Origin of the sequence: Paenibacillus chitinolyticus (genome assembly GCF_045038035.1) — a bacterium.
In the GTDB taxonomy this organism is placed as follows: domain Bacteria; phylum Bacillota; class Bacilli; order Paenibacillales; family NBRC-103111; genus Paenibacillus_F; species Paenibacillus_F chitinolyticus_A.
On sequence record NZ_CP173427.1, the window covers coordinates 2011556 to 2126898 of the forward strand.

Sequence of the window (115343 nt, forward strand, 5' to 3'; positions counted from 1 at the left end):
CCATCGAAATGGCTCTGGAGCGGGAAGGGCTGCAGGAGGAACTGCGCTCGTATTTAACGAACCTCGTCCGTCACGAGTTTCATATCGGATAAGGAGGAGAATCTTGAATGGAGCGCATTGCCGTTATTGGGACGGGGTATGTCGGGCTCGTGACCGGATGCTGCTACGCCGAAATCGGGCATGATGTCATCTGCGTAGACATCGATCCCGACAAAGTCCGCCGTCTCAGCCTTGGCGAAATTCCGATTTACGAACCTGGGCTGGGAGAGCTTGCGGCCTCGAACCAGGCCGCCGGCCGGTTGTCTTTCACGACCGACCTGGCAAGAGCCGTGCAGGACTCGTCCATCCTCTTTATTGCGGTAGGAACGCCTACGCTCGAAAACGGGGAAGTCGACATGCAGCAGGTCCGCGGCGCGGTGGAGACACTGGCGCGGCAGATGGACGATTATAAAATCATCGTGATGAAAAGCACGGTGCCCGTAGGAACGTCCAGGCGCATCCGGCAGTGGATGGAAGAAGGGCAGCTGCGGCCCGTTCCCTTCTCCGTCGTGTCCAATCCGGAGTTTCTAAGAGAAGGGACGGCCATTCACGACACGTTTCATCCCGACCGGGTCGTGATCGGGTCCGACGATGCGGATGCCGCTCTCCGCGTAGAGAAGCTGCAGGCCGCGTTCGGCGGCGAGGTTGTGCGGACCGACCCCGAGAGTGCCGAACTGATTAAATATGCGTCCAATGCCTTCTTGGCCGCTAAAATTTCATTCATCAACGAAATGGCCAACGTATGCGAGAAAGTAGGTGCGGATGTCAGCCTAGTCGCCCGGGGAATGGGGCTCGATAACCGGATCGGGCCCAAGTTTCTGCAGGCGGGAATCGGTTACGGCGGTTCCTGCTTCCCCAAAGATACGAGGGCCCAGCTGAAAATCGCCCAAAATGCCGATTATGATTTCCGCATTCTGCGGGCGGTCATCGAGGTCAATACGCTTCAGCGCGAACGGTTTGTCGAGAAGGTGACGGCCGCTTTGGGCGGAAACGTGTCAGGCCGGAGCATTGCGGTATGGGGGCTTGCGTTTAAGCCCAATACGGATGACCTCCGCGATGCCCCTGCGCTGGATATTATCCGCTCCCTGCAGGAGCGTGGGGCGGTTGTGACGGCGTACGATCCGGCTGCGGCTTCCAAGGCGTCTGTTCTGCTTCCCGGTGTACGCTGCCTGACCGATCCTTATGAGGCCGCGGAAAATGCGGAAGCCGTAGTGATCGCAACCGATTGGGAAGACCTGCGGCGGATTAATTTCGATAGGCTCCGCAGCCTGGTCAGGGAGCCGCTGATTATCGACGGGCGAAACATGTTTGCCCCCGCCGAGATGGCGGAGAAAGGCTTTACTTATGTGTCCGTCGGACGCCCCGCATTCCCCGGAGCGGTTTAAACCGTTCATTGTATAAGCTTTGTAAATGGTCTATAATTGGGGCATCTTCAAGGTTTGCCGGGGGTACAAAAGATATGAGCCGACTTTATACAATCAAGGAAGCTTCGATGCGTTCCGGGCTCTCCACCCAGTTGATCCGCAAATGGGAGGAGCGTTACGGCGCCGTTCAACCGGACCGTTTTCCGAACGGATATAGGGGCTACACGAATCATGATATAGAAACATTGATATGGCTGAAAAGCAAGGCGGATTCGGGTGTTCCCATCGGTCTCGCCGTTCAGGAACAACAGCTGCAGCTCGAAAGCTCGGCCTCGACCGAGACGTTCTCTCCGGCCGAGGCCGAGCTTCCGTTTATCCGCAGCGAACCGAACGAGTACCAGGAGAATCTGCTGGGTTACTTTCTACATCTGGATCAGGCGGGCGCCCAGCGGTTTTTCGACCAGCTTGCGGCGCTGCACCAAATGGACTTTATTCTGCTTCAAGTTCTGCAGCCGACGCTGATCCGAGTCGGAGAGATGTGGGAACGGGGAGAAATCTCCGAATATCAGGAGCATTTCGGGAGTCATTTTATCCGGGAACGTCTGCTGGCGCTAAAGAACTTATTTTCCGTTCCGCCGGGCGGCCCCAGATTGATTACCGCCTGTTCCCCATACGAGCGTCATGAACTGGGGATTCTGTTTCTGGGTTATTTCGCGCTGCAAAACGGCTTTCAGACGCTGTATCTCGGAGCTTCGCCTTCGGAGAAAGGCATCTTCGATTGTCTGGAACAGAGCCGTCCCGCGGCGTTCGCCTTCGGTTCTTCGATGAAGTCGATGCTGGACGAAGCTTATCCGTTTTATGCAAAGCTGGACCGGAGAATCGGGGAACTCGGCAGCCGGACCAAAGTGTTTATCGGCGGAAAGGCGATCGAACGCGACGAGGTGCTTCGCGGCACGAAGCATATTTACCTGCTTTCCGGCGATGCGCGTGAATGCGCGCTTAAACTGAAAAAGCTGACAGCCTATTGAGCTGTCAGCTTTTTTTGTTCGGCGTCCCGGCGGAGGTTCCACAGCCTAGCCCCGGACGCGCGTTCCGGAACTGCGTACTCGCCGGAAGCGTTGCACTTGTTTTTAAGCCTTCACGGTCTGCGGCATCTGTTTGATCAATTGATCGTCCGGCGTCACAAACAGCGTTTTCTGCTGTTCGTAAATAACGAATCCCGGCTTGGCGCCGCTCGGCTTATGCACGTGGCGGATGAGAGTATAATCCACGGGAACCGAGCTCGATTCCTTCGCCTGGCTGAAATAAGCGGCAAGCTGGGCCGCCTCGTGCAGGGTGGCTTCGCCGAAGGACTGGCTGCGAATCACGACGTGCGAGCCCGGGATATCCTTCGTGTGCAGCCAAGTATCCCCGGCGCTCGCAAGCCGGTTCGTCACATAATCATTCTGGGTATTGTTCTTGCCGACGTAGATCGGAACGCCTTCGCTCGACGTGAAGCAGGCCACGGACGGCTTATCGGATTTTTTCTTGCGCTTTCCTTTCGTATGGCGCTCACGCACATAACCCTGCTCCGCAAGCTCATCCCGGATTTCCGCGATATCCCGCATCGATGCGGAACCGAGCTGCTGCAGAAGCGAGGAGAGGTACTGGATCTCCATCTCGGTCTGGTTCATCTGCTCTTCTACGTAGGCCAGACTGTTTTTGCTTTTTGTATACCGTTTAAAATAGCGCTGCGCATTCTCCGAAGGATTAAGCAGGGGATCGAGCGCTATGCTCTGCTGCGGCTGGGCTTCCTCGTAATAATTGACCACAACCGCTTCCTTATCCCCTTTGCGGATTTGATGCAGATGGGCCGTAAGCAGTTCTCCCATAATGCGGAAACGGTCCGCGTCTTTCGCTTCTTCCTTCGTCTCCTGAAGTTTATCCATTTTCTTGATGTTTTTGGCTTTCTCGTTCTGCAAAAGCTTAATGAGATCGGCGGCACGCTGCTTGACCGTGTCGCGCTCCGCCTTGTCCCCGAAGTAACTTTCCAGGCACTCGCTGACGGTAGGAAACACGCGGGACTCGCCTTCGATCTGGGTCAGTTCCATGACCGAGAAGAAAAGCTTGCCCGTCTTCGTTTCTTCAACGATGACGGGGGAGTAGCGCCGCTCGCGCACCGCGTCCGTCACGCTGCGGAAAGACTGCCACAGCGGGGCGAGCGCGTCCTCGCCGTACGGCACGCCGAGCCGGGTTCCGCTGCGGTAGACGATTTCCCGCGCCGCAAGGGGGCTCAGGCCGCTGAAGGAAGCGAGCATCTGCTTCTCCGGTGCGGCGTCTTCCCCGATTCCAGCGCTCATGCTCCGGCGGAACACGGCTTCGCTCGTGTCCAGCGGATTCGCTTTGTCCTGAGCCGGCGGCTCCACGTAGGCGCTGCCGGGCATGACGATGCGATAAGAGCTGATCGCCGGCGTCACGTGATGAATGCCGTCCAGGATGGTGCCCGTGGAAGGGTCCATAAGAATCAGGTTGCTGTGTCTGCCCATGATCTCCACGACGATGGTTTTCGTGCTCACATCCCCGAGCTCGTCGCGCTGGCGCACACGGAAGTGAACGATCCGCTCCAGTCCGACCTGCTCGATGGAGTCGATGATGCCGCCTTCGCAATGCTTGCGGAGCATCATGCAGAACATGGGGGCTTCCTGAGGATTCAAGTACTGCCCTTCCGTCACGTGCATCCGCGGATAGGTAGGATTCGCGGAGAGAAGAAGTTTAAGCGAACGACCGCGGGCGCGGATCTGCATAACCACGTCATTGCCCGTGGGCTGATGTATTTTATTAATCCGGCCTCCTACACATTCCTGCAGCTCGTGCACGATTGCATGGAGGACCAGTCCGTCTAATGCCATGATGAAAGTCTCCTATCCAAGTTCATTACATTCTATCATGCCATAAATGCGAGGAAATTTTAAGTTCTTTCTTTAGAAGCACTGTCCAAGCTGGGATATTTTGCGGCTTGTCTGAATACATTTAGCAAGAGAAGCGGGTCTTGCATTGAAAGTAACCGGGAGGGGAAACGGTGATGAGTCAGAAAGAATGGTACCAGATGACGGCGGATGAAGTCCTGCAGACGCAGCGCGTTCATCCGTCCGAAGGTCTGTCATCGGCAGAGGCGGACAACAGGCAGACCGAAGCCGGCCGCAATGAACTGTCCGAAGGAAAAAGCGTCTCGCCGGTCACATTGTTTTTAAATCAGTTCAAGGACTTCATGGTTCTCGTATTGATGGGCGCCACACTCGTATCGGGACTGCTCGGCGAATTTTTGGACGCTATAACCATCGTCGCCATTATCATCATGAACGGAATTCTCGGGTTTATACAGGAATTCCGCGCCGAGCGTTCGCTCCGTGCTTTGAAAGAACTTTCGGCGCCGGGGGCCAAGGTAATGCGAGGGGGAGAATTGCAGATGATCCCCGCCCGGGACCTGGTTCCCGGGGATATCATTCTCCTGGAGAGCGGAGACCGGGTTCCCGCGGATATCCGGCTCATCGAAGCGAACAGCTTCTACGTGGAGGAATCCGCCTTGACGGGCGAGTCCGTTCCGGTCGGCAAAACCGTCGACCCCTTAAGCTCCGACACCGTGACGATCGGAGACCAGCGGAATCTCGCATTTATGGGCACGATGGTCACGCGGGGTACGGGGAAAGGCGCGGTCGTGCGGATCGGCATGGAGACCGAAATGGGGAAGATCGCCGACCTGATCCAAAATACGGAGACGCTTGAAACCCCGCTTCAGCATCGGCTGGAGCAGCTCGGCAAGATTCTGATCATCGTAGCGCTCTGCTTGACGGTCATGGTGGTTGTCGCCGGTATCGTGCACGGACAGCCTCCTTATGCGATGTTTCTCGCGGGAGTCAGTTTGGCCGTAGCGGCTATTCCGGAAGGACTGCCCGCCATTGTTACGATAGCTTTGGCCCTTGGCGTACAGCGTATGATCAAACGCAAAGCGATCGTCCGCAAGCTGCCCTCCGTCGAAACGCTCGGCTGCGCTTCCGTGATTTGCTCGGACAAGACGGGGACGCTGACCCAGAACAAAATGACGGTGACCCATCTGTGGGTCGGCGGCAGCCTGCTGGAAGTAAGCGGAGACGGTTACACGCCGGAAGGCGAGATCAGCGCCGGCGGCAAAAGAGTCAATCCCGCCAAAAATTCGATGCTGCGCCAGTTTCTTCAGGTATCGGCTTTGTGCAGCAATGCGGTTCTTTATAAAGAGGAAACGGAACCGGGCAAGAAAAAGCGCGGCAAAGACGAACTGCCGGATACGGTGTGGAACGTAAAGGGGGATCCGACGGAAGGCGCTCTTGTCGTATTGGCCGCTAAAGCCGGCGTTACGCACGAAGCCTTGAATCCCCAGTTCGGCCGGCTGGCCGAGTTCCCTTTCGACTCCGAAAGAAAGCGGATGTCGGTTATCGTCTCCAGCGGAGGCCGCAAGCTGGTGATGACCAAAGGAGCGCCGGATGTGCTCATGCAGCACTGCTCCTACATTTTATGGGACGACAAGGTGATTCCGTTCACATCCACGCTCAAAGCCAAAGTGATGGCCGCGAACGAAGGGATGGCGCGTTCGGCGCTCCGCGTGCTCGGAACGGCTTACCGGGAGATGAAGCCGACGGAGTCGTGCGAGGATCACGAGGATGCCGAGCGCGGGCTCGTCTTCGTAGGCTTGGCCGGCATGATCGATCCGCCGCGCCGCGAAGTCCGTGAAGCGATGGCCAAATGCCGCAAGGCCGGCATCAAGACGGTGATGATCACCGGGGATCACCTGACGACCGCGGAAGCCATCGCCAAGCAGCTCGGGATGCTCCCGGCCGGGGGTGTGTGCATCAGCGGCCACCAGCTTGCGGCCATGGACGACGAGGCGCTCGAAAGCAAAGTAGACGATATCTACGTCTACGCCCGCGTTTCGCCGGAGCACAAGCTCCGCATCGTCAAAGCGCTCCAGGCCAAAGGCCATGTCGTCGCGATGACGGGCGACGGAGTCAATGACGCGCCGGCCATCAAGGCGGCGGATATCGGCATCGCCATGGGAATAAGCGGCACGGACGTGACGAAGGAAGCGTCGTCCCTGGTGCTCAGCGACGACAACTTCGCGACGATCGTGGCGGCTATCGAGGAAGGCCGGGGAATCTACGAGAATATCCGGAAGTTCATCCGGTATCTGCTCGCTTCCAATGTCGGCGAAATTCTGACGATGTTCCTCGCCATGATGGCGGGGCTCCCGCTCCCGCTTATCCCGATTCAGATTTTGTGGGTCAATCTGGTGACGGACGGCCTGCCCGCGATGGCGCTTGGCGTCGATCAGGCGGAAAAAGACCTGATGCAGCACAAGCCCCGCTCGGCGAAAGAAAACATTTTCGCACGCCGTCTGGGATGGAAAATTATTTCCAGAGGGTTTCTTATCGGCATCTGCACGCTGGGCGCTTTCTGGCTCGTGCTGCGGGAAAACCCCGGAGATGCCCAGCATCTCGTCAAGGCGCAGAGCGTTGCCTTCGCGACGCTCGTTATGGCGCAGCTCATCCATGTGTTCGACTGCCGCAGCTCGCGCTCCATTTTTCACCGCAATCCGCTTCAGAACAAGTATCTGGTCCTGGCGGTCCTGTCTTCGCTCGTTCTGATGCTGGGCGTGATGTATACCCCGCAGCTGCAGCCTATTTTCAAAACCGTTCCGCTCGGCTTCACAGAATGGATCATCGTGCTGATTGCGGCAGGTATTCCAACCTTCCTGATGGGACTGGGGAGCGTCATGCAGAATCCTTCCAAGAAAAAAACGGCGAAGTACAGCTCCAAGCCGAGCTTCCGGTAATCCCCGCGAGCCGGATCGCCTGTGAAGTTTTCAAACCCGTTAAACGGCCGACGCCGTCACGGGTTTTTCTTTTTTGCGGGAAACTGGCGATAGCCAGACATATTCTTTTGCGCTATGATAAAGGGAATGACATTACATCGAATTAGCGAGAGGGAATCCTTATGGAATTTACGAAAATGAACGGTCTGGGCAACGATTTTATCGTGCTGTCCGGCTATAAAGAACTTCCCGAGAATGTAGCGGAACTCGCTGTCCGCTGGTGCAACCGGTATTTCGGGATCGGCGCCGACGGGCTGGTGTTCATTCTGCCCTCCGAGAAAGCGGACGTGCAGATGCGCATCATCAATTCGGACGGAAGCGAACCGGAGCAGTGCGGCAACGCGATCCGCTGCGTCGCCAAATATGTGTACGACCGGGACCCCGGCAAAAGAGAAGCCATCACCGTCGAAACGCGCGGAGCCGGCGTGCAGCAGGTGCATGTGACGGCGGAGAATGGCCTCGCCAAAGCGATTCGCGTCGACATGGGAGAGCCTGTGCTTCAAGGTCTCGAAATCCCGACGACAATCGACGCCGAGCAGGTGATTGACCGGCCGATCGAAGCGGGGGGGCGGACCTTCACGTTTACGGCGGTTTCGATGGGCAATCCGCACTGCGTCATCGATGTGGAAGACGCACCGAGCTTCGATCTGGCCGCTTGGGGGCCTCTGCTGGAGCGGCATCCGCTGTTTCCGAACAAGGCCAACGTCGAGTTTGTGACGGTCCGCTCCAGAGATTACGCGGATATGCGCGTATGGGAAAGGGGAGCGGGGCCCACACTGGCCTGCGGAACCGGAGCGTGCGCTACGCTCGTCGCTCTCGTTTTGACGGGCAAAACGGATCGCACCGCCACGATTTCGCTTAAAGGCGGCGATCTGCTGATCGAATGGAACGAGGCCGACAACCGGGTGTATATGACCGGGCCGGCCGCTGAGGTTTACAAAGGAAAAGTCGAAGAGTAACGGCCGGCGGCGCGAAGCCGCCGGTTTTACTATAGAACGTAAAAAGCCTTTAAGTTTGCCGGTCGTTTGTGTTAAAGTAAATGTACTATTTTGATGGGGTGGGAAGAACATGAAACCGGAACTCCGCCAGGTGCTTGCGCAGAAGATCCTTATCGGGGACGGAGCGATGGGGACCTACTTATATCAGCAGGGCTTTCCCGTCGGAATTTCCTACGAGGAGCTTAACCTGATTCAATCCGAAGTGGTTGCCGACGTTCATCGTCGCTATTATGAAGCCGGTGCCCGGCTTATCGAAACGAATACTTTCTCCGCAAATAGGGAAAAATTATCCAAATACGGCCTTGAGCAGGAAGTCGAGGCCATCAACAGAGCCGGCGTCGAGCTGGCCCGCAGTTCGGTCGGCGAGGATGCTTACGTGGTCGGAGCGATCGGCCCGATCCGGGCGGGCATGCGCAAGAACGTCCGTACGGCGGATGTCGAGGATGCGCTGCGCGAACAAATCCTCGTGCTGCTCGATACACAGGTGGACGGGCTGCTGCTGGAGACGTTCTACGATCTTGAGGAGATGCTTATCGCGCTGCGCCTGATCCGTCAGCTCAGCTCGATTCCCGTCATCTGCCAGTTCGCTACCGAAGGAATCAACACGACGCATGACGGGATTTCCCTGCAGGACGCGTTCCTCCGCCTGAAAGAGGAAGGGGCCGATGTAATCGGATTCAACTGCCGTACGGGTCCCAACGGCATTCTGCGCTCCCTCCAAGGAGTCGCCCAACTGAGCGACATCCCGTTCTCGGTATTCCCGAACGCGGGTATTCCGGACTACGTGGACGGCCGTTACTCGTATGCCGCGACGCCGGAGTATTTTGCCGAAAGCGCGCTGCGCTTTGCCGATTTAGGCGCCAGGATCATCGGCGGCTGCTGCGGAACGACACCGGAGCATATCGCGGCTATGGTCAAGGCTCTCCAGGGCTACGAGCCGAACCGGAGCGAAGTATATGCGGCGGAATCCGTTTCCGCAGCGGAACGGGCCGTCGTGACCGAACCCGCTCCACAGACGTCCTTCCGGGAGGCGGATGTCGAACCTACTCTGGTCGACCTTGTGAAACAGCGCCATACGGTTATCGTGGAGCTGGACCCTCCGCGCGACCTCGACATCGGCAAGTTCATGGAAGGGACGAAAGCCCTCCAGGACGTGCACGTGGACGCCATTACGATGGCCGACAATTCATTGGCCGTGACGCGGATGAGCAATCTTGCGCTCGGCATGCTCGTTAAAGAGCAGCACGGGGCGCGTCCGCTCATTCACATCGCCTGCCGCGACCGCAACAGCATCGGTACGCAGTCCCACCTGATGGGCCTGCATGCGCTGGGGATCGATCACGTGCTCGCCGTGACGGGAGATCCCGCGAGATTCGGCGATCTGCCGGGCGCAAGCTCCGTCTATGACATGACTTCGTTCGAAATGATCCGCATGATCAAACAGCTCAACGAAGGCATCGCTTTTTCGGGCAAGCCGCTCAAGAAGAAAGCCAATTTCATTGTCGGCGCGGCTTTTAATCCGAACGTGAAATATTTGGACAAGGCGGTCCAAAGACTGGAACGGAAGATCGAGTCCGGCGCCGATTATATCATGACCCAGCCCGTCTATGATCCGAAGCTGATCGAGCGCATGCACGAGGCGACCAAGCATCTGGATGTTCCCGTTTTCGTAGGCATCATGCCGCTGGCCAGCGGCCGGAACGCGGAGTATTTGCACAACGAGGTTCCGGGTATCCAGCTTTCGGACGAAGTGCGGGCCAGAATGACGGGACTCGAAGGGGAAGCGGGGCGCAAAGAAGGCGTGGCTATCGCCAAAGAGCTGCTTGATGCCGCAATGCCTCTGTTTAATGGCATTTATTTCATGACACCGTTCCTGTTTTACGACATGAGCGTGCAGCTTACACAGTACGTCTGGCAAAAAGCCGAGCGCCGTGAATTGCTCTTGTCCCCCCTTTTAAAATGAATTACAATAGGTTAATGGATGTGAGCCCCTATATGATACGAAGTATGACCGGATTCGGGCATGCCTCGCTTTCTTCGCAAGGCTACCGGGTGTCGATTGATATCAAAACCGTGAATCACCGCTATTGCGACATCTCTGTGCGTATGCCGAAAGAATGGATGGCCTACGAAGACACCATCAAGAAAACGGTACTCCGCTTCATTAAACGAGGCCGTGCCGATTGCTTTGTGACGATTGAGCGGGACTCCGCTTCCAATAAATCGGTAACAGTCGACTGGGCGCTCGTGGACGGATACATGCAGGCTGCCGAGCAGCTTCGCCAGAAGCATGGCTTAGCCGGGGAGCTGCATCTGTCGGATCTCCTCAAACTGCCGGATTTGCTTGCCATTTCCGAGCAGCGCGGGGGGGACGACGATGCGCTCGCCGATCTTTTGGTTGCCTGCACGGAAGGAGCGCTGGCTGAGCTGAACGGCATGAGGGAAAAAGAAGGCTCCCACCTGTCGGAAGATTTGACCGTCCGGCTGACGATGATTGAAGATCTTAACGTCGAAATGAAACGTTACGCCCCCGAAGTCGTCCGGGAATATGCCGTGAAGCTGCGGCAGCGGATTCAGGAGCTGCTGACGGATCAAGTTCCGGTAGATGAACAGCGGCTCGCAGCCGAGATAGCCTTGTTTGCGGACCGCTCCAATGTGGACGAAGAGATGACCCGGCTGCACAGCCACATCAGCCAATTTAGGCAGCTGCTCGGTTCCCGGGAACCTGTCGGTCGCAAGCTCGATTTTCTCATTCAAGAAATGAACCGCGAAGCAAATACCATCGGCTCCAAAGCGGGACACATTGAAGTGTCAGGCAGGGTCATTGAGCTGAAAGCCGAATTGGAAAAAATGAGAGAACAAATACAGAATATCGAGTGAACCGCTGACGGTGTCACGAGGAGGAAACTCAATGGCCATCAAATTGATCAACATCGGGTTCGGTAATATTGTTTCGGCAAACCGTATCATTTCGATCGTAAGCCCCGAATCCGCTCCGATTAAAAGGATCATTCAGGAGGCGCGCGACCGCCATATGCTGATTGACGCGACTTACGGGAGAAGAACCCGCGCCGTCATCATTACGGACAGCGACCATGTGATCCTATCTGCGGTTCAACCGGAGACCGTTGCTCACCGACTTTCTAACAAGGACGATGATCATGACGAGTAATACAAATACACTGGAACGGGATAGAGGAATTTTGATCGTGCTTTCGGGCCCTTCGGGCGTCGGCAAAGGAACCGTGTGTTCCGCGCTTCGCAAGATGTCGCCTGAGCTGGTCTATTCTGTTTCCGCCACAACCCGCAAGCCTAGAGAAGGCGAAGTGGAGGGTGTCAATTATTTTTTCAAATCGAAAGACCAGTTCGAACAATTAATCGCTGCCGACGAGATGCTGGAACATGCCGAGTATGTGGGCAATTATTACGGCACTCCTCGCCGCTTTGTGGAAGAAACGCTCGCCTCCGGCAAGGACGTTATCCTGGAAATCGAAGTGCAGGGCGCTTTGAAGGTCAAGGAGAAGTTTCCTGAGGCGACGTTTATCTTCCTGATTCCGCCTTCTCTGGCCGAGCTGGAGAACCGTATCGTGACTCGCGGTACGGAAACGAACGACATTATCCGCAGCCGCATGTCCGTGGCTGTCGACGAGATTCGTTTGATGCGGCATTACGATTATGGTATCGTCAATGACGAGGTACACAAAGCTTGCTACAAAATCCAGTCCATTCTTATGGCTGAACATTGTAAGTGCGACCGGATTTTACCCAGATTGGAACAATGGATCGGAGAGTGAACGACAAGTATGCTGTATCCTTCAATTGATAAACTGCTCGACAAAGTGGATAGCAAATATTCGCTCGTAGTTGCCGCCGCTAAGCGTGCGAGATCTCTTAGAGACGGTACGAACACCCACCTGCAGGATATTAAATCCCACAAGCAGGTTGGAGTGGCCCTGGAAGAATTGTACGGAGATCTTGTAAAGTACGAGAAGATCGAAACCAAAGAAGACGCCGAATAGGATCCAAGCGGTCCGTTCGGCCCAAAGCGGCAGTCCCTGTGACTGCCGTTCTATGTATACAACCGGATGCTGCGATCCTGAATATAACGGGATGCAAGTATACCGGATATCAGGACAACCCATTGCGGTTGTTATTTTTTTCTTGCCGGGAGGGAACTGCCGATGTTATCAGGTAAAACAATCGTAGTCGGCGTATGCGGGGGAATAGCCGCTTATAAGGCGGCTGCGCTTTGCAGCAAGCTGAGTCAGGCAGGGGCGGACGTGCGGGTGATTATGACGAAGTCCGCGGTCCAGTTTATTACGCCGCTGACTTTCCAGTCGCTGACCCGCAAGCCGGTAGCCGTGGATACGTTCGACGAGAAGGAAGCGGCCGTAATTTCCCACATCGATCTGGCCGACCGGGCGGATTTGGTTGTGGTCGCTCCGGCGACGGCGAACATGATCGGGAAAATGGCGCACGGGCTGGCGGACGATATGCTCAGCACGACGCTTCTCGCTACGACGGCGCCGGTGATGGTGGCTCCTGCCATGAACGTGCACATGTACACGCACCCGGCGGTCGCGGGCAACATGAGAGTGCTGCAGGAGAGAGGGGTTCTGTTTGTGGAACCCGGAACCGGCCAATTGGCATGCGGGTATGTCGGGAAAGGACGTTTGGCCGAACCCGAGGAAATTTTCGGGCGGATCGCCGCGTATTTTCAGCAGGACACACCGCTTCAAGGCCGGAACGTGCTGGTGACGGCCGGAGGGACGGTCGAACGCATCGATCCCGTGCGTTACATTACAAACGATTCTTCCGGCAAAATGGGCTACGCTATTGCGGAGGCGGCCAAGCGGCTCGGAGCCAACGTCACGCTCGTCAGCGGACCTTCTTCACTTCCCGTGCCTCCGGGCGTCGAACGAGTATCCGTCACATCCGCTCTGGATATGTACGACAAGGTGATGGCCCGTTTTGAGGAGACGGATCTCGTTTTCAAAGCGGCTGCGGTCGCCGATTACCGTCCTTCGGAACGGCGAGAGCAGAAAATGAAAAAAACCGGGGAAACCCTTACGATCGAGCTTGTTAAAAATCCCGACATCCTTCAAGCTCTCGGAGAAGCCAAAACCCGACAGTTCGTGGTCGGCTTTGCGGCGGAAACCGAACGGGTGGACGAGTATGCGCAGGGTAAGCTTTTGCGTAAAAAATGCGACCTGCTTGTCGCCAACGATGTCTCCATGCAAGGAGCGGGTTTCGGGACGGACACCAATGTGGTGCGCATCTTCGATGCAGGCGGTCTTGTGGAAGCGCCGCCCATGATGACCAAGGCTGCCATAGCCGAACATATCGTCCGGCTGGCGGCGGACCGTCAGCGGATGCGGCAGCAGGGAGCGGAGCCTGCGGAACCGTACGCTGCGGAACCGGGGGCAGACAAAGGGGAAACGCCATGTTCGCCAAAGTGATAGTCGATGTCCCCGCCAAGCAGACGAACCGGGCTTTCGATTATTCGGTGCCCCCGTCTCTGCAGGGCTGGGTTGAAGTAGGAAGCCGTGTCGGCGTTCCTTTCGGTCCCCGTGTGCTGCAGGGGTTTGTGGTGGAACTTCACGAAACGACAACGGTCGATCCCAAAAGACTGAAAGCGATCCGTCATGTGCTGGACGCCGCTCCTCCTTTGACGGAAGAACTGGTACAGCTCGGACATTGGATGAGCAGCACGTATTTGTGCCACGAAGTAACCGCTCTGCAAGCCATGCTTCCCGGAGCGCTGAAAGCCAAGTATGAACGCTTCGTTCAAGCCGCGGAAGCAGGAAGCGCGGGCGGAACGGAGCTTCTGCTTTTGCTGCCGGCCCAGGAGAGCATTTTGAATTATTTGCGCTCAAAAGGAAAGGTGAAGATGGAAGACCTTCTGGATGCCTTTCCGGAAGACGGCGGGCTGATCCGTCAAATGCTGGACGAAGGTCGGCTTGTCGAAACCCAGGGGATGAAGGACAGGCTCGCGACGAAGAAAGCTCTGACGGTATTTCCGTCCGGAGCCCCCGAATCCCCGGAAGCTACGACGGAAACCCAAGCTGCCGGGATGTCCGGCAGCGCTCCGGGATCGGGCGATTCCGCCGATTTGCTGGCCATCGCGGAAGAACTTCCCGCCCGCTCCCATAAGCAGAAAGAGGTTCTGCGCTATTTGCATGAGAACCCCCGGCCGATCCGCCTGACGGAACTGATGGACAAGCTCCAGGTCGGTGCCGGCACGGTAAAAGGACTCGCGGACAAAGGCTGGATTGGCCTGCGTGAAGTAGAAGTGATGCGGGACCCGTATGCGAACCGCCATTTTGAAGAAACGAAGCCGCTGCCGCTGACGCGGGAACAGCAGTCCGTTTATGACGACATTGCCGCCACGCTGGACAGCCGCAGCCACCAGGTTTACTTGCTCCAAGGGGTGACGGGCAGCGGGAAGACGGAAGTGTACCTGCAGGCCATCAGCCGCTGTCTGGAACAGGGGCGGGAAGCGATCGTGCTTGTGCCGGAGATTTCACTGACTCCCCAGATGGTCGAGCGGTTTAAAGGCCGCTTTGGAGACGAGGTCGCCGTGATGCACAGCCGGCTGTCGCTGGGTGAGCGTTACGATGAGTGGCGCAAAATTATGAGACGCCAGGTCCGGGTGGTCATCGGGGCCCGTTCGGCCGTGTTCGTTCCTTTCCGAAAGCTGGGTCTGATTATCATTGATGAAGAACATGAATCATCTTACAAGCAGGAAGAGAGCCCGAAGTATCACGCACGGGATATCGCCGCCTGGAGAGCCCGCTATAACGGAGCGGCCGTGGTACTGGGATCGGCGACTCCTTCCCTTGAAAGCATTCAGAAGACGAAGGCGGCCCCCGGCGGCAAGCCCGAATACAAGCTGCTCCGAATGAAGTCCCGGGTCGCCGGACGCCCTCTGCCGCCCGTGCATATCGTCGATATGCGGGAGGAACTGCGCAGCGGGAACCGGTCCATGTTCAGCCGGCTTCTTCACCGGGGGCTGGAGGAACGGCTCCTCAAAGGAGAGCAGACGGTTCTCCTGCTAAACCGCCGGGGATACGCGACATTCGTCATGTGCAGGACGTGCGGCTATGTAGCCGGCTGTCCGCACTGCGATATCTCGCTGACGTATCACCAGGTGTCGCGGACGCTGCGCTGCCATTACTGCGGCTATGCCGAAAGGCAGATGGAGCTGTGTCCCGATTGCGGGTCGGAGCATATCCGGCATTTCGGAACCGGAACCCAGCGGGTCGAGGAAGAGCTCGTGAAGCTCTTTCCCGGCATCCGCGTCATCCGCATGGATGTGGACACGACGACGGAGAAAGGTTCTCACGAGAAGTGGCTGACGATGTTCCGCAACAAACAGGCGGATGTCCTGCTCGGCACCCAGATGGTCGCCAAGGGCCTGGACTTCCCCGATGTGACCCTTGTCGGCGTTATCGCGGCCGATACGGTGCTGAACCTGCCCGACTTCCGTTCCGCCGAGCGCACCTTCCAGCTGCTTACGCAGGTGGCGGGGCGGGCCGGGCGCCATAAGCTGCCCGGCGAAGTGTTCGTCCAGACGTACACGCCGGAGCACTACAGCGTCATTACGGCGAGCCGCCACGATTACGAAGGTTTCGTGGAGGAGGAGCTTCCGCACCGCCGGAAGCTCGGCTATCCGCCGTACTGCCGGCTTATCCTCATCACCTTGACCCACGAGCAGGTGCCGCTCCTGGTCCGGACCGCGGAAGCGGTGGCCCAGCGTCTCCGGGAGCTCGGGGCCGCCGAGCAGGAGAACGTTTTTGCGTCCGGTACGGGGGAGGACTTTTTTATGAATGTGCTGGGTCCGGTCGCTTCGCCCATTCCGAGGATCAAGGATAGATATCGGTTCCAATGCGTGGTAAAATATCGTGGGGAGGCGTCCGCTTCCCGTATTGTGGCCAAGGTTCTGGATGAATTTGCCGAGAGGACGACGAAAGATAAGCTGACGATCAGCGTGGATGTCGATCCTCAAATGCTCATGTAGTCCGCGTGTTCCGGAACGGAAAGCCCGGTGTAAGACAGAACCGGATGGATGCCCTTGCCGATTAACGCGTATATAAGGGGCGGGAAACTCATACGGATCTCTTAAACCCATTCAAGGGCTAAGGCCCTTGCCCTCATAGAATGACTTTAAAGAAAGCAGGTGGATGGAATGGCCATTCGCATGATTGTTAAAGAAGGAGACTCTGTGCTGCGGGAAACCGCCAAACAGGTAACGAAATTTAATTCCAACCTCCATAAGCTGCTCGACGATATGGCGGATACGATGTACGATGCGCCGGGCGTCGGCCTGGCCGCTCCGCAGGTGGGCATTCTCAAGCGTGTCATCGTTATGGACGTGGGAGACGAGAACGGACTGATCGAGATCGTCAATCCGGTCGTTGTCGAACAAAGCGGCGAGCAGATCGGACCGGAAGGCTGCCTGAGTATCCCGGGACTCGAAGGAGAGGTCAAGCGCCCCCTCAAAGTGAAAGTGAAAGGCCAGGACCGCAACGGCGAAGAGTTCGAGCTTGAAGGCGAAGAGCTGCTGGCCCGCTGCATCATGCACGAAGTGGACCACTTGAACGGTGTTCTGTTCACGGATCTGGCGATCCGTCTGTACCGCCCTGAGCTCGAAGAGAAAGAGGACCGCTGACGTGAAGCTGATTTTTATGGGAACCCCGGACTTCGCGGTTCCTTCCTTGAGGGCGCTAATTGAGGGCGGCTACGAAGTGGCTGCCGTCGTTACACAGCCGGACCGTCCGAAAGGGCGCAAGCGCGTGCTGACACCGCCTCCCGTCAAAGTGGAGGCCGAGAAGCACGGCATCCCGGTGTTTCAGCCGGAGAAGCTGCGCACGTCCGACACGGTCGATGAAATCCGGAGAATTTCTCCGGATCTTATCGTGACGGCGGCATACGGCCAGATCCTGCCCAAGGCGGTGCTCGACATTCCCCGTCTGGGCTGCATCAATATCCACGCTTCCCTTCTGCCGAAATACAGAGGGGGCGCTCCGATACACCATGCGATCATACAGGGCGAGCGGGTGACGGGCGTTACCATCATGTACATGGCGGTAGGGCTGGATACGGGAGATATGATCAGCAAGGTTGAAGTTCCTATCGGGGATGACGATACGACCGGCACGATGTTCGACAAGCTTAGCCTGGCGGGTGCAGATCTGCTTAAGCGCACGCTGCCCGAATTGTTTGCGGGCACGGTCCAGGCTGTACCGCAGGATGATTCGCAAGCGGTATACTCGCCGAATATCAACCGCGAAGACGAGAAAATCGACTGGAACCGGTCTTCCAAGGATATTTGGAATCTGGTTCGCGGATTAAATCCTTTTCCGGGCGCTTATACAACCTGGAACGGGGAAATCCTGAAAGTATGGGTGTGTAAAAAACCCGAAGACCTCGCGCCAAGCGCGGATAGAACGTTGGAAAGCTCGACCGGCGCAGGGCTGAAGCCAGGCACGGTTATCGGAGCGGACGAAGACGGGATCGAAGTGGCTACGGGCGACGGAAGCCTGAAACTGCTGAATGTCCAGCCTGCCGGCAAGAAGGCCATGGAAGCGGCTCAGCTTGTACGGGGAAGCTCCATGGAGAAAGGCGCCGTTTTGGGTGAATAGCAGACGCGTGAAACGCAATGCGCAGGAATTTTCGGTGAATGACCGACGGTTCCTGCGTTTTTCCGTAAACGATACATATGTCCCTGCCAAGCGATGATTCTAAAGCAGGAGCCGCATACGTACGATTTTAATAAGCAAAGGATGTGTGCAAGTCCCGTGAAAAAAAATGAGCCGGATAACCGGAAGGGACAAGTCGGGGGCGCCAGCGGTCCGGCAAGCCGTTCTCGGACCGACCGGAGAAACAGCCAGGCCGCAAAGCCGAAACGAGAGCATGTAAAAAAATCGGCGCGCGACGCTGCGCTCAGCGTATTGACAGGCGTCGAGGAAGCGGGCTCTTACAGCAACCTCAAGCTGAATCAGATACTGCGCGAAGCGGATCTCCCGCGCCCGGATGCCGCTCTGGCTACGGAAATTGTGTACGGAACGATCCAGAGACGGAATACAATCGACTATTACTTGGCGAAACTGGTGACCAAGGGGCTCGGCAAGCTTCAGCCCTGGGTACGCAGTCTGCTCCGGATGAGCTTGTATCAGCTCCTGTATCTGGAGCGCGTGCCCGACCACGCGGTTGTCAGCGAAGCTGTTAACATAGCGAAGCGCCGGGGCCATCAGGGCATCTCCGGCATGGTCAACGGCGTGCTGCGCAGCGCTATCCGCCAGCGTGCGGAGCTGACGCTTCCGCAAGGGATGACGGACATCGAGCGCATTTCGCTCGAACATTCCCATCCCGAGTGGCTGGTCCGGCGCTGGACCCTGCAGTACGGCGCCGAAGCGTGCGAGCGCATCTGCAGGGCGAACAACGAGCCGCCGCACGTCAGCATCCGCGCGAATACACGCCGCCAGCAGCCCGATTCGCTGCTGGAGCAGCTTCGGCTGGGCGGATTTGACGCCGAGCCTTCGGCACTGTCGCCCGCCGGCATTGTCGTATCCTCGGGCGGAAACATGGCGCTGACGCCGGGCTTCGGCCAGGGCGACTACTCCATCCAGGACGAAAGCTCCATGCTCGTTGCCGAAGCGCTTCGGCCGGAGGCAGGCATGACCGTCCTGGACTGCTGCGCCGCCCCGGGCGGCAAAACGGCGCACATCGCGGAGAAGATGGACGACACCGGCACGGTGTGGGCCTGCGACCTGCATCCTCACAAAAAGCGGCTGATCGACGAACAAGCCCAGAGGCTGGGCCTGAAGTCGGTCCGCACCTTGGTGAAGGATGCCAGGGAACTTGCCGGGGAATTCGAGCCGGCCTCGTTTGACCGCATCCTGCTTGACGCTCCCTGTTCGGGCTTCGGCGTTATCCGCCGGAAGCCCGACCTGAAATGGGGCAAGCGGGAGGAGGACATCGCCGAGATCGCGGCCGTCCAGCAGAGCATCCTGGAGGCTGTTCACGGTCTGCTCAAACCCGGCGGTGTGCTTGTCTACAGCACATGTACAATCGAGCGGACGGAGAACGAGGACGCGGTGGCCCGCTTCCTGGAGGCCCATCCCGAGTTTGTCCTTGATCCGATTCCGACAACAGGCTGGCCGGAATCCGCGCCTCTGGAGCAGGCGATTTCGGGCATGATCTCGATTATGCCGGACCAGTACGGGACGGACGGCTTCTTTATTGCCCGGATCCGGCGCTTGGCGTAAGCTGCGGATAAAAAGACCGCCATGCGAGTGAGCAGCCCTACCGGTCGGGATATCGCTTTGGATAAAGGACTTTGTAGGCTGTTCTCCCATTGCTTATCGTTTAACCGGTGTGAATCCGACTAACGGAATATCTTAAACGCCGCGTTTTGCGGGTTCCGGCGTTTGTGTATGAAGGCTGTTTACCTTCAGCAGATGAAGTCGTCCGTTTAACGATTGGCGCCGTACAGCCGGATGAGCCGGGTGGGATGCCCGAGCTGCGGCTCGGCCCGATATGGGGCGTCTTCTTCCGCTGCCTGTACGCGATGCCTGATCCCCACTGGCCCGCTCTAGTGTGTTCAGCCGTCTTTTATGCTAAAATAGGAAGGATTCGGCTGGATAACCCATTTTTTATTTGGAAAATAAGTTAGGTGTGATTACTGTGAAAAATAAAACCTTGCAAGTAGATAAACCCTTTGTGTACGACTACAGTCTGGAAGACTGGAAGCAGTGGACCGAGGAGAACAAAGAACCGGTCTTCCGTGCCGGACAGATTTTCGACTGGCTGTATGTGAAACGTGTCACGGACTTCGAGGAAATGACGAATTTGTCGAAGGCGCTTCGCGAGAAATTGAAGGCCGGCTTTTCCTTCGTCACGCTGACCGAAATCGCCAAGCAGCAGTCGAAAGACGGAACGGTGAAGTTCCTGTTCGAGCTGGCGGACAAAAACGCGATCGAGACCGTGATCATGAAGCACAGTTACGGCAACAGCGTATGCGTAACGACTCAGGTCGGCTGCCGGATCGGCTGCACGTTCTGCGCCTCCACACTCGGCGGATTGAAGCGTGACTTGCGCGCGGGCGAAATCGTCGCCCAGATTGTCAAAGCGCAGCAGCTCCTCGATGCGACGGGAGAGCGCGTAAGCTCCATCGTCATCATGGGAATCGGCGAACCGTTCGAGAACTACGATGCGATGATGAAGTTCCTAAACATTATGATTCATCCGAAGGGCCTGAATATCGGCCAGCGCCACATCACCGTTTCGACCAGCGGTATCGTGCCGAACATTTACCGGTTTGCGGACGAGGATACGCAGATCAATTTGGCGATTTCCATCCATGCGCCCAATGATGCGCTCCGTTCCAAGTTAATGCCGGTTAACCGCCGGTTCCCGTTCGCCGATCTGATCGAGTCGTGCAAATATTACATGGCCAAAACGGGCCGCCGCATCACGTTCGAGTACGCTCTGATGGGCAACGTAAACGACCAGGCCGAGCATGCCGAGGAACTCGCCGAAGTTCTGAAGGAACTGCCGATGTGCCACGTTAACCTGATTCCGGTCAATTACGTGCAGGAGCGGGATTACGTACGGACGACGCGCGACGATATTTTTAACTTCCAGCGCATTTTGGAACGCAACAAAATCAACGCGACCATACGCCGTGAGCAGGGCAGCGACATTGCCGCCGCCTGCGGACAACTGCGGGCCAAGCATATGGAAGCGAAATAACGGAGTGAAATGCGGATGAAAATGGTGAGTGTGACAGATACCGGCCGAGTCCGGTCCGTAAATGAAGACAGAGCCGTTATTCAGCATGACGTCGGAGGGTATTCCCTGGCCATTGTGGCCGACGGAATGGGCGGTCATCAGGCGGGCGACGTCGCCAGCCAGATGACCATCGACATCATCCGGGAAGAACTCAAATCCCTGAGTTCCTCGATGACGGTCGAAGAGTGCAAGCTTGCCGTGAAGGAAGCGATCCGTTCGACCAACCGCAAGGTGTTCGAATATGCCTCCGCCAGGGAAGAGCTTCAGGGAATGGGCACGACCGTCGTCGTTCTCTTGGCATCCGGACAGCTGGCCATCCTGGGGCATATCGGAGACAGCCGCGCTTATAAAATAAGCGGGCCCTCTATTCTCCGTTTGACGGAGGATCACTCTCTGGTGAACGAGCTTTTGAAGAACGGCCAGCTGACGCCGGACGAAGCGGAGCGCCATCCGCGCCGTAACGTACTTACCAGGGCGCTGGGGACGGAACCGGACGCGCAGCCAGACGTTCAGCATCTGAGCCTGGAGAGCGGAGATATTCTCCTTCTTTGCAGCGACGGACTGAGCGGAATGGTCGACGACCAGACGATCCTGTCCATTGTGCGCGGGGAATCCGAATTGGAAGCCATGGCTCAGAGCCTGCTTCAGGCTGCTCTGGATGCGGGCGGAGACGACAACATCACGATCATTCTTGCATCGGGAGACTCAGGACCCGCTTCGGGAGGGGATCCCGCATGATTGGAACGAAGCTGGGTGGCCGCTATGAAATTCTGGAACGCATTGGCGGAGGAGGAATGGCTCTTGTTTACAAAGGGCTCGATATCCTGCTCCACCGCAAGGTGGCCGTCAAAATGCTCCGCCAGCAGTACGTGAACGACGAAGAGTTTATCCGCCGTTTCCGCCGGGAAGCCCAGGCGGCGGCTTCGCTCTCCCATCCTAACGTGGTCAGCATTTACGACGTGGGTCAGGAAGGCGAACTCCATTACATCGTGATGGAATACATCGAGGGGAAGACGCTGAACGAAATTATCAAAGAGCGGGCCCCGCTGCCTGTCGAGGAAGCCGTTCATTATGCGGTCCAAATCTGCGATGCTCTGGAGCATGCGCATCATAACGGAATTATTCATCGGGACATTAAACCTCATAATATTCTGATCGGAAAAAACGGCCGCGTCAAAGTGACGGATTTCGGAATCGCCCGCGCGGCTACTTCTTCTACGATCACGCAGACGGGTTCCGTCGTAGGCTCGGTTCACTATTTCTCGCCTGAGCATGCGAAAGGAACCAATACGGGTGAAAAATCGGATCTGTATTCGCTTGGGATCGTGATGTATCAAATGCTGACGGGGGAGCTTCCGTTTCACGGCGAGAGCCCGATCAGTGTGGCTTTGAAACATCTGCAGGAAGACGCCGAGGATCCGAGGCGGATTAATCCGATGATTCCGCAAAGTCTGGAGAATATCATTCTCAAAGCGGTGCGCAAAAAGCCCGATGAGCGGTACCAGTCCGCCCGCGCCATGATGGAGGATCTGGAAACCTGTCTGCAGCCCGAACGCCGCAACGAACCTAAAATAAGTTTTCATCACGACGATCATGACGATGACGAGAACACGCTCGTTCTCCCCGCCATCCGTCCTAATCAGCAGGTGCAAATATTCGATGACGAGGATGATGCGGAGGAATCGCCGGTCAAGGGCAAAACGGAGCCTGCCGCATCCAAACCGTCCCCGCCGCCGAAGAAAAAGAAAAAGACAGGCCTGTGGGTCACGATCCTCGTCCTGATCGCTCTGCTGCTGGCCGGCGCTATTTATTACGTGCAGGGGAAAGTAGTCGTTGCCGAGGTTCCGGTTCCTAACGTCAAAACGGATACCCTGCAGAAGGCCCAGGAAAAGCTGACCGCCGCCAAGCTCGGTTACGAAGTGGAGGAGGTCGCCGACCCGCAGCCTGCGGGAATCGTTATCGACCAGAATCCGCAGGCGGGGATGAAAGCCAAAGAGCAGACGAAAGTCAAACTCAAGGTCAGCAAAGGGCCTGAATTAAAGAAAATGATTTCGGTGGTCAATCACAACGTGGACGACGCCAAGGCTCAGCTGATCCAGGGGCTCGGTCTCAAGGAGGATCAGATCTCGATTACGTACCGGTACTCCGAAGACCAGGAAGCGAATACGGTTCTGGAGCAGACCCCGCGCGAAGGCGAGGACCTGAATCCGGCCGCGGCCGCAGTCAAGCTGATCGCGAGCAAAGGCAAAGAAACGATCAAGATGCCGGCACTTGTCGGCCTGTCGAAGGAAGAGGCCATCAGCCGGATTAGCGTCAGCAAGTTAAAGGTGGGAGCCGTCACCGAAGAGCCCAGCTATAAAGTCGCTAAAGGCAAAGTCATCAAGCAGTTCCCTTACGAGCCGGATAACGAGGTTCCCGTCGGCCAGGCCATCGGCTTGATCGTAAGCTCCGGCATGCCGCAGGAAGCGGGGCAGATGGTTGTCAACGTGCCGCTGGTTCCTTCGTCGGAAGGAAAGAAATCCACGTTCAAGGTGCTTGTGAGCGACGCCCAGGGCGACAACCGCGAATACCGGACCGAGACCATTTCCTCGCCGTCGGCAGTCGATGTTAAAGTGATCGTGGCGCCGGACAAAAACGCCGTCATCACCGTCAAGGAAGACGACAAGGTCGTCAATGTGACGACGAGGACTTACCAGGATTTCTTGAACCAGCAGGCCGGCAGTCCCTCGCCTACACCGACTCCTCAGCAGACCGGAGGGCAGACTTCGATGCAGCAGTACGGAGGCTCCAAACTTGTTTCCGGCGGCGGAGAAGAGAAGGGCAAAGGCAAGGAGAAGGACAAAGATAAAAACAAAGATAAAGATAAAGATGACTAGAACCGACATCCGAATTCAAAAAGGAGGACGAGATCCGCAATGCCCCAAGGTTTGATCGTAAAAGCGCTCAGCGGGTACTACTATGTCCTACCGGAGGGAAGCCGGCTCGGCTCCGATTCTCTCGTGCAGTGCAGGGCCAGAGGCGTTTTCAAGAAAAGAGGGATTTCACCGCTGGTCGGCGACCGGATAAAATACGAAGCGACGGAGAACGGCGAAGGAACGGTAACGGAGATCGACCCGCGGACATCCGAAATGATTCGCCCGCCCATCGCGAACGTGGACACGGCCATGCTCGTCTTCTCGGTTGTGGAGCCGGATCTGAACCTGCAGCTGCTGGATAAGTTTCTCGTCCACATCGAGAATACGGGACTGCATGCGGCTATTTGCCTGACCAAAGCGGATCTGGTTGATCTTGCGGATGACACTTCTGAAGAGAGTGCCGCTGAAAGTGCGGAAGAGGGCGAAGCTGTCCCGATAACGGATTCGTCCGCTTCCGCCGGCCTTGTCGCCCCGCCCATGCCCGGCTGGCTTACCGACGCGGTCGAGCTGTACCGCAAGATTGGTTACCCCGTCATGCTGACGAGCTCGCGGCAGGGGGAAGGCGTCGACCAGGTTGCGGAATACCTGGACGGCAAAATCAGCGTATTCGCCGGGCAGTCCGGGGTCGGCAAGTCGTCCATGCTGAATGCGATCGTAGCGGGTCTGGATCTTCAGACCAACGAGATCAGCCACCGGCTGGGCCGGGGGAAGCACACGACGCGGCATGTGGAATTGATACCGCTCGCCAAGAGCGGATATGTCGCGGACACGCCGGGCTTTAGTCAGCTTGACTTTGTCGAACTGGAAGCCGAAGACCTCGGGTCCTGCTTCCGCGAATTCCAGTCTTATGCCGAAACGTGCAAGTTCCGGGGCTGCCTGCATCTTCACGAACCGGGCTGCAAAGTCCGCGACGCCGTGGAGCAGGGGGAAATCGCCGCAAGCCGTTACGAGCATTATTTGCAGTTTCTGCAGGAAATGAAAGAGAAAAAGAGGAGGTACTAAGATGCTGCGCATAGCTCCATCCATTCTGTCCGCCGACTTCGCCAAGCTTGGCGAAGAAATTCGCGAGGTTGAGAAAGCGGGCGCCGACTGGATACATGTCGACGTCATGGACGGTCACTTCGTGCCGAACATCACGCTGGGCCCTCCTATCGTATCCGCCATCCGGCCTCATACGTCCCTGCCGCTCGATGTACACCTGATGATCGAGCAGCCCGAAAGATATATCGCAGACTTCGCCAAAGCGGGCGCAGATTTGATCTCCGTGCATGTGGAGACGTGCCCTCACCTTCACCGCACGCTTCATCAGATCAAGGAGCACGGGGTCAAGGCCGGAGTCGTTTTGAATCCCGCCACTCCTTTGTCCGCTATCGAACATGTGCTGGAAGAGTATCTGGATCTGGTCCTCATCATGACCGTTAACCCGGGCTTCGGAGGGCAGTCGTTCATACCGGGCATGCTTAGCAAAATCCGCGGCCTTCGCGGCAAGCTCCGTGAACGTGGACTGGATCACGTGGAGATCGAAGTGGACGGCGGAATCAACGAAAAGACCGCGCTGCTGGTCGCTGAGGCAGGCGCCACCATGGCGGTTGCCGGCAATGCGGTGTTCGGCCGGCCCGACCGCGCGGAAGCGATCCGCCTGATCCGCGAATCCGCGGGCAATTAAAGCCCGCCGCATTTGTCCGGCGGTCGCCGCAGAACGGACGTGTCATAAATCCCCCGGCGGGGGCATACACTTGGTTACGAGAATTTAAGCATTCTTGTAACCTTTTTTTTATGGGATAAAAGGATGCCAGGAGCCCACGCAGCAGGGGATGAAAGCCGCGTATTCGTTTTCGGGGGCAAGCACATTTTCGGGCATGTGCGAATATACTGGAATCGATGAGAGCGGTTTGCCGGCAATCATGAAGGAGGGGTAGAGGATGAAATTCTACACAGTCAAGCTGCCGAAATTTTTGGGCGGTTTTGTCAAGGCCGTACTGAACACGTTCAGCAAAAATTAATAGCTGCAGCCGTTGAGCCTGTTAAAAGGCACGAAAAAAAGCACCCGTTACGGTGCTTTTTGTCTTTTCGCTAAAGCGATCGTTATACGCGTTCCACTTTGCCGGATTTCAGGGCACGGGTGCTGACGTAAACGCGCTTCGGTTTGCCGTCCACCAGGATGCGTACTTTTTGTACGTTAACGCCCCATGTACGCTTGTTTTTGTTGTTCGCGTGGGAAACATGGTTTCCGGACTTCGGGGATTTGCCAGTAATATAGCATTTGCGAGACATGAATGACACCTCCTTATAAGTATACGAAACTGCCAGCATGGCAAGCCTAAACCTAACACACAGCAAGGCAGCTTTTGTTAGCATGTGGCTCGTCGGCCTGTTTAAGTTCAGGGCATCGGTTTGCTTCGTTCTACCGCATTCAATAAACACACTTAAATATAATAGCACAGCGAAAAAGAGATAGTCAACGAATAGGAGCCATTTTTGTCATTTATTTATTCCATAGGTTATAGTACAATGAGGATTAGTCCTATTGACCCTTTTTGAAGGAGTTGGTATTTTCATGCCAATCGAGGTAAGCAACGAATTAGGTAAAATTCATGTAACCGATGAAGTGATCGCCGTACTTGCGGGTTCCGCCGCATTGGATTGTTACGGTCTGGTCGGTATGGCTTCGCGCAAACAATTAAAAGATGGCATTGCAGAATTGCTCGGACGGGATAATCTGGGACGGGGTGTGGAAGTACGCCGCGAACAGGACCGCGTAGAGATTGATCTATACATTATTGTAAGTTACGGAACCAAAATATCCGTGGTGGCGCACAACGTCCAGACCAAAGTGAAGTATGTATTAAATGAAGTAGTGGGTTTGCATGTAGATGAAGTTCACATATTCGTTCAAGGGGTTAGGGTATCCCGGTAATCAGGAAGGAGAATACCATTGAGTAAGCGCTTTAACACAATAAATGGAAATGATTTTATGCAGATGGTGTTTGCTGGAGCTGACAACCTTCGCAGAAATGTGGACAGGGTGAACGGTTTGAACGTTTTCCCGGTCCCTGACGGAGATACCGGAACGAATATGAACCTGACGCTTACGTCGGGCGTAGAGGAACTGAAACGCAAGCCGTCCGCACATATCGGCAAAGCGGCGGAAGCTTTATCCAAGGGATTGCTGATGGGCGCACGGGGCAACTCCGGCGTGATTCTGTCCCAGCTTTTCCGAGGCTTCGCCAAGTATACGCATGATATGGAAGCGATCGACGTGCAGCAGTTTGCCGCGGCTCTGCAGCAGGGCGTGGACACCGCATATAAAGCGGTCGTCAAACCCGTGGAAGGTACCGTACTGACCGTTTCCAAAGAGGCGGCGAAGCATGCCGTCGCCTCGGCAAGACGCTGTGCGGACGTTACGGAGCTCGTGGAAGAGGTGCTGAAGCAGGCCAGCGAAACCCTGTCCAAAACGCCGGACATGCTTCCTGTCCTCAAACAGGTAGGTGTAGTCGACGCGGGCGGACAGGGCCTGGTCTGCATTTACGAAGGATTCGTTAGCGCGCTGAACGGCCAGCAGCAGGAGGATACGTCCTCCTTTATCGTTGCGGATGCGCCCCTCCTGGGACAGACCGCCAAGGACAAGGACATTGAAACGCTCCAGCTCGCCCCCGAAGCCCATCACATGGATCGTACGGGTCCCGCGCAGCTTCATATGTCTACGGATGACATCGAATTCGGCTACTGTACCGAGTTTTTGCTGAAGGTCGTTCCCGGCAAAACGAAAGGCCTCGAATTCAATGAAATTAATTTCCGCAGCCAGCTCGGAAAGCATGGGGATTCGCTGCTTGTCGTGGCGGACGATGAGCTTGTCAAAGTTCATATTCATGCGGAATATCCCGGACAAGTCATGAATCTGGCCATGGAATACGGAGATCTGACCCGGATCAAAATCGAGAACATGCGCGATCAGCATTCGCATATCCTGGAAGAAGCGGCTGAGGTTTACGAGCGTGCCGCCGAAGAGGAAGCGCAGCGTTCGGTGGTGCCCGCCGCCAAAGAACTTAAGCCGTACGGATTCGTGGCCGTGGCTCTGGGCCAGGGCATTACGGAGATTTTCACAAGCGTAGGCGTGGATGTCGTTTTGTCCGGCGGACAGACGATGAACCCGAGCACGGAAGACGTTGTGAAGGCGATAGAGCAGATCGATGCGGAAACCGTGTTTATTCTGCCCAATAACTCCAATATCATCATGGCCGCGAAGCAGGCGCAGGATCTTGTCGAAGATAAGCGGATTATCGTCATCCCGACGAAGTCGATTCCGCAGGGCTTGGCCTCCATTCTGGCATTCCAGGAAAAAGCCAGCGCCGACGTCAACGAACAAACCATGAACGAAGCGATTCGAGGCGTCCGTTCCGGTCAGGTTACCTTTGCGGTTCGCGATACGTCCATCGACGGCATCGAAATCAAACAAGGTCATTTTATCGGCATTGAGGACGGCAAAATCGTCGTATCCGAACCGGAGCTTGTCGAAGCGAGCCGGAAGCTTCTGGATCATATGATCCGCGAAGCCGAGATCGTGACGATTCTGACGGGCGAGGATGCCGGCGAAGAGCAGACGGAGCAGCTTACCGCTTATATCGAAGCCCAGTATCCGAACGTGGAGATCGAGCTTCATCCGGGCGGACAGCCGCTGTACGCCTATATATTTTCCGTAGAGTAAGAGAGGGGGTTTGCATATGAGCCGTGTTCGTATTGTAACGGACAGCACGTCGGATATTCCGAAAGCTACCCGTGAAAAACTCGGTATTGAAATGGTTCCGCTCAAAATCCACCTCGACGGAGAAACTTATCTGGATGCGGTTACCCTGGATGCGGAGCAGTTTTATCACAAACTGGTCGCCGCTCACAGCATGCCGACAACCTCTCAGCCTTCGCCCGCGGAATTTCTTGCGCTCTATGAGAAACTGCTGGCCGAAGATCCCGAGGTCACCATTTTGTCCATCCATCTGTCGTCGGCCATGAGCGGAACGTACCAGTCCGCCCTGCTGGCCAAGTCGATGCTGGACGAGGAAGACCGCGTACAAGTGATTGATTCCAAGACGGCGTGTTACGGAATCGGCGCCCTTGTCGTGGCCGCCGCAGAAGCGGCCCGGGAAGGCAAGAGCATGGAAGAATGCGTGGAGATCGTGCGGAGAATCCGCGAATCGTTCGTTATCTACTTCCTCGTCGACACGCTCGAATATTTGCAAAAAGGGGGCAGAATCGGCAAAGCGTCCGCTTTGATCGGTTCCTTGCTCAACATTAAGCCGATTCTGTCCGTAGATCCCGAGGGAGAAATCGCTTCGGTGGATAAAGTACGCGGGCAGAAGAAGGCGATGGCCCGGATCATCGAAATGATGCGGCGGGACATTCCCGGCGGGGACATTCACATCAGCATGGCACACGCGAACAACAGGGAAGCGGCGGAAGAGCTGTACCGCCTTATCGAGCAGAACTTTACGATCAAGAGCATGCAGTACATCACCATCGGTCCGGTTATCGGAACCCATGCGGGACCGGGAACCGTAGCTGCATTCGTGAGTCCGGCCTGACATGGAACTTAACGAAATTCCGGTTACGGAAGTCCGCGGAATCGGCGGACAGAAGGCCGAAGAACTGCAGGCCCTTGGCATTACCCGTGTTGCTCATCTGCTCGAGTACTACCCGTTCCGCTACGAAGATTACTCCATCCGCGATTTGACCCAGGTCAAAGACGGAGAGAAAATTACCGTGCAGGGCAAGATCATGTCCGAGCCTGTCCTGCAAAGATACGGCCGCAAAAACAGGCTCAGCTGCAAAGTGGTCATTGACCACTTTTTTGTTACCGCCGTCTGGTTTAACCGGCCGTTCCTGAAAGACCAGCTCGCTCCCGGGCGTGAAATTGTCCTGACGGGCAAGTGGGACCAGCGCCGTCATCAGATGACGGTTTCGGATTCCGAATTTCCCGATAGGGGAACTTCCAAGACCGGCACTTTGCAGCCGGTCTATTCCGTTGGCGGCTCCCTTACTCAGCATTTTATGCGCAAGGCGACGGCTCAGGCCCTTACTCAGTACAGCGCCATGGTAAGTGAGATCATCCCGGCGGAACTGCTGCGCAAATACCGCTTGCTGCCCCGCAGAAGAGCCATGGAGATCATTCACCGCCCCGAGGGGACGGAGGATGGGAACGAGGCCCGGCGCCGGATGGTGTATGAGGAGCTGTTCCTGTTTCAGCTCAAAATGCACGCCTTCCGGGCCATTACGCGTAACCGCGCCGACGGGCTCGCGCAGCAGGTGGATCTCCCGAAGGTGCGCGCCTTTGTGCGCGGCCTGCCGTTCACGCTGACGCCTTCGCAGAAGAAGGTCATCGCGGAGATCCTGCAGGACATGCAGGAGCCTTACACGATGAACCGCCTGCTTCAGGGCGATGTCGGAGCGGGCAAGACGGTCGTTGCCGCGGCGGCGCTCTACGCGACGGTAACGGCCGGCTGCCAGGGCGCTCTGATGGTGCCGACGGAGATCCTCGCCGAACAGCATAACCGCTCGCTGACGGCCATGTTCGAGCCCTACGGGCTGCAGGTCGCCCTGCTCACCGGAAGCACGACCGCCCGCCAGCGGCGCGAGCTTCTCGCGTCCCTGCAAATGGGCATGCTCGACATTCTGGTCGGCACGCATGCCCTCATCCAGGAAGACGTCTTCTTCCGCAAGCTGGGCCTTGTCGTCACCGACGAGCAGCACCGGTTCGGGGTAAACCAGCGCAGCATCCTGCGGCGCAAGGGGATGAACCCCGACGTGCTGACGATGACGGCGACGCCGATTCCCCGGACGCTGGCGATTACGGCATTCGGCGATCTTGACGTCTCGACGCTCCGGGAGCTTCCGAAGGGGCGCAAACCGATCAAAACGTATTGGGTGCGTCACGAGATGTTCGACCGGGTGCTCGGCTTTATCCGCCGGGAAGCGGATGCGGGCCGCCAGGCTTACGTGATCTGCCCGCTGATCGAGGAGTCGGAGAAGCTGGACGTGCAGAACGCGATAGACGTACACGTCCAGCTTCAGCAGGCGTTCCCCGATCTCAAGGTCGGGCTGCTTCACGGGCGGATGGCCGCGGCCGAGAAGGACGAGATCATGCACCGGTTCAAGGACGGCGAGATCCACACGCTCGTATCCACAACGGTCATCGAGGTCGGTGTGGACGTTCCCAATGCGACACTGATGGTCGTATACGACGCGGACCGGTTCGGCTTGTCGCAGCTGCATCAGCTGCGGGGCCGGGTCGGGCGCGGGGAGCACCAGTCGTTCTGCGTCCTGATCGCCGATCCGAAAACCGAAGTCGGCAAGGAGCGGATGCAGGCGATGACGGATACGACGGACGGCTTCGAAATCGCCCGGCGGGATCTGGAGCTTCGCGGGCCCGGAGATTTCTTCGGCACGAAGCAGAGCGGCCTGCCCGACTTCCGGATCGCCGACATGATGGTCGACTTCGAAACGATGGAGCTGGCCCGTGACGATGCGGCCGAGCTCGTAGCGCGGCCGGAGTTCTGGACGGCGGCGGAGTATATTCCGCTTCGTGACTTTCTCCAGCGCGAGCTTATTTTCGACGGGGATATCATGGACTGATAAACGGCTTTACGAAAACCGACCGGCGCTGCCGGCCGGTTTTTTTGTGCCGCGTGATGTTCCCGGCGCGTCGAGGCCTGCCCATCGCATGCGGTTGGCCGCCGTTTCTGCCGTAGTTGAATCGCTTCTTTGCCGCGAGAGGCGGCCTGTGTTTGCTAACCGGTGCCGGGAATCCCGGTGAATCGTTTTTCTGATGAGGACTTAAACGAGAGTGCGATCGGCGATGCCGGGACGGACCGTAAGCTTTTCCACCCGTAAAATCTAGGCACATCCGGGCCGCTGCCGACATATGTTAGCAGGGATGGATAACGGGGAGGTGTTCAAGTGAGCTATCAGCAATATGGTATCGATCCGGCTCTGGTCGAACGCGTGAAATGGAAAATGAAAAACCCGGAAATTAAAGAACGCATTAAAAGGCTGCTGGAAGGGGTCACGAAGTACGATCTGCAAAACCGGCAGAAAGTTGCCGCTTTCGTCGCCCAGTTTTCCAAAGTGCTCGGCGAACCGCTTACTCAGGCCCAGTCGTCGTCTATGATTGATTTTGTCATCGCCCAAAAAATCGATCCCAACAACACGTTCCATTTATTAAAGCTGTGGGGAATGTTCCGTTAAAAAAAGCAGGCTGCTCCTGAAGATGAGTAGACACGGAAGATTTCGTTATTTTTCGTGCCCATCTACAAAAAAACCGTCTATTCTTCGATAAAGAAGAGAGACGGTTTTTTTGCTTTTTCATTTTTTGCCGCAGATTTGTCGGAAAAGCCCTGCTTTAATCCTAGCATTCTGAGTGGTTATTCAAAATTTCACTTTGTTCCCGGAAACCGGAATTCTAATCGCTGATTTTGAGAATATCGTCAAAAGCGAGCCGGCGCACATTTCCCGGCACTTCAAGATGGATTTCCTGCTTCAGAGGGTCGATGCGCCGGACGATCCCGGCTATTTCCTCGTCCTCGAAAGGACCGTATACCGTCAGGGTAAGCACCCGCCCCGTTGTCTTCGCCTGGGCCAGAAGACTGCCTATGCGCTGGCGCTCTTCGTCTTCCAGCGACGGGTGAGCCCGGCGGTTCAGTTCCCGCTGGTGGCGCAGGTAGGCTTCCTTGTGTTCGGGCAGCATCATGCGGGACGATTCATACAGGCCGTTTCCCTGAAGTTTTTTGCCTGTCTTGGAACCGGCCGAAGAAGATTTCACTTGTAATGCCCTCCGATCTTATGGGATCTGTCTTTGGCCTGGCCGGCCGGGGTAGCGGAAACCGCACGCATAATGGCGGTGCTTCCGAACCGCTGCCGGATCGTATCGGTTGCCCGCTCCAGAGCGATTTTGCGCTCCTCGTCTCCGAACATCAGCAGCTGATACTGATCATCGGGCACGAGGTCTCCCAGCGTGACTCCGACCTTGCGTACGGGGAGGCCGTCCCAGTGCTTGCGGAACAGTAGCTGGGCCGTTTCGTAGACCGTATCGGTGAGCTGCGTCGGGTTCGGCAGCTTCATCTGGCGGTAAAAACCGCTCGGATGGTCGTAATCCGCGCCCTGACAGCCGACGGAGACCACCTGGCCCTGACAGCCTTTGGCCCGGCAGCGCTGGCATACCAGCTCGGAGAGCTCGAGCAGCACGACTTTGATTTCTTCGGCCGTGGCATAGTCGCGGGGCAGCGTCATCTGATGGCCGACGGCCTTTTGTCCCTCGTGAGTCTGGGGGGTTACCGGGGAAGGATCGATGCCGTTAGCTACCCGCCAGATGACTTCCCCGTTGATTCCCCAGCGAGCGCGCAGACGGGCCAGCGGGGTTCTGGCCAAGTCGCCGACGGTAAGGATGCCCATGCGGTTAAGATGCCGGGTCATCCGGGAGCCGATCAGATACGTTTTGCTGACGGGCAGCTCCCAGAGATTGGCGATTTCGCTTTTGGGCAGTCCGTAGATGCCCTCCCGGTTTTTCTTGGCGAAATTGTCGCAGGCCATTTTAGCGAGCACTTTATTTTCGCTGATGCCGATCCGCGTCCATACACCGGTTTCCTGCAGCACCTTTTGCTGGATATCTCTGGCGATTTCCACGGGCGTGCCGAAGAGATGCAGGCTCCCCGTCACATCCAGGTACTGTTCGTCAATGCTGAACGGCTCCACGAGATCGGTGTACGTTTGAAGAATGGCCGTAATCTGCATGGAGACTTTAATGTACTCTTCCATGCGGGGGCGGATGACTACGGCCTCGGGACATTTCCGGAGGGCCTCGCCCAGCCTTTCGGCCGTTGTGACGCCGTGCGCTTTAGCGAGGGGGCAGGCGGCCAGAATAATGCCGGAACGGCGGGCGGGATCGCCCGCTACGACGACAGGCTTATCGCGGTATTGGGGATGGGCGGCTTTTTCCACGGATGCGTAAAAAGACTGGCAGTCCGCCAGCATAATTACACGTTTGCCTTGCTCGGGGAAGGCGGTCATCGGTAACACCTGCCATTTTGTCGGAATGAGAAAATGAATTTGAATAAAGGGAACTTGTGTTCGTATCTATTATTAACCATACACGAACATTTATTCGGTTAACAACCGGTAATGTTTGCCTGCCCGGTGTTTCCGGTGTCCGGCCCGGCGGTAGGATCCAGGTACACCTCCAGTGCGGTAACGATTTCGGCGCGGATCAGCCGCCACAGCAAAGAAAACCGGTGGTGATACCCGCGGCATATGTAAGCGACGTTCAACCCGTCTGTCGTGCGCCTTTCCTCGTAAATCCGGATGCCCCGCCGGCGGAACTGCTTGCGCAAAAAAGCCATGTCGGCCGTGACGCGATCTTGGATCAGGCGAAGATGGCCGATCAGCGGCTCTGGAAGTTTGCCGGAGCTTTCCAGCAGCGCAATGTTTTTTTCCAGTACGTCTAACAGAACCGGAAGCAGCACATACCGCTTAACGAGCATCGAATCGTCACGGGTTTGCAAAGGCGGCTGCATGATGTCTCACTCCTTGGGTATGGAAACGTATGTTCTTATGTAGTATATTCAGAATACCGAACATATATTCGATTATCAAGAAGAGAATTATTTGGAATTTTTGAGCGAAATTCGCCAGTTTAGCCAGTCCTTTTGAGCGCAGCCGTAAACAAAAAGATCATGATCATGTACAATAAAAAGAGAGTAACATGCCATTTATTGGGAGAGGGGGCGCGTTTTGCGAACATATACATACCGGCGGCTTCTGTTGGCTCTGCTGCGCAATTACTTGATCGGCTCCGCCATTGCGGTGCTGGGAGTAGGCAGCGTTCTGATCTATTCCTCACTGCGGGCGACGAGTCGCGAAATGTCCGTCATGCTGGTTATCCTGGGCGTTTCGCTCCTTGTGATGATAGGGGCCGAACTGACCGTATTTGCCCGTCAGATGAGGCCGGTCCGTGCGGTTTTTCTCAAACACAGTCCCGCTCTCGACGAAATAAAGGAAGCTTATATACGCCTTCACCAGCTCCCGGTGCTGGCGGTCAAACGGATTTTCGGACCGCACTTGTTCGGAATGGTTCTGCCTGCCGTCGTGCTGGCCGTGGGCGCGATCCGTATGGGCATGCTGGAGATCAGTTATTTTGACCTGACGCTCGCCGTGCTCGGCGCTCTGCTTGTGGGGTGCATGCATGCGATGATTGAATTTTTTCTGACCGCCTATTCCATCCGTCCGGCGCTCCGGCATTCGCACGATCTTGCCCTGCGCCTGCACGGCGCGGAGGTGTCTCTGGACGGCAGAGTGTTGTTTTCGATCCGGAAAAAGTTCCAATGGAGCGCGTTTCTGATCGGTACCTTCCCGCTTTTCCTGTATTATTTGACCGTGCAGATCCGTCTGGTCCGCGAGGATACGTCCCTGCTGATGGATTACTGGAAGTGGGATGCCATGATTATCCTGCTGGGCATTCTGTTCGCTTCGCTCGGCGCCTGGCTGCTTTCCCGGGATATCGAGCATCCCATCGGGCAGATCCATAAAGTCATGGGAGAAGTGCGGGCCGGGAATCTGGATATCCATGCGCCGGATCTTTATCCCGATGAGTTTTCGCGCCTGGTGGCGGGCTTTAATCACATGGTGGAAGGACTCCGGGAGCGGGACCGGATCAATCACGAACTGATTTCGGGCTATTTTGCCGCGCTGGCCGCCGCGCTGGATGCCAGAGACGCGTACACGGCCGGACACTCCGAAAGGGTCGCGGGCTATTCCGTCCGGATCGGCAGTCTGGCCGGGTTCTCCGAACACGACCTGGAGGAACTGCGCAAAACGGCGCTGCTGCACGACATCGGCAAAATCGGAATCAGCGACACCGTGCTGTTAAAAGAGGGGAGGCTCACGGACGACGAGTTTGCCCAAATTCAGATGCACCCCGCGCTGGGAGAACGAATCCTGCGGCAGATCGAGCCGCAGAGCTTGATGGCCCCGTTCCTGCCGGGAGTCCGTTCCCATCACGAACGGTTTGACGGCCGGGGCTATCCGGACGGTCTCAAGGGCCTGGATATTCCGCTTTTCGGCCGGGTAATTGCCATTGCCGATGCTTATGACGCGATGACCTCGGACCGCCCCTACCGCAAAGGCATGTCCACGGAGAAGGCGCTGTCCATTTTGAAAGAAGGAAGGGGCACGCAGTGGGACCCCCACTTCGCAACCTTGTTTATCGGCTGGCTGGAAGAAGAAGGCGGGCTGGATAATAAATCCGACGGAGCCGAAAGAACGCGCGAACATGCCGGCTGATTTACCGGAAAACGGAAGACGGAAAACGGAAAGGGAAGAAAAGGGGCTTCCGCCCGGATGCCGAAAGAACGAAAAGACACATGCATTTTCCGCCCGGCGGATGTGAATGTGTCTTTTCGTTATACGAGTGCCCGCCGGACACTGTAGGTTGTCTCCAATGGAAGGAATGCCTGGAATTTGGCCTCTGTGGCCGATTCGCTTTTTATTTGAATTCAACCCGCCGTTGTATTAGGCTGTACATAAACCTGTGTGAATAAGGAGGAAATGTCCATGTGCGGACGGTATACGATCACGGTAACGGTAGAGGAGCTTATGGCCCGCTTCGGCCTTTTCGATGCGCCGGGCATTCCTTATCATAGTCCGAAATATAACGTAGCTCCCGGCCAGATGGTGCTTGCCGTCGTGAATGACGGCCGGAATAACCGGATCGGCGAGCTGAAATGGGGATTGATCCCGGAGTGGGCCAAGGAAGAAAGCGTCGGCGCCAAAATGCTGAACGCCCGCGCGGAAACGGCGGCGGACAAACCCGCTTACCGCATTCCGCTGCGCCGCAAGCGGTGCCTTATTCCGGCTGACGGCTTTTACGAATGGAAGCGGGAGGGGGGACTTAAGCAGCCGATGCGAATCCGGCTGAAAGACGGTGGGTTGTTTGCGATGGCCGGTCTCTACGACACCTGGCTTTCGCCCGACGGCCGGCGCGTCAGCACCTGCACGGTGCTGACGACGGCGCCGAACCCGCTTGTGGCGGATATTCACGACCGGATGCCGGTTATTCTGCGGCGGGAGGACGAGGCTTTGTGGCTGGACCGGCAGGTTCAGGACCCCGCCGATCTGCTGTCTGTGCTCCGAGCCTATCCAGCCGCAGAGATGGAGGCGTACCCGGTTTCGCAGCTGGTCGGGAACGTGCGCAATGACAGTCCGCAGCTGATCGAACCGATCGTACCGCCGGACAGCCCGGTGCAGGAAGGGTGGCTGCTGTAAGAAGCGGCCCGGGCAGGCCGGAAGAATCCTTGCGGTAACAGCGAAGCGGGCGGGATCGCCGGTTCTGTCTGCTGCCCTGTGCAATCTGGCAGGTGCGAATTAGCCTGGCCTGACCTGAAATGAACTCATCTACTGAACTGGCCCGACCGACCGCCGGGTTAAAAAAAGCGCTTGGCGCTGCCCGGCTAAACAGCCGAAAAAAGCCGGAATCCCCATGAAGGATTCCGGCTTTTCGATTGATTTTACTCCGCGGCGGGTTCGGCTTTGTCGGCCGGCCCGTCTTTTTTCCGCTCGGTCAGTTTGATTGTCGGTACGGCAACCGTCAGCACGGCTCCCAGCACGATGAAAATCAGCGCGAACAAGTAGACGGAATGCAGAGAAGAGACGAGCGAATTTTTCAAAATCGGAGCAATGGTTTTCAAAAACTCCGCGGGCATCTGCTTCATGGATTCCGGGCTGAACAGATACGAATACAGCCCTTGCGGATTCGTATGAATCATTTCCGTAAATTTGGCCGTCAGTTCTTTGGCCTGCTCGGGCAGCTTTTGCAGCACGGGAACAAGCGTGTCCGTCAACTGATTGGTCGATTTATGATTCATAATCGCCCCGAGGATGGTCATGCCGAACGTTCCGCCGATGGAGCGGAAGAACTGGCTTGAAGAAGTGACGACCCCCAGCTCCGATTTCGGGAACGATTCCTGGAGAACGAGCGTAAGAATCGGCATCACTAGCCCCATGCCAAGGCCGATTACGAGCATAATCAAGGTAGCGGTAAGTTTCGTCGTATCGATGCTCATCGTCGTCAGCAGAAGGAATCCCGCCGCCATCACGATCATGCCGATGCTGATCTGGACTTTCGGCCCGATTTTGTAGACGATCTGCCCGCCGATGATACTGGCAATGATCATGGTAACCATCATCGGGGTCATAATGGTGCCGGACGCCGAGGCGCTGACACCGACAACCCCCTGCATGAAGAGCGGCACGAAAATAATGGCGCCGAACATGCCGATGCTCATCAGGAAGCCGATGCCGTTGAGCACGGTGAACGTGCGGTTCTTAAACAATCGCACCGGAAGGATCGCTTCCTCCGTCCGGGATTCGATAATAATGAAAGCAGTGATGGAGATAACGGCCAGAACGAACAGGCTGATAATCTGCCAGGACAGCCAAGGGTACTCGCTGCCCCCGAAGCTGAGACCGAGCAGGAGACTGACGACCCCGACAATCATGGTGAACATGCCGGCTACGTCGAACTTGACGGGTCCTTGTGTTTTGTGCTTGCCGAGGCCCATGGCAATAAAGATAACGGCGATAATCCCGACGGGCAGATTGATGTAGAACACCCATCTCCAGTTGAGGCCGTCCACGATCCAGCCGCCGATTTGCGGGCCGATCACGGAAGCGAGCCCGTAGAGAGCGCCGAAAACGCCCTGCCATTTGGCACGCTGCTTGCCCGTAAACAAGTCTCCGATGATAATCATCGCCATCGGCATCATAATGCCGCCGCCGATACCTTGAATGCCGCGGTATACGATAAGCTGGGTCATGCTGTCCGTCGTTCCGCAAAGCGCCGAGCTTGCCATGAATATAATAAGTCCCGTCACATAAACGACGCGGCGGCCCAGCAGGTCGGCCAGCTTACCGGCGATCGGCACAACCGCGGTGGAAGTCAGCATGTAGGCGGTAGTCAGCCATGTCATATAACCGAGACCGCCGAGCTCTCCGACGATCCGCGGCATAGCCGTGCCTACGATCGTTCCTTCGAGGGCTCCGAAAAGCATCGCGATAATCAGACCCGCTATCAGCATGCCCCGGTGTTTAGTCATTTCTTGTTGATCTTGCTCTAATTTAAGTGGTTCTCCCATTGTGTAAACTCCATTTCTCTATGATTTGCAGCATTTTCCGTTTGTGTCCTCTTCATTTCCGGCGATATTTTGCAGTTTTTCGGAAATTTTCATCAGCGATTTCAGCTCGTCCTGGTCGAGCCGCGAATAATACTGTTTGATAACCTCGAAAGTTTTGAGCTTCGCTTCTTTAAGAACGCTCTGCCCGTGTTCCGTAAGGGATACCATTACGACACGGCGGTCGTTCTCATCGTGATGCCGCACGACAAGCTTGTTCTGTTCCATCCGGTCGATCATGACGGTAATGGCGCTGGGCTTCACTTCCATCATTTCGGCCAACTGGGTGATTTTACCGGGCCCAGTCTCCGCGATCCAGTTCAGCACGTGAAATTGCGGACCGGTCAGCCCCATTTCTTTAAAATGAGACATCTGAGGCCCGATCCGTCGGTAAAAGGACATAGTCGCCCGCAAAATCCGGGCTACGTAATCTTCGTTATCAAGCACGGAAGATAGTCTCCTCCTTTCAAATTCGCAAAATTATTTTCACTAGTTATTATTTAAACTATATAAATATTAAGCTGTGTATATAAAAAAGTCAATCATTCTGTTTACAAAAAACGGAGCGCTCTGCCGGAAAAGAAGCAAAACGCTATCCCGATGTGCTACAATGAAAAAAGCAGGTATAGTTGCGGAGGGTATAGATGAGAACGACGATAAACCAACACAGAAAACCGGTATGGATCGGCTCCCTGCTGGGCCTGCTTACTGCCTGCATCCTAATCGGACAAGCGTATGCTTTTCTCTGGACGGAGCAGCAGAAGGCAAACAGCCGGAACCATCTGTTCTGGGATTCGTATTTAAACGCCATGTATGGCGTCGATAAAAATTGGTCTTCCGTAATTAAACAGTTAAAAGAAGATTCAGACCCGCAGCGCTTGGCCGGAGAAGCCGGTCTTCGCTTGTACAATGCCGATCAGAAGCTGCTCTTCGACGCGGCTGCACCGTCTTCTTCCGATAAGGAAGACCCTGCAGCCGGCGGCATTGACCTGCGAACCGTTAAGGACGGCAGCCGGACTCTGGGTTATTATAGCTTGCCCGCCGCGCCATTCCATCATCCGGAGCCGCCGTTTTGGGCCGCCGTTCTGGCGGGCTCCCTGCTCGTCGGAGCCGCAGCCGGCCTCTATCTCAAACGGGGGGACAACCGGCTTCAAGCGGTGCTCGACCGTATCCTTTTCCGTCTTGCCGTTCTTGCGAGGGAAGACGGATCGGAGCCCTCCTTCAGGCGGGGCAAAGAAAACGGCGGCACGGACATAAACGCCAGGACGGCGGAAGCCGATGCCCTGCTTACGGGCATCGAGGACAAGCTGAGGCAGATGGAAACCGTGCGGCCGCGCATGGTTGCCGATCTGACCCAGGAGCTCAGGCGTCCGCTTACGGTGCTCCGCTCCAGCCTGGAGCAGGCGCAGATCGAAGAGAAGAGACTGACGACCGATAAGGCGGCGGCACTCTTCGAAGAAGTCAGCCGCATGTCGGCGCTCGTGAATGACATGCAGCAGCTCGTGCTCGCCGAATCCGGCCACCTGGAGCTGGAAAGGCAGTGGTTCTCGCTGCGGGCGAGCCTCGATCCGCTGATCGCCCGTTTGGAGGTGGAAGCGCGCGCCTCCGGCATCGAGCTGCGCTACTCGCCGTCCAGGGAGGTCAGCCTTTACGGCGACCGCCACAAGCTGGAGCAGGCGTTCGGCCATCTGCTCGGGAACGCCGTACGGCTGGCTCGTTCGTCGGCCTCCGTATCGGTCACCGTCAACGATCTGGAAGTGACCGTCACCGTCCGAGACGACGGAGCCGGCCTTACACACGACGAGATTCCGCATCTGTTCGAGCGCTTTTACCGGACCGCTTATCCGTCGGCCGCCGCGGCTTCCGAACCGGGGCTGGGCTTCGGAATGGCTCTGGTCAAACAGTATGTGGAGGCCCACAACGGAAGTGTCCGGGTCACAAGCGAAGCGGGTCAGGGGACGTCTTTTACCGTCCGTCTGCCTATATTTACCGGAACTTAACCGGATAGAATAAGGGCTGCGGGCATACCTTCAAATGAGGAGGGACGACGATGAGCTACCTTAAACTGCTGCAAATTTATGAAAATGACGGTATGACGCCTAAACGCGCCACCTCATTCCGATACGATCAAATGCTCGGAACCATCCTGCAAGAAATGAAACCCACGGAAGTGGGAAGTTCCATGGTACTCTGCCGGGTGGACGATTTCCGGTCTTTCCAGACAACCCGGGTTCAAGCCATCGACCGGGACGGATCGGAGTTCCGGGTGCTCACCCGGAACACGATCTACCACTTCGAGGTCGTGGAAAGCCGGAACGTTTCCCCGGCTTCGCGCCGCGCGTTATGCGAGACTTCGTGAAGCCTGCACCGCGCACCGGAAGCCTCGCACGCATGCGGGTGCCCGGTCATGCGACGCTGCACCGCGTGAGCGGAAACTCGCACGCGGTATGCAAAAAACGCCTCTCCAGCCGATTTAACGGGCTGAGAGGCGTTTTTTTGTGCCGGGCGCAAATCACTCGGCGGTACTCCGTGGCGCGGCAGGGGCGCTCTTTTCGCTGAAAAAGAGCTTCATCATCGGCGGTGTGACGATGGTGGTCACGAGAACGACGACGACAATGACCGCGAACATTTCTTCCGAAAGCAGTCCGGACTCCTGACCGATGGCGGCAATAATTAAGGCGACCTCGCCGCGGGATACCATGGCAGCGCCGATGGCCAGTGAACTGCGCCACTTGAAACCGGCGAGTCTGGCGCCGATGGCGGAACCGACAAGCTTCGTCGCGATGGCAAGAAGACTGAGGATGACGATAAGCCCGATCGAAGAGGAGATTCCCTCAAATTGCACGGTAACTCCGATGGACGTGAAGAAAACGGGAACGAAGATGGAGTAGCTGATCGTCTCCACTTTTTCGAACACTTCGTGCTTGAAATTCGTCAGGCTGATGGCGACTCCGGCGATATAAGCGCCGATAATGGCCGCGACTCCGGCATATTCCGCCAAATAAGCGTAACTGAAGCAGATGATGAGAGCGGCGGAGATTACCGTCTCCGTAACGCGCAGAGGAGCGAATTTTTTCAAAATCCAAGGGACCGCTTTCCAGGCTAAAAGAAGAGCAGCCGCGAAGAAAACGACTTTTTTCACGACAATCATGCCTAAATTAACGTCTCCGCCCGCCATGCTCATCAGAAAAGCGAGCGCGATAATGACCAGCACATCGTCGATGACGGCCGCTCCAAGGATGGTCGTTCCTTCTCTGGACTTCAGTTTGCCCATCTCCTTGAGCGCCTGGACCGAGATGCTGACGCTGGTCGCGGACAGGAGAAGGCCGAGAAACGAAGCTTCCAGCGGAGATTGATTCAGCAGGATGCCGGCGAGATAACCGAGGCCGAACGGGACGATAATGCCGGCCACTCCGACGTAACCGGAGGCTTTGCCCGTACGTTTAAATTCCTCCGTATCGGTCTCAAGGCCCGCGATGAACATCAGCAGAATGACCCCGATTTGACTGATTTCCTGTAGCACATCCGTATTCGACACAAGTCCGAGAAGATTAGGTCCCAGCACAATCCCGATAAGAAGCTTTCCCAGAACCGAAGGCTGGCCCAGCCGGACACTGATATCCCCGGCCAGTTTCGATGCGAGCAAAATAATAGCCAGTTGAAAAATTAGCACGTACCGCCTCACACTCCTTGTTTTCTTATTGTAGTCCCGGAACCCGTAAAAGCATGCAAAAAGAGCCCGTTACCAAAACCCGCTATGTAGACATAGCAAGGCCTTGGTGACAGGCTCCTCCGGGAACTGCAATTTTAAGTTGCTACAATTATACACCGGGAGGCGGGCGAAAGCAATGGAAACAGGTGGGATAGACAGACGAAGTACCGGTGAGCCATTTTTCGCAAGATGCGCAAGAGCGTGGTATAATTTAGGAAAATAAGTTTCAGAAAGGAAGAAGTCCTGATGAAAATAGTCAAGGAAGCAATGAGCTGGGCCGGGTCTATCGGCGTTTCATTTGTCCTCGTCCTGTTTATCGGTATTTTCGTTTTCCAGCCCTACAAAGTTGACGGGCATTCCATGGATCCTACGCTTCAAGACAAAGAGCGGATTTATATCTCCAAGCTGGTGCATACCTTTGCTCAGGAACCGGAATACGGGGATATTGTCGTCATCGACAGCCGAGTGGACCGTCCGCGTACGTTTAAGGACAGCTTGATGGAACAGCCGGTCATTCAGATGATTGCGGGAAGCGTCAACGAGAGAACCTTTTACGTCAAAAGAGTGATCGGCAAAGCGGGGGACGTTCTGGAATTCAAAGATCATCAGGTGTACCGGAACGGTCAAGCGCTCGAGGAACCGTACATAAAAGAAACGATGGAGTTCGTTTCCGATCATAAGTGGACGGTGCCGGAAGGCCATGTTTTTGTGATGGGAGATAACCGCAACGCGAGCGAGGACAGCCGGAAGATCGGGTTTATCCCGCTCGATCATGTGATGGGCGTCAAAAAACTGCCTTAACTGTTTGCGTAAGCATTGGAAAAGGTCCGCTTGCTAATGGCGGCTGAGACGGAAAAGGGGTTATTATGAGAGCACCTACGGACGATCAGGCATGGTACAGTTATCCGGGGATGGTGGCCGTCGTGACTTCGCGCTATGGAGGCCGGCAAAATGTAATGGCTTCCGGCTGGCACACTTACATAGGCTCCTCTCCCGGCATATACGGGATTTCTTTAAGGAAAGAGACCCATACTTACTCTCTAATTGAAAAAAGCGGCGTGTTCGGGGTTCATTTTCTTCCGGGTTCCCGGTCGGAGCTCATACAGGCGGTGGGAACGTTCAGCGGAAGAGACATGGACAAGTACAAGGAGTTCGGCATTGCTTATGACAACGGACTTGCGGCGGATATTCCAGTTTTGAGGGATGCGTACTATGCCTACGAGTGCAGAGTCATGGATATCCGGACTTACGGGGACCATGAATGGATCGCCGGAGAAATTCTCCAGCGGTACAAGGACGAGGAATTGTTTTTGGATAACGGCCTGCCTGATCTGGGCAAGCTTCAAATTCCCTTGTATATGGGAAGGTCTACCTACCGTATCGTGCAGGAGAATACGAAAGAAGCGCAGCATCCGTTCGGGTAGGCCCGTTCGCGCATAGGAGAAAAACAAACCGCCCCGTATAGCGAGGCGGTTTGTTTTTGTTTGCGGGTGTTGCAGGGGCGTAGGGGCGGACCGGGTCGTTCGGAAAATACTTAACTGACCGTTTTTTGAAAAAAGCTGATGTAAAAATCCGGTGCGACTTCCATGTCGCGTTCATGCTTGTAGCCGTTTTTCAAATACAAATTTTTTGCCGGAACGTTGTCCTTTCCCGTCGCTACTTTGAACAGGGAGACGTGGCCCATGTCGGACTCCAGCGTGTTTAAGAGCTGCTGGGCGATTCCTTTTTTGAAATGATCCGGGTGGACGACCATCCGGCAAATCGTGACGGCTTCCTCTTCCGACGTGCAGGAAACGGCTCCGGCAAGCTGATTGTTAAGGAAATAGCCTCTAAATTGTTCGCCGCATGCCTGAAACTCCTCGAAAGTCTCTTTTAACGGAGGAATCTCATAGAAATTAATAAGTTTAGCTTCAATTAAGTAAGATTCCCGTTGTAATTCGTACAGGCTGCGTACGAGCCCGGTGTCGTTAAAATCAATGATCCGGATAATGCCTTCGTTCAAAGTGGTCACCTCTAATGATCGTTTGGATTAGTCTCTATCATACGGAGCGGGGATTTTAAATTAAAGAGGAGCGTTTCGTTATAACCAATCTTTCCGCCGGAACCCAAAAAACGGCCCGCGATGTGCATCGGGGTCCTTGTTCACTTTAATCGGCCTCATATTGTTTTTTTTGTTGTATTTGCAACAATTTTAGGTTACATTTAATTTATGTCTTTTTTATTGCATTTGCAACAAAAATATGTACGGAGGAGTTAATTATGAAAGAAATTCTTCGTGAAATTGGGATGATAGCAAGAGCATTAGATTCTATAAGTAATATAGAATTTAAAGAATATGACCTTACAAAGGGGCAGTATTTATACCTTGTGAGAATATGTGAGAACCCGGGAATCATTCAAGAAAAGTTAGCCGAGATGATAAAAGCGGATCGTTCAACAGCAGCTCGTGCCATAAAAAAACTTGAGATTAATGGATTTGTTGAAAAGAAGGAGGATGAACATAACAAAAAAATAAAAAAACTTTTTCCGACAGAAAAAGGGACAAATGTGTTTCCTTTTATAAAAAGAGAAAATGATCATTCTAATAATGTCGCATTAGCCGGATTTTCCGAAAGTGAAGCAGAAACCATTTATCATCTTCTTCAAAGAGTTAGAAAAAATATAGAAATTGACTGGGAATTTGTGAAAAAGGGAAACAAGAGAAATTATTGATTTTAAAAGGAGCGACATATCGAAATGATATCATATATAAAAAAGTGTACCCTTGGAGATTTACGCAAACTTCAAGAAATTAGTCATGAAACATTTAATGAAACATTTAAACATCAGAATTCATCCGAAAATATGAATGCGTATTTGGAAAAGGCATTTAACTTAAAACAATTAGAAAAAGAATTATCCTGTATGACTTCGCAATTCTTTTTTGTTTATTTTGATAAAGAAGTCGCTGGATATTTAAAGGTCAATATCAATGAGTCTCAATCTGAAAAAATGGGTGATGAAACACTTGAAATCGAGAGGATTTATATAAAGAACAAATTTCAAAAAAATGGGCTTGGCAAATATCTGTTAAATAAAGCTATAGAAATAGCGAAGGAAAGTAACAAAAAGAAAATCTGGCTAGGCGTATGGGAAAGAAATGAAAATGCTATCGCTTTCTACAAAAAAATGGGGTTTGTTCAAACGGGAGCCCATTCTTTTTATATGGGAGATGAGGAACAAATTGATTTTATACTGACCCAAACACTGAGTTGAATTTAAATTTGAGATTTTGTTCGAAAGAACTCTTTTGGCATGATGAGCATGGGTGGGTAAGGGGTTATAAATAAAAATCGGCCCCCGTATCACTACGAGGGCCTTTCATGGGAGAGGAGAAACCGGACGAAGAGCTTATGGGGAAACGTAAGTCTTCTCCGCGGTTGTCTACGACACTTTTGATGTCGATAATTCAATCATATCCGAAAAAAAGACAGGCTATACACGGACCGGAATTTTTTTTCAAAGCCTTTTTGTGCAACGAACAAAGATTGTGGTACGATAACAGAAAACCGACAAGAACATTACAATGGGGAATTCAGCGTATGAGAGTGATTTCTGGAAGCGCCCGGGGCCGTTCTTTAAAGGCCGTACCCGGGATGAGCACGCGTCCGACGACCGACAAGGTCAAGGAGGCGATCTTTTCGATGATCGGGCCTTACTTTGACGGGGGCGCGGGTCTGGATCTGTTTGCCGGAACCGGCGGCCTCGGGATAGAGGCTTTGAGCCGGGGACTGGACACGTGCATATTTATCGACCTGGAGAAAAAAAGTCTGGATACCGTGCGCCACAATCTGGAGGTTACCGGATTGACGGATCGTGCGGAAATATACCGTAATGATGCGGGACGGGCACTGAAAGCTCTGGAAAAACGGGGTAAGCAGTTCGGGCTTGTGTTCCTGGACCCGCCTTACCGGTTTAAAATTACCGGAGAACTTATGCAAAAGATGAAGGGATTGGGACTGCTCGAGCAGGGGGCGACGATCGTGGTGGAACATGACGCCGCGGATAAGCTTCCTGAGGTTTTCGAGGGTTTTGTCATGCAGCGGCGTGCCGATTACGGGGATACGGCTGTGACCTTGTATACCTTTGAAGACACCGCGCTGAACTGAAACCGAACATGAAGAAGGAGCTGACACAGCTGTGCATCAGGAAAAACCACGATTGAAAATAGCGGTTTATCCGGGAAGCTTCGATCCCGTGACGAACGGCCATTTGGACATTATCCGCCGGGCGGCGAAAGTTTTTGATAAATTAATCGTAGCCGTCCTGAATAACACGTCGAAAAATCCTTTGTTCTCACTGGAAGAACGCATTGAGCTTCTGACGAAAGTAACGAAGGACATTCCGAACGTCGAGGTGGACGGATTCCGGGATCTGCTGATCAACTATATGGAGTCCAAAGATGTACATATTATCGTCCGGGGACTCCGGGCGGTCTCCGATTTCGAATACGAGCTGCAGTTGTCGACGATGAACAATAAATTAAATGAAGAAGTCGAAACGTTCTTTATGACCTCTTCGCCGCAGTATTCTTTCCTCAGCTCCAGCATCGTAAAAGAAATTGCCCGTTTTCACGGTCCGGTTTCCCATTTCGTTCCCCGGGAAGTGGAAGAAGAGCTGAAATTGAAATTTGCCGCAAGCACACGGCAACCGTAGGTCCAGGAAGGCTGCCGGGCGCAGGCTTCCTCCTTCTTTTAAGGGCCTGTCAGGCTTTAGGGCCCGCATGGAGTCTTCGCTGCGCAAATGCATGCAGTGCATAGGACAGAATGCAGCCTGCAGCCAGCACGAGCAGAAGAAAGCCAAGCTGCGCGAAGGCAGGCATCCAAACGCTCGACGAAGAAAACAAAGACCCTTCTCCTGTCCTGGCTATAGGGGATAGAGCTCCCGAGACTTCGAGCGATTGCCGTCCGGATGACACAGATGGAAACAACCCGCTTGTGAAGCGCCATAACAGGAGAACCAGCAGGTACGAAAAGCAGGCATGAAGCAGGCGCGCCATCAGAAAAGGGAGATACCGCAGACCGGCGCCGTAGGCGGCGCTCAGGGCCTGTGCGTGGGAAGATAATCCGCCGAACCCGAGAAAAGCTGCGATTAAGGCGAGTTTGATGCCCTGTGGCAGCGCCTGCTCACCCGCCGCGGCATGAGCGCCCAAGTGAAGCTCGAACAAGCCGGAGGCCAGATGATGCAGCAGGTCCGGCCCTACGGGCAGTCCGAGGAGCCCGCCTGCGGCTTGGAGCATATCCGGCATGGTCAGCATGTGAATGATGACGGAGAAAATCATAATGTAGCCGCCGATGACCATCAGCGACTGCACCGAAGCCGCGACGGCCTCCCCGAGCAGCTGGCCGAACGCGCGGCCGTCCTCGCTGCGGGCGCGGGCCAGGCTGTCTGCGGCCTGCCGCCACAGGGGGGCGCCGGCGGCACCGCTGCCCGCCCCGCGGCGCTTCACGGGCGGCGCTTCGGCGCCGCGGTCGGGCGCAGGCGCGTCCGACCGCACGGCACGCCCCCGCGCGTCGCCGGGGCCCGCTTGCGCGCGGGCAGGCTCCGCAGCAGCCGCATCCGCGGCGGCTCCCCCCGAATCCCCGGCTCCGTCCGCGGATTCGGGCTGTCCCGGCGCAGGCGCGCCCGCCGGCTTCTTCTGCGAAGGCAGCACGAAGCCGAGCAGCAGCGCGCCGCCGTAATGCGCGCCGGCCAGCAGAAGCCCCAGACGCGGGCTGTGCAGGAAGCCGGTGCCGATCACGGTGACGATCAGCACCGGGCTTGCCAGATGCGACAGCGCCAGCAGGCGCTCGCCTTCGCCGCGCGTAAGCAGCTTCCGGCCGCGGAGCTTGGCCGTGAAGAGGGCGCCGCTCGGAAATCCGCCCAAGGCTCCCGCGGCGAGCGCCAGACCGCCCGTGCCCGGCAGGCGGAGCAGAAGCCGCGCGAGCGGCTCCAGCAGGGTGCCGAGGGCGTGGACGACACCGAAACCGAGCAGCAGTTCGGTAAGAATCATAAACGGCAGCAGCGCCGGGAATACGATATTCCACCAGATCGTGATGCCCTCCAGGGATGCCTGGAGCGCCTTGTCCGGAAAAGCGATAATCGACGCGACCAGGGCGGCCGCAAGACTGCCGAGCAGAAGCGTGGTACGATACCCGCCGCCGCGGTGCGTTAGGGATTTCGGCATGTAAACACCTCGATTCGTTTGCTACATGTGTACGCCGGACCGAAGATGTTTAGACCAAGCCCGCCCCGCATACACTAACAAACATCCATTCTCCGATTTTCGGAAACGGAACGGGAGGGAACCCTTGAAATGAACGACAAAGATCATGAAAACCAGCGTTACGACGAGCAGGAACAAGAAGAACGCGAGCGGGAAGCCGGCTTCGAGAACGGGGACAATGTCCGGGAGAGGCCCGTCATCCGCCGGGCGCATCCGCAGAGGCGCTCCAGGCGGTTTTTTACGTCGCTTCTTGTGGGCTTTCTCTGCTTTGTTATCCTGTTTTACGTTCCTCTGCCTTTTTTTATTTATATGCCCGGTACGGCTGAGGCCGTCCACCCGATGGTCAGCGTCCCCAAGAGCGACAATACCGATGAGAAAGGCTCGCTTATGCTCGTTACGGTCCGCGTGGCCAATGCGAACGTAGTGACGTATCTGTGGTCTCTGGCCAACAAATACGACGAACTCCAGCTTAAGAAAGATGTCCTCCGGGGGATGTCGGAGAAAGATTACAGCCAGCAGCAGCAATTCGTCATGCTCACTTCCCAAAGCGACGCCATTCAGACCGCATACAAGAAAGCGGGCGTTCCTTTCCATATAAAAGGGGAGGGCGTCATGGTTACGGGCCTCTCGCCGGGTCTTCCCGCGGAGAAAGTGATGCAGGCCGGAGACAAGGTCACCAAAGCGGACGAGAAGGAAATCCAAACTTCTCAGGACCTTTTCGCCTTTCTGGAAAACAAGAAAGAAGGAGACACCGTTACGCTGACCTTCATCCGCGGAAATAAAGAGATGACGGCGCCGCTCACGCTGGCCAAGCTGCCGCCCGATAAAGACACGGGCAAGAGCCGCGTGGGAATCGGGATTACGATGGCCGAAATGCAAAGTGTCCAGGCGGACGATCCCTCCAAGCAGGTTACCATTAAAGCGGGCGAAATAGGCGGACCGTCGGCAGGTCTGATGTTTTCCCTGGAGATTTACAACCAGCTGCTTCCCGAGGACATCACGAAGGGGCACAAAATCGCGGGAACCGGAACGATCGACACGGAAGGCAAAGTAGGCGTTATCGGCGGTATCAAGCATAAAATCATCGCGGCCGACCGCGAAGGAGCCGAAATCTTTTTTGCTCCCCAGGATCTCAAAACAGACAAAGGTACGATCTACAATTACACGGATGCTTTGGCCCGCGCCAAGGAAATCGGAACGAAGATGAAAATCGTTCCCGTCGCGACGATGGACGACGCCCTAAAGTATTTGGCGGAGCTTCCTCCGAAATGATTGACAAACCAGAAGAATAATAGCTATAATTATCTTTGTTTGTTTGAGGTGATAAAAACATGTGGATTCAACTTAAAGACATCATGGCCAAAGGACAGCCTGTTGCCATCCGCGAATCGCTTAACAGCGAAACGCTGCTGAAGGGCCGCAAGGATATTTTGTCCGCAGGACCGATCGTTACGGATCTGGAGGCGAAAGCGGCGTCCGACGTCGTGGAAGTAACCGGCCGTGTTTCCGTCGAGATTGAGTTTGGCTGTTCCCGTTGTTTGACTCCGTTCAAGCAGACGTTGAACATTCCCTTTCGGGAAATTTTTACTTCGAAACCGGAAGTGGAAGCGCAGGCTTCCGAGGACGAGGACGAGATCGTCCATCTGGTGCGCGAAGATAAAGTTGAATTGAACCCTTACATTGAAGAGAATATACAGCTTGAGCTGCCGATAGCGCCGGTTTGCCGGGAAGACTGCAAAGGGCTTTGTCCCGAATGCGGAACGAACCGCAACGAACGCGACTGCGGCTGCAAGAACGAACGGATCGATCCGAGACTGGCCGGTCTGGCTGATTTTTTCAACTCGTAGGGATATGGGGATTACGTTAAGGAGGTGGAATTCATGGCAGTACCGTTCAGAAAAACATCCAAAACCCGCCGCGACAAGCGCCGTACCCACTTCAAATTGGAAGTTCCGGGCATGGTTAAGTGCGAGCAGTGCGGAGAACTGAAGCTTTCTCACCGCGTTTGCAAAAACTGCGGCACATACAAAGGCAGAGAAATCGTACAAGCTTAATTTGATTAAGCTGACAAATAGTACTTCATCTTAGGTGAGGTGCTATTTTTTTTGTCCAAAAGCCGTGAGCGGATAAGGTAAAGGGAGGAGCGGGGCGGATTTATCCGCAAGGCTTCCCTTTTGCACGCAAATTATATATACTACTTTTAGTACTAGGTAATAAGAGGAGGCCATACTACCGGCCGTCTCCACAAGCAGGGTGGTGCTTGTCATCGAACGTCTTCCGAAACGCACTCGTCAGCAGCAGCTGCTGCAGGCAATTGAAGATAATCCGTTTCTGACGGATGAAGAATTAATGCGCAAGTTTCAGGTTAGCATTCAAACCGTTCGACTGGACCGTCTCGAACTGGGGATACCCGAACTGCGCGAACGGATCAAGCATATGGCGGAACGTTCCTACGACCAGGTGCGTTCCCTGCCCATTGATGAAGTGATCGGGGAAATTATCGATTTGCAGCTCGACAAGAGCGGCATTTCCATGTTCGAACTGACCGAAGATCACGTTTTTTCCCGCACGAAAATCGCGCGCGGGCACCATATTTTCGCCCAGGCCAATTCACTCGCCGTTGCGGTCATCAACGATCCGATCGCGCTTACCGCTTCGGCGGACATCCGGTTTATCCGTTCCGCCATGCTTGGCGAGAAATGTATCGCGAAAGCGTACGTCAAGTCCCTGTCGAAGGGGAAGGCCAAGGTGGATGTGCAGACGTTTATCGGAGACGAAGTTGTTTTCGAAGGCAGCTTCGTCATCTTTCACTCCAAGAAAGAACAACTACGAACAGAAGGTGGGCAAGCCAATGCGGATCGCAATTGACGCAATGGGCGGCGACCACGCCCCGGCAATCGTCGTGGAAGGGGCTCTGGCGGCAGCCAAGGAATGGACCGATGTCGAGCTTCTGCTCGTCGGCGATTCGGCGAAGATCGAGGCGCTGATTACCGAGCGCCCCTCGAATCTGCGGGTCGTCCACGCCTCCGAGATCATCGAAGCCGAAGACGAGCCTGTCCGGGCCGTCCGCCGCAAGAAAGACGCCTCGATGGTCGTCGCCGGCCGGCTGGTCAAGGAAGGCGAAGCCGATGCGATGATTTCGGCCGGCAACACCGGCGCCCTTATGACGACGGGGCTTCTCGTCGTCGGCCGGGTACCCGGCATCGAACGTCCGGCTCTCGCGCCGATGATCCCGACGCTGGACGGCAGCGGTGTTCTCGCGCTTGATCTCGGAGCCAACATGGATTCCAGTCCCGAAAATTTGCTCCAATACGCCATCATGGGCAGTATTTACAGAAGCAAGGTTCACGGCATGGAGCGTCCCCGCGTAGGTCTGCTGAACATCGGCACGGAGGCGAAGAAAGGGAATGAGCTGACGAAGGCGGCGTATCCGCTGCTGGAGCAGGCTCCCATACATTTCGTGGGCAACGTTGAGTCCCGCGACATTCTCCGCGCCGAATGCGACGTTATCGTGTGCGACGGATTTGCCGGCAACATTATGCTGAAAACGCTGGAGGGAGCGGCCTCGGCCATTTTCTCCGCTTTGAAGACCGAGTTTACCCGTACGACGCTGACCAAACTGGCCGCGGCCGTACTGAAGCCGGGCTTGTCCGCTTTCAAGGGAAAGCTGGATTATACGGAGCACGGAGCGGCTCCGCTGCTCGGATTAAGCGGGCTCGTGCTGAAAAGCCACGGCTCGTCCGACGCGAAGGCGATCAAGAACGCCGTGCGCCAGGCGAGAACGGCGCTGCAGAACGACCTGGTTGGCGCAATCGCTACGGAAATCAAGAACGGGAAGTGAGTGGTCCTAATGAATGGCATTCCTGTAGGCATTCTGGGCACGGGTAAATATGTGCCCGATCGGGTTTTGACGAATCAGGAACTGGAATCTATGGTGGAGACGAACGATGAATGGATCGTGACGCGCACCGGAATCCGGGAACGGAGAATGGCGGCTCCCGAGCAGGCAACCTCCGATTTGGCGCTTGAGGCTTCACGCATTGCGCTTGAAAATGCCGGAATTACGGCGGATCAGCTGGATTTGATTATCGTGGCTACCGTTACGCCGGATATGGCGTTTCCGTCGGCTTCGTGTATTCTTCAAGAGAAATTGGGTGCCAAGAACGCGGCGGCCTTCGATTTGGCCGCAGCCTGCGCCGGTTTTATCTACGGATTGGCCAATGCGTCCAATTTTATCGCGAACGGTATTTACAAGTATGCCCTGGTCATAGGAGCGGATACCTTGTCGCGGATCACGGATTACACGGACCGCAACACGTGCATTCTGTTCGGCGACGGAGCCGGTGCGGTCGTGATCGGCGCGGTGCCGGAAGGACGCGGATTCAAGTCCTTTGAACTCGGAGCGGACGGCTCCGGAGCGGAGCTTCTGAAGATCGCCGGCGGCGGTTCCCGCAATCCGGCATCCCCCGAAAGCATCGACCAGCGTCTTCACTACATCTATATGGCAGGCAGCGAAGTGTTTAAATTCGCGGTCCGCATCATGGGATCGGCCGCGGAAGAAGCGCTCCGCAAAGCGGGACTTCATAAAAACGATATCGATCTTCTCATTCCGCATCAGGCGAACATCCGGATTATCCAATCCGCACTCAACCGTCTGGAGCTGACCGAGGATAAATGCATGATCAACCTGGACCGCTACGGCAACATGTCGGCCGCTTCCATTCCGGTAGCGCTGGCGGAAGCTGCCGAACAGGGCCGTCTTAAAGAAGGCGACACGACAGTGCTGGTCGGCTTCGGCGGCGGTCTGACTTGGGGAGCGTCCGTGCTGGTCTGGTAAAAAAGTGGAAGGGGAATACTGACGTTTATGGGCAAGATAGCTTTTGTATTTCCGGGACAGGGAGCCCAGTCGGTCGGCATGGGGAAGGATGCTTATGACGCTCATGAAGGAGCGAAACGCGTCTTCGACGAGGCCGACAAGGCACTAGGCTACTCCTTATCCTCTCTCGTATTCGAGGGACCCGAGGACGAACTGAAAATTACGTATCATACACAACCCGCTCTGCTTACCGCGAGTGTGGCTTACTTGGAAGTGTTCCGCCAAAAAGGCATCGTGCCGGACTTTACGGCCGGGCACAGCCTGGGCGAATATTCCGCGCTGGTAGCCTCCGGCGTGCTCGGCTTCGAGGATGCCGTGCGCACCGTGCGCGCGCGCGGCGAGTTTATGGAACAGGCCGTGCCGGGCGGGCTCGGCGCGATGGCTGCCGTACTGGGAGCCGAGCGCGGGGCACTGGACGAGCTTTGCCGCTCCGTCAGCGCTGAAACCGGCGCAGTCGAGCTGGCCAATATCAACTGCCCGGGCCAGATCGTCGTTTCCGGCACCCGCGAAGGCGTGCAGGCAGTCGTGGACCGCGCCAAGGAAATAGGCGCAAAACGGGCGATTCCGCTCGAAGTGAGCGGGCCGTTCCACTCCTCGCTGATGAAACCGGCGTCGGAGAAGCTGGCGGACGTGCTTGCGGGCCTCAGCCTGCAGGAGGCTGCCGTGCCCGTTGTGGCCAACGTCACGGCGCGTCCGGTCACTTCGCCGGATGAGATCCGCGACCTTCTGGTCCGCCAGGTGTATTCTCCGGTGCTCTGGGAAGACACCGTCGCGTGGCTGATCGAGCAGGGTGTGGACACCTTCGTCGAGATCGGCTCGGGGACGGTGCTCGCCGGTCTGATCAAGAAAGTCAGCCGGAGCGTGAAGGTCGTTTCCGTCAACAACTTGGAAGCGGCGCTTCAGGCGGAGATTTAAGCGTCACACAAATTCATGATGTAGTGGGAGGACAAGCCATGCTGAGTGGTAAAGCGGCGCTCGTTACGGGAGCTTCCCGCGGAATCGGCCGCGCGATTGCCCTGGAACTTGCCGCAAGCGGGGCCGATGTGGCAGTCAACTATGCAGGCAGCGAACAGGCTGCGGAAGAAGTCGTTAAAGAGATCGAGGCGATGGGAAGACGCGCGGTTAAGCTCCGCGGCGATGTAAGCAAATCCCAGGAAGCCGAAGATCTTGTCAAGCAGACGATTGAAGCCTTGGGCAGTCTGGACATACTGGTGAATAATGCCGGAATTACCCGGGATAATCTCATTATGCGGATGAAAGAGGAAGACTTTGACATCGTCATCGCGACCAATCTCAAAGGCGTTTTCAACTGCACCAAAGCGGCGACCCGTCCCATGATGAAACAGCGTTCGGGCCGCATTATCAATATCTCGTCCGTCGTGGGCGTGCTCGGCAACCCCGGGCAGGCTAATTACGTGGCGGCGAAAGCGGGCGTCATCGGTCTCACGAAGGCGTCCGCCAAGGAGCTTGCGTCCCGCGGGATTACCGTCAATGCGGTAGCGCCGGGCTTTATCTCCACGGATATGACCGACAAGCTGCCGGAAGAGCAGAAGGCATCCCTTCTGCAGCAAATTCCGCTCGGCAAACTCGGCAAGCCGGAAGATATCGCGAAAATCGTCCGTTTCCTCGCTTCGGACGAAGGTTCCTACATGACCGGCCAGACGCTTCACGTCGACGGCGGCATGTACATGTAAGACGCCCTACGGGGCCCGTGCCGCAGTCGGCGGTTGTCCCGCTTAGACAAGTATGGCATTTTGATTCGTATTCTCGTATAATACCAAGGAGGAGGTGAGCCGGATGTCCGACGTACTAGATCGCGTAAAGAAAATTATCATCGACCGTTTAGGGGTAGAAGAATCTGAAGTTACCCTTGAAGCGTCTTTCAAAGAAGATTTAGGTGCTGATTCTCTCGATGTTGTAGAATTGGTTATGGAACTTGAAGATGAATTTGATCTGGAGATTTCCGACGAAGATGCTGAGAAGATTACGACTGTGGGAGAAGTAGTGAATTACATAAAATCTCATACGTAAAAATCTTTGGAGTCCCGTTCTAAAAGAGTCCCGTTCTCATAAAGGCGGGACTTCTCCTCATTTTCTGAACGTAGAAAAAGCGAGAGAAAACACCCTTAATTCAGAGGTGGTACACGTGAATAGAGTTGTTATTACAGGACTTGGAGTTATGAGCTCCCTGGGTCAAGAAGTGGATACTTTCTGGGGCAATCTGCTTGCGGGCAAATCCGGTATCAGCGCTATCGAAAGCTTCGACGTAAGCGAGTATCCGACGCGCATCGCCGCATCCGTAAAAGATTTCAACCCCGAAGATTATATAGATAAACGTGAAGCAAGAAGAATGGACCGCTTCGTGCAGTTTGCGGTTGCGGCCAGCATCAACGCCTTGAAGAGCTCCGGCTTGAACATAAAGGAAGATACGGACCCCGAGAGGGTCGGCGTTTATGTCGGTTCCGGAATCGGCGGCCTGTCGACTTGGGAAGAACAGCATAAGATTCTGCTTGAAAAAGGACCGAAGAGGGTCAGCCCGTTCTTCATTCCGATGATGATCGCGAATATGGCTTCAGGCCAAATCTCGATGATTACCGGAGCGAAGGGTCCGAACAGCACGGCGGTTACCGCTTGCGCGACAGGAACGCACTCCATCGGAGATTCGTTCAAACTCATTCAGCGCGGAGACGCCGATGTGATGATTTGCGGCGGAGCCGAAGCGACCATCAGCCCGACGGGCGTTGCCGGCTTCTGCGCGCTCCGTGCGATGTCCACCCGCAACGACGAGCCTGAGAAGGCTAGCCGTCCTTTCGACACGGGCCGTGACGGCTTCGTGATGGGCGAGGGTGCGGGTATCCTCGTACTGGAGTCGCTTGAGCACGCACAGAAGCGCGGCGCCCACATCTACGCCGAAGTCATCGGCTACGGAATGAGCGGTGACGCGCATCATATGACGGAGCCCGATCCGGACGGAGCGGCCCGCTGCATGGTCAAAGCGATCAAGGACGCAGGCATCGCTCCGGAAGACATCGACTACATTAATGCGCATGGTACGAGTACGCCGGTCGGGGACAAGTCCGAAACAACGGCCATCAAGAAAGCGCTGGGTGAGCATGCTTATAAAGTCGCTGTGAGCTCGACGAAATCCATGACCGGTCATCTTCTGGGTGCAGCCGGCGGCGTTGAAGCCGTTATTTGCGGGCTTACGCTCGAAAACGGTATCATTCCGCCGACGATTAATCTGGACGATCAGGATCCGGAATGCGACCTGGATTACGTGCCGAACGTTCCCCGCAAGAGCGACGTTCAGGTGGCCATGTCCAACTCCTTCGGGTTCGGCGGACATAACGCAACGATTATTTTGAAAAAATATCAAGCCTAACAACCGGCCGGTGGTGAGAACATGAACCGAGACGTCAACCAGCTTCTAGCCGACATGGAGATCCGCTTTCAAGACCTCGATTTGCTTAGGCAGGCTTTTACGCACTCTTCCTATGTGAATGAACACCGGATGGCGAATTACCAAGACAATGAGCGTCTTGAGTTTTTGGGTGATGCCGTTTTGGAACTGACAGTGTCGGAATACTTGTATTTCAAGTATCCGCACCGCACAGAGGGAGAGCTGACGAAGCTTCGGGCGTCGATCGTTTGTGAACCTTCGCTAGTCAACTTTGCGGAGAAGCTCAATTTCGGGAGTTACGTACAGCTCGGCAAAGGCGAGGAGATGACGGGGGGCCGTTCGCGTCCCGCGCTTCTCGCCGATGTTTTCGAGTCTTTTATCGGAGCGCTGTACCTGGACCAGGGGCTTGAAGCGGTTAAGCTCTTTTTGCAGCAGCATGTGTTTCCCTATGTATCAGCGGAGGGCAAGCTGCTCGTGATCGATTATAAGACGCAACTGCAGGAGCATACCCAACACCACAATATGGGGGCGCTCGAATACCGTATCGTGGAAGAGCGGGGTCCGGCTCACGAGAGAGAGTTTGTGGCTGAGGTCTATATGGATGCCAAACAGCTCGGCAAAGGGGCCGGACGTTCCAAGAAAGAAGCGGAACAGCAGGCGGCTTCCCAAGCATTGACGAAGCTGAATGTGCCCATGGAGCGCTAGAAGCGCAGCAAAGGCTGGCGCGGCGGAGTATCGTCTCCGAGCGCGCCGTCCTATAAAGCAGAGAAAGAGCAGCCCAGGAGCTGCTCTTTTCTTTTGCGCTCTATTTTGAACGCGGGATATGGTACAATAGAGGCTGGGTTAGCGCCGGGCCGCGCTCTTCTACAAGGGGATAAATTCCCCGGTTTGATCAAAAACGCCGAGAGATCGGATACCGGACAGGCTGTCAGAAGCCGAGCGGCTTCGGGGTGCCTTCCCGGCCGTAAGCTTTGGCAGTTAGGACAGCCGTGAACGCAGCCCGCCAATCCTTACAAAGCGGCTTTTCTTGCGAAAAGCCGAGCATGCTTATGAAGTAACTTTTCCTGCGAAAAGTTTTGTGGCGCTTACGAAGTAACTTTGCTGCCCGCAAAGTTTTGTAGTCCTTACGAAGTAACTTTTCTGACGAAAAGTTTTGAGGTGAAAAGAATCTATGTTTTTGAAGCGGATTGAATTATCCGGATTTAAATCGTTCGCGGACCGCACGGAGCTGGAATTCGTCAAAGGAATCACCGCAGTAGTCGGTCCGAACGGCAGTGGGAAGAGCAACATTTCAGACGGCATCCGCTGGGTGCTCGGGGAAACGAGCGCGAAGAGTTTGCGCGGCGGCAAGATGGAAGATGTCATTTTTGCCGGCAGCGACGCGCGCAGAGCCGTTAATTACGGCGAAGTATCGCTTACACTCGACAATACGTCCCAGTCGCTGCCTCTCGATTACAACGAGGTGACGGTCAGCCGGCGTGTGCACCGGAGCGGAGACAGCGAGTATTTTATAAACAAGCAGTCCTGCCGGCTGAAAGACATTACCGAACTGTTTATGGATACCGGAATCGGCAAAGAGGCGTATTCGATTATCGGCCAAGGCCGGATCGAAGAAATTTTGAGCAATAAATCGGAAGAGCGCCGCAGTATTTTTGAGGAAGCATCCGGAATCGTCAAATATAAATCGCGCAAGAAGGAGTCGGAGAAGAAACTTCAGGAAACCGAGCAGAACCTTCTGCGCATTCATGACCTCGTTACGGAGCTGGAAGATCAGATCAATCCCTTGCGGGAGCAGGCGGAGAAAGCGATCCGCTACAAAGAACTGAAGGAAGAACTGAAGTACAGCGAAATCGCCGTATACGTTCACCAGATCGATCAGATCTATGTCTCCTGGTCGGAGACAAACGAGAGGCTTACCGCTTTGAAAAAGGAGCAGCTCAGCTTATCCACGTTTGTCAGCCAGCACGATGCCCAATTGGAGAAACACCGCTGGGAAACGAAACGGCTGGAGGAAGAGCTGGAGAAGCTTCAGGAAACCCTGCTGCAAATTTCCGAGGATTTCGAAAAATGCGAAGGCCACGGCGAGGTGCTCAAGGAACGGAAGAAAAATTTCGCTTCCAACGAACAGCAGCTGGAGCAGACCATCGTTATTCAGGAAACGAGATTTTCGGAGAAAGAAGCGGAGCTGGCCGGGCACCGTGAGAAAATCGTACATATCGGCGCGCAGCTGTTCGAGTATCAAGCCAAGCTGTCCGAAGAGGAGAATCGTCTCCAGGGGGTCAGCGGCGGCTTGAATTCCGGGGTGGAGGATCAGCTGAAATCCGAGCTCCTCGATAAAATGAACGCGATGGCGCAGTGCCGCAACGAAATCCGTTATGCGGAGCAGCAGCTCGAATCGTTGGCGCGGCGGCTTCAAAAGCTGGAAGAAGAAGGGCAGAAGAGGACCGCTTTGCAGTCCGAGATCGCCGCCCGCAAGAAGCAGCTTGAAACAAAACTGGAGCAGACCCGTAAAGAAGTCGAGAAGATCCGCTCCGCTTATCTCGATTTGAGCGAAAGTCTCAAGAAGAAGCAGACTCTGCTGGAAGAATCGTCCGGCATGCTGCGCAAATGGGAGCAGCGGATCGACGCGCTCACATCCAGACGCGACACGATGAAAGAAATGCAGAACGATTACGACGGCTTTATGCACGGCGTTAAGGAAGTGTTAAAAGCCAAGAACCGTTCCGACGGGCTCAAAGGGATCCACGGGGCCGTAGCGGAGCTTGTCAGCGTGCCGGCGGAAATCGAGCTGGCCGTGGAAACGGCTCTCGGCGGAGCCCTGCAGAATATCGTCGTGGCGACGGAAGCTTACGGCCGCGAAGCGATCGCCTTCCTGAAGCGCCGGCAGATGGGGCGCGCGACGTTCCTGCCCATGGATGTCATCCGGGGACGTTCGATCGGTGAAAGTGAGCGCGGTGCGCTGACGACTTCGAACGGGTTCGTGGGCATCGGGGTTGACTTGATTAAATTCGACCCGCAGTATCACAATATTTTTTCCAGTTTGCTGGGTACGGTTATTATTGCGGAAACGCTGGAAGATGCGAACCGGATTGCCGCCAAAGCGCACTACCGGTACCGTGTCGTTACGCTTGAAGGAGATATCGTGAACCCGGGCGGTTCCATGACAGGCGGGAGTCTTCAGAAAAAAAGCTCCAACCTGCTCGGCCGCCAGCGGCAGATCGAGGAGCTTGACGGCGAAATCGCGGCTGCGGAGACGCAGCTTCAGCAGCTCAAGACGAGGGCTTCCCAGGCCCGCAAAGAGATTGTCGAAGACAACGCGAACCTGGAAGAACTGCGGGGGCGCGGTGAGCAGAAGCGGATCGAGGAACAGCAGATCCGCGCGGATCTGGCTCCGCTTGAAGCGGAAGTGCGCCGCATGGAGGAGCAGCTGACGCTGGAGCGCGACGACCGTTCGACGCTGCTTGAGGAACGCGGCCAGCAGGAGCGCAGCATCGAAGAAAACCGCCGGCAGCTCGAAGAACTGCAGCAGGAAGAGGAGGCGCTCCAGCAGGCCATCCGGGACGCCGAGTCTTCGCGCAAAGCGAACGAATCGGCGAAGGAGGAGCTGCAGAACCAGCTGACGGATCTCAAGGTTCGCGTCGCTTCCGCTTCGCAGGAGAAGCAGTCGCTGCAGGATCAGCAGCGGAGGCTCCAGCAGGATCTCGCGGAAGCGAAGCAGGAGCTGGAGATGAACCGCCGTCAGCTGTGGCAGCTTCGTGCGGAGATGGAATTCCATGCGGAAGAAAGCGTCAAGCAGGTGGAATTGCTCAATACGCTGAAACTCCGCAAGCAGAAATGCACGGAGGACATCGAGTTCAAGCGTTCCGAACGCGCGGGGTGGATGGACAAGCTCCAGCAGGCCGAGAACGAAACCCGCGAACAGCGTACGCAGCTCAAGCAGGTGGAGGAGCAGTGCCTGCAGCACGAGGTGCGTGTGAACCGGCTGGACGTGGAGCTTGAGAACCTGCTCAAAAAGCTTGGCGAAGAGTACGAAATGAGCTACGAACTCGCCAAAGAACGCTACCCGGTGCCGGAAGATATCACCGGCGCACAGAACAAGGTTCGCGATCTGAAGCGCTCCATCTCTTCGCTGGGCGATGTCAACCTGGGCGCCATCGAGGAATACGCCCGCGTGTCCGAGCGTTACGATTTCCTTTCCGTCCAGAAGGACGATCTGGTGGAGGCGAAAACAACGCTCTACACCGTGATCCGGGAGATGGACCAGGAAATGTCGAAGCGCTTCAAAACGACTTTCGATGCGATTCGCTCCCATTTCGTGGTCGTTTTCGTGAAGCTGTTCGGCGGAGGCCGGGCGGATCTGATTTTGTCCGATCCGGAAAATTTGCTGGAGACGGGCATCGAGATCGTAGCCCAGCCTCCGGGCAAAAAACTGCAGAACCTGCAGCTGCTCTCCGGCGGGGAAAGAGCGCTCACGGCGCTTGCGCTGCTGTTCTCGATTCTGCGCGTCAAGCCCGTTCCGTTCTGCGTGCTGGACGAAGTCGAGGCGGCGCTGGACGAAGCGAACGTGACCCGTTTTGCCGAGTATTTGCGCGAATTCTCCGAAACGACCCAGTTTATCGTGGTCACGCACCGCAAGGGAACGATGGAGGAAGCGGACGTGCTGTACGGCGTTACGATGGAAGAAGGCGGCGTTTCCAAGCTTGTATCCGTACGGCTTGAAGACGAGGAAGCAATGATTTCCGCTTCTTGACGAGAAACGGCGATTCCGGGAAACAAGTATCGTCCGGGGAACCTGATTTCACGGGCGGTAAATCCGGTTATATAAACGTGTATTTCGATCAGCCACTTTTCAGGCTCTTTAAGAGCCATTTCAGAAAGCGAGGAACAGCTTCAGATGAGTTTTTTTAAACGGTTAAAAGAGAGCATTTCGAGCAAAACCGAGGCGGTAACGAATAAATTTAAGGAAGGTCTCACCAAAACGCGCGATGTGTTCGTGGATCGTGTGGACGATCTCTTCAGCCGCCGCAAAAAAATCGACGAAGAGTTTTACGAGGAGCTGGAAGAAATCCTGATCGGCGCCGACGTCGGCGTGAGCACGGTCATGGAACTGATCGAGCAGCTGCGCGTTGAAGTGCGCAAACGTAAAATCGAAGATCCGAACGACCTTCAACCGGTGTTGTCCGAGAAGTTGACGGAGCTCCTGAAGGGCAGCGAAGACAGCAGCATCAGGCTGGCTCCGGGCGGGCTGAGCATTATTTTGTTCGTCGGCGTTAACGGCGTAGGCAAAACGACCACAATCGGTAAAATGGCGCATATGTACAAATCGCAGGGTAAAAAAGTCATCCTGGCCGCAGGCGATACGTTCCGGGCTGGCGCGATCGAGCAGCTTGAAACGTGGGGACAGCGTGTAGGCGTGGACGTCATCAAGCAGCAGGCGGGTTCCGACCCGGCGGCTGTCATGTTTGACGCCGTACAGGCCGCGAAAAACCGCGGGGCGGACATTCTGCTTTGCGATACGGCGGGACGTCTGCAGAACAAGGTGAACCTGATGGAGGAGCTCAACAAGATTTACCGCGTGATCCGCAGGGAAGTTCCCGATGCTCCGCATGAAGTGCTTCTCGTGCTGGACGCCACGACAGGTCAGAATGCCCTTCAGCAGGCTAAAATGTTCGGCGACAAAACCGGCCTGACCGGCCTCGTATTAACGAAGCTGGACGGTACGGCGAAAGGCGGCATCGTGGTTGCGATCCGGCAGGAGCTGAACATTCCCGTAAAATTCGTGGGACTTGGCGAGAAAATGGACGATTTGCAGCCGTTTGATTCTGAGCAGTTCGTTCATGCGTTGTTCGGCAAATGGATCGCCGAGGACAAAGCGGAGGCTTAACGGGCCTCCGACCCGAGCCGAATCCCGTGCGGTTGGCCCAGTTCGTATGCTTGAAAGGTACTTGTGCGCGAGCCTTCCCGAAGGCGGTATTTCGCAGTGTCGCGATTTTTTTGGCTGACAAGGTGAAGGGCTTGACATCCCATCCGACATCCTTTAATATAAGGACTGTTGCTGGTGTAAAGTGCATAACCTTGACGGAGGCGGGCCCTATGACGGAAGATCGCATTCTGGAGAAAACGAACCGAATTAATCTTCTGTTTGATTTCTACGAGCCCATGCTGACGGACAAACAGCAGGCTGTGCTTAAACTGTACTTTCACGACGATTACTCTCTCGGAGAAATCGCCGAGCAATTCAAGATCAGCCGCCAGGCTGTTTACGAACATGTGAAACGCGCGGAGCAGATGCTCGAAGATTACGAGAGCAAACTTCTGCTGCTGACGAAACACGAACGCCGCTTGAAGCTTCTGAGCGAGGCGGAGGAGCTGCTGCTCCAGTCGCCGGGCGACCTTGCGGACCGGGCCGCGGATTACATGCGCCGGATCGTTCATACGGAATAGAACGAATAACTCTGCCGAAGGCAGAGACCCATACATGTAAGAAGACGCAAGTTCAAAGCAATTGAAACAAGCAGGAAGGAGGCGGTTTAGATGGCATTCGAAGGATTAACCGGCAGGCTGCAGGGCGTATTCGACAAACTCCGGGGCAAAGGCAAGCTGACGGAAGAAGACGTGAGCGAGGCGCTTCGCGAAGTGCGTCTGGCTCTTCTGGAAGCCGACGTTAACTTCAAAGTAGTCAAAGACTTCATCGCCAAGGTGAAAGAGCGCGCGGTCGGACAAGACGTGATGAAAAGCTTCACCCCCGGCATGGTCGTCATCGACATCGTAAACAAAGAGCTTACCGACCTTATGGGCGGAACGCACACGAAGCTGGCCAAAGCGAACAAACCGCCTACCGTTATTATGATGGTCGGTTTGCAGGGTGCGGGTAAAACGACAACGTCCGGCAAGCTGGCTAAAATGCTGCAGAAGCAAAATCACAAGCCGCTGCTGGTTGCCTGCGATATTTACCGACCTGCTGCCATTAAGCAGCTGGAGGTGCTGGGCGAGCAGCTGAAGGTTCCCGTGTTTTCCATGGGCGACCAGGTCAGCCCCGTCGAAATCGCGAAGAACGGGCTTCAGTTCGCCAAGGACAACAACAACGACTATGTGATCGTCGATACGGCCGGACGGCTGCACATTGACGAAGCGCTTATGGATGAGCTGAAAAATGTGCGCGAAGCCGTCGGCCCGCACGAAACGCTGCTGGTCGTCGACGCGATGACGGGGCAGGATGCCGTCAACGTGGCCGAGAGCTTCCACAAGCAGTTGGAGCTGACGGGTGTCGTCCTGACCAAGCTCGACGGCGATACGCGCGGCGGTGCCGCACTTTCCGTCAAAGCCGTTACCGGCTGTCCCATCAAGTTCGCCGCAATGGGCGAGAAAATGGACGCGCTGGAGCCTTTCTATCCGGAGCGGATGGCTTCGAGAATTCTCGGCATGGGCGATATGCTCACCCTGATCGAGAAGGCTCAGGCGGGTATCGACGCGGATAAAGCCAAGGAAATGGAACGCAAGATGCGTAACGCCGAGTTCACGTTCGACGATTTCCTCGAACAGATGGAGCAGGTGAAGAAGCTCGGTCCGCTGGACCAACTGCTGGATATGCTCCCGGGAGCCGGTAAAATGAAAGGCATGAAAGACCTGAAAGTCGATGATAAGCAGATGGGCCGTGTCGAGGCCATCGTTAAATCGATGACGAAGGAAGAGAAACGCAAGCCTGAAATCATTAATGCCAACCGGCGCAAACGCATCGCGCTCGGCAGCGGCAATTCCGTTCAGGATGTCAACCGGCTGCTGAAGCAGTTTGAAGATATGCGCAAAATGATGAAGCAGTTCTCGGGCATGATGAATCCCAAAGCGATGAAGAACATGAAGAAGCTGGGCAAAGGGTTCAAGTTTCCGTTCGGTTAACGGCCGGCGGTTTCGATACAAGGCGTTTATTCTATGTGGGAGGTGATATTCATGGCAGTTCGTATTCGTTTGAAGCGTATGGGTGCTCACAAAGCTCCTTTTTATCGTGTAGTTGTTTCCGATTCCCGCTCTCCGCGTGACGGACGTTTTATCGAGGAGATCGGTTACTATAACCCGGTAGCTCAACCTGCAGTCGTTAAAATCGACGAGGAGAAAGCACTGAAATGGCTCCAAAACGGCGCGCAAGCGTCCGATACGGTTCGTTCCCTGTTCAGCAAAGCAGGTCTTATGACCAAGTTCCACGAGTCTAAGCTGAAGAAGTAATCCTACCCAGGCATTTCGGAGGTCTTTATGAAAGAGGTCATTACCGTTATCGCGAAGGCACTCGTGGATCATCCGGAAGACGTGCGTGTGAATGCGGTGGAAGGCGAGAACAGTGTCGTTTATGAGCTGTCCGTACACCCGGGTGATGTCGGTAAAGTTATCGGCAAACAGGGGCGTATCGCCAAAGCTCTTCGCACAGTCGTCACGTCAGCTGCAGTTAAGGAAAACAAACGGGTTACCGTTGAAATTATGTCATAGAGGAAAAGGTTAGGATCATTCCTAGCCTTTTTCTTGCATCTGAACACGAAAAACCGTTTCCTGCCGGAAGGGCGTCCGAGGAAACAAGACCGGACAGGCGGACGGAACCCGGTTTTGAGCATTTTCGGCGTCCGGGACCGGAACAAGTATGGAAACGGGACAGAGGTGGAAAAATAAAGGATATGAGCGATAAATTATACACGGTCGGGACCATCGTCAATACGCACGGTTTGCGGGGCGAACTGAAAGTCGTGCCGCACACGGACTTTGCCGATCAGCGCTTTGCGGTCGGCAGCAAGCTGGTCATCGAGGATGCTAAAGGTAAACTTACACCGGTGACCATTAAAAGCACACGGCTGCACAAAAATATGTACATTGTCCAGTTCAAAGAGTTTTCTCACATCAACGAGGTCGAACTTTTAAAGGGCTCCCTGCTTCGGGTGGAAGAGAAATACCTGGAAAGTCTGGATGAAGACGAGTACTATTATCACGAAATTATAGGCTGCAGGGTTCTGACCGAAGAGGGCGAAGATCTCGGCACGATTCAGGAAATCCTGACGCCGGGAGCTAACCATGTATGGGTGGTAGGAAGACCCAATAAAAAACAGCTGCTTCTCCCTGTAATTGACGACGTGGTGCTCGATGTGGATGTGGAAGAAAAGGTTGTAACGGTTCATCTACTGGAGGGGCTGCTCGATTTATGAACATAGACGTGCTGACTTTGTTTCCTGCCATGTTTGAAGGCGTGTTTACATCAAGCATTTTGGGCAAAGCCCGGGAAAAAGGCATCGTGAATCTGTCCACCGTAAATTTCAGGGATTTTGCAGGCAACAAGCATAACACGGTGGATGACTATCCATACGGCGGCGGCGGGGGAATGGTGCTTAAACCGGACCCGATCTTCGCGGCGGTTGAGTCCCTGCTTGATGTGCCTTCGAGCGGCTTGGAAACGGCCGGAGAGCCGATTTCGACGGGTGCCAAGCCGCGTGTCATTCTGATGTGTCCCCAAGGCGAGACGTTTACCCAGCGGAAGGCCGAAGAGTTGTCCCGGGAAGAACATCTTATTTTTATTTGCGGGCACTATGAGGGCTACGACGAACGGATACGGGAGCATCTCGTGACGGACGAGCTGTCTATCGGCGACTATGTGCTCACGGGCGGAGAGCTTCCGGCCATGGTGGTGATCGACAGTGTCGTGCGTCTGCTTCCCGGCGTACTGGGCAACGAGCAGTCGGCGGTGACGGATTCCTTCAGCACAGGTCTCCTGGAGTATCCGCACTACACGCGTCCCGTTGAGTTCAGGGGATGGACCGTACCGGATGTGCTGATTTCGGGCCACCACGCGAACATTACCGAATGGCGCCGGCTGCAGTCGCTTTACCGCACGTTCAAACGCAGGCCCGAACTGCTTGAGAATGCCGAGCTGACGGATAAAGAGCAACGCTGGCTGCGTGAAAAGAGGGCCGAGGAAGAGGAGCAGAAGGGCTGAGAGCGATCCGAAATCGGGATTCCTCACAGCTATTCCGAATCTTTTCTACCAAAACAGAAAATACGAACGATTTTGGTTGTTTTTCTGTTGAACGTATGATAGAATATCCAATGTTGTGTTGTTTGAATCGGGTGGTCCTCTACGCATACAAACATGGTTTTGGCAGCTAAGAGATGGCGGAATGAACACCTATTGTGGAAGGAGGGAATCTTAAATGAATCTCATTCAGGAAATTACGAAAGAACAATTGCGTTCTGATATCCCGAGCTTTCGTCCCGGCGATACTTTGAAAGTATTTGTAAAAGTAATCGAGGGAACCCGCGAACGCGTTCAGCTGTTCGAAGGTGTCGTGATCAAGCGTCGCGGCGGCGGAATCAGCGAAACGTTTACAGTTCGTAAAATTTCTTACGGCGTTGGCGTGGAAAGAACACTTCCGCTTCATTCTCCGAAGATTGAAAAGATTGAAGTAGCTCGTCGTGGTAAAGTTCGTCGTGCGAAACTTTACTACCTGCGCGGTCTTCGCGGTAAAGCGGCTAGAATTAAAGAAATTCGATAATAAAGACCGAGGGGGCTTGTTTTCAAGTCCCCTTTTAGTTTCTTAAAAGCTCATGTTCATTTGATCAGGAAATGGGGTTTGGATGATGGAGAGAAGAGAGCAGGAAGTTTCGGCCGAAACCGAAAATGTGGCAGCTCCGGCGAAAAATCCCGTAAAAAAGGAAGCGTGGGAATGGATCAAAGCCCTGCTTATCGCTGCCGTTCTTGTATTTTTGATTCGTTGGCTGCTGTTTGCCCCCTTCATCGTCGAAGGTCCCTCCATGGAACCGAACTTTCATACGGGTGAACGGTTAATCGTAAATAAGATCAAGTATAAATTCAGTGAACCGAAACGGGGCGAAGTCATCGTGCTTCATGCGCCGGAAGGTATCGATTATATCAAACGGATCGTGGCTCTGCCAGGAGAAACGATCAAGGTAGACGGCGACAAGGTATATGTCAACGATAAGGTTATTGAAGAGCCTTACATAAAAGAAGCCATAGATAATGCGGTAAAAGAAGGGCATGCTTATAACAGGCGCAATTTCCCCGAAGCGGGCAGCGAGGGCACGACAGAGATTAAAGTGCCGGACAAGTCCGTATTCGTTATGGGGGATAACCGCTCCAACAGTAAGGACAGCCGTTTCGCAGAAGTCGGGTTTGTTTCATACGATAAAATAGTCGGCCGTGCGGATCTGGTGTTCTGGCCCCTAAATAAAGCAGGTTTCGTGCACTTCTGATGAAGAAGTGCTCGTTTTGTATGCAGAGGTGATAGGATGACGATTCAATGGTTTCCCGGCCATATGACCCGGGCAAGAAGACAGATCGAAGATAAATTGAAGCTCATCGACGTGGCTATCGAGCTGCTCGACGCGCGGATTCCGATGTCCAGCCGCAATCCCATGGTCGATGATATCCTCAAGGGAAAGCCGCGCCTCGTTCTTTTGAACAAGGCGGATTTGGCGGACCCCGCGATTACGGCGGAATGGGTGAAGTATTTTACGGACCAAGGCTTGAAAGCTTTGCCGATTGATGCTTCTTCCGGTACCGGAGTGAAAGAGATTTTGCCGAGATGCAAAGAACTCATGAGCGCCAAAATCGAAACCCAGCTTCGTAAAGGCATCAACCCTAGGGCCATACGTGGACTCATTGTGGGAATTCCGAACGTGGGGAAATCCACTCTGATTAACCAGTTGGCAGGGCGGAAAATTGCGAATACCGGTGATAAGCCGGGCGTCACGAAAGGCCAGCAATGGATTAAATTCGGAACGGATATGGATCTTCTCGATACGCCGGGAATTTTGTGGCCAAAATTCGATGACCAGAACGTGGGCATGAAGCTGGCGGCAACGGGTGCGATTAAGGAAGAAATTCTGCATCTAGACGATATCGCCTTCCATACGATCCGTTACATGACCGAGTACTACGGTGAACGTCTTAAGGAGCGCTACGGAATCGAGGAGCTTCCCGCGGACAGCGAGAATCCTAACGAAGTCATCGAGGTGATGGAGGCCATCGGCCGAAAGCGCGGAGCTATAATCAGCGGCGGACGCGTTGATCTCGACAAGACCTCCCTGCTGTTTTTGCGTGAACTTCGTTCCGGAAAGTTAGGACGGGTTTCGCTCGAAGTGCCGGAAGAGTATCTATAGGTGTCGGCTGTCTTTTACAGCCATATGATAGGATAAAGCGGCTCAACGTGCGCAATCTTCTTCGAAAACGGAGAGGATTGGTCGCACGTTTTTTGTTGTTTGTGTGGGACAATGTGTCGTTTCTTCCGGTATAATGGAGAACGGGAGGAGATTGCAGCCATGCTTCATGAAGAAACAGGATTATGGGAGAAAGGCTACTCCCGCATAGCGGGTGTGGATGAAGTGGGACGCGGTTGTTTATTCGGAGATGTCGTTGCGGCCGCCGTTATTTTGCCACAGGGTTTAATTTTGGAAGGCGTGGACGATTCCAAAAAGCTTTCCGAGAAAAAACGCGAAGAATTGTACGATGTGATTATGAAAGAAGCGATTGCCGTGGGCATCGGTACGATAGATGTAAAAACGATTGACGAAATCAACATTAAACAGGCTTCCAGGCTGGCCATGAAACTGGCGGTGGAGCAGCTTAGCCCCGCACCCGATTTTTTACTGGTCGACGCGGAGAAAGTGGATTTGAATACCCGGCAGATGGCGATCATTCACGGGGATGCGACGAGCCAGTCGATTGCGGCGGCCTCGATTATCGCCAAGGTTACCCGGGATAGAATGTGCCGGGAATGGGATAAGCTTCATCCGGAATACGGCATTGCCAAGCATAAAGGGTACGCGACCCGGCAGCATAGGGAAATGCTGATCGAATACGGGCCGACGCCTCTGCACCGGAAGCTTTTTATCCGGAATGTCATGGTTATGCAGCAGGAGTTATTTTAATCGAGGTTCCGGCCGATATATACATAAAGAACGCGAAAACGAAAGGCGGGTCGGCGTGAACATAAGCGGATTGATTCGTGGTTTGGCCGGCAGTATGCAGGCGGCGGAGCCCAAAACATTGGAGTTGAAGCCCGGACAGGTTGTCAAGGGTGTGGTTTTGCAGGTTTACGATAATCAGGAAGCCCAAATGTCCATCGACGGCGTACAAGTGAGAGCCAAGCTGGAGACTCCCCTGGCGCCCGGGCAGACCGCATGGCTGCAAGTGCAGCCGGAAAGCACGGGTGGACAGGTCGTACTTAAACCGGCAGCGGGACCGGCTGTGCCGGCGACACAAGAAGAGATCGGACAAATGCTGAAGCAGACGGGATTAAAAGATACGGCGGTGAACCGCGAGCTTGTCCAGATGATGAAGCAGCAGGGTATCCCGCTGACGAAGGAAGCGGCAGCGCCGCTCCAAGAGGTCATGAGCAGGATTCCGGCTTCCGTAAAGCCCGAGCAGTGGGTGCAGGCGGTGGGCGTGGCCGTAAGCAAGGGTCTTCCCTTGACAGCGGACACGGTTGGAGCCATTCACCAAGCTTTATTCGGCAAGCCATTCGGAGAAACGCTGCAAAATCTGGCTCAGACATTAAGCGGGCTGCTGAAAAACGGCGGCCTGGCCGAAGGAACAAACGGCAGCGGAGAAAAATTGCTCCGGCAGTTAGCCGATGTTTTGCGGACGATGCAGGATACGGCTGCGGAGGTGGGGGGGAAACCGGCCTTGAACGGAACCGCGACCCCTTCGGAAAACGGAACTGGCAGGCCGGGATTCCCGGCGGGAACGCCAACGGCAAATTCCGGAGGCGGTACGGGAACCGCCGTGCAGGCGGATACACGCCTGCCGGGAGCAGTTCGCCCCGATGGAAGCGGCGGTACTGCGCAGGCCGCGGGTCAAGGCCGCCAGGCGCCGCCGGGGACATCGGGCTTGCCGCAGCCGACAGCGGGAGTACCCGCTGATGGCGGCGCCAGGCTGACGCCGTTTGCCGCGGGTATGCAGGCTGGCGCTGGCGCTGCCTCAGAGCTGCCGCAAGGAGCGGTCCGGCCTGGTGCGGGTGCACCCGCGCCAGGTACGCAGGCGCAGGCTGCCGGCGGCACGTCCGCCGGGCAGACAGCGGCGCAAGCGGGCGGTGGCGCTCCAGCCGCGGCCCCGGGCACGCCTGCCGGCGGTCCGGCGGGGCTGACGCCTGCCCCGGGACGCCCCGCAGCAGGCGGAGAACCGCCTGCGCAGGCGTCGCCCGGCACGGCTGCCGCCGGCGTCGCGCGGCCTGACGGCGCGGCAGCCCAGCCGCAGCCCGCGCACCCGGCAAGCGCGCCGCGTGCGGCGGCCGATGCCCACGCGGCGCAGGCAGCCGCCAGCCCGGACGGCGCCGCCGAGGCGGACGCCGCTGCAGGCGAACAGCGCCCGGCGGCAGGCAGCGGCTGGGTGCGCGAGCTGCTGCGAGCGGTGGGCGTCGACCACGAAAGCCGCCTCCTGAGGCAGCCGGGCAGCACCGCCCACGCAGGCGGGACCCACTTGGCCGCGGCCGGCGAAGGGCAGGTTGCGGCGCTCAAGGCGGACAGCGCCGAGACGCTCAAGAGCCTGCTGCTCCAGCTGACGGCGGCCGACGATCTCTCGGCTCCGATCCGGGAGTCGGCACAGCAGGCTCTGCAGCAGATTACGGGGCAGCAGCTGCTGCTTTCGCCGGACCGCAGCGGGGTGTTTACGCATGTGACGCTGTTTGTCCCGCTTCTCGGCGCGGACGGACAGCCTACGGCAGCCGTTCACATCCAATCCCGCAAAGGCAGACGCGGAGAACTGGATGCGGAGAACTGCCGGCTGTTGTTTGACCTCCAAATGAAATCGATGGGCCACACGCTGGTGGACGTCGGTGTAATGAATAGAATGGTCAGTCTGCAAGTGTTTAATGACGAGCCGATAATCGGCGAGCTGCTGAACGGCTCCAAAGAAGAGATTGCAGCCGCCTTGGATAAACTCGGCTATCAGTTTCTCTCTATGAAAACAGCGGAATATCCGAAGGCGTCGGGAAGTTTCAAGGGCGGGGATTCCGGCTCTTCTCTAAGCGCGGTTATGATGGATACCATCGTGCCGGGAGAAGCCTACCGGGGAGTGGATCTGCGTATATGAATTTTTCTGCCAAGCAAGACCGGACTCCGTCAAACTCAGGTCCCTCCAAAGAAGCGGCTGAGGGAGAAGGTGCGGGATCCCATGCGATCCGCAAAGCGGTTGCCTTGAAATATGCGCCCGGAGAGCAGAAAGCGCCTACGGTCATAGCGAAAGGGAAAGGCAAAGTCGCAGAGGCCATTGTCGAGAAAGCAAGGGAGAGCGGAGTTCCCGTACAGGAAGACGCTTCACTTGTGGAAGTACTCTCGAAGCTGGAGCTCGATCAAGAAATACCGGGGGAGCTCTATCAGCTTGTCGCCGAGGTGCTCAGCTACATTTACCGGTCGGACAACCGTATGAAGGAAATGAGAGACAGTCAGCGGAAGGGGCTGTAACATGGCGTTTTCGCCTTTATCCCGAAAAGCTCTGGGGCGGTACGGAGAGCAGAGGGCGGAAGAGTATTTAGCCGCTCAAGGTTACGGTATTGCAGCCCGCAATTGGCGCTGCCGCTCGGGTGAGATCGATCTTATAGCCGAAGCGGACGATCAGCTTGTTTTTGTCGAAGTGCGTACGCGCAGGCTTACGGGACGGTTCGGTACGGCGAAAGAATCCGTAGACGCCCGCAAACAGCTGAAAGTGCGTCAGATCGCCCAAATGTACCTGTATGCCGCCAGGCAGAGCGAACGCAAGGTGAGATTCGATGTGATCACGGTCGAGCTGACACCAGAAGGAGAGTTTAACCGTCTCGAGCATCTGACGGGAGCGTTTTGAACGAACGGTTTGAAGTTCATAAGTTCCGTTCTGTCCGAAACTTCAGGCCGGACATGCAAGATGATCGTGAAGAAAAGGCGCCCGTCGCTTGAACGGGCGCCTTTTCTTGTTTCGTACCGTGTGAAGTCCCCGCGGGCCGGAAGAAACGCCGCATGACGGTGATCAATTACAAGGTGTTTTGCATGCGGGTAAGGGAATGCAGCGAATTTTTGTCACGCATTGGGGTCTTCGCTTTTGCGGTATTTTTGCGCGATTTTGAAATGACGGCTGTATTGCGTTTAGAGTCTCTAAAAAAACCAGCCCCTTCCGTTCCGGGACGATCTCCCGCGTGCATCGCTAAAGGGAATAAGATTTGTCGAGATTTCTGTATTGGATCGCTTCGGCAATGTGTCCGTAAGTAATCTCGTCGCTTGTTTCCAGATCCGCGATCGTCCGCGCGATTTTCAAAATCCGGTCATGTGCCCGAGCACTTAAGCGGAGCCTGTCGAATGTCTGCCGGAGAAGGTCTTCGGCTTCGGGCGGCAGTACGCAGTATTTACGAAGCCATTTGCCGCCGAGCTCTGCGTTAAAACGCATAAAACTGCCTTCATAACGAAGCTGCTGCCTTCGGTGAGCGGCAAATACCTGCCGGCGCATGTCTTCAGAGGAGAGCGAAGGACGCTTGTCACTCATGGCGATATAATCCAGCCGGGGAACTTCTACATGCAAATCAATCCGATCAAGGAGAGGTCCCGAAATGCGCGCTCTGTACTGTCTGATTTTAAGCGGAGAACAAATGCAGCATTGTTCGGCGGTCTCGGTTCCGTAAAATCCGCACTGGCAGGGGTTCATGGATGCGGCAAGCAGGAAGCCGGACGGGAAGGTGAAGGAGGCGCGTGCCCGCCCTATGGTTACCTTACGGTCCTCCAAAGGCTGGCGCAGCACTTCCAGCACGCTCCGCGAAAACTCGGGAAGCTCATCCAGAAAAAGGACGCCTTGGTGAGCCAGGCTGACCTCCCCGGGCCTCGGTACGGAGCCGCCGCCAATGAGACCGGCCGCCGAAACGGTGTGATGAGGCGAGCGATAGGGTCTTTGCCGCATAAACCGGCTGATCGTGCCCAATTTTCCCGATACGCTGTAAATTTTCGTCACCTCAAGCGCTTCTTCGTCGGACAGAGGCGGAAGTATACCGGGTATCCGGCGGGCCAGCATCGTTTTGCCCGTGCCGGGAGGACCGATAAATAAAATATTGTGCATACCGGCCGCAGCAATCATGATGGCTCTCTTGGCGTGATGCTGCCCGATTACATCGGCATAATCATCGGAGGCCGCCACGGGGGCATGCATCTCGGCAGGGACACCGGGACGGGCGGGAAGAGCTTCGCAGGAGAAGAATACCGAAGCGGGTTCGGTTTCCGAAAGGGAGGCGCCGTCTGCTGTCACGCCGCGCTTGCAGGGGGCCCCCAGCTCGCTCAGACTGCTTATCCCCTGGACTTCAGTCCCTGAAATCAGGCGGGCTTCGTCCACATTGGCCAAGGGCAGCAGAACGCGCCGGATTCCTCTCCGGCGGGCGGCATCGACCATGGAGAGCACCCCCGGTACGGGGCGGAGGCCGCCGTCAAGCGCCAGTTCTCCGACAAGGAGACAACCGCCTACGCCGGGCAGCTGAATCTGGCCGCTTGTCAGCAGAATGCCGGCGGCAATGGCGAGGTCGAATGAGGCGCCTTCTTTTCTCAGGTCGGCCGGGGCCAGATTGACCGTTATACGTTCAAGAGGAAACTGAAACCCGCAGTTTTTGATGGCGGAGCGTACACGGTCGATCGATTCTCTGACGGCGGTGTCGGGAAGTCCGACCACGTTGATTTGCGGGAGCCCGTTTGCGATATCGATTTCCACCTCGATGCAGATTCCGTCGATTCCGTGCAGGCATGCCCCGGTTACTTTACCATACATGTAAAAACACCTTCTCCCTTCACAGTGGACAGGTCAAAGGTGCTTCCTTATGATCCGTTTCGTTGTTATTTCATGGTTATTTGGTTAGTATACCAAAAATACCCAAACATGAAAATGTTCTTTTAGCTGCGGATAATTGGTCATACTAACTCCGAGGTGATTGATATGCAGGATAAACCGTATTTCTGCCCGAACTGCCGCTCCAACCGGGTCAAGTTCAGTCTGATGACCAGCTATTCGCAGCCTTTTGTGAAAGATGCTCTCACGGGAGCCGTCACGGAATCCAGTGAAGCGAACGCGATCGCCCAGAGCGAGCCGACGATACAGTGCCAGGTATGCAGCTTTGTCGGTAACGAGATGCGATTTGTCAAGCAGGCGGAGCGCGAGCCCCGCACCGTGACCCAGGTCAGCCCGACTTACGTATAGGCAGTTGTGCATTCAAGCGCTTCCTGAACCGGACGGGGATGGAAGTGCTTTTTTCATGAAGAGGGTGGAAGAAGAGTTAACGATTTCCTGAGCAATTAGAAAAAACGATTTCTTTTTTAAAAAGAGAGGAAACTGTCGACAAAAAGTGATACAATTATCGATGGCAAATGTTTGTCCGGACCCCAAAAGAGCCGGGCAGGATTTCCCCTGTCAAACGGCGAATACCCTACGTTGATTATGCGGATAGATTCGAAGCTTGAATGAGGTTTCGTGCATACAGGGAGAAACAATACGTTTAGGAGGATTTGCAAATGAATATCCATGAGTATCAAGGCAAAGAAGTCCTGAAGCAGTACGGCGTTGTCGTACCTCAGGGCAAAGTGGCGTTTTCCGTGGATGAAGCGGTCGAAGCAGCTAAAGAGCTGGGCACTCAGGTCGTAGTTGTCAAAGCGCAAATTCACGCAGGCGGCCGCGGTAAAGCGGGCGGCGTGAAAGTAGCTAAAAATCTGGACGAAGTCCGGACTTATGCGGAGCAAATCCTGGGCAAGGTGCTGGTCACTCACCAAACCGGTCCCGAAGGCAAGGAAGTTAAACGCCTGCTCATCGAGCAAGGCTGCGATATCAAGAAAGAGTACTACATAGGCGTAGTTGTCGACCGTGGAACGGGCCGTGTTACAATGATGGCTTCCGAAGAAGGCGGTATGGACATCGAGGAAGTGGCGGCTAACACTCCGGAGAAGATTTTCAAAGAAATCGTCGATCCGGCAATCGGCCTGCAAGCATTCCAAGCTCGCAAACTGGCTTATGCCATTAAAATCCCTCAAGAACTCGTGAATAAAGCGGTTAAGTTCATGCTTGCCCTTTACACCGCGTTCGTTGAAAAAGATTGCTCCATTGCCGAAATCAATCCGCTCGTCGTAACCGGCGACGGCAACGTAATGGCGCTTGACGCGAAACTTAACTTTGATTCCAACGCACTGTTCCGTCATAAAGACATTCTGGAGCTGCGCGACCTCGAAGAAGAAGACGAGAAGGAAATCGAAGCTTCCAAATATGACCTCAGCTACATCGCCCTGGACGGCAATATCGGCTGTATGGTTAACGGCGCTGGACTTGCCATGGCTACGATGGATATCATCAAGCACTACGGCGGAGACCCGGCTAACTTCCTTGACGTAGGGGGCGGTGCTACGAAAGAGAAAGTTACCGAAGCGTTCAAAATCATTCTTTCCGACTCGAAAGTAAAAGGCATTTTCGTCAATATTTTCGGTGGAATCATGAGATGCGACATTATTGCCGAAGGCGTTGTCGCCGCAGCCAAGGAATTGGGTCTGAACCGTCCGCTTGTCGTTCGTCTTGAAGGCACCAACGTGGATCTCGGCAAGAAAATCCTGAATGAATCCGGACTGAACATCGTTTCCGCGGATTCGATGGCTGACGGCGCGCAGAAAATCGTTGCGCTCGTTAAGTAATTCCGGTCATTGAGTACGTACAAGCTTTCTTTTCTTCAAAAAATTCAGGGGATGTGAATAATTACCATGTCTATTTTGATTGATAAAAACACAAAAGTCATTACCCAAAACATGACGGGTAAGACCGGTATGTTCCATACACTCGGCGGTCTTGAATATGGTACGCAAATGGTAGCCGGCGCGGTTCCGGGAAAAGGCGGCACGCAAGTCGATTTCACGCTTGAAAACGGCTCTACCGTGACTCTTCCGGTTTACAACACGGTACAAGAAGCGAAGGACGCGACAGGTGCCACGGCATCCGTTATTTACGTTCCTCCGGCTTTCGCGGCCGATTCCATCATGGAAGCCGTTGACGCGGATCTTGATCTTGTCATCTGTATCACCGAAGGTATTCCGGTGCTTGACATGGTGAAAGTTGCCCGTTATATGGAAGGCAAACGCACCCGTCTGATCGGACCGAACTGTCCGGGCGTCATTACGCCGGGCGAATGCAAAATCGGCATTATGCCGGGCTACATTCACACTCCGGGCCACGTGGGCGTAGTATCCCGCTCCGGTACCCTGACGTATGAAGCGGTTCACCAGCTTACAACCCGCGGCATCGGCCAGTCTTCCGCAGTAGGTATCGGCGGCGACCCGGTTAAAGGCTCCGAGTTTATCGATATTCTTCGACTGTTCAATGAAGATCCGGACACCTATGCGGTTATTATGATCGGTGAAATCGGCGGTTCCGCTGAAGAAGAAGCGGCCGAGTGGATTAAAGCGAACATGACGAAGCCGGTTGTCGGCTTCATCGGCGGTAAAACTGCGCCTCCGGGAAAACGTATGGGCCACGCAGGCGCCATCATTTCCGGCGGTAAAGGTACGGCGGCTGAGAAAGTGGCGACACTCGAAGCTTGCGGTATCCGCGTAGCGGCGACTCCTTCCGAAATGGGCTCCACTCTCGTGAGCGTCCTGGAAGAAAAAGGCCTGCTGGAAAAATGCATCACTAAAAAATAATAGAGCCGCCGGTTTCGGCGCTTTTATGGATGGTAAGCAACCTTCCAGTTCCCTTTGGGAATTGGAAGGTTTTTTTGTTTAGGGCTGTAAAATTTGTGAATGACAAGGGAGTGTTTTATACTATGGAGAATCGCTCTGTACTTATCGGGCTTCACGGCATAACCGGAGTGGGATGGAAGACCATTGACCTGCTGGTCCGGTCATGTTCCGATTTGAAGGATTTGCTGCTCTGGTCAGCGGGCGAATACGCCAAGCTTGGCCTTCCGGCAGCCAGAATCCAGCGGTTAATAGATGAATTGACTCCATTTAAAATTGAAGCTTCATTAGAAAAGTACGAGTCGCTCGGCATCGGCTTTCTGACCCGCTTCGATCCCGGCTACCCGCGGCTGCTCGAAGAAACCGCTCAGCCTCCGTGGGTCCTCTACTGCAGAGGCCGGCAGGAGATCCTGCAAAGACCGGCCCTAGCAGTCGTCGGCACGCGGACACCGACCGCCTACGGGCGGAAAGCCGCGCGGGAACTCAGCCTGGCTTTGTCGGCCGCGGGCTTTGTGGTCGTAAGCGGTTTGGCGCGTGGCATCGATGCGGAGGCTCACCACGGGGCCAAAGACGGAGCGGGCGGAACGGCTGCCGTGCTCGGTGTGCCGCCGGATCGGATTTATCCGCCGGAGCATACGAGGCTGCATGAAGAAATCATCGCCTGCGGAGGTCTCGTCGTGTCCGAGTACCCGCTCGGTACGGTTCCGCACCCGGGATTATTTCCGATGCGCAATCGGGTGATTGCCGGCGTCAGTCTGGGTGTGATCGTGGTGGAGGCGGCCGAGAGAAGCGGCTCCCTGATTACGGCGGATCTCGCCCTGGAGGAATCAAGGGATGTATTTGCCGTCCCGGGTCCCATCCATTCTCCCAAGAGCAGAGGAGCGCTATCGCTTATCAAGCAGGGGGCCAAAATGGTGACGGATCCCCGGGACGTTTACGAAGAATATTCCCATTTGATGTCCTCCCTGAGTGGACAATTGGGAGCCTCGGCTAAGCAGGCCTCCGTGCCGTCACTGGAACAACAGCTGACAGAAGACGAGGCGATTCTTTATCGATTGCTGTCGAGCGTGCCTGTCCCCATTGACGTCCTCCTGGAGCAGACTCAATTTACGTTTGGACATTTGCATTCAGTTCTGATATCCTTGCTATTGAAAAAGGTGATAGCGGAGCTTCCAGGCTCTTCTTACGTTTCTATATGAAATTTCTATTAAAAACGATGATGATATACATGCAGCAGCAGATGACACTGAGGGGAGGAGCATTCGACCGATGGCAGACTCATTAGTGATTGTAGAATCACCGGCTAAGGCCAAAACGATCGGTAAATATTTGGGAAGTAAATATATTGTAAAAGCGTCGATGGGTCATATTCGGGACCTGCCGAAAAGCCAGATCGGTGTGGAGGTTGAACGCGACTTCGAACCGAAATACATTACGATCCGCGGTAAAGGCTCCGTTTTGAAAGAATTGAAGGATGCCAGCAAAAAAGTGAAAAAAGTTTATCTCGCAGCTGACCCGGATCGCGAAGGAGAGGCTATCGCCTGGCATCTGGCGCACTATCTGGAGTTAAACGATACCGATAACTGCCGCGTCGTATTCAATGAGATTACGAAGCAGGCGGTTAAAGACGCGTTTAAAACACCGAGGCCGATTAACATCGATCTGGTGAACGCGCAGCAGGCCCGGCGTATACTTGACAGGCTTGTGGGATACAAGATCAGTCCTCTTCTATGGAAGAAAGTCAAAAAGGGCTTATCCGCCGGACGCGTCCAATCCGTAGCCGTCAAACTCATTATGGACCGGGAAAACGAAATCAAGGCTTTCGTTCCCGAAGAGTACTGGACCATTACCGCTATGCTTGAGGCAGGCAAAGCCCACTTCGAAGCGAAATTTTACGGCATGGACGGCGCCAAGAAAGAGCTCGGTTCCGAGGAAGAAGTTCAAGCGGTCCTGAAAGCGATTGAAGGAGCTCCTTTTGTCGTGAAGGAAGTGAAAGAAAAAGAACGGCTTCGCAATCCATCGCCGCCGTTCATTACAAGTTCGCTTCAACAGGAGGCGGCCCGTAAACTCAATTTCCGAGCGGCCAAAACCATGTCCGTAGCGCAGCAGTTATATGAAGGGATCGACTTGGGCAAGGAAGGTACGGTCGGTTTAATTACTTATATGCGTACCGATTCCACGCGTATTTCTCCGGTAGCCCAGGAAGAGGCCAAGGAATACATCTTGGGTAAATACGGGGAAAGCTTTTACCCGGAAACCCCACGCGTCTACACGAAGAAGGGTTCCAATACTCAGGATGCGCACGAAGGGATTCGTCCTTCTTCCGTAACGAGGGATCCGGATTCCGTTAAGGAATTTTTGTCGCGGGATCAGTTCCGCTTATACAAGCTGGTGTGGGAACGCTTCGTTGCGAGCCAGATGTCGTCCGCCGTGCTGGACACGATGACCATCGACTTGAACGTCGGAAACACGGTTTTCCGGGCGGTCGGCTCCAAACTCAAGTTTCCGGGATTCATGAAAGTATACGTGGAAGGCAACGATGACGGCACGACGGAAGAAGACAAATTGCTTCCTCCGCTTAAATCCGGAGATCAGGTCGTTTCCAATGAAATTCAACCGAAACAGCACTTCACCCAACCGCCTCCGCGGTATACGGAAGCCCGTCTCGTACGAGCTCTCGAGGAACTGGGCATCGGCAGGCCGAGTACATACGCCCCGACGCTTGAAACGATCCAGAAGCGGGGATATGTAGCCATTGAGGAGAAGAAGTTCGTGCCCACCGAGCTGGGAGAACTGGTTATCCAGCTGATGAGCGAGTTTTTCCCCGAGATTCTGGATGTGGAATTTACCGCACAGATGGAAGAAGAGCTTGACCACGTAGGCGAAGGCAAAGAAAACTGGGTCAAAGTTCTCGACGAATTTTACAGTTCTTTCGAAAAACGGCTGGAGTTCGCCGAGGAAGAAATGAAGGAAATCGAAATCCAGGACGAAGTTTCGGATGAAATTTGCGAGAAGTGCGGTAAACATCTTGTTTATAAAATGGGACGCTTCGGCAAGTTTCTTGCCTGCTCGGGTTTTCCGGACTGCCGCAACACCAAACCGATCGTTAAGGATATCGGCGTCACATGCCCGAAATGCAAAGAAGGTAAAGTCGTGGAACGCCGCAGCAAAAAGGGCCGTATTTTTTACGGCTGCGACCATTATCCCGAATGTGACTTCGTGTCTTGGGACAAACCGGTTGCCAAGCCCTGCCCGAACTGCGGCTCGATGATGATCGAGAAGCGGACGAAAACATCCGTCAACCACCAGTGTGTAGAGTGCGGATTTAAAGAAGAAGTAAAAGATGAAGCAAACGACGAAGGCTGATCGGATTGCTAACGATTGAACTAGAGGTGTGAACATTGACAGCAGGACAAAAAGTAACCGTAATCGGTGCCGGACTGGCGGGAAGTGAAGCGGCTTTTCAAATCGCCAGCCAGGGAGTGCCCGTTGTATTGTACGAAATGCGTCCGGTGCGGAAGACACCGGCGCACATTACCGACAAATTCGCCGAGCTTGTGTGCAGCAACTCGCTGCGTGCGAACGGTCTGACGAACGCGGTTGGCGTTCTGAAGCAGGAGATGAGGGAGCTGAACTCACTCATCCTCTCCAGTGCCGACAAGCATGCAGTACCCGCTGGAGGCGCTCTGGCGGTCGATCGTGACGGCTTCTCCGGGGAGATCACGGATACCCTCCGCAATCATCCTCTCATTGAAGTGCGCACCGAGGAACTTAAGGAAATTCCGGACGGCATTACCGTTGTGGCTTCCGGACCGCTTACCTCACCGGACTTGTCTGCAAGCCTGCAGGCGCTTATGGGCGAAGAATATTTGTATTTCTATGATGCGGCCGCGCCGATAGTCGAGAAAGACTCCATCGATATGAGCAAAGTGTATCTGGCTTCCCGGTACGACAAGGGAGAAGCCGCTTATCTGAATTGCCCGATGACGGAGGCGGAGTTCGATGCTTTCTACGAAGCACTGATCACGGCCGAAACGGCGCCTGTGAAGGAGTTTGAGAAAGAGATCTATTTCGAAGGCTGCATGCCGATCGAAGTGATGGCCAAACGCGGCAAACAAACCGCTCTGTACGGCCCGATGAAGCCGGTAGGTCTTATCAACCCGCATACGGGTGAGCTTCCTTACGCGGTCGTTCAACTTCGTCAGGATAACGCGGCGGGCACGCTGTACAATCTTGTCGGATTTCAAACGCATCTGAAATGGGGCGAACAGAAGCGGGTTCTGCAAATGATCCCGGGTCTGGAAAACGCCGAGTTCGTCCGTTACGGGGTTATGCACCGCAACACTTTTATCAACTCCCCCCGTCTGCTGAAACCGACTTATCAGTTCAAAAACCGGGATAATTTGTTCTTTGCCGGTCAGATGACCGGAGTAGAAGGCTATGTCGAATCGGCCGCATCCGGCCTGATCGCCGGTATCAACGCGGGAAGATTGGCGCAGGGGCTTGATTGCCTGCAGTTCCCGCTGGAAACCGCACTTGGCAGCATGGCGCAGTATATTACGACTGCGGACACCAAACATTTTCAGCCGATGAATGCTAACTTCGGTCTTTTCCCGCCGCTGGGCGAAAAAATCCGCAATAAAAAAATGAAGTACGAGAAGCTTGCGGAACGGGCAATTGAGACTATTCAGAATTTTTCGCAAAATACAGTCCAGTCAGCTTGTAAGTGAAAGTGCGGCTGTGTTACGATTAAGTTGTTTTGAACGACGCTGTACACAACCACTTTAAATCAAACTCCGGAAGCAGCATCAAAACAACCTTTTGCTGCTGCTTCTTATTTTCCGTTCTCTCGCAGCAAGCAGCTTCGGAAAAGAATCGAGAGGTGACCTATGGATCCGACAAATGCGACTTTTCATGCCACCACGATATTCGCCATCCGTAAAGACGGCCGCGGGGCGATAGCCGGAGACGGCCAAGTGACTTTCGGCAACAGCATGATTATGAAGAATACAGCGAAAAAAGTGCGGCGTCTGTACCGGGGAAAAGTGATTTCCGGTTTTGCGGGGTCTGTCGCGGATGCGATTACCTTGTTTGAGAAGTTCGAAGGCAAGCTGGAAGAACATCACGGAAATCTTCAGAGGGCGGCCGTGGAACTGGCGAAGGAATGGAGATCCGACCGCGTTTTGCGCAAACTGGAAGCCATGATGATCGTGATGGACGAACACGGGCTTCTGCTTATTTCGGGCAACGGGGAAATTATCGAACCGGATGACGGCATCGTTGCAATCGGTTCGGGAGGCAGCTTTGCCCTGGCGGCAGGCCGCGCCCTCTCCCGTTACGCAACCGACATGAGCGCAGCCGACATCGCGAAAGCATCGCTTGAAATGGCCGCGGATATTTGCGTGTTTACGAATCACAATATTATTGTAGAAGAAATATAACGCCGACCGACGGGCAATAGACAGGTAAGGCTTGTAACCAAGTCTTATCGGCCACTATATGAAGGAGGGGTTCCTTTTGAGCACAAGCTCCCTTACACCTAGACAAATCGTGCAAGAGCTGGACCGGTATATTGTCGGTCAGAAGCAGGCCAAGAAGTCCGTAGCCGTAGCCCTGCGTAACCGTTTTCGCCGCAGCAGACTGGAAGAATCCATGCGTGACGAGATTGTGCCCAAAAATATCCTGATGATCGGGCCGACAGGAGTGGGCAAGACGGAGATAGCAAGACGACTCGCTAAACTGGTCGGGGCCCCCTTTGTGAAGCTGGAAGCTACAAAATTTACCGAGGTCGGTTATGTGGGCAGGGACGTGGAGTCCATGGTCCGGGATCTCGTTGAAACGTCGATACGCATGGTTAAGAGCGAACGTACCGAAAGTGTGAAGGAACGGGCGGAAGAGCTTGCCAACGAGCGTCTGGTATCCATTCTGGCGCCAAGCGCGAGCCGTCCTAAATTTCAGCGCAATCCGCTGGAGATGATTTTCGGCAATCAGCAGGGCGGCCAGGAACTGGAAGAGGAGGAGAAGGATCCTCAGCTGGCAACGAAGCGCGCGCAGATCAAAGAACAGCTTCAGCGCGGTGAACTCGAAAATTACATCGTCGAAGTCGATGTGGAAGATAATTCTCCCTCCATGCTGGATATGCTGGCTGGCCAGGGGCAGGATCAAGCCGGCATGAACATGCAGGAGATGTTCGGCAGTCTCCTGCCGAAACGCACGAAGAAGCGGAAGCTTCCCGTAAAAGAAGCCAGAAAAGTGCTTACACAGGACGAAGCGCAGAAGCTGATCGATATGGATGAGGTTATTCAGGAATCCATCCGGCGTGCCGAACAAAGCGGAATCATTTTTCTGGATGAGATCGATAAAATCGCGGGCAACGGCCGTGGAAGCGGCGGACCGGATGTTTCTCGCGAAGGCGTCCAGCGGGATATTCTCCCGATCGTGGAAGGCTCCACGGTCGTAACGAAGTATGGGCCTGTCAAAACGGATTATATTCTGTTTATTGCGGCCGGTGCTTTTCACGTTTCCAAACCTTCCGATCTGATTCCGGAGCTTCAGGGTCGTTTTCCGATCCGGGTAGAGCTAAGCAATTTAACGCATGAAGATTTTGTTTCCATTCTTAAGGAACCTAAAAACGCGTTAACCAAGCAGTACACCGCTTTGCTGGAAACCGAAGGAATCCGGATTGATTTCAGCCAGACCGCGATCGAAGAGATTGCGCGCATTGCCGTCGAAGTCAATCAAAGTACGGAAAACATCGGTGCGCGGCGGCTGCATACCATTTTGGAGAAGCTGCTGGAAGATTTATCGTTCGAAGCTCCGGAATTAAATCTGGAGGAAATGGTAATCACGCCTGAATACGTCCGCGAGAAGCTGGGCGATATCGTTCAGAACCGGGATTTGAGCCAATATATTTTGTAACCGGAAGGCGTGGCCCGCCTTCGGTTTTCTATTCTTGGGTATAAGATTGTAGGAGGCAAGCCAATGACCTTGTTGAACAAAACGAGAAGGCTTAACCGTCTGCTCCAGAAGGAGGCGGTGAGTGCTGTCAGTTTTATGGATATGGCCGAGGTTTTGCGGGACACCATTCACTCCAATGTGTATGTGGTCAGCAGACGAGGCAAATTGTTAGGATACGCGACGACGAATGAGCTGCCGACTTCGGCAATCAATCGAATCGTGGCGGATGAGAAAAGATTCTCGCCGGAATTCAATCATTTTCTTCTAAAGGTGGATGAAACCACTTCGAATTCGGATGCGCTTGAAATGTTTCCGACTTTTGTGGAAGAAATGAAGAACTTAAGAGAATATACCTACTTCACCATTGTGCCGATTTTGGGAGGCGGCGACAGACTTGGGACTTTAGTCCTATGCAGAACGCACTCTGCCTTTACGGATGATGATTATATCTTGGCAGAGTATGGGTCGACAGTCGTAGCAATGGAAATCCTTCATATGCGGGCGGAAGAGGTTGAGCAGGAGGCAAGAAGCAAGGCAGTGGTTCAGGTCGCCATCGGTTCTTTGTCGTTCAGCGAACTGGAGGCAGTGGAGCATATTTTCGAAGAATTAGAAGGAAAAGAAGGACTTCTCGTTGCAAGCAAGATTGCAGATCGTGTCGGAATCACTCGATCCGTGATCGTAAATGCGCTCCGTAAACTGGAAAGCGCGGGTGTCATTGAGACGCGTTCTCTTGGCATGAAAGGAACGTACATTCGCATATTGAATGATCAATTGATGCAGGCGATTGACCAAGTTAAGTCTAAAATGTAACAAAAATTTCATACTTATACATGAACCAAACAAAGGCCCATCTTCCTAAAGATAGGGCTTTTTTCTCATTGTCTATTTCCAGACTTTTCTTCATGATAATTTTAGCAACATTATTCTACATAATGTACACACTTTGAATAATCCTTGTGTCGAAGTTAGGAGGAATGTGAAGTTTCATTATGGAATTTAGTTTCATAAAGACATAAAAGGTGGGGTAACCATGTTCTTGCTAAACCAAGCCGGATTTCAGTGGATGGAGAAATCGCTGGATGCATCAGCCCTCCGGCAGCGGGTGATTTCCAACAATGTGGCCAACGCCGACACTCCTCATTTTAAAAGGTCAGACGTTCTGTTCGAGGAATTGCTCCAAGAGAAGATGACCGGAAACCAGCCGGTATTGGAAGGCAGACGCACAAATTCGAGACATCTGCAGATTCCGTCTAATACCAACTTACCCGGCCAAGCGGTTGTTGAATCAGATCCGAACAGTTTGATGAACAACAATTTAAACAACGTCGACATGGATTACGAGATGTCATTGATGGCCAAAAATCAGCTTAAATACAACACGATGATACAAGAGATGAATAACGAGTTCCGTAAACTGAAGATTGCGATGGATGGGAGAAGATAACGGATGAGAATTACGAATAGCTTTGACATCAGCGCATCGGCATTAACGACGCAGCGTTTAAGAATGGATGTCATCTCTTCGAATATCGCGAATGCGGATACGACCCGGGCATCATTTGTGAACGGACAGTGGACACCCTACCAGCGCAAAATCGTTTCGGTCGAACCGAAAAACCAGCCAACGTTCGCTCAAATGCTCAACTCGGCAATGACGGACGGGACGGGGCAGGGGGTCCGGGTATCCAGTATTTCCGGTGATACGACTCCATTCAAGCAGGTTTACAATCCCTCGCACCCGGATGCCAATCAGCAGGGGTACGTCATGATGCCGAACGTCGATGTCGCCAAGGAAATGGTGGATATGATTTCCGCCACAAGGTCTTACGAAGCAAACGTAACGGCTCTCAACGCAAGCAAAGGCATGATTACCAAAGCGCTTGAAATCGGCAGATGATAAAAGATAAAAAAGGAGAATGAGTGTGGTAAACCCGACTTATCTAAATGCATTTTCTCCGGTGCAGACAATTAAGCAGCCGGTGGGGAGCGAGCCTGCAAGTGCCTCCCAATTTACAAAGCAGTTTTCCTCATTTCTCAGCGAGGCCATGAATGGGTTGAATTCGGATCAGCGTACGGTAGACGGACTCAACCAGCAGTTTGCCAAAGGGGAATTATCGGACGTCCATCAATTGATGATTGCTTCCGAAAAAGCATCGCTCGGTTTAGAGTTCACCGTCCAGGTGCGCAATAAAGTCGTGGAAGCTTATCAGGAAGTCATGCGGATGCAGCTTTAACGGCGGCTGAACCATGATCGACATTGATTGAATCGGATGGGGTGACATTGTGAACGAAAGATTGCTCCAATATTGGGAGAAAGCCAAACAGTATTGGAATCAATATAGCAAAACGACCAAGCTTACTTTTGTAGCTGCATTGTTCGTTCTCCTATTGACTATTGGAATCATCAGCTACAATCTCGCGAAAACCGAGTACTCACTGGCGTATACGAATCTCCAGCCGGCAGATGCCGCTGCGATTAAAGGGTACCTGGACACGGCGAAAATCCCTTATAACCTCAGTTCCGACGGAAAAAGCATCGAAGTGCCGAAGAACGAAGTCGCCAATGTCAAGCTGGGCATTGAATCGCAAGGCTTGAACAAAGGAAGTTCGATCGGTTACGACGCATTCGCTTCGGACAGTGCCTTCGGAATGACGGACAACGAGTTTAAAGTGAAGTATTTAAGCGCGGTTCAGGGAGAGCTTCAACAGCTTATTAACTCCAATGAAGCGGTGGATAAATCGAAGGTTCTGATTTCGATGCCGGATGAGACGGTGTTTCTCGCCAATCAAAAGCAAGAAGCCACGGCGTCGGTTGTACTGAACGTGAAACAGGGCTATTCGCTGGATCAGGGGCAAGTAGACACGATTTATAACCTCGTTTCACACAGCGTTAAAAATTTGCCGCTGCAGAACATAACGATTTCCGACCAGTACGGACAGTTCCTGGCTTACTCCAAGGAAACGAACGGCGGCCAAAGCACTTCAGGTCTGGTTCAGAACCAATTCGACATCAGACGCAAGTTTGAAACAAGTGTACAGGGCAATATTACAAATCTTCTCAACAAAATGCTCGGTCCCGACAAAGTGGTGGTCAGTGTTTTCTCGACGATGAACTTCGACCAGAAGAAAACGACGGAAAATCTGGTTACGCCGCCTAATGTGGAAGACAAGAAGGGACTTGAAATTTCTACCCAGGAATCCTCCAAAACTTCTACGAGTACGGGAGGAAATACGGGGGGAGTGGCCGGAACCGGTCAGACGGACGTGCCTGGTTATCCGGGAGGAGCCGCATCCGGTAATGCCAACTCCGAAGAAAGCAGCAAAACGGTCAATTACGAAATTAACCGCATCACGAACGATATTATCCAGACGCCTTATGTCGTCAAAGATATCAGCATCAATATCGGATTTGATTCAACCGGAAAAGACCAGGCCGCGGTAGCGGAATTGAAAGGTCTTATCGAAGGGCAAATGGCGAACATTGTTCGTGCGTCGCTTGCCGACAACAAGGTGGAATACACAGCGGCTCAAATTCAGGACAAAGTGAAAGTGGTTCCTCAAACATTCGTAACACCATCCGGAATTGCGGGTACGAATTGGCAGCAATATCTTCTGTACGGCGGAATCGGTTTGGCTGCTCTGCTGCTCGGTGCGCTCGGGATGTACGCCATCAGAAGAAAGAAAAAAGCTGGAGAAGAAGAGGATGAGCTTGACCTTCCACCGGCAAAAGTGGAATATCCTACGATCGATATCGAGAATGTCTCCAACGAAAATCAAGTACGCAAGCAATTAGAGACGCTAGCCAAGAAAAAGCCGGACGAATTTGTCAATTTGCTTAGAACCTGGCTGGTGGATGAATAGAGGTGTGGGTGTTTGGCAAGAGGAGCAATACAGCAGGGGTTAACGGGAAGGCAAAAAGCGGCGATTCTGCTTATCAGCCTCGGACCGGAAGTTTCTGCTCAAATTTTCAAGCATTTGCGCGAAGATGAAATTGAGCAGCTTACCCTCGAAATCGCAAATGTACGCAAGGTAGACGCATTAGAGAAAGAATCGATTTTATCGGAGTTCCACCAAATTTGCCGGGCTCAAGAATACATCTCCCAAGGCGGTATCGCCTATGCGAAAGAAATTCTTGAAAAAGCGCTCGGTTCCAACAAAGCCGTCGATATTATTAACCGGCTGACGGCTAATCTGCAGGTAAGGCCGTTCGATTTTGCCCGAAAAGCGGATCCTGCACAGATATTGAACTTTATCCAAAACGAGAATTCGCAGACCATTGCACTCGTCCTGTCATATCTGCAGGCGGAACAAGCCTCGATTATATTGTCCTCCCTGCCGCAGGAGAAGCAGGCGGATGTTGCGAAACGGATCGCTCTGATGGACAGCACATCACCGGAAGTGATCTCTCAAGTGGAGAGAGTGCTCGAACAGAAACTCTCGGCCACCGTTACACAGGATTACACATCGGCCGGCGGTATTTCTTCGATCGTTCAAATCTTGAACGGAGTAGACAGAGGTACGGAGCGCACCATTCTGGGTTCGCTCGAAATTCAAGATCCCGAACTCGCCGAAGAAATCAAGAAGCGGATGTTCGTTTTCGAAGATATCGTCAATGTGGACAACCGTTCCATTCAGCGCATTGTACGCGATATCGAGAATGCCGACCTTCAGCTTGCGCTTAAAGTGGCGAGCGAGGAAGTCCGCGAAGCTATTTTCCGCAACATGTCCAAACGGATGGCGGAGACGTTCAAAGAAGAAATGGAATTTATGGGCCCGGTTCGGCTGCGCGACGTCGAAGAAGCGCAAACCCGGATCGTATCAACAATTCGCCGCCTAGAAGAATCCGGAGAAATCATCATCGCACGCGGTGGAGGAGACGATATTATTGTCTAACATCCTAAAGCCTTTCCATTATGCTCCTGCGGATGAGACAAACGCTTACCGGGTACCGGTCAAACCGATTTATACGCCGCAGGCTGAGCTTCCGGAAGATGAACCGCGGTTCACTCCAGAAGAAGAAGCGCAGCTGAGCGAAGCGGAAAGCTTAAAACGGCATATTCTCGAGGATGCTGAATCCTTCGCGCAATCCCATATGCAGCAGGCGATCCAGGAAGTATCCGAACTGAAAGAACAGACCGAAGCCGAGATCGAAGCTTGGTGGATGCAGCGGCGCGAAGAAGATGAGCGGCATCAGGAGCAGGCCCGGACAACCGGTTACGAAACGGGTTATCAAGAAGGCTTGGATCAAGCCCGGCAGGATGTCAGCCAGCAGTACGATGAGATGTTATCGGAAGCGCGGCAGGTACTGCAGCAGGCTTACCAGGTAAAACAGCAGGTCATTCAGGAAGCGGAACCTTTTCTCATCGAATTAAGCTGCTCCATTGCGGAGAAAATCATTTCCAAGCAGCTGACCGTATCGCCCGAATGGATGATCGAAACGATTCGCAGCGTACTGGTTCGTCGAAAAGAGAGCGGAACGATCACGCTCTGCGTAGCGCCCCGTTACTTCGCTTACATTCAGGATGCCCGTGAAGAACTGCTGTCGGCAATCGACTCGCAGGCCGAGCTGGAAATCATCCCGGATGCGAGCGTTCAGGACGAAGGCTGTGTAGTCCGTTCCACGTTCGGAAGCATTGACGCCCGCATCGATACGCAGCTTCACGAAATCAAGCTTGCCTTGCAGCGAATTGCCCTTCACGGCGAAGGTGACGAATCATGAGTCAAGGAAGCCCGAATGCAGGCAAATATGTAGACTTTCTAAGGCAGCTGGATCCTGTCCGGGTAAACGGCAAAGTGACGCAAGTGATCGGTTTGACCGTTGAATCGGAAGGTCCGGATGTAAGTATCGGTGAGCTATGCCACATCTATCCTCATAAATCCAATCAACCGCTGATGGCGGAAGTTGTCGGATTCAGAGGCAATAAGGTCATTCTGATGCCGCTTGGCGAACTTGAAGCGATCGGCCCCGGATGCGATGTGGTCGGAACGGGCAAGCCGCTGACGGTACAGGTCGGTCACGAACTGCTGGGTAAAGTGTTAAACGGTCTCGGCCAGCCTTTGGACGGTTCGTTCTTACCGTCAAGAATGGCTCATGTTTCTACGAACAATGTCCCCAGCAATCCTTTGTCGAGACCGCGGGTTCAAGAGCCGCTCGGCGTCGGTGTCCGGGCCATTGACGGGCTGCTGACCGTAGGCAAGGGACAACGGGTCGGTATTTTCGCCGGTTCCGGGGTGGGCAAAAGCACTCTGCTCGGCATGATCGCGAGAAACACGTCGGCGGACGTCAACGTGATCGCGCTTATCGGAGAACGGGGCCGTGAGGTTCTCGAATTCGTCGAGAAAGATCTCGGGCCGGAAGGCCTGGCGCGTTCTGTCGTGATTGTCGCTACGTCGGATCAGCCGGCGATGGTTCGGATCAAGGGGGCCTTCATTGCGACGAGCATTGCCGAATATTTCCGTGACCGTGGAATGAACGTCATGCTCATGATGGACTCCGTAACCCGCTTTGCGATGGCTCAGCGCGAGGTCGGTCTGGCGGTCGGAGAGCCTCCGGCGACGAGAGGATACACGCCTTCGGTTTTCGCCCTTCTGCCCAAGCTGCTTGAACGGTCCGGAACCGGGTTGAAAGGCTCGATTACCGCTTTCTACACGGTGCTGGTGGATGGTGACGATATGAATGAGCCTATCGCGGATGCGGTTCGTGGTATTCTTGACGGTCATATCGTCTTGGACCGGAATATCGCCAACAAAGGCCAGTATCCCGCCATTAACGTTCTTGCCAGCGTAAGCCGGGTGATGAAAGAAATCGTTACCCAGGAGCAGCTCGACGCTGCGTCTCATCTCAAACGAATGCTTTCTGTTTATAAGGATTCGGAAGATTTGATAAATTTGGGGGCGTACCAGAGAGGTTCAAATCAAGAAATTGATATTTCGCTTCAGTATATGGATGAGATCCTTGATTTTGTTAAACAAAAAACCAATGAAAAAGTGACGTTGGAAGAAGCCCAACAGCGCTTGATCGATCATTTTTCGTTAGGATGAGGCTAATATGAAATTCCAGTATGCGTTTCAGCAGATCGTAAATTTGAAAAATAATGAGCGTTCGCAGGCGGAGTGGAATCTTTCTACTGCCATCGGCAACCTGAATCACGAAGAAAGCTCTCTTCAAGAGCTGATTCGTCTCAAAAACGAAGCCCAGGAGAAAATGCTGGAAACTTCCATGCGGCCGGTTTCCATGCTGGAGATTCGTCAGCTGCAGTCTTATGTGGATCACATCGAGCATCTGATTGCGCGCAAACGTCACGACGTCTCCAAAGCCCAGCGCCATGTGAATCACAACAGGGACCTCCTGAACGACAAAATGGTCGATGAGAAAGTCTGGACGAAAGCGCGGGATAAAGCGTTGGAGCAGTTTACCGGTTTCGTTCTGAAAAAAGAGCAAGAGGCGCTGGACGAAATTGCATCCAACCGGCATATCCGGTTGTCCTATCAGTAAACCCGCACGAAAGGAGGAGGCGTCATGGAAGAAGCAGGCACAGAGTCGTCCTCGGGCGGTAAATTGGAACGTTTTCTGGTCTGGTTTCTGATCCCGTTCGTGTTTACGGCCGTTCTTCTTGGTGTTCTTCTATCCGTTTTTGATTACGATGTGATGAAAACTGTCCAGCGGACGCTGAACAAAATCCCGGTCGTGGGGGAAATGATTCCCCTGCCGAAAGAGGATGCGCAAAGCACCCCCGCAGCCAAAGGGACGGAAGAAGATGCAGTAAAGACGAAAACCAAAGAAGTCGAGCAGTTGAACAGCAAGGTGCAGGAGCTTAAAACAGAGCTGGATAAAGCGGATCAGACGAGTGCCCAGAAGGACAAAGCGATTCTGGACCTCAAGCAGCAGAAGGCGGAGCTGGAAGATAAAGAGCTGGCCAAACAGGATGAAGAGTACGACAAGAAAGTACGGGAACTTGCTTCGGTTTATGCGAAGATGATGCCGAGTAAGGCCGCTCAAATCATTCAAAACCTGAGTCCGCAGGAAACGATTCTCGTTCTGAATGCGATGAAAACAGACGAACGGGTAAAAGTGCTTGAAAAAATGGATCCGAAGAAAGCGGCGGACGCTTCGATCGCACTCAAGGATCTGACAACTTCCCAGGATCAAAAAATCGCGGCACTCCAGGATCGTCTCGTTCTCCAGCAAAAACCGGATTCCGCGCAAAAGAAGATGACTTCGGCTGAGCTGAGCCAGACGTTCGCATCGATGGATGCGTCCAAAGCCGCGAAAGTGTTAACCGATATGTACGGGAAAAACTCGGCTCAGGTGTTAACCATACTAAGGGAAATGGACACGAGCAAGCGTGCCGCATTAATGGGCGAAATCGCGGGCATCAGCAAGGAAACCGCGGCATCCATTACCGGTAATCTGGTTCCATAAATTTTTAATGAAAGGAGGTGAAAATAAACAATGGAAATGCCAGTAGCAAGTACGACTTCGTCCGCCCCGTCAGCAGGATCTACGGCGGTTAAAGCGGGAACGGCAAAGACTACGGCAGCGGCTGTAACGTCAGCAGGAAACGGCAAGAGCGATGCGGGAACTTTCCAAGAGGTGATGACCGGCCAGCTTCAGAAGGAAGCGGGTGAGGTAAATACCAGCCCCGTCGACTCCATCCTGGCCGGCCTGATTCAAGTGATTCCTTTCCTCCCGGCGCCTGTCCAGGAAGCTCTGAGCGATATGGAAGGACAAACGGGAACGGAAGGAATGGCGGACCTTTTGCTAAGTACTATACAGAGCAGTCCGGAGCTATTCAGTAAGCTAAGCCAGTCCGATGCTATGCAACAGTGGGCGAATGATGCTTCAGCTCTGCTTCAACTGTTAAGCGGCACACAGCAAACCGGATTGCAGGCCATTCAGGTTGACGGCGGCGACGCTTCGCTGAAACTTCAGAAGACGATTTTGGATTTGACGGCCATGCTTAAGCAGCAGCCGGATCATCCGCTTCTGCAGCAGCTGTCGGCCGAATTCAAGCAGCTGGTGGAAACGGCACTGCCGTCTCTTTTAAACCAGCAGCTGGCAGGTGCAACCGGTAAAGCAGCGGCTAAAGCGGCCGAACCGGAATTGACACTGCCTACTAGTGCAGCTGACAGCAACCTTAACGCCGCGGAGCCGGTGATGACCGTTACGAAGACGGGCAGCGCCAAAGCTTCGTTGGAATTGCTGGCTGCAAGAACCGGAGTCTGGAACCCGGTGAGACAAGCGGCTCATGAAACCGTTGAGGCGGTACAGACCTCCACTGCCCCGGCATCCGAAAACGAGCCGGCAGCGAATGGTTTGACAGGCCTTCAAGAAGGAATGAAAACAGCACTTCCGGAGCAGACGGCCAAAGCGGCAGCTCCAACGATTTCAGCTCAGAACTTCGCTCAGGAATTAAGTCAGTTCATGGTGAAGCGCATGAGCCTGAAAATGGGGAACGGTTTCTCGGAAGCCAAGCTTTCGCTCCGTCCGCAGCATTTGGGAACGATTGATGTGGTCCTTACAATGCAAAACGGGCAGCTGGTTGCCCAGTTTACAGCGGATACGGCACTGGGAAAAGAGCTTCTTGAAAGCCAACTCGCACATTTGAGACAATCTCTGCACAGCCAAGGCGTTCAAGTAGACAAGATGGAAGTCGGCCAAAACACCATGTCTTCCGCGATGTTCCAAGATTCCAGACAGCAGCAGTCTTCGCAGCAGTTTCTTCAGCAGCGGGGCGGCAGCGGTAGTCAGGACAATTCGGAAGAGCTTACGGAATGGAACGAAGAGTTGAAAATTTTGGAGGAAACAAGAAAAGCGGCTTTAGGAAATTCCTTCGAAACCTCGGCTTAATCAAGAGTGAACGGACAGACTCAGCTTAGATAGGAGGTGCAGCAATGGCAGAAATTTGGGGAGATTTGACCAAAACGGGCTCTACGACGAATACGGCAAGCGCAGCTTCGAAAGCCAAGGAGAAGAAGGACGGTTCGATTCTCGGCAAGGATGACTTTCTTAAAATTCTGATCACTCAGCTTCAAAATCAGGATCCTATGCAGCCGATGCAGGATAAAGAGTTTGTGGCGCAGATGGCCCAATTCACTTCGGTCGAGCAGCTGTCAAACATGGCTTCCGAGATGAAATTGCTCCGGTCTTCACTCGGATTTACTTCGAGTCTGATCGGGAAGGACATCAGCTGGATGGGCAAAACGGACAGCGGGGAAACGGTGATGGCGAATGGAATCGTCGAATCCATAATCGTCCGGGACGGTGTGCAGTATGCGACGGTAGGCGGGAAAGAAGTCAAGCTGGAGGAAGTCCTTAAGATAGAGAACTCCAAGCCGGCGGTTCCTGCGCCATGACCGAACGTATAACGGTAGGGAGACTATATCCCACTCCTCCGGCCCCCCTTCAGCGAAACGGTGGAGCCAGACCGGCTGCCGGACGCTCCGAATTCGATCAGCTTCTGCAGAGCGAACTGGTCAAGTTTAGTCATCATGCGGAAACCCGGTTGAAACAACGGGGGATTCAAATCGACAACGAGCAGTTGGCTAAGCTTGAAAACGCCATTGATAAAGCGGCCGCCAAGGGTGCCAAGGATACATTGATGGTGCTGGGTGGAACGGCCCTTATCGTGAACGTCCCGAACCGGACGGTGATCACGGCACTGGACGGAGCCAAGCTGCAGGATCAGGTTTTTACGCAAATAGACAGTGCTGTCATCATTTCATAGGAACATTGCACCACAAGGCGGGCTGGACCCAACAGGAGGCCCTGATAGCTGCGGACCGATAGAAGCGGCTTTAAAGGAAGATGCCCACCCAGGCGGGCGACATAAGAGGAGGAACTACAAATGTTAAGATCCATGTACTCCGGTATTTCGGGCATGCGCGGTTTTCAGACAAAGCTCGATGTAATTGGCAATAACATTTCCAACGTGAACACGGTAGGCTTCAAAAAAGGCCGCGTCATGTTCCAGGACATTCTGAGCCAGACGGTAGCTGGAGAAACAGCTCCGACGTCTACGACTCAGGGGGGGATTAACTCCAAACAAATCGGTCTCGGCGTTGGTACTGCTGCGATTGACACTGTACACACCGGCGGAAGTGCTATGACAACAAATGTTCCTACGGATCTAAGAATTGATGGTAATGGATTCTTCGGAGTAACTCAGAACGGACAAGATCCACTATATTTGACTCGAGCTGGGAACTTTTACGTTGATGGAGACAATTATATCGTGAATCCGGACGGTATGTATCTGATGTCAACAGCTGCCGAGCCTATCCAGCTTGCTGCTGACGCTACTAAATTTTCAATCTCTCAAGACGGAACGGTCATGCAGGTCATAGGAGGAATTCCAATTCCTTCAGATTATAAAGTGGCAGTTGTCAAAGTAGCCAATCCGGCTGGGTTGAATAAAGCTGGAGGTAATCTTTACGAATATACTCCTAATGCTGATGTGACTAACACAATAGATGTAAACTATCTTTCGAACGCATTGCCAGCTGATCCAACTACAGGCACAGGCTCTATCATCGCCGGACAGCTAGAAATGTCCAACGTGGATCTGACCGAGGAGTTTTCCGAAATGATCGTTTCCCAGCGTGGTTTCCAGGCGAACTCCCGGATTATTACCACGTCGGATGAAATTTTGCAAGAGATCGTTAACCTGAAACGCTAATAACAGGCAAAGGTAAAAGGTAAGGGGGCCTGGTCCCCCTCCTGGAACCTATGGAGGGAACCATGGTACGTTTGACCCGAATGAACGGCAAGCCGTTAGTGATCAACGCGCTTATGATTGAAATGATGGAAGAAACACCGGACACCGTGATTACATTGATTAATGGGAAAAAAATTATGGTCCTTGAACAAGAGGCAGTGGTCACAGAGTTGGTGGAACAATTTTTGAAACGGATCGGTGCGGTTCAAGCAACGATCAAGTCGGCGAATACGGAGGGCTTGTAGTGCTTAAAAATCGATTTTTTCTGATGCTGGTTTCTATTCTTGTCGCCATCACGTTAGTCTTGACGGCTGCATTCGTTTTATGGACGGTTATGGGCAATAAATCGGGATCGGCCGCTGAGGAAAAGACGCAGACTTCGGCAGAGATCAAAGAAAACACCGTCATTATGAAAGATATTACGACAAACCTGGCCAGTCAGGGCAGCTTCGTTAAAATCAGTCTGGCTTTTGAGCTGGAAAACAAAAAGGCAAAAACGGATTTCGAAAATCTGATTGATTCCCGCATCAAAGGAACAATCATCCGGACTCTTTCTGACATGAATTCCGATCAGATTTCAGGCAGCAAAGGGCAGGATAACTTGACCAACACGCTGATCAGCAAGCTTAATCCGCTTCTTAATGAAGGAAAAATAAGGCGCATAAATATTACCGACATTGTACTTGAGTAGCCTTTTACATAGATCGGATACGCACAAAGGGGGTGACTCTTATGGTTGATGTTATGTCACAGAATGAAATCGACGCTCTTCTGGCAGCTCTCTCTTCCGGTGAAATGGACGCAGAGGAACTCAAGAAAGAAGATACGCAGCGAAAAGTTCGATTGTATGATTTCAAACGGGCGGTACGCTTTTCCAAAGATCATATCCGGAGCTTAACTCGGATTCATGAGAACTTTGCCCGGTACTTGACGACTTATTTCTCGGCTCAGCTAAGAACGTTTGTCCAGATCAATGTCGTTCAGGTCGAACAACTTCCTTACGATGAGTTTATCCGCTCGATTCCCAAAATGACGATCTTGAACATTTTTGAAGCAGAGCCATTAGAGGGAAGAATGGTTTTGGAAGTCCATCCGAACGTGGCGTACGCGATGCTGGACAGGCTTCTGGGCGGTGTCGGCGTGTCTCCGCAGAAAATTGCGGCTTTGACCGAGATCGAGACGATCGTCATGGAGCGGATTTTCAGCCGGGCGTTTGAGAGCCTCCAGGAAGCATGGAAAACGATCATTGATTTGTCTCCACGGCTCGAAGCCCTGGAAACGAATCCGCAATTTATGCAGATCGTTTCTCCCAATGAAACCATCGCCCTGATTTCGTTAAGCACCAAAATCGGCGACACGACCGGGATGATCAACCTTTGTATCCCGCATGTCGTTATCGAGCCGATTATGCCCCGTCTGTCGGTGCACCACTGGTTTGTATCCCAGAAGAAAAGCCGGGCTCCCGAGGAAGTCGAGATTTTGCAGGACAGGCTGACTCAGGCCAAGCTTCCCATTATCGCGGAACTGGGAGAATCGCAAATCACGATTCACGAGTTTCTGAATCTGCAGCCCGGGGATGTCATTACACTCAACAAGCCGGTAAACGAGCCTCTGCACATCAAAGTCGGCGAGAAGCTTAAATTTACGGGCAGCGCAGGTACAACCAAGAGCAAAATGGCCGTTCAAATCGGCGAAATTGTAAACGAAGGAGCAGAAGAACATGACGAGTAAAGATTATTTGTCGCAGGAGGAAATAGACGCGCTGTTGAAGCAGGCGGTAGATGAGCGTTCCGACGATAATCCATCTTCTTCTCATTCTTCGAATATCGATGACTACTTATCCTCGCTGGAGCAGGATGCTCTGGGAGAGATCGGCAACATCACGTTCGGAAGCGCAGCAACCGCATTATCCACCCTGCTCGGCAAAAAGGTCGACATTACGACGCCTAAAGTATCGTGCATTCCGCGCGTAGAGTTGGTTAACGAATTTCCCAAACCGCACGTCGCCGTTCACGTCAACTATGTAGACGGCTTTGACGGCATCAATCTGCTTGTGATCAAGACTCGCGACGCTCAAGTCATTGCCGATCTGATGATGGGTGGAGACGGCCACGTGGAAGGCGACGAGCTGTCCGAAATTCACGTCAGCGCCGTCCAGGAAGCCATGAATCAGATGATGGGTTCGTCCGCGACATCGATGTCCACGATATTCAACCGGTTCGTGAATATCTCCCCTCCGGGAATAGATATTTTGAATCTGTCGAATGGAGAAGGAAAACTGCCGAACGAAGACGTATTTATAAAGATATCCTTTAGACTGACAATCGGGGACCTTATCGATTCGACCATCATGCAGCTTCTTCCCGTCGATTTTTCCAAAGAAATGGTAAATATCCTGATGGGCGGGGGTTCTGAAGAGGTTCACGAAGAAACAGCGGCTGCAGTCAGCGAAGAAGTACCGCCGCCAGCTGTCACCAGTCAGGCGCAAGCGGATACGAACGCTCAAGCTTATCAGCAGCCGGTTCCGGAACCGCCTTATACAAACCCGGCAGAAGCGCCGTACACGAATCCTTCGATGGGGGGCAACCCGATGCCGATGAATCAACCGCCTGTACAACAGTCATATGCACAGCAGCCGATGAATCACGCACCACAGGGAGGAAACTACGGAGGAATGAACAGGAATGTTAACGTACAGCCGGTCCAGTTCTCCAATCTTCAGCAGGGAGGATACAACCAGACAGACGACACGAACCTGAATCTGCTGCTTGATATCCCTTTGAAAGTAACGGTCGAGCTGGGAAGAACGCAGAAAGTGATCAAGGATATCTTGGAGCTTTCGCAAGGTTCGATCATCGAGCTGGATAAATTGGCCGGTGAACCGGTAGATATTCTGGTTAACAACAAACTGATCGCCAAGGGAGAAGTTGTCGTTATTGATGAGAACTTCGGCGTTCGCGTCACCGATATCGTCAGTCAGTGGGATCGCATTCAAAAAATACAATAACTATCTTTTGGGAGGATTATTTTATCATGGGGAACAGAATTTTGATCGTAGACGATGCAGCATTTATGAGAATGATGATTCGCGATATTTTGACGAAGAACGGGTATGAGGTTGTCGGCGAAGGCAACGACGGCGTACAAGCCGTAGAGAAATTCAAAGAACTGCGTCCCGACCTCGTAACGATGGATATCACCATGCCGGAGATGGATGGAATCAATGCGCTGAAAGAGATCAAAAAGATTGATCCTAATGCCAAGGTTATCATGTGCTCGGCGATGGGACAGCAGGCGATGGTCATCGATGCGATCCAAGCCGGCGCAAAAGACTTTATCGTGAAACCTTTCCAAGCGGACCGTGTTATCGAAGCCATTAAGAAAACAATGGGCTAAGCGTAAGCTTTTAATAAGGAAAGGAATGTGAAGCTTGAGAAAACAGGCAGGAAAGCTGCTTCTGGCAACGGCAGGACTGATCGTTCAGCTGCCGTTCTGGACTTCCGTTTGTTTTGGAGCACCTGAGCTGGGCGACAACACTGGGCCCGGTTCGGTAACGGGAGAGACGGGGAGTTTCGATTCGATCGTGATGATCGGAAAGGTGATTTTCTTTCTCCTTCTTATCATCGGTCTTTTTTACGGCATTATGAAGATGTTGTCGAAAAAAAGCGGATTTCGCTTCGGACGTGCCATGCAGTCGCTGGGCGGGGTGCCGCTCGGCCAAAACAAGTCGATCCAAGTCGTCGAAATCGGTGATTCGCTTTACATCGTCGGAGTTGGAGATAACATCCAGCTTCTCGAGAAAATAGCCGATGCGGGCGAGGCGGCCAGGCTCAAAGAGCAGATCACGGCACAAACCCGGGCGGCAACGGAATTTATTACAGTCGGCAAATGGCTCGAAAAAATACGCAAGAAGCCGGGTGAAAACAATGCGGTGGAAGAAGAAGAGCTTTCACCGAATTTTCACCAGGTCTTTCAGGACAAACTGCAGAATGTCGCCCAGCGCAACAAAAGCGTAGAAGAATGGCTGCAGGAAGAAAACGAACAAGATCGGTTGAAGTCAAATGAGCAAAAATAAAGGAACTCTTATTATTCTGCTTGCTTTACTTGTGTTCATGGGATGGGCAGGGAATACGGCTTATGCCGCCCCGGACCCGCAAAATCCGATTCCCGGCATTAGCTTCAACGTGGATTCGGGAAGCGGAGCTTCCGGAGCCTCAAGCACGATCAGCGTCATTTTGCTGTTAACGGTTCTGAGTCTGGCGCCTTCGTTTCTGATTCTGATGACCAGCTTTACGAGAATCGTCATTGTGCTGGGGTTCGTGCGCACGTCTCTAGGCACGCAGCAGATGCCGCCCAACCAGGTATTGATCGGACTGGCGCTGTTTCTCACCCTGTTTATCATGGCCCCGACCCTTGGGCAGATCAACGATACGGCCGTTCAGCCCTACATGAAAGGGGAATTGAATCAGACGCAGGCTCTTCAAAAAGCGTCCGTTCCCATCAAGCAGTTCATGTGGAATCATACCCGGCCTAAAGATTTGAAGCTTTTCCTGGATTACACGAAAGCGGAGGCTCCCAAAGGAGTCGAAGATACACCGCTGACAGCCCTCGTTCCGGCTTATGCCATCAGCGAGCTGAAAACGGCGTTTCAAATGGGTTTCATGATTTTTATCCCTTTCCTGGTTATCGATATGGTTATCGCCAGTACGCTGATGGCTATGGGGATGATGATGCTGCCGCCCGTTATGATATCGCTGCCGTTCAAAATCCTGCTGTTTATTCTGGTGGACGGTTGGTATCTGGTCGTTAAATCGCTGCTCCTCAGTTACAGTACATGAACGCGGAAGCTGGAGGTCGCCTAACATGAGTTCGCAATTTATCATTAAGCTGGCCGGCGAAGCGGTCTATACGGTGCTGAAAGCCAGCGCTCCGATGCTGGTGATCGCCCTGGCGGTCGGTCTTATCATCAGTATCTTTCAGGCTACGACTCAAATTCAGGAGCAGACGCTTGCATTCGTGCCGAAAATCGTGGCGGTTCTGCTGTCGGTCTTAATTTTCGGGCCCTGGATTTTGAACACGCTGGTCGACTTTACATTTAATCTATTCAACAATCTTCATCAATATATCGGGTAGGCGGCCATGGAGCTTTTGGTTCAACTTTTACCCAACGCTATGCTTATTTTTTGTCGAATGACCTCGTTCCTTGTCGTCGTACCGCTGTTTTCGTCCCGAAATGTGCCCAGTATGTTCAAAATCGGACTCGCTTTAGTTCTGACTCTGATCGTGACGGCGGCTCAAGGGACGTCTCAGCTGGTTCCGATGGACGCGCAGTATGTACTGCTGATCATCCGGGAAATAATCGTCGGCCTGCTGCTCGGTTTTATTGCCTATTTATTTTTTACGGCCGTACAAGTCGCGGGTTCCTTTATCGATATGCAGATCGGACTCGGGATGGCCAATGTGATCGATCCGATGTCGGGAACTACCGTACCCTTGATGGGCAATTTGAAGTACATGCTTGCCATGCTGCTGATGCTGAGCTTCAACGGTCACCATTTTATGCTGCAGGGTATTATGAACAGCTATGAATGGATCCCGCTGTCCAACAATTTGTTTGCCCAGCTCTACGGGGGACAGATTACCGAATTTCTGGTGAAAACCTTCTCGAGTGTTTTCTCACTGTCGATGCAGCTGGCGGCTCCCGTAGTCGCAGCGATGTTTTTGACGGACCTCGGTTTGGGTTTGCTGACGCGCGTCGCTCCCCAATTTAACATTTTCGTAGTCGGGGTGCCGCTGAAGATCATCATCGGGTTTTTCCTGATCGCCCTGTTAATGCCCGAGTTGATCGGTTTGTTTCACCACTTGTTCGACCGGATGTTCGAAGCGATGCAAAAGCTGCTTAACATAGTGGCCGGCAAAGCGCTTGAAACACCGTAGCACCTGTACGGGAAAGGAAAGGATACGTATGGAACCGCTCCGTTTGAAGCTGGACCTGCAGTTGTTCTCGCAAGAGAAGACGGAACCGGCGACACCGAAAAAGAGGCAGGACGCCCGTAAAAAAGGCCAAGTGGCGAAAAGTATGGAGCTGCCTGCTGCTTTTATCCTGTTTTTTTCATTTTTATCGTTTTACATGATCGGCGGATTTATGAAGGAACGGCTGATGGATCTGTTCTCGGGTACGCTGAGGCACGATTTGCTGATGGATGTGACCATGGCGAATGTGCGGATGTTATTTTACCGGCTGTTAATTCATTTTCTGGTTATGCTGGCTCCCATCATGATCTTGACGATGGTCATTGCTCTGGCGGGAAACTACCTTCAGATCGGAATTCTTTTTACGGGCGATCCGCTCAAAATCAAGTTAAGCAAACTGAATCCCATTGAAGGGTTCAAAAAAATATTCTCGATGCGTTCGGCCGTTGACTTTCTGAAGTCCATGCTGAAAATGAGCGTGATCGGAATCGTTGTTTATATGACGCTGTGGGACGAGAAAACGCAGCTTCTCAGCCTTAGTCATGTACCGCTGGAAAAATCGCTTCATTATATATGGTCACTGACGCTGACGTTGGGCATGAAAATCGCTATAATTCTGGTCGTGCTTGCCTTGTTCGATTACCTGTACCAGAAGTACGAATTCGAGAAAAGCATACGGATGTCCAAGCAGGACATCAAAGACGAATATAAGAAAATGGAAGGCGATCCCCTTATTAAAGGGAAGATTCGCGAAAAACAACGCCGGATGGCCATGCAGAGGATGATGCAGGAAATTCCAACGGCGGATGTCATTATTACAAACCCTACGCATTTCGCGGTGGCCATCCGGTATGATTCGGCCAATATGCAGGCTCCTAAGGTGGTTGCGAAAGGGACGGATCACGTGGCTTTGAAAATACGTGAAATTGCGAAGGAACACGGCATTATGATTATGGAAAACAAGCCGCTTGCACGGGCGCTCTATGCTCAGGTCGATCTGGAAGAGTCGATTCCGGGCGATCTGTTCCAGGCTGTGGCCGAAGTGCTGGCTTATGTATACAAAATTAAGGGCAAAGTGAAGAACGCGTAGAAAGGGGGGCCGTGCATGAAACCAAAAGATTTAGTTGTACTGATCGGGGTAATCGGGATTATTTTGATGATGGTGGTGCCGATTCCAACCGCCCTCCTCGATTTTTTGCTCATTATAAACATTACGATCTCGCTGATGATTATTCTGGTCGGGATGAACACGCAGGAAGCTCTGCAGTTTTCCATTTTCCCGGCCCTGCTGCTTGTGACGACCTTGTTCCGCTTGGCACTTAACGTTTCGACGGCTAGAAATATTCTGGCTCATGCCGAAGCGGGAGCTGTGGTCGAGACGTTCGGTAACTTCGTGGCGGCGGGTAATATCGTAGTCGGATTTATCGTGTTTCTTATTCTGGTTATCGTGCAGTTTATCGTGATCACGAAAGGTTCGGAGCGCGTAGCCGAAGTAGCGGCTCGCTTTACCCTGGATGCGATGCCCGGCAAGCAGATGAGTATCGACGCCGATTTGAACGCCGGCATGATCAACGAGCAGCAGGCGCGCGAGCGCCGCAGAAAAGTGGAGCGCGAAGCCGACTTCTACGGAGCCATGGACGGAGCGAGTAAATTCGTCAAAGGAGACGCGATTGCCGGCATTATCATCCTGCTGATCAACTTGATCGGCGGATTGATCATCGGGATTTCGATGAAAGGCATGTCGTTCGGAGAAGCCGGACATACGTATTCGATTCTTACCATCGGTGACGGACTGGTCAGTCAGATCCCGGCGCTGCTCATTTCAACCGCTTCCGGCATTATCGTTACGCGTGCCTCTTCGGAAGGAACGTTCAGCAACGATATCGTCGGTCAGTTGACTGCCTATCCGAAGCTGCTGTATATCGTGGCGGGTACGATTGCCTTTCTGGGAATTTTCACGCCGATCCACTGGTATACGACCATTCCTATTGCGGTTCTACTCGTTTTCGCGGCACGGAAGATGCAGCAGAACTTGAACCGGAAACAGGTTGAGGAAGAACAGATGGTGGAAGAACAGCAGATTGAAGAAGTACGGAGTCCGGAAAGCGTGATCAGCCTGCTGCAGGTGGATCCGATCGAATTCGAATTCGGTTACGGGCTCATTCCGCTGGCCGATGCCCAGCAGGGCGGAGATTTGCTCGACCGGATTATTCTGATCCGCAGACAATGTGCGCTGGAACTCGGTATCGTGGTGCCGGTAATCCGGATCCGCGATAATATTCAGCTTCGGCCTAACGAGTATATCATCAAAATTAAAGGCAATACGGTTGCGGGCGGCGAATTGCTGCTTAACCACTACTTGGCCATGAGCCCGGGATTCGAAGACGAATCCGTCACGGGAATCGAGACGACCGAACCTGCGTTCGGACTGCCGGCCCTGTGGATCGATGAGATGACCAAAGAGCGGGCGGAATTGTCCGGATACACCGTGGTGGATCCGCCTTCCGTAGTCGCTACGCATCTCACGGAAATCATCAAGAAGCACGCCCACGAGCTTCTGGGACGCCAAGAAACCAAGACGCTTATCGACAACGTCAGAGAAGCGTACCCGGCTCTCGTGGACGATTTGATTCCAAATGTCCTGTCCATCGGCGACGTGCAGAAAGTGCTTGTGAAACTGCTCCGGGAAAAAATTTCCGTACGCGATCTGGTCACCATTCTGGAAACGCTGGCGGATTACGGACCTTACTCCAAAGATCCGGACATTTTGACGGAGTATGTGCGGCAGTCTCTTTCGAGGCAGATCACGCTGCAGTACTCGTCTCCGCAGGATTCGCTCCGTGTCATTACCGTAGGACCGGGGCTGGAGAAAAAAATTGCGGATTCCGTTCAGCAGACGGATCAGGGATCTTATCTGGCTATCGACCCGTCTTCCTCGCAGGTCATTTATCACAAGCTGGGTGAACAGGTGAGTAAAATGGTCCAGTCCGGCCACCAGCCGGTTATCCTGGCTTCACCGACGATCCGTATGTATTTGCGTCAGCTTTTGGAGCGTACCATGCAGGACATTCCGGTTTTGTCTTACAGCGAGCTTGAACCGAGTGTAGAAATTCAAAGCATGGGAGTTGTCAACTTGTGAGAGTGAAACGTTACATTGTCGATTCAATGCCGGACGCTCTTCATAAAATCCGAACCGATCTCGGTAAGGATGCCGTTATTTTAAGCACGAAAGAAGTGAAGACCGGCGGGTTTTTGGGACTCTTCGGAAAAAAACGCATCGAAGTGATCGCAGCTCTCGAGGAAGGTCAAACCGGTTCCGGTAAAAACAGTCCGGAAGGCGGCGCTCAAGCCCGACCGGCTTCTAAAGCGGCTGCCGCCGCAGCGGTAACCGCTGTGGCCAAAGCGCGGCAGGAAGAAGCGGAGAAGTCGGCCGATCAGCCCCGTATCAATAAAGAGCAGGAGCTGAGGCAGAGAGAATTTGCGGAACTTCTGCTCAGACAATCCGCCTTGCAAAACGAAGAGGTTCCGACTTACGGAACCGGCGCCGCCGAGGCTTTGAATGAAAGGGAGACAAGCCTTCTCAAAAAAGAAGAGACCTTGGACGTTAAGTCCGGTTCGGAGACTTCCGCGGCTTCTGCCTATGGGCAGTCGTCAAGCGCAGGGAAGGGAGCAGGTTCGGACCAGCGCCTGGCACCGGGCCAGCAGTCCCCGCAGCCATCTCCTGCGGCAATCGACCGTCCGAGCGGCAATCCGGCCGTAGAGGAAGCGCTGCCCGTCATACCGCAGCGCCCTCCGGCGGCTGCCGCAGCCGCTTACGCGCAGGCAAGGCCGGCCGCCGCCGAACAGCGGCAGAGCCTACCGGCCCAAGCGGCGCCGCCCGTTCCGCCGAAGGCGGAAGCTCCGGCGGCCGAGCCCGCTGCCGCAGCGCCGCAGACCGGCGGCTTCGCTGACGAGCAGGCCGAGGCGCTGGCCGCCTCCCGCGCGGAGGCGGCGGCAGAAGCGGCCGCGGCTCAGAGCGCGGCCCGCGAGGACCTGATGCTGGCGGAACTCCAGCATCTCAAGACGATGATGGCCGGCCTTGCCCGGCCATCCGCGCAGCCCCAGCTGCCCCCCGTATGGGGGCGGCTGGAGGAGCATCTGCTGGCGCAGGAAGTACAGCCGGACCTGGTCCGGCAGCTGATCGAAAGCGCCAGAAGAGATCTTGCCGCCTCGGCCGACGAGGCGGAAGCGCGGCAGGCGGCGGAAGCGGTCCGCAAGCGGATGCTTGCGCTGTTCCCGCCGCCGCAGGGCAAGCCGATCTCGGCGGACTCCAAGATCGTTCATATCGTCGGACCGACCGGTGTCGGCAAGACGACGACGATCGCGAAGCTGGCCGCCGATCAGGTGTTGAAGCAGCGCCGCAAAGTCGGGCTGATCACTTCCGACACCTACCGGATTGCCGCGATCGAGCAGCTTCGCACGTATGCGAATATTTTGGACGTTCCGGTGGAAGTGGTGTTTTCCCCGGCCGATCTGACGAAGGCTCTGCACAATTTGAGAGAGGCCGACGTGATCTTCATGGATACGGCCGGACGCAATTTCCGCAACGAGATGTACGTATCCGAACTCAATACGCTGATAAGGCACCAGGGCCCGAGCGAAACGATTCTGGTGCTGAGCCTTACGTCGAAGTACAGCGACATGAAAGCCATTACCGCTAACTTTTCCAAGTTTAAAGTAGATAAAGTCCTTTTTACCAAAATGGATGAAACGTATTCTTACGGCGCCATGCTGAATTTGCTGGATGTATTCCCGATCCGACTTTCCTACGTGACGGACGGGCAGAACGTGCCCGACGACATCATGGTAGCGGACGAGAACCGGATTGTCGATGCGGTGCTGGAGGGTTACTCGTATGAGTGACCAAGCCCAGGAACTGCGTAAACTGATCCGCCTGAGGCATGAGAAGGATACGCCCTCCCCGGGTTCCGCGCTAACCGGACAGCCGGAGCGCAAGACGCGGATTATTACCGTTACAAGCGGCAAGGGCGGGGTAGGCAAATCGAATTTCACCTTGAATTTCGCTCTCTGCCTGCAGGCCAGGGGATACAAGACACTCATTTTCGATGCCGACATCGGGTTTGCCAACATTGACGTGCTTATGGGGATCTCCTCCAAAGCCAACCTCCTTCATTTAATTAAAGGAGAAAAAACGATCGGGGAGCTCGTTCAGACAGGACCTAAAGGCCTGCAGTTTATCGCAGGGGGATCGGGGCTTTACGATCTGGTCAGGCTGTCGGACTCCGAAGCGGATTCTTTTACCGACCAGATTCAGGAGCTTGGCGGAATGGCCGATTTTATCCTGTTCGATACGGGAGCCGGACTTTCCAAAGAAACCCAGCGGTTTATAGCCGCTGCCCAGGAAACGCTCGTGGTTACGACACCGGAGCCCACGTCCATTACGGATGCGTATGCGCTCATTAAAATGGTTCGCAGCGAAGATCCCGACGTAGCCTTCAAGCTCGTGGTCAACCGGGCCGCTCACAGCCGGGAGGCCAAGGAAACCGCCGAGAAGATCGCCATGGTGGCCCGCCGCTTTCTGTCCGTCGAACTCCAGACACTCGGATTCGTGGAAGACGATCAGCATGTATCCCGGGCCGTTAAGGAGCAGACTCCTTTTACGATTGCTTATCCGAATTCTCCCGCCGCCAAAAGCATGAATGTCCTTGTCGATCAATTTCTGGGCCAGCAGCCCAAAGCAGATTCAACCGGCGGATTTAAAGGTTTCCTCAGCCGGCTGATCGGCCGCTAATTTATTCACATCTAGAGCCAATTCAGGAGGGACCCTATGGAGCCGTACCGTATTCTGGTAGTCGACGATTCGGTGTTCATGAGGAAGATCATTACGGATCTGATCGAAGAAGACCCCAATTTCCGTGTTATAGCCGTCGCAAAGAACGGTGCGGAAGCCGTAGTCAAGACACAAGAGCTGAAACCGCACGCGGTTACGATGGATATTGAAATGCCTGAAATGAACGGGCTGGAAGCGCTGGAACGTATTATGGCCGCCACTCCGACTCCCGTTATTATGCTGAGTTCGCTGACTATGTCGGGAGCGGTTGAAACGATCCGGGCGCTTGAACTCGGCGCGATCGATTTTATCCGGAAGCCGTCCGGTTCGATTTCGCTGGACTTATTCAAGGTCAAGCAGCTTTTGCATGAGAAGCTGAGGATTGCGGTCAAAACACGCATGCAGCCGCAGCCTCCGATAGAACCGGCGAAACGGCCCGAACGCTTCGTTCAGCCGTCCGCTCCGTTCGTGAAGCCGCCGTCGGCAGCGGAGATTCCCAAGAGAACTGCTGCGGCGGCGCAAGAAACGGGGAAGCCCGCGAGCGGTGCCGGCACCGGCAGTTCGAAAGGCTTTCGGGACCTCGTGGCGATCGGCACATCGACCGGGGGACCCAGAGCGCTGCAGAAGGTACTGAGCGGCCTGCCGGCGGATTTTCCGGCCCCTGTGCTTATCGTGCAGCATATGCCTCCGAATTTCACCAAGTCGCTGTCTCAGCGCCTTAACGACCAATGTGCCGTTCGGGTCGTGGAAGCGGAGGAAGCCCAGGTGCTCGAACCCGGTACGGCTTATGTCGCTCCCGGCGGACTGCACATGACCGTCGTCAGGGCCGACGACAAGAAATACCGGATTTCTTTGAGCAAAAGCGAGCCGGTATCCGGACACCGTCCTTCCGTAGACAAGCTATTCCAATCCCTGCTTCCCTTAAAAGAGCTGACCCGGCACGCCGTTATTATGACAGGGATGGGCAGTGACGGAGCGAGAACGATCGGAGAACTCCGAAAGGACGGAGCGGCGACCACGATTGCCGAATCCGAAGAGACATGCGTCGTGTACGGCATGCCGCGAGTCGCGGTGGAGAACGGAGCCGCTATGTTTGTCCTTCCTTTGGGGGATATCGCTCCGAAGCTTGTCGAACGGGTGACGGATAAAAACGGCAGCCGCTAAAGAAAGTACTCGATAAATTGACGGAGGTGCAGTTCTGTGGAGTTGAACCAATATTTATCGATGTTCATCGACGAATCGAAAGAACATCTGCAGGCTCTTAATGACAACATGCTCAGCCTGGAAAACAGTCCCGACAACATAGATATCGTTCATAATATTTTCCGCTCGGCACACACACTTAAAGGCATGTCCGCGACGATGGGATTCGAAGATCTCGCGTCGCTGACTCACGAAATGGAAAATGTTCTGGACCTGGTCCGGAACTTGAAACTGAAAATGGACCCCTTCATTTTCGACAGCCTTTTCCAGAGTCTGGACGCTCTCGATTCGATGGTCGAGGATATCGTTCAGGGCGGAACGGGCAAGGCCGATGTTACGACTATTGTCACCGCATTGAAATCCATTGTAAGCGGGGATTATCTCAAATCCGCTCCATCCGCCGGAAGTGCCGGAGCGGAAAGCCGGGAAGAAAGCGTTATTGCCCTGGACCAATTCCAGCTCTCGGTTCTCCAGCAATCGATTGACGCCAACATGCAGGTGTTTTATGTCGAGGTCACCGTCCGGGAAGATTGCGTACTGAAAGCGGCCCGTGCTTACATGGTGTTCGAAATTTTGGAGCGTTCCGGGGAAGTCATCAAAGCGACGCCTTCTGTTCAGGAGATCGAGCAGGAGAAATTCGACCGCACCTTCTCCGTGTATTACATAGCTAATGTCGGGAAAGCCGATCTGGAGAAAGAAATTTCGAATGTCTCCGAAATCGAGCATGTACAGATCATCGTACTCGATCGCGAAACGCTGGACGAGATGACGGGAAGCGGCGCAGCCCAGGCGGAGGTCAGGGCGGGTGAAGCCCAGGCGGCAGCGGCTGCAGCACCCGCTTCGGCGGCTAAACCGGCGCCCGCTAAGGAAACCGGCGGAGCCGCCAAACCGGCAGCGGCTGCAGGTGGCGGTCCTGTGGGAACCCGTACCATTCGGGTAGATATCGAGCGTCTGGATTCCCTGATGAATCTCTTCAGCGAACTGCTCATCGACCGGGTGCGCCTGGAGCAGCTGGCAAGCGAAATCAAGCGCAATGAGCTGACGGAGACGGTCGAGCATATGGCCCGGGTCAGCAGCGATTTGCAGAATATCGTTCTCAAGCTGCGGATGGTGCCGGTCGATACGGTCTTTAACCGGTTCCCGCGGATGATCCGGGATATCGCCAAATCGCTGGACAAAAAAGTCGATCTCGTCATAACCGGCGCAGAAACCGAGCTGGACCGCACGGTAATCGACGAAATCGGCGATCCGCTCGTGCATCTGCTCCGCAACGCGGTAGATCACGGACTCGAAACCGTGACCCAGCGTCTGGCGAAGGGTAAAAGCGAGAGTGGAACCGTTCATCTCCGCGCTTATCACAGCGGCAACAACGTCTTTATCGAGATCGAAGACAACGGTAACGGCATTAACCGGGAAAAAGTGCTTGCGACCGCAGTGAAGAAAGGGATTGTCGCGCCAGAAATGGCGGACAAAATGAGCAATTCCGATATCGATCAGCTGCTGTTCGCATCCGGTTTCAGCACCGCGGACGTAATCTCGGACATTTCCGGCCGCGGGGTAGGCTTGGACGTTGTAAAAACGAAAATCCACTCGCTCGGGGGACATATTCATGTCGAATCCAATCCGGGCAGCGGTTCGATCTTTTCGATCAAGCTTCCGCTTACGCTCTCGATCATCTCGGCCATGCTGGTCAAAATCGGCAGCGAAAAATATGCGATTCCGCTTTCTTCGATTGTGGAGACGGCCCTTATCCAGCAGGCGCAAATCCGTTCCGTGCAAGGAAACCGGATGATCGATTTCAGAGGCAGCATGATTCCGCTCGTTTCGCTCGGCTCCGTACTCGATATTCCCGACTACAGCGAAGCCGACGAGACTGAAACCGAAGTTGTGGTTGTGCGCAAAGGCGAGAAAATGGCGGCGCTTATGGTGGAGGAGTTTATCGGTCAACAGGAGATCGTCCTGAAAACATTGGGTAAATACTTTACAAAACTGTTCGCGATTTCGGGAGCGACCATTCTCGGCGACGGTCAGGTCGCATTGATTCTAGATACGAATGAACTCATTAAATAAATCAGGCAGGGGAGGCCGTTCAAATGGCTGAAGATAAAAAAATTATCGTATTTGCGCTGGCACATGAGGAATACGGAGTAGAAGTGGATAAGGTCAAAACGATCGAACGGATGCAGCCGATGACCCGCGTTCCGAAAACGCCCGCTTTCGTCAAAGGCGTCATTAACCTCAGAGGCGTGGTCGTGCCGGTTATCGACCTCCGCTCCCGATTCGGGCTTCCGGAAACCCCGTATTCCGATAATACTCGTGTGATCATCGTAGCGGTTAACGAACTCGAAGTAGGGCTTATTGTAGATTCCGCTAACGACGTTATTGACTTGAACGAAGACAATATCGAGAATCCTCCGGAAGTTGTCGGCGGCATCAAGGCGAAATACCTGCACGGCATCGCTAAAATCGGAGAAGACCGTCTCCTGGTTCTGATGAACCTGGAACAGGTTTTGAACAGGGACGAAATCATCCAATTGGAAAAGATCGAGGCCTAAGCAAGTGGATACGTTCAGGCAATTGGCGGATTATCAATTGGATGTGCTCAAGGAAATCGGCAACATCGGTGCCGGCCATGCGGCCACTGCCCTGTCCACCCTGCTGGACAAGCCTGTGGATATGCTCGTTCCGAAAGTTATGGTTCTTCCTTTCGAGGAGATCCCTGAAATCGTGGGCGGAGCGGAGGAAGTCGTGCTCGCTATTTTTCTGCGGGTGGTCGGGGATGCTCCGGGCAATATGTTTTTTATTCTGAATCTCGAATCCGCCAAACGGATGCTGTTTTCCTTGATCGGGATGGAGCTTTCCGAAAGCGGCGAGTATACGGAACTGGAAATTTCGGCCTTAAACGAAATCGGGAACATTTTGGCGGGATCGTACTTGTCCTCGCTGGCCGATTTTACTCGGTTGTCCATGTCCCCGACCGTACCTTCCCTGGCCATTGATATGGCGGGAGCCATTTTAAGTTACGGCTTGCTGCAGTTCGGGGAGATGGGGGATCAGGCACTGCTGATTGACACGAAGTTTCTGGAAGGAAACGAAGAAATGCAAGGAAACTTCTTTCTTATTCCGGATCCGGAATCGTTTGGGAAATTATTTGCGGCACTAGGGGTAGAGGCACATGAATCAACAGACGATCATTAAAGTCGGTATGGCGGATCTTAATGTCGGCATGCCGGGGGGCGTGCTTAAAACGACGGGACTCGGTTCCTGCGTCGGGCTTACCTTATTCGATGACTTTGCCAAAGTCGGCGGAATGGCGCACGTCATGCTGCCGACATCCGAAATCGCCCGAGAAGGCACCGTCAACATTGCCAAATATGCGGATACCGCCATTCCCGAATTGATCGACCGGATGACCCGTCTTGGTGCCTCAATCAATCGGATGGAAGCGAAACTGGCAGGGGGAGCTCAGATGTTCGCTTTTGCCGGAGGAGGCGATACGATGCGAATTGGACCTCGTAATGTAGAGGCTTGCAAAGAAATGCTGGTCAAATACAAGATCCGAGTCAAAGGTGAAGATACGGGCCAGAACTATGGAAGAACGATTGAACTTAATTGCGATACGGGCGTGCTGACGATTCGAAGCGTACAGCACGGCTTGAAGGATTTGTAGAGATGGCGGGAACGATTCGCTGGAATTTCATAGTCGGTGCCGTCTCCTTTGTCCTCACCTTTCTCCTTTCGCTGGGCAGCAACGTTTGGCTGACCACGCTGCTGCGAAGCGTTTACAGTTTTGTCATTTTATTCGCCGTCACATTCGGCTTTCGGTTTATTATGGGCCTGCTCCTATCCGCTAACAGCCCCGCCGTAAACGAAACGGCAGCGGCCGCCGCAGAAGGGCCCTCACCAAACAAGAATCTCGGCCAGCATCTCGATCTGACTACTCCCGACGAAACCGCGCAGAAAGCGGCGGACGGAGTGGACAGGGAGGAAGCGGAATTTGCGCCGCTGCTGCCCACGAAGCTAGTTACCCGGAAGCAACCTGACACCGAGCAAGCGGTCAGAGCCCTTCGTCAAATGTCTGAAGAATAAGGACGGTGTACAGCCATGATTGATAAAAAACCTAATCTGGCGCATTTCGATACGTGGAGACAGTGGAAGCAGGGCGGTTCCAGAGAAGCCAAGCAAACGCTGATTGAAACGTACCTGCCTCTTGTCGAATACGTATCGGGCCGTTTGGCGATTGGTCTCCCCAAGAACGTTTCCAAGGAAGACCTAGGAAGCTTCGGAATCATGGGTCTGATCGACGCCGTCGAGAAGTTTGACTACGAACGCGGTCTGCAGTTCGAAACTTACGCGTCCTGGCGCATACGCGGGGCCATTATCGACGGCCTCAGACAAGGGGATTGGGTTCCCCGTTCCGTACGCGAGAAGGCCAAGAAAATTGAAGAAGCTTATCAGAAGCTGGAGCAGAAGTATCTTCGGACCGTGACGGATGAAGAGATCAGCGATTATCTCCAGGTTACGGAGGACGAGTTTCAGCATATGCTTCAGGAAATCGCCGTAACCTCCATTTGTTCCATTGACGAACCGATTCGTGAAGAAGATTCCGAAACCCGGCTTTCGCTTCTGGTGGACGAGCGTGCCAAAAATCCGGAATTTACAGTTAACGAATTTTACCTCAAAGAAACTCTTGCGCGGGCGATAGAGAAATTAACGGAGAAAGAACGGATCGTCGTTTCCCTGTTTTATTTCGAAGAGCTTTCCCTGAGCGAAATTGCGGAAGTGATGAGTTTGTCGCCTTCCCGCATTTCTCAGCTTCACTCCAAGGCCATGCTGCGATTAAGAGGAGTTTTGAGTCGATATAAAGTTCAGTTGTTCGAAAAATAGAAGTTGCCGGGAAAGGTTGTCGATACAGGATGGACCGGATTTTGGAGTTGGACCAAATCATTAGGATTTCCGTCACGGACGATAAGTTGACATCCTTACTGAAGTTTGCCGATGTCGGAGATGACTTTACGGTCACGTTTGACGAGCTTCAAGGATTGGCCAGAGCGAACAGCATCGTCCATGGACTCGACACGGAGGCGCTGCTCCGCATAGCTATAGATCCTCAGCCTTATCTGCTCGCCGAAACAGTGATCGCCCAAGGAACCCGCCCCGTTAACGGAACCGACGGATACGTCGATTATTTGTACGGGCGCAACAACGATACGCATAAGCCTGTCGAGACGGAAGACGGACGCGTTGATCTCAAAGAAGTATCCACCTTGAACAATATCAGAAAAGGCCAGATCATCGGCAAAAAGGTTCCCCCGACCGAAGGAACACCCGGCAAAGCCGTAACCGGGGAGCCGCTGCCGGCACGCGCAGGCAAGGAAGCCAGATTTAAACTGGGAAAAAACGTCGTGACGGATAACGAGGAGAACGCCATTTACGCCGCTATCGACGGACTCGTCACCTACACCGACCGGAACAAAGTAAACGTGTTCCCCGTATACGAGGTGAACGGAGACGTGGATTACCGGACGGGTAACATCGATTT

General features: G+C 54.2%; 116 protein-coding genes (2 of these 116 running past the window's edge). 105 read left to right on the forward strand and 11 right to left on the reverse strand.

Annotation, left to right across the window (positions count from 1 at the left end; translation table 11 throughout):
• The 3 genes from galU to ACI48J_RS09220 all read left to right on the forward strand — a co-directional run.
• Positions 1–92: the final stretch of a UTP--glucose-1-phosphate uridylyltransferase GalU gene (gene galU, locus ACI48J_RS09210; RefSeq protein ID WP_326053651.1), read on the forward strand. It extends 790 nt beyond the left edge of the window; only the last 92 of its 882 coding nucleotides appear in the window; its start codon lies off the left edge, out of view; the stop codon is at positions 90–92.
• 15 nt (positions 93–107) lie between these two features.
• Positions 108–1424, forward strand: a complete 1317-nt coding sequence (locus ACI48J_RS09215; protein WP_405082550.1) for a UDP-glucose dehydrogenase family protein — start codon at positions 108–110, stop codon at positions 1422–1424.
• Positions 1425–1498: 74 nt separating this feature from the next.
• Positions 1499–2431 (forward strand): B12-binding domain-containing protein, encoded by a 933-nt coding sequence (locus tag ACI48J_RS09220; RefSeq protein ID WP_405082551.1) that lies wholly within the window; start codon positions 1499–1501, stop codon positions 2429–2431.
• 102 nt (positions 2432–2533) lie between these two features.
• Here the strand turns inward: ACI48J_RS09220 and ACI48J_RS09225 are convergent, their stop codons facing one another.
• Positions 2534–4291: an NFACT family protein gene (locus ACI48J_RS09225; protein ID WP_405082552.1), complete on the reverse strand. Its 1758-nt coding sequence runs from the start codon at positions 4289–4291 to the stop codon at positions 2534–2536.
• Between the two features lie 173 nt (positions 4292–4464).
• Between ACI48J_RS09225 and ACI48J_RS09230 the strand changes: the two genes are divergently transcribed.
• The 18 genes from ACI48J_RS09230 to spoVM all read left to right on the forward strand — a co-directional run bounded on the left by ACI48J_RS09230 (position 4465) and on the right by spoVM (position 25995).
• Positions 4465–7245: a calcium-translocating P-type ATPase, SERCA-type gene (locus ACI48J_RS09230; RefSeq protein ID WP_405082553.1), complete on the forward strand. Its 2781-nt coding sequence runs from the start codon at positions 4465–4467 to the stop codon at positions 7243–7245.
• Between the two features lie 161 nt (positions 7246–7406).
• Positions 7407–8243 (forward strand): diaminopimelate epimerase, encoded by an 837-nt coding sequence (gene dapF / locus ACI48J_RS09235; protein ID WP_405082554.1) that lies wholly within the window; start codon positions 7407–7409, stop codon positions 8241–8243.
• A 109-nt stretch (positions 8244–8352) separates the two neighbouring features.
• Positions 8353–10245, forward strand: a complete 1893-nt coding sequence (locus ACI48J_RS09240; protein WP_405082555.1) for a bifunctional homocysteine S-methyltransferase/methylenetetrahydrofolate reductase — start codon at positions 8353–8355, stop codon at positions 10243–10245.
• Positions 10246–10277: 32 nt separating this feature from the next.
• The gene (locus ACI48J_RS09245) at positions 10278–11162 is read left to right on the forward strand and encodes a YicC/YloC family endoribonuclease (RefSeq protein ID WP_405082556.1); all 885 of its coding nucleotides are present in this window, start codon (positions 10278–10280) and stop codon (positions 11160–11162) included.
• 31 nt (positions 11163–11193) lie between these two features.
• A complete protein-coding gene (gene remA, locus ACI48J_RS09250; RefSeq protein WP_009672664.1) occupies positions 11194–11454 on the forward strand; it encodes an extracellular matrix/biofilm regulator RemA in 261 nt (86 codons plus the stop codon).
• Entirely contained in the window at positions 11444–12076 is a 633-nt protein-coding gene (gene gmk / locus ACI48J_RS09255; RefSeq protein WP_326053639.1) for a guanylate kinase, read from the forward strand. The genes remA and gmk overlap by 11 nt, the downstream gene beginning before the upstream one ends.
• Before the next feature lie 9 nt (positions 12077–12085).
• A complete protein-coding gene (gene rpoZ, locus ACI48J_RS09260) occupies positions 12086–12301 on the forward strand; it encodes a DNA-directed RNA polymerase subunit omega (RefSeq protein WP_042232842.1) in 216 nt (71 codons plus the stop codon).
• A 162-nt stretch (positions 12302–12463) separates the two neighbouring features.
• Positions 12464–13741, forward strand: a complete 1278-nt coding sequence (coaBC, locus tag ACI48J_RS09265; protein ID WP_405082557.1) for a bifunctional phosphopantothenoylcysteine decarboxylase/phosphopantothenate--cysteine ligase CoaBC — start codon at positions 12464–12466, stop codon at positions 13739–13741.
• Positions 13726–16302 carry a primosomal protein N' gene (priA, locus tag ACI48J_RS09270; protein WP_405082558.1) on the forward strand — a complete coding sequence of 859 codons (2577 nt, stop codon included), beginning with the start codon at positions 13726–13728 and terminating at the stop codon, positions 16300–16302. Before coaBC ends, priA begins: the two co-directional genes overlap by 16 nt.
• Before the next feature lie 168 nt (positions 16303–16470).
• Positions 16471–16953, forward strand: coding sequence for a peptide deformylase (gene def, locus ACI48J_RS09275; protein WP_326053635.1), 483 nt, complete (start codon positions 16471–16473; stop codon positions 16951–16953).
• Between the two features lies 1 nt (position 16954).
• A complete protein-coding gene (fmt, locus tag ACI48J_RS09280) occupies positions 16955–17926 on the forward strand; it encodes a methionyl-tRNA formyltransferase (RefSeq protein WP_405082559.1) in 972 nt (323 codons plus the stop codon).
• Between the two features lie 141 nt (positions 17927–18067).
• Entirely contained in the window at positions 18068–19552 is a 1485-nt protein-coding gene (gene rsmB, locus ACI48J_RS09285) for a 16S rRNA (cytosine(967)-C(5))-methyltransferase RsmB (protein WP_405083198.1), read from the forward strand.
• 418 nt (positions 19553–19970) lie between these two features.
• Complete coding sequence (gene rlmN / locus ACI48J_RS09290) at positions 19971–21038, forward strand: 23S rRNA (adenine(2503)-C(2))-methyltransferase RlmN (RefSeq protein ID WP_042232718.1); 1068 nt, start codon at positions 19971–19973, stop codon at positions 21036–21038.
• Between the two features lie 15 nt (positions 21039–21053).
• On the forward strand, positions 21054–21815 hold the full coding sequence (locus ACI48J_RS09295) for a Stp1/IreP family PP2C-type Ser/Thr phosphatase (RefSeq protein ID WP_326053632.1): 762 nt from the start codon (positions 21054–21056) through the stop codon (positions 21813–21815).
• Positions 21812–23953 carry a Stk1 family PASTA domain-containing Ser/Thr kinase gene (gene pknB, locus ACI48J_RS09300; RefSeq protein WP_405082560.1) on the forward strand — a complete coding sequence of 714 codons (2142 nt, stop codon included), beginning with the start codon at positions 21812–21814 and terminating at the stop codon, positions 23951–23953. The genes ACI48J_RS09295 and pknB overlap by 4 nt, the downstream gene beginning before the upstream one ends.
• A 39-nt stretch (positions 23954–23992) precedes the next feature.
• Positions 23993–24994, forward strand: coding sequence for a ribosome small subunit-dependent GTPase A (gene rsgA / locus ACI48J_RS09305; RefSeq protein WP_405082561.1), 1002 nt, complete (start codon positions 23993–23995; stop codon positions 24992–24994).
• A 1-nt stretch (position 24995) separates the two neighbouring features.
• Complete coding sequence (rpe, locus tag ACI48J_RS09310; RefSeq protein WP_405082562.1) at positions 24996–25658, forward strand: ribulose-phosphate 3-epimerase; 663 nt, start codon at positions 24996–24998, stop codon at positions 25656–25658.
• Positions 25659–25914: 256 nt separating this feature from the next.
• Positions 25915–25995: a stage V sporulation protein SpoVM gene (spoVM, locus tag ACI48J_RS09315; RefSeq protein WP_036739476.1), complete on the forward strand. Its 81-nt coding sequence runs from the start codon at positions 25915–25917 to the stop codon at positions 25993–25995.
• Positions 25996–26077: 82 nt separating this feature from the next.
• Here the strand turns inward: spoVM and rpmB are convergent, their stop codons facing one another.
• Positions 26078–26266: a 50S ribosomal protein L28 gene (gene rpmB, locus ACI48J_RS09320; RefSeq protein WP_009672666.1), complete on the reverse strand. Its 189-nt coding sequence runs from the start codon at positions 26264–26266 to the stop codon at positions 26078–26080.
• A gap of 283 nt (positions 26267–26549) precedes the next feature.
• Here rpmB and ACI48J_RS09325 point away from each other — a divergent pair, with 283 nt between their 5' ends.
• The 5 genes from ACI48J_RS09325 (at position 26550) to ACI48J_RS09345 (ending at position 32227) form a co-directional block, all read left to right on the forward strand.
• Entirely contained in the window at positions 26550–26909 is a 360-nt protein-coding gene (locus ACI48J_RS09325; protein ID WP_009672588.1) for an Asp23/Gls24 family envelope stress response protein, read from the forward strand.
• A gap of 18 nt (positions 26910–26927) precedes the next feature.
• Complete coding sequence (locus ACI48J_RS09330; RefSeq protein ID WP_405082563.1) at positions 26928–28697, forward strand: DAK2 domain-containing protein; 1770 nt, start codon at positions 26928–26930, stop codon at positions 28695–28697.
• A gap of 16 nt (positions 28698–28713) precedes the next feature.
• A complete protein-coding gene (locus ACI48J_RS09335) occupies positions 28714–29568 on the forward strand; it encodes a DegV family protein (RefSeq protein ID WP_405082564.1) in 855 nt (284 codons plus the stop codon).
• A 1-nt stretch (position 29569) separates the two neighbouring features.
• Positions 29570–31615, forward strand: coding sequence for an ATP-dependent DNA helicase RecG (gene recG / locus ACI48J_RS09340; RefSeq protein ID WP_405082565.1), 2046 nt, complete (start codon positions 29570–29572; stop codon positions 31613–31615).
• Positions 31616–31939: 324 nt separating this feature from the next.
• Positions 31940–32227: a stage VI sporulation protein F gene (locus ACI48J_RS09345; protein WP_326053620.1), complete on the forward strand. Its 288-nt coding sequence runs from the start codon at positions 31940–31942 to the stop codon at positions 32225–32227.
• 214 nt (positions 32228–32441) lie between these two features.
• On the opposite strand, the gene ACI48J_RS09350 is transcribed toward ACI48J_RS09345, so the two are convergent.
• The 3 genes from ACI48J_RS09350 to ACI48J_RS09360 all read right to left on the reverse strand — a co-directional run bounded on the left by ACI48J_RS09350 (position 32442) and on the right by ACI48J_RS09360 (position 34548).
• Entirely contained in the window at positions 32442–32801 is a 360-nt protein-coding gene (locus tag ACI48J_RS09350) for a YolD-like family protein (RefSeq protein WP_405082566.1), read from the reverse strand.
• Positions 32798–34045: a DNA polymerase IV gene (locus ACI48J_RS09355; RefSeq protein ID WP_405082567.1), complete on the reverse strand. Its 1248-nt coding sequence runs from the start codon at positions 34043–34045 to the stop codon at positions 32798–32800. Before ACI48J_RS09355 ends, ACI48J_RS09350 begins: the two co-directional genes overlap by 4 nt.
• 98 nt (positions 34046–34143) lie before the next feature.
• Positions 34144–34548 (reverse strand): hypothetical protein, encoded by a 405-nt coding sequence (locus ACI48J_RS09360; protein WP_405082568.1) that lies wholly within the window; start codon positions 34546–34548, stop codon positions 34144–34146.
• 217 nt (positions 34549–34765) lie between these two features.
• Between ACI48J_RS09360 and ACI48J_RS09365 the strand changes: the two genes are divergently transcribed.
• Together ACI48J_RS09365 and ACI48J_RS09370 are read left to right on the forward strand one after the other, a co-directional pair.
• Positions 34766–36313, forward strand: coding sequence for an HD domain-containing phosphohydrolase (locus ACI48J_RS09365; RefSeq protein WP_405082569.1), 1548 nt, complete (start codon positions 34766–34768; stop codon positions 36311–36313).
• Positions 36314–36583: 270 nt separating this feature from the next.
• The gene (locus tag ACI48J_RS09370; protein WP_405082570.1) at positions 36584–37294 is read left to right on the forward strand and encodes an SOS response-associated peptidase; all 711 of its coding nucleotides are present in this window, start codon (positions 36584–36586) and stop codon (positions 37292–37294) included.
• Between the two features lie 242 nt (positions 37295–37536).
• On the opposite strand, the gene ACI48J_RS09375 is transcribed toward ACI48J_RS09370, so the two are convergent.
• Together ACI48J_RS09375 and ACI48J_RS09380 are read right to left on the reverse strand one after the other, a co-directional pair.
• On the reverse strand, positions 37537–39123 hold the full coding sequence (locus tag ACI48J_RS09375; protein ID WP_405082571.1) for an MDR family MFS transporter: 1587 nt from the start codon (positions 39121–39123) through the stop codon (positions 37537–37539).
• 57 nt (positions 39124–39180) lie between these two features.
• A complete protein-coding gene (locus ACI48J_RS09380) occupies positions 39181–39645 on the reverse strand; it encodes a MarR family winged helix-turn-helix transcriptional regulator (protein ID WP_405082572.1) in 465 nt (154 codons plus the stop codon).
• Between the two features lie 197 nt (positions 39646–39842).
• On the opposite strand from ACI48J_RS09380, the gene ACI48J_RS09385 reads away from it, so the two are divergent.
• Together ACI48J_RS09385 and ACI48J_RS09390 are read left to right on the forward strand one after the other, a co-directional pair.
• Positions 39843–41198 (forward strand): sensor histidine kinase, encoded by a 1356-nt coding sequence (locus tag ACI48J_RS09385; protein ID WP_405082573.1) that lies wholly within the window; start codon positions 39843–39845, stop codon positions 41196–41198.
• 50 nt (positions 41199–41248) lie between these two features.
• Positions 41249–41557 carry a hypothetical protein gene (locus ACI48J_RS09390; protein ID WP_326053594.1) on the forward strand — a complete coding sequence of 103 codons (309 nt, stop codon included), beginning with the start codon at positions 41249–41251 and terminating at the stop codon, positions 41555–41557.
• Between the two features lie 153 nt (positions 41558–41710).
• On the opposite strand, the gene ACI48J_RS09395 is transcribed toward ACI48J_RS09390, so the two are convergent.
• Positions 41711–42871, reverse strand: coding sequence for a cation:proton antiporter (locus ACI48J_RS09395; RefSeq protein WP_326053592.1), 1161 nt, complete (start codon positions 42869–42871; stop codon positions 41711–41713).
• Positions 42872–43156: 285 nt separating this feature from the next.
• Between ACI48J_RS09395 and lepB (ACI48J_RS09400) the strand changes: the two genes are divergently transcribed.
• Both lepB (ACI48J_RS09400) and ACI48J_RS09405 read left to right on the forward strand, forming a co-directional pair.
• Positions 43157–43711 (forward strand): signal peptidase I, encoded by a 555-nt coding sequence (lepB, locus tag ACI48J_RS09400; RefSeq protein WP_405082574.1) that lies wholly within the window; start codon positions 43157–43159, stop codon positions 43709–43711.
• Between the two features lie 65 nt (positions 43712–43776).
• Positions 43777–44334, forward strand: coding sequence for a flavin reductase family protein (locus ACI48J_RS09405; protein WP_405082575.1), 558 nt, complete (start codon positions 43777–43779; stop codon positions 44332–44334).
• A 110-nt stretch (positions 44335–44444) separates the two neighbouring features.
• Here ACI48J_RS09405 and ACI48J_RS09410 read toward each other — a convergent pair whose 3' ends face one another.
• Positions 44445–44912 (reverse strand): GNAT family N-acetyltransferase, encoded by a 468-nt coding sequence (locus tag ACI48J_RS09410; RefSeq protein ID WP_405082576.1) that lies wholly within the window; start codon positions 44910–44912, stop codon positions 44445–44447.
• 257 nt (positions 44913–45169) lie between these two features.
• Here ACI48J_RS09410 and ACI48J_RS09415 point away from each other — a divergent pair, with 257 nt between their 5' ends.
• From ACI48J_RS09415 to coaD, 4 genes are all read left to right on the forward strand, one after another.
• Positions 45170–45622, forward strand: a complete 453-nt coding sequence (locus ACI48J_RS09415; RefSeq protein WP_405082577.1) for a MarR family winged helix-turn-helix transcriptional regulator — start codon at positions 45170–45172, stop codon at positions 45620–45622.
• Between the two features lie 24 nt (positions 45623–45646).
• Positions 45647–46165, forward strand: coding sequence for a GNAT family N-acetyltransferase (locus ACI48J_RS09420; protein ID WP_405082578.1), 519 nt, complete (start codon positions 45647–45649; stop codon positions 46163–46165).
• A 326-nt stretch (positions 46166–46491) separates the two neighbouring features.
• Complete coding sequence (gene rsmD / locus ACI48J_RS09425; protein WP_405082579.1) at positions 46492–47058, forward strand: 16S rRNA (guanine(966)-N(2))-methyltransferase RsmD; 567 nt, start codon at positions 46492–46494, stop codon at positions 47056–47058.
• A gap of 31 nt (positions 47059–47089) precedes the next feature.
• The gene (gene coaD / locus ACI48J_RS09430; RefSeq protein ID WP_405082580.1) at positions 47090–47605 is read left to right on the forward strand and encodes a pantetheine-phosphate adenylyltransferase; all 516 of its coding nucleotides are present in this window, start codon (positions 47090–47092) and stop codon (positions 47603–47605) included.
• A 49-nt stretch (positions 47606–47654) separates the two neighbouring features.
• On the opposite strand, the gene ACI48J_RS09435 is transcribed toward coaD, so the two are convergent.
• The gene (locus tag ACI48J_RS09435; protein ID WP_405082581.1) at positions 47655–49115 is read right to left on the reverse strand and encodes a sporulation protein; all 1461 of its coding nucleotides are present in this window, start codon (positions 49113–49115) and stop codon (positions 47655–47657) included.
• A gap of 129 nt (positions 49116–49244) precedes the next feature.
• Between ACI48J_RS09435 and ACI48J_RS09440 the strand changes: the two genes are divergently transcribed.
• The 26 genes from ACI48J_RS09440 (at position 49245) to ACI48J_RS09565 (ending at position 73256) form a co-directional block, all read left to right on the forward strand.
• Positions 49245–50426: a SepM family pheromone-processing serine protease gene (locus tag ACI48J_RS09440; protein WP_326055795.1), complete on the forward strand. Its 1182-nt coding sequence runs from the start codon at positions 49245–49247 to the stop codon at positions 50424–50426.
• A gap of 59 nt (positions 50427–50485) precedes the next feature.
• On the forward strand, positions 50486–51001 hold the full coding sequence (locus ACI48J_RS09445; RefSeq protein WP_405082582.1) for a YceD family protein: 516 nt from the start codon (positions 50486–50488) through the stop codon (positions 50999–51001).
• A 33-nt stretch (positions 51002–51034) separates the two neighbouring features.
• Entirely contained in the window at positions 51035–51208 is a 174-nt protein-coding gene (gene rpmF, locus ACI48J_RS09450; protein WP_009673368.1) for a 50S ribosomal protein L32, read from the forward strand.
• A gap of 199 nt (positions 51209–51407) precedes the next feature.
• The gene (fapR, locus tag ACI48J_RS09455) at positions 51408–52022 is read left to right on the forward strand and encodes a transcription factor FapR (protein ID WP_036739470.1); all 615 of its coding nucleotides are present in this window, start codon (positions 51408–51410) and stop codon (positions 52020–52022) included.
• On the forward strand, positions 52006–52995 hold the full coding sequence (gene plsX / locus ACI48J_RS09460) for a phosphate acyltransferase PlsX (protein WP_405082583.1): 990 nt from the start codon (positions 52006–52008) through the stop codon (positions 52993–52995). Before fapR ends, plsX begins: the two co-directional genes overlap by 17 nt.
• Positions 52996–53004: 9 nt before the next feature.
• Positions 53005–53991: a beta-ketoacyl-ACP synthase III gene (locus tag ACI48J_RS09465; protein WP_326055800.1), complete on the forward strand. Its 987-nt coding sequence runs from the start codon at positions 53005–53007 to the stop codon at positions 53989–53991.
• A 27-nt stretch (positions 53992–54018) separates the two neighbouring features.
• Positions 54019–54945: an ACP S-malonyltransferase gene (fabD, locus tag ACI48J_RS09470; RefSeq protein WP_218228494.1), complete on the forward strand. Its 927-nt coding sequence runs from the start codon at positions 54019–54021 to the stop codon at positions 54943–54945.
• A gap of 38 nt (positions 54946–54983) precedes the next feature.
• On the forward strand, positions 54984–55724 hold the full coding sequence (fabG, locus tag ACI48J_RS09475; RefSeq protein WP_103993776.1) for a 3-oxoacyl-[acyl-carrier-protein] reductase: 741 nt from the start codon (positions 54984–54986) through the stop codon (positions 55722–55724).
• A gap of 103 nt (positions 55725–55827) precedes the next feature.
• Positions 55828–56061 (forward strand): acyl carrier protein, encoded by a 234-nt coding sequence (gene acpP, locus ACI48J_RS09480; protein ID WP_042232799.1) that lies wholly within the window; start codon positions 55828–55830, stop codon positions 56059–56061.
• Positions 56062–56209: 148 nt separating this feature from the next.
• Positions 56210–57412, forward strand: coding sequence for a beta-ketoacyl-ACP synthase II (gene fabF / locus ACI48J_RS09485; protein WP_405083199.1), 1203 nt, complete (start codon positions 56210–56212; stop codon positions 57410–57412).
• Positions 57413–57433: 21 nt separating this feature from the next.
• On the forward strand, positions 57434–58135 hold the full coding sequence (rnc, locus tag ACI48J_RS09490; protein WP_009673364.1) for a ribonuclease III: 702 nt from the start codon (positions 57434–57436) through the stop codon (positions 58133–58135).
• A gap of 466 nt (positions 58136–58601) precedes the next feature.
• Complete coding sequence (smc, locus tag ACI48J_RS09495; protein ID WP_405082584.1) at positions 58602–62180, forward strand: chromosome segregation protein SMC; 3579 nt, start codon at positions 58602–58604, stop codon at positions 62178–62180.
• 144 nt (positions 62181–62324) lie between these two features.
• Positions 62325–63314, forward strand: coding sequence for a signal recognition particle-docking protein FtsY (gene ftsY, locus ACI48J_RS09500; RefSeq protein ID WP_405082585.1), 990 nt, complete (start codon positions 62325–62327; stop codon positions 63312–63314).
• A gap of 209 nt (positions 63315–63523) precedes the next feature.
• On the forward strand, positions 63524–63874 hold the full coding sequence (locus ACI48J_RS09505) for a putative DNA-binding protein (protein WP_009673356.1): 351 nt from the start codon (positions 63524–63526) through the stop codon (positions 63872–63874).
• 90 nt (positions 63875–63964) lie between these two features.
• Complete coding sequence (gene ffh / locus ACI48J_RS09510; protein WP_326055812.1) at positions 63965–65326, forward strand: signal recognition particle protein; 1362 nt, start codon at positions 63965–63967, stop codon at positions 65324–65326.
• A 51-nt stretch (positions 65327–65377) separates the two neighbouring features.
• Positions 65378–65650 carry a 30S ribosomal protein S16 gene (gene rpsP, locus ACI48J_RS09515; RefSeq protein ID WP_009673359.1) on the forward strand — a complete coding sequence of 91 codons (273 nt, stop codon included), beginning with the start codon at positions 65378–65380 and terminating at the stop codon, positions 65648–65650.
• A gap of 27 nt (positions 65651–65677) precedes the next feature.
• A complete protein-coding gene (locus ACI48J_RS09520; protein WP_009673354.1) occupies positions 65678–65908 on the forward strand; it encodes a KH domain-containing protein in 231 nt (76 codons plus the stop codon).
• A 182-nt stretch (positions 65909–66090) separates the two neighbouring features.
• On the forward strand, positions 66091–66612 hold the full coding sequence (gene rimM, locus ACI48J_RS09525) for a ribosome maturation factor RimM (RefSeq protein WP_405082586.1): 522 nt from the start codon (positions 66091–66093) through the stop codon (positions 66610–66612).
• On the forward strand, positions 66609–67397 hold the full coding sequence (gene trmD / locus ACI48J_RS09530; protein WP_405082587.1) for a tRNA (guanosine(37)-N1)-methyltransferase TrmD: 789 nt from the start codon (positions 66609–66611) through the stop codon (positions 67395–67397). The genes rimM and trmD overlap by 4 nt, the downstream gene beginning before the upstream one ends.
• A 214-nt stretch (positions 67398–67611) precedes the next feature.
• Positions 67612–67953 (forward strand): 50S ribosomal protein L19, encoded by a 342-nt coding sequence (rplS, locus tag ACI48J_RS09535; RefSeq protein WP_042232818.1) that lies wholly within the window; start codon positions 67612–67614, stop codon positions 67951–67953.
• Positions 67954–68035: 82 nt separating this feature from the next.
• Entirely contained in the window at positions 68036–68671 is a 636-nt protein-coding gene (gene lepB, locus ACI48J_RS09540) for a signal peptidase I (protein ID WP_326055816.1), read from the forward strand.
• A 36-nt stretch (positions 68672–68707) separates the two neighbouring features.
• The gene (ylqF, locus tag ACI48J_RS09545) at positions 68708–69580 is read left to right on the forward strand and encodes a ribosome biogenesis GTPase YlqF (RefSeq protein ID WP_326055819.1); all 873 of its coding nucleotides are present in this window, start codon (positions 68708–68710) and stop codon (positions 69578–69580) included.
• Between the two features lie 159 nt (positions 69581–69739).
• On the forward strand, positions 69740–70348 hold the full coding sequence (locus ACI48J_RS09550; RefSeq protein WP_405082588.1) for a ribonuclease HII: 609 nt from the start codon (positions 69740–69742) through the stop codon (positions 70346–70348).
• A gap of 55 nt (positions 70349–70403) precedes the next feature.
• A complete protein-coding gene (locus ACI48J_RS09555; protein ID WP_405082589.1) occupies positions 70404–72509 on the forward strand; it encodes a hypothetical protein in 2106 nt (701 codons plus the stop codon).
• A complete protein-coding gene (locus tag ACI48J_RS09560; protein WP_326050771.1) occupies positions 72506–72880 on the forward strand; it encodes an EscU/YscU/HrcU family type III secretion system export apparatus switch protein in 375 nt (124 codons plus the stop codon). Before ACI48J_RS09555 ends, ACI48J_RS09560 begins: the two co-directional genes overlap by 4 nt.
• A 1-nt stretch (position 72881) precedes the next feature.
• Positions 72882–73256: a YraN family protein gene (locus ACI48J_RS09565; RefSeq protein ID WP_405082590.1), complete on the forward strand. Its 375-nt coding sequence runs from the start codon at positions 72882–72884 to the stop codon at positions 73254–73256.
• A gap of 336 nt (positions 73257–73592) precedes the next feature.
• On the opposite strand, the gene ACI48J_RS09570 is transcribed toward ACI48J_RS09565, so the two are convergent.
• Positions 73593–75188: a YifB family Mg chelatase-like AAA ATPase gene (locus ACI48J_RS09570; protein ID WP_405082591.1), complete on the reverse strand. Its 1596-nt coding sequence runs from the start codon at positions 75186–75188 to the stop codon at positions 73593–73595.
• Between the two features lie 165 nt (positions 75189–75353).
• Here ACI48J_RS09570 and ACI48J_RS09575 point away from each other — a divergent pair, with 165 nt between their 5' ends.
• The 43 genes from ACI48J_RS09575 to ACI48J_RS09785 all read left to right on the forward strand — a co-directional run.
• On the forward strand, positions 75354–75614 hold the full coding sequence (locus ACI48J_RS09575; protein ID WP_326050775.1) for a hypothetical protein: 261 nt from the start codon (positions 75354–75356) through the stop codon (positions 75612–75614).
• Positions 75615–75925: 311 nt separating this feature from the next.
• Entirely contained in the window at positions 75926–77086 is a 1161-nt protein-coding gene (gene sucC / locus ACI48J_RS09580) for an ADP-forming succinate--CoA ligase subunit beta (RefSeq protein ID WP_405082592.1), read from the forward strand.
• Positions 77087–77152: 66 nt separating this feature from the next.
• Positions 77153–78085 carry a succinate--CoA ligase subunit alpha gene (gene sucD, locus ACI48J_RS09585; RefSeq protein ID WP_009674484.1) on the forward strand — a complete coding sequence of 311 codons (933 nt, stop codon included), beginning with the start codon at positions 77153–77155 and terminating at the stop codon, positions 78083–78085.
• 122 nt (positions 78086–78207) lie between these two features.
• Positions 78208–79320, forward strand: coding sequence for a DNA-processing protein DprA (dprA, locus tag ACI48J_RS09590; RefSeq protein WP_405082593.1), 1113 nt, complete (start codon positions 78208–78210; stop codon positions 79318–79320).
• A 70-nt stretch (positions 79321–79390) separates the two neighbouring features.
• Positions 79391–81487, forward strand: coding sequence for a type I DNA topoisomerase (topA, locus tag ACI48J_RS09595; RefSeq protein WP_326050783.1), 2097 nt, complete (start codon positions 79391–79393; stop codon positions 81485–81487).
• 35 nt (positions 81488–81522) lie between these two features.
• Positions 81523–82851, forward strand: coding sequence for an FADH(2)-oxidizing methylenetetrahydrofolate--tRNA-(uracil(54)-C(5))-methyltransferase TrmFO (trmFO, locus tag ACI48J_RS09600; protein WP_326050785.1), 1329 nt, complete (start codon positions 81523–81525; stop codon positions 82849–82851).
• Between the two features lie 159 nt (positions 82852–83010).
• A complete protein-coding gene (gene hslV / locus ACI48J_RS09605; RefSeq protein ID WP_009674471.1) occupies positions 83011–83562 on the forward strand; it encodes an ATP-dependent protease subunit HslV in 552 nt (183 codons plus the stop codon).
• A gap of 76 nt (positions 83563–83638) precedes the next feature.
• Positions 83639–85039, forward strand: coding sequence for an ATP-dependent protease ATPase subunit HslU (hslU, locus tag ACI48J_RS09610; protein ID WP_405082594.1), 1401 nt, complete (start codon positions 83639–83641; stop codon positions 85037–85039).
• Between the two features lie 63 nt (positions 85040–85102).
• Positions 85103–85888 (forward strand): GTP-sensing pleiotropic transcriptional regulator CodY, encoded by a 786-nt coding sequence (gene codY / locus ACI48J_RS09615; protein WP_009674483.1) that lies wholly within the window; start codon positions 85103–85105, stop codon positions 85886–85888.
• Between the two features lie 220 nt (positions 85889–86108).
• A complete protein-coding gene (gene flgB / locus ACI48J_RS09620; RefSeq protein WP_326050788.1) occupies positions 86109–86522 on the forward strand; it encodes a flagellar basal body rod protein FlgB in 414 nt (137 codons plus the stop codon).
• A gap of 3 nt (positions 86523–86525) precedes the next feature.
• Positions 86526–86975, forward strand: coding sequence for a flagellar basal body rod protein FlgC (gene flgC, locus ACI48J_RS09625; RefSeq protein WP_326050789.1), 450 nt, complete (start codon positions 86526–86528; stop codon positions 86973–86975).
• Positions 86976–87000: 25 nt separating this feature from the next.
• Positions 87001–87312, forward strand: a complete 312-nt coding sequence (gene fliE, locus ACI48J_RS09630; RefSeq protein WP_405083200.1) for a flagellar hook-basal body complex protein FliE — start codon at positions 87001–87003, stop codon at positions 87310–87312.
• A 49-nt stretch (positions 87313–87361) separates the two neighbouring features.
• Positions 87362–88939 (forward strand): flagellar basal-body MS-ring/collar protein FliF, encoded by a 1578-nt coding sequence (fliF, locus tag ACI48J_RS09635; RefSeq protein ID WP_405082595.1) that lies wholly within the window; start codon positions 87362–87364, stop codon positions 88937–88939.
• 12 nt (positions 88940–88951) lie between these two features.
• Entirely contained in the window at positions 88952–89971 is a 1020-nt protein-coding gene (fliG, locus tag ACI48J_RS09640; protein WP_405082596.1) for a flagellar motor switch protein FliG, read from the forward strand.
• A complete protein-coding gene (fliH, locus tag ACI48J_RS09645; protein ID WP_405082597.1) occupies positions 89964–90797 on the forward strand; it encodes a flagellar assembly protein FliH in 834 nt (277 codons plus the stop codon). The genes fliG and fliH overlap by 8 nt, the downstream gene beginning before the upstream one ends.
• Positions 90794–92119 carry a flagellar protein export ATPase FliI gene (gene fliI, locus ACI48J_RS09650; RefSeq protein WP_009676765.1) on the forward strand — a complete coding sequence of 442 codons (1326 nt, stop codon included), beginning with the start codon at positions 90794–90796 and terminating at the stop codon, positions 92117–92119. Before fliH ends, fliI begins: the two co-directional genes overlap by 4 nt.
• A 7-nt stretch (positions 92120–92126) precedes the next feature.
• Positions 92127–92573 carry a flagellar export protein FliJ gene (gene fliJ / locus ACI48J_RS09655; protein WP_009676776.1) on the forward strand — a complete coding sequence of 149 codons (447 nt, stop codon included), beginning with the start codon at positions 92127–92129 and terminating at the stop codon, positions 92571–92573.
• Positions 92574–92597: 24 nt separating this feature from the next.
• A complete protein-coding gene (locus tag ACI48J_RS09660) occupies positions 92598–93500 on the forward strand; it encodes a magnesium transporter MgtE N-terminal domain-containing protein (protein ID WP_326050796.1) in 903 nt (300 codons plus the stop codon).
• Between the two features lie 30 nt (positions 93501–93530).
• Positions 93531–94928, forward strand: coding sequence for a flagellar hook-length control protein FliK (locus tag ACI48J_RS09665; RefSeq protein ID WP_405082598.1), 1398 nt, complete (start codon positions 93531–93533; stop codon positions 94926–94928).
• A 44-nt stretch (positions 94929–94972) separates the two neighbouring features.
• Positions 94973–95434 (forward strand): flagellar hook capping FlgD N-terminal domain-containing protein, encoded by a 462-nt coding sequence (locus ACI48J_RS09670; protein ID WP_326050799.1) that lies wholly within the window; start codon positions 94973–94975, stop codon positions 95432–95434.
• A complete protein-coding gene (locus tag ACI48J_RS09675) occupies positions 95431–95805 on the forward strand; it encodes a TIGR02530 family flagellar biosynthesis protein (RefSeq protein ID WP_009676749.1) in 375 nt (124 codons plus the stop codon). Before ACI48J_RS09670 ends, ACI48J_RS09675 begins: the two co-directional genes overlap by 4 nt.
• 120 nt (positions 95806–95925) lie before the next feature.
• Positions 95926–96756: a flagellar basal body rod protein FlgG gene (gene flgG / locus ACI48J_RS09680; protein ID WP_405082599.1), complete on the forward strand. Its 831-nt coding sequence runs from the start codon at positions 95926–95928 to the stop codon at positions 96754–96756.
• A 62-nt stretch (positions 96757–96818) separates the two neighbouring features.
• Positions 96819–97040 (forward strand): flagellar FlbD family protein, encoded by a 222-nt coding sequence (locus ACI48J_RS09685; protein ID WP_326050803.1) that lies wholly within the window; start codon positions 96819–96821, stop codon positions 97038–97040.
• Positions 97040–97486: a flagellar basal body-associated FliL family protein gene (locus tag ACI48J_RS09690; protein ID WP_405082600.1), complete on the forward strand. Its 447-nt coding sequence runs from the start codon at positions 97040–97042 to the stop codon at positions 97484–97486. The genes ACI48J_RS09685 and ACI48J_RS09690 overlap by 1 nt, the downstream gene beginning before the upstream one ends.
• Before the next feature lie 41 nt (positions 97487–97527).
• Positions 97528–98526 (forward strand): flagellar motor switch protein FliM, encoded by a 999-nt coding sequence (fliM, locus tag ACI48J_RS09695; RefSeq protein ID WP_369993940.1) that lies wholly within the window; start codon positions 97528–97530, stop codon positions 98524–98526.
• Positions 98516–99802: a flagellar motor switch phosphatase FliY gene (gene fliY / locus ACI48J_RS09700; protein ID WP_405082601.1), complete on the forward strand. Its 1287-nt coding sequence runs from the start codon at positions 98516–98518 to the stop codon at positions 99800–99802. Before fliM ends, fliY begins: the two co-directional genes overlap by 11 nt.
• Positions 99803–99828: 26 nt before the next feature.
• On the forward strand, positions 99829–100191 hold the full coding sequence (locus tag ACI48J_RS09705) for a response regulator (RefSeq protein WP_009676759.1): 363 nt from the start codon (positions 99829–99831) through the stop codon (positions 100189–100191).
• A 34-nt stretch (positions 100192–100225) separates the two neighbouring features.
• Positions 100226–100870, forward strand: a complete 645-nt coding sequence (gene fliO / locus ACI48J_RS09710) for a flagellar biosynthetic protein FliO (RefSeq protein WP_405082602.1) — start codon at positions 100226–100228, stop codon at positions 100868–100870.
• Positions 100857–101633 (forward strand): flagellar type III secretion system pore protein FliP, encoded by a 777-nt coding sequence (gene fliP / locus ACI48J_RS09715; protein ID WP_009676758.1) that lies wholly within the window; start codon positions 100857–100859, stop codon positions 101631–101633. The genes fliO and fliP overlap by 14 nt, the downstream gene beginning before the upstream one ends.
• Before the next feature lie 25 nt (positions 101634–101658).
• A complete protein-coding gene (gene fliQ / locus ACI48J_RS09720; protein WP_009676755.1) occupies positions 101659–101928 on the forward strand; it encodes a flagellar biosynthesis protein FliQ in 270 nt (89 codons plus the stop codon).
• A gap of 6 nt (positions 101929–101934) precedes the next feature.
• A complete protein-coding gene (fliR, locus tag ACI48J_RS09725) occupies positions 101935–102732 on the forward strand; it encodes a flagellar biosynthetic protein FliR (RefSeq protein ID WP_405082603.1) in 798 nt (265 codons plus the stop codon).
• Positions 102733–102760: 28 nt separating this feature from the next.
• Entirely contained in the window at positions 102761–103858 is a 1098-nt protein-coding gene (gene flhB / locus ACI48J_RS09730) for a flagellar biosynthesis protein FlhB (protein ID WP_405082604.1), read from the forward strand.
• Positions 103859–103873: 15 nt separating this feature from the next.
• Positions 103874–105907, forward strand: coding sequence for a flagellar biosynthesis protein FlhA (flhA, locus tag ACI48J_RS09735; RefSeq protein WP_103993821.1), 2034 nt, complete (start codon positions 103874–103876; stop codon positions 105905–105907).
• Positions 105904–107670, forward strand: coding sequence for a flagellar biosynthesis protein FlhF (flhF, locus tag ACI48J_RS09740; protein WP_405082605.1), 1767 nt, complete (start codon positions 105904–105906; stop codon positions 107668–107670). The genes flhA and flhF overlap by 4 nt, the downstream gene beginning before the upstream one ends.
• A complete protein-coding gene (locus tag ACI48J_RS09745) occupies positions 107663–108559 on the forward strand; it encodes a MinD/ParA family protein (protein ID WP_218228516.1) in 897 nt (298 codons plus the stop codon). Before flhF ends, ACI48J_RS09745 begins: the two co-directional genes overlap by 8 nt.
• A gap of 36 nt (positions 108560–108595) precedes the next feature.
• Positions 108596–109762 (forward strand): chemotaxis response regulator protein-glutamate methylesterase, encoded by a 1167-nt coding sequence (locus ACI48J_RS09750; RefSeq protein WP_405082606.1) that lies wholly within the window; start codon positions 108596–108598, stop codon positions 109760–109762.
• 36 nt (positions 109763–109798) lie between these two features.
• Positions 109799–111871: a chemotaxis protein CheA gene (locus ACI48J_RS09755; RefSeq protein WP_405082607.1), complete on the forward strand. Its 2073-nt coding sequence runs from the start codon at positions 109799–109801 to the stop codon at positions 111869–111871.
• A gap of 23 nt (positions 111872–111894) precedes the next feature.
• On the forward strand, positions 111895–112356 hold the full coding sequence (locus tag ACI48J_RS09760; RefSeq protein WP_218228519.1) for a chemotaxis protein CheW: 462 nt from the start codon (positions 111895–111897) through the stop codon (positions 112354–112356).
• A gap of 4 nt (positions 112357–112360) precedes the next feature.
• Entirely contained in the window at positions 112361–112999 is a 639-nt protein-coding gene (locus ACI48J_RS09765; protein ID WP_405082608.1) for a chemotaxis protein CheC, read from the forward strand.
• Positions 112977–113471 (forward strand): chemotaxis protein CheD, encoded by a 495-nt coding sequence (locus ACI48J_RS09770; RefSeq protein WP_326055832.1) that lies wholly within the window; start codon positions 112977–112979, stop codon positions 113469–113471. The genes ACI48J_RS09765 and ACI48J_RS09770 overlap by 23 nt, the downstream gene beginning before the upstream one ends.
• A 2-nt stretch (positions 113472–113473) precedes the next feature.
• Positions 113474–113890, forward strand: coding sequence for a hypothetical protein (locus ACI48J_RS09775; protein WP_405082609.1), 417 nt, complete (start codon positions 113474–113476; stop codon positions 113888–113890).
• A 15-nt stretch (positions 113891–113905) separates the two neighbouring features.
• Complete coding sequence (locus ACI48J_RS09780) at positions 113906–114688, forward strand: FliA/WhiG family RNA polymerase sigma factor (protein ID WP_326055835.1); 783 nt, start codon at positions 113906–113908, stop codon at positions 114686–114688.
• Between the two features lie 29 nt (positions 114689–114717).
• Positions 114718–115343, forward strand: the start of a protein-coding gene (locus tag ACI48J_RS09785) for a FapA family protein (RefSeq protein ID WP_326055837.1). Its footprint extends 787 nt past the window's final position; the window shows 626 of its 1413 coding nt (coding positions 1–626); it begins with the start codon at positions 114718–114720; its stop codon lies off the right edge, out of view.

Bases quoted from the DNA above. Each gene is read 5' to 3' on its own strand.
- flgG (WP_405082599.1), top strand. From the start codon at position 95,926: ATGTTAAGATCCATGTACTCCGGTATTTCGGGCATGCGCGGTTTTCAG.
- ACI48J_RS09355 (WP_405082567.1), bottom strand. From the start codon at position 34,045: ATGACCGCCTTCCCCGAGCAAGGCAAACGTGTAATTATGCTGGCGGAC.
- acpP (WP_042232799.1), top strand. From the start codon at position 55,828: ATGTCCGACGTACTAGATCGCGTAAAGAAAATTATCATCGACCGTTTA.
- rsgA (WP_405082561.1), top strand. From the start codon at position 23,993: ATGCCCCAAGGTTTGATCGTAAAAGCGCTCAGCGGGTACTACTATGTC.
- ACI48J_RS09445 (WP_405082582.1), top strand. From the start codon at position 50,486: ATGTGGATTCAACTTAAAGACATCATGGCCAAAGGACAGCCTGTTGCC.
- rpoZ (WP_042232842.1), top strand. From the start codon at position 12,086: ATGCTGTATCCTTCAATTGATAAACTGCTCGACAAAGTGGATAGCAAA.
- fabD (WP_218228494.1), top strand. From the start codon at position 54,019: ATGGGCAAGATAGCTTTTGTATTTCCGGGACAGGGAGCCCAGTCGGTC.
- ACI48J_RS09705 (WP_009676759.1), top strand. From the start codon at position 99,829: ATGGGGAACAGAATTTTGATCGTAGACGATGCAGCATTTATGAGAATG.
- sucD (WP_009674484.1), top strand. From the start codon at position 77,153: ATGTCTATTTTGATTGATAAAAACACAAAAGTCATTACCCAAAACATG.
- gmk (WP_326053639.1), top strand. From the start codon at position 11,444: ATGACGAGTAATACAAATACACTGGAACGGGATAGAGGAATTTTGATC.
- rpsP (WP_009673359.1), top strand. From the start codon at position 65,378: ATGGCAGTTCGTATTCGTTTGAAGCGTATGGGTGCTCACAAAGCTCCT.
- ACI48J_RS09465 (WP_326055800.1), top strand. From the start codon at position 53,005: ATGAATGGCATTCCTGTAGGCATTCTGGGCACGGGTAAATATGTGCCC.
- ACI48J_RS09775 (WP_405082609.1), top strand. From the start codon at position 113,474: ATGGCGGGAACGATTCGCTGGAATTTCATAGTCGGTGCCGTCTCCTTT.
- fliM (WP_369993940.1), top strand. From the start codon at position 97,528: ATGGTTGATGTTATGTCACAGAATGAAATCGACGCTCTTCTGGCAGCT.
- spoVM (WP_036739476.1), top strand. From the start codon at position 25,915: ATGAAATTCTACACAGTCAAGCTGCCGAAATTTTTGGGCGGTTTTGTC.
- flhA (WP_103993821.1), top strand. From the start codon at position 103,874: ATGAAACCAAAAGATTTAGTTGTACTGATCGGGGTAATCGGGATTATT.
- hslV (WP_009674471.1), top strand. From the start codon at position 83,011: ATGGATCCGACAAATGCGACTTTTCATGCCACCACGATATTCGCCATC.
- rsmD (WP_405082579.1), top strand. From the start codon at position 46,492: ATGAGAGTGATTTCTGGAAGCGCCCGGGGCCGTTCTTTAAAGGCCGTA.
- rsmB (WP_405083198.1), top strand. From the start codon at position 18,068: ATGTGTGCAAGTCCCGTGAAAAAAAATGAGCCGGATAACCGGAAGGGA.
- rpmB (WP_009672666.1), bottom strand. From the start codon at position 26,266: ATGTCTCGCAAATGCTATATTACTGGCAAATCCCCGAAGTCCGGAAAC.
- ftsY (WP_405082585.1), top strand. From the start codon at position 62,325: ATGAGTTTTTTTAAACGGTTAAAAGAGAGCATTTCGAGCAAAACCGAG.
- fabG (WP_103993776.1), top strand. From the start codon at position 54,984: ATGCTGAGTGGTAAAGCGGCGCTCGTTACGGGAGCTTCCCGCGGAATC.
- ACI48J_RS09230 (WP_405082553.1), top strand. From the start codon at position 4,465: ATGAGTCAGAAAGAATGGTACCAGATGACGGCGGATGAAGTCCTGCAG.
- fliP (WP_009676758.1), top strand. From the start codon at position 100,857: ATGAGCAAAAATAAAGGAACTCTTATTATTCTGCTTGCTTTACTTGTG.
- rpe (WP_405082562.1), top strand. From the start codon at position 24,996: ATGCTGCGCATAGCTCCATCCATTCTGTCCGCCGACTTCGCCAAGCTT.
- ACI48J_RS09750 (WP_405082606.1), top strand. From the start codon at position 108,596: ATGGAGCCGTACCGTATTCTGGTAGTCGACGATTCGGTGTTCATGAGG.
- dapF (WP_405082554.1), top strand. From the start codon at position 7,407: ATGGAATTTACGAAAATGAACGGTCTGGGCAACGATTTTATCGTGCTG.
- rnc (WP_009673364.1), top strand. From the start codon at position 57,434: ATGAACCGAGACGTCAACCAGCTTCTAGCCGACATGGAGATCCGCTTT.
- ACI48J_RS09215 (WP_405082550.1), top strand. From the start codon at position 108: ATGGAGCGCATTGCCGTTATTGGGACGGGGTATGTCGGGCTCGTGACC.
- ACI48J_RS09295 (WP_326053632.1), top strand. From the start codon at position 21,054: ATGAAAATGGTGAGTGTGACAGATACCGGCCGAGTCCGGTCCGTAAAT.
- flhB (WP_405082604.1), top strand. From the start codon at position 102,761: ATGGAACCGCTCCGTTTGAAGCTGGACCTGCAGTTGTTCTCGCAAGAG.
- ACI48J_RS09760 (WP_218228519.1), top strand. From the start codon at position 111,895: ATGGCTGAAGATAAAAAAATTATCGTATTTGCGCTGGCACATGAGGAA.
- fliR (WP_405082603.1), top strand. From the start codon at position 101,935: ATGGAGCTTTTGGTTCAACTTTTACCCAACGCTATGCTTATTTTTTGT.
- sucC (WP_405082592.1), top strand. From the start codon at position 75,926: ATGAATATCCATGAGTATCAAGGCAAAGAAGTCCTGAAGCAGTACGGC.
- ACI48J_RS09565 (WP_405082590.1), top strand. From the start codon at position 72,882: ATGGCGTTTTCGCCTTTATCCCGAAAAGCTCTGGGGCGGTACGGAGAG.
- ACI48J_RS09770 (WP_326055832.1), top strand. From the start codon at position 112,977: ATGAATCAACAGACGATCATTAAAGTCGGTATGGCGGATCTTAATGTC.
- ACI48J_RS09550 (WP_405082588.1), top strand. From the start codon at position 69,740: ATGCTTCATGAAGAAACAGGATTATGGGAGAAAGGCTACTCCCGCATA.
- flgC (WP_326050789.1), top strand. From the start codon at position 86,526: ATGAGAATTACGAATAGCTTTGACATCAGCGCATCGGCATTAACGACG.
- ACI48J_RS09415 (WP_405082577.1), top strand. From the start codon at position 45,170: ATGAAAGAAATTCTTCGTGAAATTGGGATGATAGCAAGAGCATTAGAT.
- topA (WP_326050783.1), top strand. From the start codon at position 79,391: ATGGCAGACTCATTAGTGATTGTAGAATCACCGGCTAAGGCCAAAACG.
- ACI48J_RS09780 (WP_326055835.1), top strand. From the start codon at position 113,906: ATGATTGATAAAAAACCTAATCTGGCGCATTTCGATACGTGGAGACAG.
- ACI48J_RS09420 (WP_405082578.1), top strand. From the start codon at position 45,647: ATGATATCATATATAAAAAAGTGTACCCTTGGAGATTTACGCAAACTT.
- rpmF (WP_009673368.1), top strand. From the start codon at position 51,035: ATGGCAGTACCGTTCAGAAAAACATCCAAAACCCGCCGCGACAAGCGC.
- lepB (WP_405082574.1), top strand. From the start codon at position 43,157: ATGAAAATAGTCAAGGAAGCAATGAGCTGGGCCGGGTCTATCGGCGTT.
- ACI48J_RS09675 (WP_009676749.1), top strand. From the start codon at position 95,431: ATGACCGAACGTATAACGGTAGGGAGACTATATCCCACTCCTCCGGCC.
- ACI48J_RS09670 (WP_326050799.1), top strand. From the start codon at position 94,973: ATGGCAGAAATTTGGGGAGATTTGACCAAAACGGGCTCTACGACGAAT.
- ACI48J_RS09435 (WP_405082581.1), bottom strand. From the start codon at position 49,115: ATGCCGAAATCCCTAACGCACCGCGGCGGCGGGTATCGTACCACGCTT.
- pknB (WP_405082560.1), top strand. From the start codon at position 21,812: ATGATTGGAACGAAGCTGGGTGGCCGCTATGAAATTCTGGAACGCATT.
- smc (WP_405082584.1), top strand. From the start codon at position 58,602: ATGTTTTTGAAGCGGATTGAATTATCCGGATTTAAATCGTTCGCGGAC.
- ylqF (WP_326055819.1), top strand. From the start codon at position 68,708: ATGACGATTCAATGGTTTCCCGGCCATATGACCCGGGCAAGAAGACAG.
- ACI48J_RS09570 (WP_405082591.1), bottom strand. From the start codon at position 75,188: ATGTATGGTAAAGTAACCGGGGCATGCCTGCACGGAATCGACGGAATC.
- ACI48J_RS09225 (WP_405082552.1), bottom strand. From the start codon at position 4,291: ATGGCATTAGACGGACTGGTCCTCCATGCAATCGTGCACGAGCTGCAG.
- fliI (WP_009676765.1), top strand. From the start codon at position 90,794: ATGAGTCAAGGAAGCCCGAATGCAGGCAAATATGTAGACTTTCTAAGG.
- lepB (WP_326055816.1), top strand. From the start codon at position 68,036: ATGATGGAGAGAAGAGAGCAGGAAGTTTCGGCCGAAACCGAAAATGTG.
- codY (WP_009674483.1), top strand. From the start codon at position 85,103: ATGACCTTGTTGAACAAAACGAGAAGGCTTAACCGTCTGCTCCAGAAG.
- ACI48J_RS09575 (WP_326050775.1), top strand. From the start codon at position 75,354: ATGCAGGATAAACCGTATTTCTGCCCGAACTGCCGCTCCAACCGGGTC.
- dprA (WP_405082593.1), top strand. From the start codon at position 78,208: ATGGAGAATCGCTCTGTACTTATCGGGCTTCACGGCATAACCGGAGTG.
- ACI48J_RS09685 (WP_326050803.1), top strand. From the start codon at position 96,819: ATGGTACGTTTGACCCGAATGAACGGCAAGCCGTTAGTGATCAACGCG.
- remA (WP_009672664.1), top strand. From the start codon at position 11,194: ATGGCCATCAAATTGATCAACATCGGGTTCGGTAATATTGTTTCGGCA.
- ACI48J_RS09370 (WP_405082570.1), top strand. From the start codon at position 36,584: ATGTGCGGACGGTATACGATCACGGTAACGGTAGAGGAGCTTATGGCC.
- fliJ (WP_009676776.1), top strand. From the start codon at position 92,127: ATGAAATTCCAGTATGCGTTTCAGCAGATCGTAAATTTGAAAAATAAT.
- ACI48J_RS09335 (WP_405082564.1), top strand. From the start codon at position 28,714: ATGAGCCGTGTTCGTATTGTAACGGACAGCACGTCGGATATTCCGAAA.
- ACI48J_RS09745 (WP_218228516.1), top strand. From the start codon at position 107,663: ATGAGTGACCAAGCCCAGGAACTGCGTAAACTGATCCGCCTGAGGCAT.
- fabF (WP_405083199.1), top strand. From the start codon at position 56,210: ATGAGCTCCCTGGGTCAAGAAGTGGATACTTTCTGGGGCAATCTGCTT.
- ACI48J_RS09245 (WP_405082556.1), top strand. From the start codon at position 10,278: ATGATACGAAGTATGACCGGATTCGGGCATGCCTCGCTTTCTTCGCAA.
- ACI48J_RS09505 (WP_009673356.1), top strand. From the start codon at position 63,524: ATGACGGAAGATCGCATTCTGGAGAAAACGAACCGAATTAATCTTCTG.
- ACI48J_RS09520 (WP_009673354.1), top strand. From the start codon at position 65,678: ATGAAAGAGGTCATTACCGTTATCGCGAAGGCACTCGTGGATCATCCG.
- ACI48J_RS09360 (WP_405082568.1), bottom strand. From the start codon at position 34,548: ATGCAGCCGCCTTTGCAAACCCGTGACGATTCGATGCTCGTTAAGCGG.
- flgB (WP_326050788.1), top strand. From the start codon at position 86,109: ATGTTCTTGCTAAACCAAGCCGGATTTCAGTGGATGGAGAAATCGCTG.
- trmD (WP_405082587.1), top strand. From the start codon at position 66,609: ATGAACATAGACGTGCTGACTTTGTTTCCTGCCATGTTTGAAGGCGTG.
- ACI48J_RS09385 (WP_405082573.1), top strand. From the start codon at position 39,843: ATGAGAACGACGATAAACCAACACAGAAAACCGGTATGGATCGGCTCC.
- ACI48J_RS09390 (WP_326053594.1), top strand. From the start codon at position 41,249: ATGAGCTACCTTAAACTGCTGCAAATTTATGAAAATGACGGTATGACG.
- rplS (WP_042232818.1), top strand. From the start codon at position 67,612: ATGAATCTCATTCAGGAAATTACGAAAGAACAATTGCGTTCTGATATC.
- plsX (WP_405082583.1), top strand. From the start codon at position 52,006: ATGCGGATCGCAATTGACGCAATGGGCGGCGACCACGCCCCGGCAATC.
- ACI48J_RS09405 (WP_405082575.1), top strand. From the start codon at position 43,777: ATGAGAGCACCTACGGACGATCAGGCATGGTACAGTTATCCGGGGATG.
- ACI48J_RS09325 (WP_009672588.1), top strand. From the start codon at position 26,550: ATGCCAATCGAGGTAAGCAACGAATTAGGTAAAATTCATGTAACCGAT.
- ACI48J_RS09660 (WP_326050796.1), top strand. From the start codon at position 92,598: ATGGAAGAAGCAGGCACAGAGTCGTCCTCGGGCGGTAAATTGGAACGT.
- ACI48J_RS09665 (WP_405082598.1), top strand. From the start codon at position 93,531: ATGGAAATGCCAGTAGCAAGTACGACTTCGTCCGCCCCGTCAGCAGGA.
- priA (WP_405082558.1), top strand. From the start codon at position 13,726: ATGTTCGCCAAAGTGATAGTCGATGTCCCCGCCAAGCAGACGAACCGG.
- ACI48J_RS09440 (WP_326055795.1), top strand. From the start codon at position 49,245: ATGAACGACAAAGATCATGAAAACCAGCGTTACGACGAGCAGGAACAA.
- coaBC (WP_405082557.1), top strand. From the start codon at position 12,464: ATGTTATCAGGTAAAACAATCGTAGTCGGCGTATGCGGGGGAATAGCC.
- ACI48J_RS09220 (WP_405082551.1), top strand. From the start codon at position 1,499: ATGAGCCGACTTTATACAATCAAGGAAGCTTCGATGCGTTCCGGGCTC.
- rimM (WP_405082586.1), top strand. From the start codon at position 66,091: ATGAGCGATAAATTATACACGGTCGGGACCATCGTCAATACGCACGGT.
- ffh (WP_326055812.1), top strand. From the start codon at position 63,965: ATGGCATTCGAAGGATTAACCGGCAGGCTGCAGGGCGTATTCGACAAA.
- ACI48J_RS09375 (WP_405082571.1), bottom strand. From the start codon at position 39,123: ATGACTAAACACCGGGGCATGCTGATAGCGGGTCTGATTATCGCGATG.
- ACI48J_RS09560 (WP_326050771.1), top strand. From the start codon at position 72,506: ATGAATTTTTCTGCCAAGCAAGACCGGACTCCGTCAAACTCAGGTCCC.
- recG (WP_405082565.1), top strand. From the start codon at position 29,570: ATGGAACTTAACGAAATTCCGGTTACGGAAGTCCGCGGAATCGGCGGA.
- fliY (WP_405082601.1), top strand. From the start codon at position 98,516: ATGACGAGTAAAGATTATTTGTCGCAGGAGGAAATAGACGCGCTGTTG.
- fliQ (WP_009676755.1), top strand. From the start codon at position 101,659: ATGAGTTCGCAATTTATCATTAAGCTGGCCGGCGAAGCGGTCTATACG.
- ACI48J_RS09240 (WP_405082555.1), top strand. From the start codon at position 8,353: ATGAAACCGGAACTCCGCCAGGTGCTTGCGCAGAAGATCCTTATCGGG.
- def (WP_326053635.1), top strand. From the start codon at position 16,471: ATGGCCATTCGCATGATTGTTAAAGAAGGAGACTCTGTGCTGCGGGAA.